Below are 115,343 nucleotides of genomic sequence, written 5' to 3'. Positions count from 1 at the left end.
GATGTATGGCAATGTCGAAGCCATCAAAGGTGTCTCTCTGGAAATCGCGGATGGAGAATTGGTGGTCCTCGTCGGCCCATCCGGCTGCGGAAAATCGACGCTTCTGCGCATGATTGCCGGCCTGGAAAGCATCTCTGGTGGAGAAATCTCCATTGGAGATCGGGTGGTCAACCAGTTGGAGCCGTCCGAGCGGGATATCGCAATGGTGTTTCAGAACTACGCGCTCTATCCCCACATGACGGTACGCCAGAATCTTGCCTACGGCCTGAAGAACCGCAACACACCGAAAGACGAGATCGACCGCCGCATAGAACGTGCCGCCAAGGCGCTTGAGATCGAACAGTTTCTGGAGCGCAAGCCCCGCCAATTGTCAGGTGGCCAGCGCCAACGTGTGGCTATGGGTCGCGCCATCGTGCGTGAGCCTGCAGCCTATCTCTTCGATGAGCCACTGTCGAACCTGGATGCAAAGCTCCGTGTGCAAATGCGCGTGGAAATCAAGCGTTTGCAGCGGTCACTTGCCACGACCAGCGTCTACGTCACCCATGACCAGATGGAAGCTATGACGCTTGCCGACAGGCTCGTCGTGCTCAATGCTGGGCGCATCGAGCAGGTCGGCACACCGATCGAACTTTACGAGCGCCCAGCGACGACCTTCGTAGCTACCTTTATCGGTTCACCTTCGATGAACCTCTTGGCAATGCCTGCTCCAACAGGCAACTGGTCGCTGAGAGCCGATGCAGCTGTGCCGAGCAGCGCTACAACGCTTGGCATTCGCCCCGAGGATCTCCACCTGATGTCCGAGGTTACCGAGGACGCCGCGCTCACTGCCTCCGTCAAGGTCGCCGCGGTGGAGCTTGTTGGAGCTGAAAGCTATGTGCATGGCGTACTGGCTGATGGAGCCGACATCGTCTTCCGGGTAGCAGGACGCTCTCGAATCGAGATGGATGATGTTGTTCAGATCGGCGCGAAAGCGTCCGATCTTCACTTCTTCGGCTCCAATGGTGCGCGTCTGGACTAGTCAACTGTTGCATCAGCGTTGAACCGACCCGGTCCACCGGAAACACTTCACAAACACGGCGGGTTCACTCCACGAGCCCGCCGTTTCGTTTCACCCTGTCAAACAGGATGGTCTAGATCATCAGCCTGGAAACCGCATCGGGTTACGTCAAAGCACGGCCTATCGGCATTAGGAGGTGGAGCACCTTGTGATTTCACCAGGACGCACCACCCTATCGTGCGACGTAGCGCTTCCACGGATGCTCTTCCTTAAATCCGAGAACCTCGCGCGCTTTACGGTTGGAAAGCGGAGCCTCGTCTTTGCCAAGCTCTCTGGTGACAGGGGTGTCCGGGCAGTATTTCGCTAGGAATTCCGCTGTCGGGAGGTCAGCTGTAATCGTGTCGTTCACTGCGTTGAACACCTGGAATCCCAGACCGTCTTTCTCGATACAAAGATGAACGATTGTGCCAAGATCGCGCGCATCTATATAGCTCCAGGCATTGCGCTTCCGAGACATTGGATTGTTAAGAAAGCCTGGGAAGTTGCTGTATTCATGCGGTTCTATGACATTGCCGATGCGCAGCGCGTAAATATCAGCGCCATAGCGCATGGCGAACGCCCGGGCTGTCTTTTCGTTCACGAGTTTCGACAGACCGTAGCTATCCATCGGATCGATGTCATAGTCTTCTTCCAGGGGGAAAGAGTGGAAGTCCTTGTCGCCTTCGGCAAAACAGACGCCGTAGGTGGTCTCACTTGAGGCAATGATGACCTTACGCACACCAAGCTTCATGGCTGCTTCAATAACATTGTACGTGCTGACGACATTGGCCTCGAATGTCTTGTTGTCCGGCTCGATCAACACGCGCGGTATAGCGGCGAAATGGACTACCGCATCGGGCGTTGATGGCGGCGCACCATTCTCAAAACCATCGAAACCGAAATGTGTGGTCAAGGCGTTGAAGGCCTGGCCGCTGTCGGTAATATCCGCAATCAGCGTGTTCACGCCCGGATGATCAAAGGGTTTCAGATCGACATTGAGAATCGAATAGCCTTTCTCCAGAAGCTTTGGAATGGCATGTCGGCCCGCCTTGCCTGTGCCTCCGGTGAAAACGATACGCTTGGTCATGTCTGGCCTCCTCTGGCATTTCATACTTACGACGTGGCTACTGCGCGAAAATTTTCATTTTCACGTCTCCTGTCCAGGCCGCATACCACCGCATTTTGTCACACATCGCAATCGGGGTGGCGGCGAAGCGCAGCGCAGGTAACAGACGTTCCACTGCAGACAATGAAGAGACAAATTATGGGTAGTGAAACAATGAAAACGAACTTGCACGCCTCTGTACGCCGCCCTATTCACAACGCAATTGAGGCGGCACCGGGGGTGTCGCCTCAATTATCATCCGCTTAGGGCAAGTCGCGAACGTGGGGCTCGCGATCCCAGTGTCGTTTCGTGCCGACCTTAATAAATTCGTCCACGGGAACTACGCCGGCGTCGGGTTCGACATTCGCCTTATCCAGGAGGATCTTCGTGGCTGGACAATAGCCGATGGTCTTACAGTGACTATAGGCGTCCATGAACCACTGAATCGCAGCAGACTCCTTGGCCAATCGTTTTGCCGCATCAGGCGAAAGGATCGAGGTGACTGCGTCGAAAAGAAACGAAGGCGAACCGGCCAGTTGTCCATCCGCTTGCACGACGCCACCTTCGAGTTGAACACCTCCGACCTTGCGGGCGACAAGAAAAGGCGTACCGCCAGCGTTTTTGATGTCCTTCAACAGCTTGTCGATCGAAGTCTTGTTTGAACCATCATCCACAAGCACTCCGACCTTTCGACCTTTTAGGGTCTCCAGCGCGTTCTTCTGTATGGACAGAGCGTCCGAAGCTGGCATCTCGACGGGCTGCTTTTGCGCCATCGATTTCTCCGGCAGTTCGATCCCCAGGCCATCCACCACACGGCGCGCGAGTTCCTCATCGACATTGCGAAGGTTCGACACAACATTGCGTCTGACATGTGCCAACTGAACCTTGGAGAGCTCGAAAACGATGGCCGAGATTATGTGGGTCTGTTCATTTTCTGTTTGCGATCGGTAGAACATCCGGGCCTGGCTGTAGTGATCCGCAAAAAGCGCGTCTCTCTGGCGAAGCTTATGTGCTGGATCGTTACGCTCATCGTTTGTCTCAAACGTTGAGAAGCCGGTCGTTCTTGTGGGCCTTGGGCCGCTATCTTCACCTGCCTGTTCGAGACTGTTCGGTTCGTAATTGGCTCGCCCCTTCGGCACCAGTGTCTGCATCATCCCGTCACGCTGGAAATTATGAAACGGACATTTGGGCGCATTGATGGGAATCTGGTGGAAGTTCGTCGTCCCGAGACGCGACTTCTGCGTGTCGAGATAAGAGAACAACCGCCCCTGCAAGAGCGGATCATTGCTGAAATCGACGCCTGGAATGATGTTGCTTGGGAGAAAAGCGACCTGCTCCGTTTCGGCAAAAAAGTTATCGACGTTCCTGTTCAGCGTCATCCGGCCAATGATCTCTACAGGAATATCTTCTTCAGGAATGAGCTTCGTCGCGTCGAGGACATCATAGGGCTGCTTTGAAGCCCATTCTTCATCGAAGACCTGTACGCCGAGGTCCCAGGACGGAAAGTCCCCTTGGTCAATCGATTCAAAGAGATCTCGGCGCTGGAAATCGGGGTCTGCGCCCGCGATTTTTACCGCCTCATCCCATGTGGTGGAAGCTAGTCCCAAAGTGGGCTTCCAATGAAATTTGACGAACTTGCTCTCGCCCTTATCGTTCACAAGCCTGAACGTATGCACGCCGAAACCTTCTATATGCCGAAACGATCTCGGGATTGCACGATCCGACATCGCCCACATGATCATGTGCATCGATTCCGGCATCAGGCTGACAAAGTCCCAAAAGGTGTCATGTGCAGAGGCGGCCTGCGGATAGCCGCGGTCTGCTTCCATTTTCACGCTGTGAATAAGGTCCGGGAACTTGATGGCATCCTGAATGAAAAACACCGGAATGTTGTTGCCGACCAAGTCCCAGTTTCCACTCTCTGTGTAAAACTTAACGGCAAAACCTCTGACATCGCGCGGCGTATCCACCGAACCGGCGCCACCAGCGACCGTCGAGAAGCGAACGAATACCGGACAGCTTTTTCCTTCCTCCTGAAAGATGGAGGCTTTCGTCAAATGAGGAATGGCTTTCGTACATTCAAAAACACCATGGGCGCCAGAGCCTCTGGCGTGAACGATGCGCTCGGGAATACGCTCGTGATCGAAATGGAAAATCTTCTCACGAAGAACGAAATCTTCAAGCAGCGTAGGACCCCTGCTGCCAGCCTTCAAACTGTTCTGATTGTCTGAAATGCGATGACCGAAATTGTCGGTGAGATACGCGCCATCTCCTGCGTCATTGTTCTCGATCGTCTGATGCAACTCGTCACCCTCGCCGCGATTGTCTTCGAAGGCGGGTTGACCAGATCCTGGAGCTTGATCGCGCAGGGAGTTGCTGTTGCTTGGCGACATGCCACCTTGCTCACGCTCGGTCATCTTGTATCCTTCAGGGTTGGAGAGATTGAAGCTGCGGGCAGTGCCTGAGGCGCGCCTGTTTTAGTCACTCAAAAATTAGAATGACTCTCGCGCTCGCAGGTTCCACATTTTGGCGAAGGAAATGGAGAGATCGCCGTTTGCAACGCGTTTGGTGCTACAAAGAGGAAGCAGGACGCAACAAGCGGGCTGGATACGCAGACGGTGGCCCGCCCCCATTAAGTCCGAGCGCTTTTTGATCTTGTTTTGATGGCAGAAAGGTCGATCACGACCGTAGAATGCCACCGGCGGAGGCCACTGCGCATGGTGTATCCACATCAGAAAGCGCTGCCCTGCCGAGATCGACCAACTGGGTCGTGATGTCGGCATTGCGCAAAACTGATCTGGCGCCCTCATCGCCGCGTAACTCTCGCATATGTTGATACAGGAAGGGAGGAAAGATGACGGGATGCCCTGGATGGCTTCCGTGAGAACCGCGCACCACCTGCTCCCCACCGGATCGGACGAAAACATCAAGAAGCTGATCGATATGATCAGATGTGACCTCGGGCATATCGGCGAGCATAACGAGCACACCGGCACAGCGCCGAAGGCTCTCATGAGCAAAACCATGCGCGAGCGAAGCACCCATTCCCAGAGAGAAATCGTCGCAATGGGAGATGGACAGCGTCAATCCTCGAAGCGCCTGCTCGACGTCTAAAGATCGATAGCCGACCACCGCAACAATGTTCGAAAGCTTTGAGTGAAGCATCGTCTGGGCAGACTTGCGGATGAGCGGCACACCGTCGAATTCCGCCAGCAATTTGTGATGACCTTCCGTCCTGCTGGATCGGCCTGCTGCCAGAAGAACGCCGCCTATCTCCATAACCTGTTCATCCGTTCTTTCATATGGATGCCGTGACGCGAGTGTCGCCTGCCGCTCACGCGAAAACCTCAAGCCTCGCCGCCGCTATGTCGGCTAGCACCGAAAGCGCAAGCGACGTGGCGTCCCTCGTAGGGCCAAATAGACCGATGGGGGCACGAATGCGGTCGTAACACTTGGATGGCACGCCTGCCGAATGCAGTCGTTCGACACGGCGGCGATGTGTGCGCGTGCTGCCAAGTGCGCCTATGTAAAAGGCTGGTGAAGCCAGTGCCCTGTCTAGTAAATCCATCTCCAGATCGAGATCGTGATGGAGAAGAACCACAGCGGTAAAAGGATCGATCTTCATCAACTCGATGTCCTTGGGCGAAGACACAAGTTGAACATCGAAACCGGACGCCTCAGCAAGACGATTAACCGCCTCGGCTTCCACTGTTTGGCCGGAGACCACCAATCCCGTCCGTGGACGATAGACGGATAGAAAGCGATCTTTCTGCCATCCTGATCGGGATGGAAGGTTAGCGCTTTGCTCCAGCGTCTGCGAACTTGGATCATAGCTCAGCGCAACCGCTTTTCTCGCACTCAGGTGTCGCAGCGTATCCTCAAGTACATCGCTATCGCGAAGGACGTGGATCGCGATGGTCACGCCCCCACCGCATGGTAGGGCGATGTCGAAGAAGGGTGATCCTTCACCAAAGGTAACCACTGCGTCGGTGCCGGCCTCAATAGCCAGGAGCGCCTCCGTCGCCACTGCCGCCTCGACGCATCCACCAGAGACGTAACCGCAATACTCTCCGGTCACTGAAACCGCCACATGTGAACCAAGCGCACGCGCTGCCCCTCCGCGTATTTCGGTCAGCGTCGCAAGGGCGGCTTTTCCGTGGCGGGTCGCCTTTGCAGCAAAACGAATGATCTCTGCGGGATCGTCGAATTTGCTAGCTCTGACTGGCACAGGCAATGCCACGGAAAGCGTATCAGTCAAATTAGTCCCCTTCTCGCCGATAGCACTTCTTCTAACGACGCAGTTACGCGAGTTCCGGCAACTTGCCGATCAGTTTATCCAAGGTAATGGGGTAATTGCGAACCCGGATGCCAGTCGCGTTGTAGACGGCATTGGCAATCGCTGCAGAAACGCCGCATAATCCCAGTTCTCCTATTCCCTTCGCCTTCATCGGCGACGAGTAAGGGTCGGTTTCATCCATGAAAATGACGTCCTGATGCGGAATGTCCGCATGAACCGGTACTTCATAGCCCGCGAGATCGTGATTGACGAAGAAACCGTGCCGGGTGTCCACAGCAAGCTCTTCAGACAGAGCCCCGCCGACCCCCATAGTCATGGCGCCGATAACCTGACTACGAGCGGTAATCGGATTCAAAATTCGTCCTGCTGCACAGACTGCTAACATGCGGCGGATGCGCGTTTCGCCGGTTGCCATGTCGACGCCGACCTCGACGAAATGTGCGCCAAACGTAGATTGCTGGTGGGTTTTCGTAAGATCACCCCATTCCATCGTATCTTCGCCGATCAGCCCCTCATCGCCCGCGGCTTCTGCCAACGACACTGTGCGATTTCCAGACCTGACCTCGCCATTTTCGAAAACGATATCAGCAGAGTTGAAGCCGAGCTTAATTGCGACTGCTTCGCGCAGCTTCACACAGGCGGCGTAGACGCCTGAGGTTGATGAATTTGCACCAAATTGCCCACCGGATCCTGCAGAGACAGGAAAACGGGAATCGCCAAGCTGAACGTCTACCTGGTCAATCGAGACTCCCATCATCTCGGCCGCTGTCTGAGCTATAACCGTGTAGCTGCCAGTACCGATATCCGTCATGTCCGTTTCGACGGTGACGCGGCCATCCTGGTTGAGTTTGACTTTCGCTCCGGAAGGCATGACGAGGTTATTGCGAAATGCAGCGGCAACGCCCATTCCGACCAACCAGTTGCCCTCGCGGCGCTCTGCGACGCCAGAACGCTTATCCCATCCGAACTTCTCTGCACCCAAATTAAGGCAGCCGACGAGGTCGCGATAAGAGAACGGACGCTCAGGGTTTTCCGGATCGACCTGAGTGTCATTCTTAATTCTGAACTCGATCGGATCCATCCCGAGCTTTTCCGCCATCTCGTCGATTGCGATTTCGAGTGCCATCATCCCCGGTGCTTCGCCCGGCGCGCGCATGGAATTTCCTTCTGGAAGATCGAGTGCCGCCAGTTTCATTGCTGTCATGCGATTTTCGCCCGCGTAGAGCAGGCGTGTCTGTGAAACGGCAAGTTCAGGTTGGCCGCCAGGCAAGTCGCCTGACCAGCTTTCATGCGCAATTGCGGTAATCTTGCCGTCTGGCTGCGCACCGATGCGTATACGTTGAATCGTCGCGGGGCGGTGCGTGGTGTTGTTCGGTATCATCGGTCGTGGAAGAGTAACCTTCACTGGTCGACCGACAGATTTTGCAGCAAGCGCCGCCAACAGCGCATCGGCACGCAGGAAAAGCTTTCCGCCAAATCCACCGCCGATATAGGGCGAGACGACACGGACGTTCTCTTTATCGACACCGAGGGTGGTTGCAAGACCGCTACGCCACCAGTCGATCATTTGGCTCGATGTCCAGACAGTCACCTCCTCGCCGTCCCAGGACGCCAGCGACGCATGCGGCTCCATCATGGAATGGGATTGGTCGGGCGTCGTATATTCGGCATCAAGCGCAGAGTGTGCGGCGACGAAGGCGGCATCGAAATCACCGGCAGAACTTTCAGGCTCGGTCGAGGGATCCGGCGTCTGGGCGTTCGCCATTTCTGCTCTCAGGTCGAAACTACCCTGTTCGGGCGCATATTCAACACGAACCAACGCTGCGGCTGCTCTCGCCTGCTCGAATGTTTCGGCAACGACGATTGCAACGGCCTGATGGTAATGCTGAATTTCAGCGCCACCAAACAGCTTTGCGGTGTTGTACTCACCCTTTTGTAACTCGCCTACATCCAAAGCGGTGATGATATCTACGACGCCCGGCGCGCTCCTGGCGGATGATGAGTCGATCGAGGCGATATGACCTTTGGCAACTGCCGAGCCAACCGGATAGCCGTAGAGGTGCGCGGAGCCAGAATCGTTCCACTCGTAAGCGTAAGTTGCGCGGCCGGTGGTTTTCAATTGACCGTCGATGCGATGGATCGGCTTGCCGACAACCTTCAACTGATCGATCGGGTTATTGGTCGCTGGTTTTTCAAACTTCATGATTTAAGCCCTCGCCTCTGCCAACACTGCGCCCAGCGTTCTTTCGACCAGGTCGATCTTGAATTTGTTTTCCTGCGTTGGCCGCGCGCCCGCCATAAGGACAGCCGCCGCCGCACGGGCGCCATTCGGGAGCTCGCGTTCCGCGGCTTCCACACGCCATGGCTTGTGGGCGACACCACCTACAGCGACTTTCCCCGAGCCATCTGGCTCTATTACCGCCGCCACAGAAACGAGAGCGAAGGCGTAGGACGCACGATCACGAACCTTCCGGTAGATGTGTTTGCCGCCCACAGGCGCAGGTAATACCACGCTGGTGATAAGCTCATCCCGTTGAAGCTCGGTCTCAATGTGCGGCGTGTCTCCCGGCAGACGGTAGAACTCAGAAATTGAGATGGATCGCTCACTTCCATCCGGTTTGACCGTTTCAACCACTGCGTCGAGCGCTCGCATCGCTACGGCCATGTCACTTGGATGGGTCGCAATGCAAGCGTCGCTGACACCGATCACGCCGAGTTGGCGCGTATAACCGCCTATTGCGGAGCATCCGCTGCCAGGCTGCCGTTTGTTGCACGGCTGGTTAGTATCGTAAAAGTAAGGACACCGCGTCCGCTGCAGGAGGTTTCCTGCCGTTGTTGCCTTGTTTCGTAACTGGCCGGAAGCACCTGCTACCAGTGCCCGGGACAGGAGCGGATAGTCGCGACGAACTCGCTCATCCGCAGCCAAATCGGTGTTACGCACCAGCGCCCCAATCCTCAGCCCACCCTCAGATGTTGGCTCTATCGCATCCAGCCCCAGACCGTTGACGTCGATGAGATGCGATGGCTTCTCAATCTCAAGTTTCATGAGGTCAAGAAGATTGGTGCCGCCGGCGATAAACCTGGCGTCTTGGTGCTGAGATGCCGCCTCTGCAGCATTCCTGACGGATGAGGCTCGTTCGTAGGAAAAGGCTCTCATGCTCTTACTCCTGCAACGTCTTCTATAGCCTCGATGATGTTTGAGTATGCCCCGCACCGACAGAGGTTCCCGCTCATGCGCTCCCTGACTTCGCTTTCTGTCAAAGCGGCAGATCCGCACAGATCCGATGTAACATGGCTCGGTATATTCGCCGCGATTTCCTCCAGAACAGCCACGGCGGAACAGATCTGTCCTGGCGTGCAGTAGCCACACTGGAAACCATCATGCTTGATGAAGGCAGCTTGCATGGGGTGTAGATTGTCAGGCTGACCAAGTCCTTCGATGGTGGTGATGTGATCACTCTCATGCATCACCGCCAACGACAGACACGCATTGATGCGTCGGCCGTTGACTATCACCGTGCAGGCGCCGCACTGGCCGTGATCACATCCCTTTTTGGTACCGGTGAGGTGCAAATGCTCCCGTAAGGCATCAAGCAGAGTGGTCCTGTTATCGAGGGTCAAGCTTTCGGCTTTGCCGTTAACCTCGAACGAAACTTGAGTTGTGCTTTGCAAGGCTGTTTCCTTCGTGCCAGCGGGTAGATTTCACCCGCTCCTCCACCACCGCGAACGATGCGGTAAAAGGACACAAGCCATTCTCGCCGTTAAAGTTCCAAAGTTTTGGATGTTTCTCTCATCGCATAACAGGAACAGGAGTGCGCGAAGCACGGCGCAAAGAAGCAGGCAGGCGCAACCGCGCCAGCCTGCCCTCAGTACAATGAATAGTCATCAAAAGGCTTTTCGAGCCTTACATCACTTGGCTGACGCTGCTTTGCCCAGACCAAGGAGATGGTAGAAGGCGATCGCGCCGATCGTTGCAGTACCGATACCGTCCAGCGTGAAACCGCCGACGTTGAGCTTGAAATTGCCTGCTCCTAAAACCAGAGCGATGCCAACGGTAATCAGGTTGCGCGGCTCGGAGAAATCAACTTTGTTCTCCACCCATATCCGGCCAGCCGTTGCCGCAATCAAACCAAAGACCACGACGGAAAGGCCACCGATCACAGGCCCTGGTATCGTCTGAATAAGCGCACCGAACTTCGGCGAGAAGCCGAGCACGATGGCGACCAGCGCGGCAACGACGAAGACGAGCGTCGAGAAGATACGCGTGATTGCCATGACACCCATGTTCTCTGCATAGGTCGTCATACCCGTACCACCGAAGGCGCCGGAGAAAATCGTGGCAAGGCCATCGCCGATAAAGGCGCGACCGAGATAGGGGTCGAGATCGCGACCGGTCATCGCGCCAATCGCCTTCATATGTCCCAGATTTTCTGCGACCAGAATGACGACCACGGGGGCGATCAAGGCAATAGCCGAGGCTGAAAACACCGGTGTGGTGAAAGTCGGCAAGCCAAACCAAGAGGCAGCCGCAACCCCTGTAAAGTCGACCGGCTTGCCAAGACCGTACCCGTTTGCAAGCAGCAGATAAGCGAGATAGGCGATGGCGCCACCCAGAAGGATGGGAAGGCGGCGCGCCATACCAGGCGCGTAAACCGCAATCGCGCCCACCGATGCCACCGTCAAAATAGCAATCCAGCGCGAAAGCTGATCACCATCGGGGTTCCCGGGACCTGTACCGGACGCACTCGCGATTGCTATGGGAGCAAGCACGAGTCCGATTGCCGCGACGATAGCACCCGTCAGAACTGGCGGCATCAGCCTTTCGATCCAGTTATGGCCAGCGAACATAACGATGACCCCGATCAGTGCGTAAAGCACACCAGCGGCAATGATGCCGCCGAGCGCAAGCGCGATGTTCGGGCTAGCCGCACCTGCCGCAGCTCCTGTCGCTACGAGAACCGGTCCGATGAAAGCGAAGGAAGAGCCGAGATAACTCGGCACCCTTCCTCCAACCGCAATGAAGAAGATCAGCGTCGAGATACCGGAAAACAGGATCGATACGTTTGGGTCGAAACCCATGATCAATGGCGCCAGAACGGTGGAACCGAACATGGCCACGACGTGCTGCAGGCCGAGCACCGCAGTCTGCCCGGCGGGCAAACGCTCATCCGGCAAGATACGCCCGTCAGTTTTCAGCCGCCAGCGCGGAAAATACCCATCCGTCTTGTTCATCTTGGTCCCCCCTAAAACGCACCGGAAGCGTCTGGCCGTTTTAAGCACCAGCTCACCGCGACGCAAATATCTCGCTTTGATGATGTACGCCGCTTCGGCTATTCTCGAATCATCGGTGGCACATCTTTTCCGACGTAGCGCGATTGATATCCTCTGTCATCGGAACGAACCAGTTACCCACCGTTCAGGCCAATGATTGGATGCCGGTCTGGACGCTTGGCCTCAAGTCAGCGTCGCATCGCCTTCAGTTTTGTTCGTATGGCCGGACCCATTGATCTTGGCTAACGGGCGCGATTCGGGCTTCTAATGACGCTCGTCCTCAGTTCACTACCCCAAAGGCCAACGGACGTTGACTGAAACGCCCCGATGATAGTGTTCATAATGCCGGGCAGCGGAAACAGGCCTGAAGCATCGCTGCCGACGCCTGTACCTGACCCGGCAAGAGCGGTACCTGCGTCGGCCCTTGGGCTTGGCCCCGATACGACACCCTCGCGCGAAGACAAGCCTCCGGCTCCAAGAAAGCCAAGTGCCGATGAAGCAAGTGTGGTGGCGAAGGCCGCTACACCTAGCCCACCTCCACCCGCTATCTGCGCCGCCTGACTGAGTAACCCCGCCGTTTGCCCAGACAGCGCCTGCACACCCGCCATAGCCATCATCGCCATCGGCCCTGTACCACCGACGACGGTGTTTACCGATCCGCCGATCTCGTGCTTCTGGTTGCCAGCGACTTCCACCGCACGGTTGCGACCCACAGACGCCACCTCATGCCGGTCGATGCGCTTGGTGCGGTCGTTCAGGACACGGGTCGTCTGATCCTTCTGGGCATGGAAGAACTGGTTCTCCTTGCCCGCTTCATCCTCGAAGGTGATTTCGTTGAAACCCTGGCCCTTGTGCGTGTTGGAGCGCAGCACCATGCGGGTCTTGTTGGCGGGCAAGTCGTAGGGCACTGAGTTCGCGGGGTTGTTGACCACGCCGGTGACCAGCGGTCGATCAGGGTCGCCATCGACAAAGGCAACCATCACCTCCATGCCGATGCGCGGGATGACCTGAGCACCCCAGGTTCCGCCGCCCCAGGCCTGGCTAACACGCACCCAGCACGTATCAGTGCCATCCTTCTTCGCCTTGCGATCCCATGGGAACCACAGCTTGATCCGGCCATATTGATCCGGGTGGATTTCCTCTCCCGCCGGTCCGGCCACGATAGCCACCTGCGTGCCCTCGATCCGTGGCCGCTTGGTCGTGCGGTGCGGGGTCAGCGGCACGCGGGAAGGGATGGCCTCAAAGCTGTTTCGGTATTCCGGCTCGTTCGTGTTTGTCTCATAGGAGCGATCGACGATGGTGTGGGTCGCCTTGATGATCACATGCTCTTCATACTCATGCTCTGGATGGGCTACCTCGTAAGGCGTAAAGCGCCGTCCGGCTTCGAGGATGCGGGAGGTGGATGCGCCGAAGACGCGGTCGTGGTCGGCTTCGATGGCCTGGGTTCGAAGCTTCTGAGCGCGTTCGGCTTCTGCCACCGTCTTGATGCGGGAGGGATACTCGTAAAGCTCGCGCTTCAACGCATCCGGCATCTGCACCAAAGATGGCGTCATCGTGCCTGGCACCGTGGAGGGTGTCTCGAAGTTCCAGTCCGCCCCTGCCCGCTGGCCCGGCACGTAGGAAAAGCGGCGCGCCCAGTCATTGATGTGGTTGCGGTCCGAAGAGCCCTGCGCCAGCCTCACTCTGCCTTCACCTTGAGCGGAAGGAGATGGTCCAAGCCAACCATTGGCGCTATCGGCCACATGCAGCTTGTGGGAGCCATCCTCATGGCTGAACCAGTAGAAGAGCCCATCTTCCTCGAAGCGACGCAGGAGGTAATCGAGGTCCGCTTCGTTCCATTGAACGCTGTAGTGCCGCGTCACGCGCCACCTCTGAGCGGAGGACGGCACGGCCTTCACATTTGCCGGTCGCAATTGGATGGAATGTCCGGAGAGATGCCGATTGGCGGCTTGCACGAAGCGACTTCACTTGCTGTGCGATACCCATTTTGAAACCTCGACAAAATACGGCTGAGCTGCACCGCGTCTATCGCGGCGGACAGGGATCAAACTATTCGTATGAGGCGGCTCTGATTTTGCAAGACGGAATATTTAGTGAACGAATATCTACGAGTCAACACGGCAGACCGGTTTTTTGATTGCGAAGGTCGTCAAGCGTGAACGGCTATGTCGAATCAGCGGAGCGAGCGTATAGCGGTGTCCTAACACGCGGTATTATCGCTTGAGTAGACCGGCTGGAATCGTGATGGACTTCCACTCGGCTCCGTCATATGTCTGAACGCCGTGCTTCCTGTCGAAGTAGTAAAGCGTGTCGCCAATTGCCTGTACCTTGAGTGGGTTAGGTACGTTCTTGTTAACGGACGGATCAAGCGTCGGTTTGAGCGGCGACAAAATGTGCCCATCAAAAGAATGTAGTGCGTAATCCGATGCAAGGATCATGTTGTCACCAAAGCGTACAATCGACCTCAAGTCCTCACCGTCGCCCTTGAAGGACACGTCCCGGAATCCGCTCTCTGCATTGCCGTTCAGAATCACGCCGTTTTCACCGACTGCCCATACCTTGTCGGGAAACTCCGTGAAAACGTCGGAAAGCACCACCGGCTGGGGATAGTGCTGTCCGTCTCGAGGCGTGGCTACCACTTTCCAGTCCGTGCCGTTCCAGTGGTAAAGCCGACCCTACATGACCTTGGTCTCGCCTTCGGCCGCATGGTGGATGGCGAGCGCCTCGTCCGGGCGTCCCAAATCGAACAGTTCCGCGGCCCGGTTCTTTTCGAAGACGGTATCACGCGGATGTCGCGCAACTCCCTGCGAACATCCGACCGCGAGAATGTTTGTTCGACACGGCCGCGCATGAGAATAATTGTGTAGCGATCGTCCCATCGCGGTCCGCCTACCAACGCAGCAAAGTGGCGGTCGGCTTATGCAATTGCGGCTTGGTAGAGTTTGTGCTCCCATTTGCCGTACAGTTCTTCAAAATCGTCGTCGTTGTGCATCTGATCGCTTGCCCTCAAAGAGCGGGGTGCTGCTTTCTCTCCCATGCATTTCCGTAGAAACGGAAAATATCCTTCTGACCGACAACCCAAAGGACATCGTTTGAAGCGTCGGAATGGAAAATATAGTCCCCTTGCAGTTCGGGCATTCTAGGGGTGAAACGGCGGAGGTTAGATGAGGTCTTATTCATTTCGAAAAGGCCGCCGGGACGAACGCTTGAAGGTAGAACGAGGTTTTCACGGTAAGGCCTTACCATATGGAAAAGATTCAGCTGGCTACGAAGGTTGACTGGTGTGAAACCACGAGCGCTGCTTCCATGTAGTAACACGCCCTCGCGTCCACATATCCAGACGCTGTCCTCATTTTCAATATAGATGCCCGTCAACGCAGTTTCTTCGAGATGCACTTTTAGTTCGCGCAGGGCAGCGCCGTCCCAGAAAAACAAAACGGGTTTCGTGCCATCCGCACCACAAACATATACCGCATCTTTATTGTGGCCCGCCACATCATGGAGCGATATATTTCGCGGCCTTTGACTCCGAGAATCCATCAGCCATTGGAGAAAGCCGGGATCGGTCGTGGGTGGTGCCGTTCTGCTCAGTTTGGTGTGTGCCTCTGGATCAAAAAGGATAGTATCCGTCAACAGACGCCAACCTTCGTCACCGCGGACGTAAATTTGCCCTCCATTTCCGCTGGCGAAAAGCAGGTCGTCAATTCTGGCGATCGATAGAAGTCTACCGTAGCCCTTCGAACCTTCGATCCAGGTTCCTGCACCAACAATCCGCTCGACGTGAGCTTCGGTAAACACATCTACAATCACTTCACCCTCGGAAGACAAGACAATGCAGTCACCCAAACTCGTAGAGGGGATGATTTTCTCAACGTGTACATCCATCTCCCGCGCTTCCCACTGCGCAGCTCCGCCGGATTCGGAGTAGCGCCATATGACAGACTTTGGCTCATATACATCAGCATCAGACTTCACTGAAGAAACGACGATCGAATTCCCATCTAGAACACAGGCTCTGGTAAGCTCGTTCGGTTCAACATCCATATCGGTCATTTCTGGTACCTGCCATTCGAGAGAATTTTCATTGTCGGTTCTGGTATGTCCTGCACACGCTGTTTCGCCCGCAGCAATTGATTTTGATTGCTGTTTGCGAACTCTGAATTGACTGCATCCAGTATCTGTTTTGCACAGTCAGGTCTCACTGCCGCCATCGCAATAATTGATTCTCGTTTAACATCGTCCAACGATGCGGTATAAAGTGGGTTTGAGCGCGATCCCATTGCCTCAATCGCGCCATCTGCCAGATGAGCTTCATTATGCTCGGTTCCGGAGGTCCGAGCGTTGCCAAGCACACAGATACTCTGCCCGTTCCAGTACCCCGGCATCGTATCTATCCGTTTTTGCCCGGCTATCGCTTCATCGCGTGTTCCCCAACGCAATGTCCAGTCTGGTACAATGTGATGAGCCTGCATTCCGATCGCTCGGCAGATCGGCTCCATCTTCCGATAAGTGTCTACCCTACAACGCTTTTTTTCCTCTTCTTGCTTAATTCGAACGTTTTCGGGGACCGGAAGTGCCGCTGGTTTTCCTAAATCCTCCTCACGTTGTCGCTTTACTTCTTGATACTGCAGCAGTTGCTCGCGGTACCATTCCTGAACCTCCTTGTTATATTTAGCGTCAAGGGGGTCGAGCAGGTCTCTAGCTCGGCGATTTAAGTCCTTTTCCACCGGGTCGGCACCCGGCGGAAGCGGTGGTATAAGAGGTGTGTCTCCAGGCATCAAAAGGATTGATCCCACCGCTAGACCGTACCATCCGAACCTTTTCATCCAGCCGTAAACCGTTGCCGGGTTTGTGCGTTGCTCTGGTTGCGGTGGTGCGCTGGCCGTCCACGGACCTTGAATTACGTTTGATCCTCCAACAGAAGGTGGAGACGCTGGACGAGGCGCGGGTTGTGTTGAAGGAGTTGTCGGCAGTGGCTGCTGCACCGGCAAAGCCTGCGCATACTGCGCACCCATGATCAGCGGCTCGGGCGAGGCATCGCTCAAAACCCGTCCTTCGTCGGAACTATTCTGCCACCTGAGCGATCCTGGCACCGGATCATCGTCCTTGGGCGGATCATACGTCTTCGTCCCCCGGACAAATATTGCCTCTCCCTCTGTATTCCGGCTGTTCATGTAGAAACGGTCGAGGTGCCGAATAACATGCGAGCCTTCTGCGCGGACATGATCGGCGTGACCGATCGGCTCGCAGATGCTCTCTACCGTTCCGGATTTGACACCTTTCCGAACACCGGGCGCATCGCCATGCACATGTGTGGTGCAGGCGCGCATCACCATCGCCTTCTTGCGTGTGAAGCGGACGGATGGCGTGTAGTTTTTGTCGTGGCCGCAGAAGTCCACGACAGGATACGGGATTGGTACGACCGAAGAGCCAACCGGCGTCAGGCAAACATCCGGTACCAAGGAAACGATCCGAGCTTCATCGATATCTCTCAAGCCCTCGCGCGGCGTCTTCGTCGTCCATGGCGCTGGGTAGTCCGGATCGCCGATGTAATTGTCCCGTGGAATACTCATGCCGTTTCCTTTTCAGCATGGAGGTTTTCGGGTTCCGGAGCCTTCAGGCGTACGCGGGTTAGCGTCAGTGTCGTCTCGCCGGCTTCGGAAAGGTGAAATCTCGCACGCCAGGTCAGGAGAATTCGCCCATCGTTGCGCCAATCGAACTGAACACCGTCGAGCCTGAGAACGCACCAATCATCACGATCCGCCCGTTGGCAACGCACCCCGACCGTCAGCCCCGGAAGTTGGCCTTTGGCTACGGGATGCTCTGGATGCAGGTTGCGAAGTTCGTAACCCTCATCACCTTGCAGATGAGAGCGTGAGATCAAATCAGGATGAGCGGCTTGCCAGAACCGGTTATCGAAATCTCGTGGCAAAAGTGGATGCCGCTCCTCCACCCAGGCATCGTCATAGGTGCCTGTGTATTGCTGACGGGATTGCCACCATGGCGATACGAGGCCAAGTCCCTGTGGTTCAGGCGTTTCCTTCCAGTCCAGCCGTTCACCGACTGACGTGATTTGTGGCGCACGGACAGGTGGCGTACTAGCGGGCATATCGAGATTGACGATACCGCAGCCCAGCGGATTGCGGCGTTCGACATCGGGAGGTGTATTGGTTTCAACATCGCCCGTGCCGGGGATGACACCGCCGTAAGCGTGTGTCCAGCAGACGGGGACCTGACGGGTTGGCTCGGGCTCAGTCAACGTCCAGTCGTTCACGACCCGCATCGGCTTTTTGGCGAAGAACCCAGCCCACTTTTGCTTGACGACAGGCTGCCAGAAGCGCGGCCCGCAAACCTCAATTTCCTTGGACAGATCGCCGACGCGAATGGAAGCCTGCCAGGACTTCTCCGGTTCCCTCGACGGCGACCACGCATCCCCGAGAAAGCTGATGTCGGTACCGGGCTTGTCAGGGGTCAGATCGCTTTGCCGAAGAAGGACTGTCTGGTGGGGATCGCCCTCGTAAGCGTCTTCCCACTGGAAGCTTTCCTGCTCACGAGCGATTTCCATTATCCCGTCTTGCACATGGTTGAAGGTACCCCGCACGGAAACGATGCAATCCAAATCGCCCTCGGTATCGAACTGGCGGAATGCCATGGCCGGAAAAGGAAGACGGTTGTCGAGTTTCACGAACAAGCGCTCCCCTAGTTCAGATCGATCGGCTTGCCGCGAAGCTGGAAATGGTCGGTGGCGACGAAGTTGAATGTCTTGCCGAGAATGATCACCTCGCCGTTCGACTTCATGATGAACTTGGAGTCGCCGCACTCGATGACGAATTCTTCTCCGACGGCGATCTTCTTGAACTTTCCGACGCTTTCCAGCGAGGTCTGCCCGACATTGGTCACCTTGCTGATGCCGATCTGTTCCGCACGGGCGACACCGACACTGTCCGATTTGAACGTGCTGACGATCGTGTTCATAATTCCGGGCAGTGGAAAGAGGCTGGACGCATCGCTGCCGACGCCGGTGCCTGATCCCGCAAGTGCCGTCCCTGCATCTGCACGGGGGCTAGGACCCGATACGACTCCTTCTCGCGAAGACAGGCCACCAGCGCCAAGAAAGCCAAGTGCCGATGAAGCAAGTGTGGTGGCAAAGGCCGCTACACCTGGCCCACCTCCACCCGCTATCTGTGCCGCCTGACTGAGTAACCCCGCGGTATGCCCAGACAGCGCCTGCACACCCGCCATAGCCATCATCGCCATCGGCCCTGTGCCACCAACGACGGTGTTTACCGATCCACCGATCTCGTGCTTCTGGTTGCCCGATACCTCCACCGCCCGGTTGCCACCGATGGAAGCGACCTCATGCCGGTCGATGCGTTTGGTGCGGTCGTTCAGAACACGAGTGGTCTGATCCTTCTGGGCATGGAAGAACTGGTTCTCCCTTCCCGCCTCATCCTCGAAGGTGATCTCGTTGAAGCCCTGGCCCTTGTGCGTGTTGGAGCGCAGCACCATGCGGGTTTTGTTGGCGGGAAGGTCGTAAGGCACGGAGTTGGCAGGGTTGTTGACCACGCCTGTCACCAGCGGTCGATCAGGGTCGCCATCGACGAAGGCAACCATCACCTCCATGCCGATGCGCGGGATGACCTGCGCACCCCAAGTGCCGCCGCCCCAGGCCTGGCTAACACGCACCCAGCACGTATCTGTCCCATCCTTCTTGGCCTTGCGGTCCCATGGGAACCACAGCTTGATGCGGCCATATTGGTCCGGGTGGATTTCCTCTCCCGCCGGTCCTGCAACGATCGCCACCTGTGTGCCCTCGATCCGTGGGCGCTTGGTCTGTCGATGCGGAGTCAGCGGCACGCGCGACGGGATGGCCTCAAAGCTGTTGCGGTATTCGGGCTCGTTGCCGTTTGTCTCGTAGGAGCGATCGATGATGGTGTGGGTCGCCTTGATGATCACATGCTCTTCATAGTCATGCTCGGGATGGGCTACCTCGTAAGGCGTAAAGCGCCGTCCGGCTTCGAGGATGCGGGAGGTGGATGCGCCGAAGACGCGGTCGTGGTCGGCTTCGATGGCCTGGGTTCGAAGCTTCTGGGCGCGTTCGGCTTCTGCCACCGTCTTGATGCGGGAGGGATATTCGTAAAGCTCGCGCTTTGTCGCGTCCGGCATCTGCACCAATGATGGCGTCATGGTGCCCGGCACCATCGAAGGTGTCTCGAAGTTCCAGTCCGCCCCTGCCCGCTGGCCCGGAACATAGGAGAAGCGTCGCGCCCAGTCATTGATGTGGTTGCGGTCCGAAGAGCCCTGCGCCAGCCTTACCCTGCCTTCGCCTTGAGCGGAGGATGAAGGCCCAAGCCAGCCATTGCCGCTGTCGGCAATATGCAGCTTGTGGGAGCCGTCTTCATGGCTGAACCAGTAGAAGAGCCCATCTTCCTCGAAGCGGCGCAGGAGGTAATCGAGGTCCGTTTCGTTCCATTGAACGCTGTAATGCTGCGGTGGCGGCGGTGTGATGATGCCGGATGTGTCGGGTGCTGGAATGCCATGTTCAGAAAACAACGTCTCGGCAATCTCAACCACCGTCTTGTCCATCCAGATGCGGCAGTCGGAGCGGCGGGACAAAAGCCACATTTGCGGGCGAATGGTCATGGCATAGGAGCGAAGGCCGCGAGTGATGGGCGGGCCTTCATGTAACTCCGTCACCAGACCGTTGAAGGGGCGACGCACGCCGCTGCCCGCTTCGCCATCGCCTTGGCTTACCTCCACTGAGACATCCACCAGACGACCGATCAGTTCCTCGGGCTTGACCACTTCCTTCTTGGCACGGACGCTGAGTTGAATCTCGAAGAGATGCGACACGCCCTCTTCGATCACCATGCGTTCGGGAAGAAGCTGGTCTTCTCCCAGCGGCGACTTGACCTTCAGAACACGGCTCGCCTGAATGAAATCAGACGATGAGGGTTGGTCGGTCATGGTCTATCTCCGCAATCTATCAAATGAGAAGCGACACGCATGGATTATGGCTTTCACTACTGCTTTTTGCGAAGCAAAGCGGCTAGACCCTGCTTCGAATATTCGCACCTGGCTATCCGTCCGAGGAGACGAACTCGATCAAGTGAAACCACGTCGGTTTGGGCGTTTGTCACCGACGCTCTCCAACCAGATAGGCGTATTTGAATTTGGTCGCGTAGTTGGGAACGGCATCGGCCTTCGGCCCGAACATCACGTCAGGTGTCAGAATGGTGCCAATCTCTTTTGCGCTCGGCGCGGTACCGAGCAGGTATATGTCTCGCGACAGGAACATTTGATTGCCGAAAGAGTTGGCGACAGCGTAGTTTACCTGCAGGGCAAAAGCGCTGTGCCCGTGCTGCAGCAACACCTGGCCAATCTTTGCTTCATGGGCCTGCAGCCACTTCCGCAACCAGACGGAAACGGAGTGTTCGTTAAGAGCGGCCGCAGCCTGGCTGAAAACCGCAGCCGCAGCGCCGCCAACTGCGGCCCGCTGGTTGAACTGTCTGGGGCCATCCGGAAGAGTCATATAGGAAAGATCTGGTCCCCTACCCATTTTTTGAGGGGCCACGACTTCGTCCTGTCGCACCGGGCGAACAGTAAAATTATCAGTAGAAACGGAAAAATTGGGCATTCAAGACGCCTTCCATAATGGACGATACAACCAGCATATGCGGCCCCGTGAGCACTTGAGCACCATCGGTCCGCAAAGCCCGGGATAGGTGATCCGGTGCCCGTGGGGGCACCGGATCAACATCATCAGGCGGCCTTGGTCGTCGCCAGATCGTAAGAGGCGATCATTGGAGACTGAGGCGTGTTGTTTTCATCTGCAGGCGTGTACTTCACTTCGATCTTGGTGAAGTTCAGCTTGATCGTCTCGACGGGACGGTCGCCACTGGAATCGACCGAATAGCTGGCGATCAGCGTGTTGGTCAGAAGATATTGGATATAGGTATTGCCGGGATCGCCGGTGGTGACCAGGTGAATGGTCGCAGTTTTGCCCTGTCGGCCAGAGCACGCTTCCTGGAAAAGCTTTGTGGAGGAGGAGTCGCTGACTTTCGTGAGAATGACTTCCGATATAGTTGGCTCGGATGCCTCACGATTTGCTGCAGAACCAGCAGCGGTGTTCATGTTTCGCGTCACATTCCAGTGGATTGCTTCGATGTCCATCCACTTGCGATGTTCCTGATGAGTCGCATCACCCTGAATACCGTCCAACTGCAGATAAATTGGCATGCTGTAAGCTCCTGTTTTAAACGACCTCTTGCTCCGAGGCCCCGTTACCTTTCGACCTGACGCCGCACACGCCGGGTTGCCCCTTTGGATGCGACAACTTCATCCACCCCGGTATCTGCCGGAGCGAAATCGCCTTTTTCCCCAGCCGTTTCGGCGCGAACGCCGAACCGCGTGCCATCAAAATCGACAGTGACCTTGTCAACGGTTTCGCCGGCGACAACACTCTCAAGGAAGAAGCTTGAAAGAGGTGGGAGAAGATCCTTGCCCATCATGATTTCGATTGCGCGTGCCCCGATGTCGCTGGAGCCCGCCTTATTGACCAGTGCTGCCCGCGCCTCATCGGAAAGCGAAAGCTCCGCTCCGTAGGTAGCCTTCACGCGATCGCCGATTTTTTCGATCTGAATATCGACGATCCTGGAGAGCTGTTCTGTGCCAAGCGGCATGAATGGGAGAATGATCGTTCGGCCAAGGAAGGCCGGTTTGAACTGCTTCGTCAGTTCCGGCATCAACAGGGCTTCAAGCGCCTCGCCTTCCGGCATTGTGTCAGGGTCAGCCGCCAGTGCTGAGAGCAGATCCGAGCCCGTGTTGGCGGTAAGAACGATCGTGGTGTTCTTGAAGTCGATGTCGCGACCTTCACCATCGCGCAGCACACCCTTGTCGAACACCTGATAGAATATATCCTGGACGCCCGGATGCGCCTTGTCGATTTCGTCGAGCAGAAGCACGCCGAAGGGGCGCCGCCTAACGGCCTCCGTCAGCACACCTCCCTCGCCATACCCTACATAACCGGGAGGAGAGCCGAGCAGCAGCGAGACTTTGTGCTCCTCCTTGAACTCCGACATGTTGATGGTGGTGAGATGGTTGCTGCCGCCATAGAGAAGGTCGGCCAGCGATAGCGCCGTCTCGGTCTTGCCCGTACCGGACATGCCCACCAAAAAGAAAACCGCAGGCGGGCGACGTGGGTCGGAAAGGCCTGCGCGAGCAGCGCGCATGGCATCGGATATCCGTTTGATTGCAGCGTCCTGACCAATAACCCGTTGCTTCATCCGCTCGTCGAGTGTCCGAGCGCTCTCAATCTGGTCCGCGAGCAGTTTACCAAGCGGAATGCCGGTCCAGCGTGATACGACGGAGGCGATAACCTCCCTGTCCACCACGGTGGGAATAAGCTTTTCGGCATCAAGCTTTGAAGAGGCGATCCGCAGGGGCGCGACATTTGACTGGATCGGTTGATCGACGGCCTCTTCGGACGCCAGCAATTCGCGCATCTCCAGATCATAGCGCGCCTGCAAATCGTGTATCTCTGTTCCCAGAGACGAGATTTCGCCCTCTATCGCCGCCTGACGCGCAGCCACCTCGTCACTGGACGGTTCACGCTTCAACCATTCAAGTTCCGTGGCCAGAAGGCGCTGTTCGCTCGTCAACGTATCAAGCTTCTGCGGTAATGTTTGCCGGGCAAGCGAAACAGCGGCGGCCGCCGTATCCAGCAGGCTGACCGCCTTGTCGGGAAGCTGCCGTGCCGGCAGATAGCGGGCCGAAAGCTGCACGGCCGCGACAATCGCGTCATCGCGAATGATCACGTTATGATGCTTGACGAATGTATCGGCCACACCTCTCAGCATCCGGATGGCTGTCGCTTCGTCCGGCTCACGAACATGGACGGGCTGGAAGCGCCGGGTCAAAGCGGCGTCCTTCTCGAAGTATTTCTTGTATTCGCTCCATGTGGTCGCCGCGATCGTTCTCACTTCGCCGCGCGCAAGAGCGGGCTTGAGAATATTGGCGGCATCTCCTTGTCCGGCGGCGCCGCCAGCGCCAATCAAGCCATGGGCCTCATCGATGAACAGAATGATCGGCTCTACCGACCTTTTAACCGCGTCGATAACGCCATGCAGACGACGCTCGAATTCGCCTTTAACACCGGCACCAGCCTGAAGTAGGGACAGATCGAGCGTCAGTAGCCGAACGTTCTTGAGTTTCTCCGGCACATTTCCCGAAACTATTTCGAGTGCCAGCGCCTCCGCCACAGCCGTCTTTCCAACACCCGCCTCGCCGACAAGAATAGGATTGTTCTGCCTGCGTCGGGTAAGAATATCGACAATCTGCCGGAGTTCGTCATCCCGGCCTATAACCGGATCAATGCGACCGGCTCGTGCGTCTACCGTCATATCCTGGGTGTAAAGACGTAAGAAATCGTTAGGCTCTGCCGATCGAACCGTCCCGTCGTTGGGCAGTTCTTCCCCGCCTGCCTCACTGCCACTTCCGGCGCTCCGCAGTCGCTGAAGAGCGTTTCGGTCCATGCTTTTCAACGAGGGAAAAGTGGATCGAACGAGAGATCGAAGAGATTCCTCTTCGTCGAGCGAGAGAAGAAGATCAGCAAGCACAACATGCTCACGGCCTGCCTCGAGAGATGCAAGCAGCCAAGCCTCGCGGCCCGCAGAAAGCACGTTTTGCGACAGGGATAAATCCTCGCCATTGCCAACAATCGCGTCTTCCAAGCTCCTGTCGATCTCCGAACGCAAACGCTGCAGCGGAATGCCCAACTCGTTCAGGTCAGCAACAAAATTCTCAGATTCTACAACCGACTTCAGCCAGTGTGGAAGGTCAACGTAACGATGGCCCATCCGTACCGCAATGGATGCGGCGGCCTCCAAGGCGACCCGCAGCCCAGGCTCAAGCGCTCCGATGAGGCGATTGAGATCGATATGCGACATGCGAAGAGCCTCCCGGCCTTAATCAATTCACAACGTTGCGTAGTACAATTAAGATGATGAACCTGAGTTGTCTAGCCACAAGTTGATTTTTTTATTTAGTAACCGAAAAGGCACATGCCGCAATTTAGACACATTTTCAGGAAGTCTGTCTTAAGTCTGACAGTTGTATATCCTTACGTTACGGAAGAAGTCGTCACAAAACTATTACATTTACTAGAGGAAAAACTGCATTTGGACGCGAAAACCGATAAAGCTATTGTAGAATTTTCAGGAGATTGCGGAGAAAACATTCGCGACAATGCTAGAACTCGTGAAATATATTACAAGATTAAGGACGAACGAAACCAAGCACGGACAGAAGAGCGGACGGCTTCGCCGCAGGAAGTTCTGAAAGTTTCGAGTAACTGGGAGAACGTCAACAATCTTGGATTGCATATTATATATTCCGAAAGTCGTGACGTTGAAATTCTAGCGTGGCTGGCGGAAGCAAAGTTGAGGCTTGAGGGTTTCGCTGGCCTTCATCAGGTTTACGAAATGTGCGAGGAGATTTTTCTCAACCATTGGGAAAAGATTTATTCGATTGACGACGAGAGCGAAGAGGACAAATTCGCGCCATTCGCTGGGTTGAACGGCGTCGGCAGCGAAGGATCGCTTGTCCAACCTCTCCGCCTCACATCTCTCATTCCCGGGAAAAAGTTTGGCGAAAACAGCCTCTGGGACTTTCAGTTAGCGCAGCGCCCGAATGAGACGGCACTTAAGGAAGACCTTTATCGCGCAGCGACGGAAGCCGGAAGTGCCGCCATGTCCTCTCATCTGGCGGAGGTGAATGCTTGTCTTTTGGCCTTCGACCGGGTGATGGCGCTTTTGACCGAGCGTTGCGGTCAATACGCACCTCCGAGCTCGAATATACGTAACGTGCTGATCGAAGCCTCAACCGCAATTCGCTCTCTCGGTGGCCGCGACTTAGATCAGCCTCACATCCGCGATGCCTCCCCTGCCCCGGTCGACGATCATACGTCCACACCAGCCACAACACGCCAATCCACTTCTCTCAACCCAGAGGGTATTCAATCCCGAGACGAGGCGTTTGAAACTCTTCTTTTGGTTGCGCGTTATTTCCGTCGAACTGAACCGCACTCACCTATTTCGTTGGCAATCGAAACATTGGTTCGCAGGGGGCGCATGGATTTCTCAGAACTGCTTGCAGAGCTTCTCCCCGAGGTCCAGGCCCGCAATGCTGTTCTCACCGCAGCTGGGATCAAACCCAGTGGTGACAATAACGCAAACCAGTAAGCCGGAGCGCAGATACTGCGCTTTTCTCAATCAACCATGCGGATACGCATGAAGGAGGTCTAGATGGCAAGTGTTCATGAAAAGCTCGAGCGGGTTCGCAAACCGCGCGTCCACATCAAGTATGAGGTCGAAACCGAAGGCGCGATGGTTGTTAAGGAACTGCCTTTCGTTGTTGGGGTTCTTGGCGACTTTTCCGGCAACCCCACACAACCGCTGAAACCGTTCGGCGAGCGTAAGTTTGTCCAGGTGGATCGGGATAATTTCGACGAGGTCATGCGCCGCATGACGCCAGGCCTCAACATCGCGGTGCCTAACACGCTGGAGAAGGATGGAAGCGACATTCAGGTGAACCTGAAGTTCGAGAGCATGGAAGATTTCGAGCCAGGTTCTATCGTTCAGCAGGTGCCGGCGCTGAAGGCACTGCTGGATGCGAGAAACGAACTTCGCGATCTCCTGTCCAAGGCGGACCGCTCCGAAGATCTTGAGCGCATGCTGGAAGACATCCTTCAGAATAAGACCGATTTGGCCAAGCTGGTTTCCGAATTGAAGGAGAAGAACGGCGCTCCTCAGTAATCGCGCCCTGTCGAAACTTTCGAACAGCCCCACAGCCGGGGCTTTGAACGGTTCTAGCGGCAGAACTGGCCGCAATAGGAAGGATTGAAACATGAGCGCCGAAAGCCTGCTGAAAGGCGATACACAGGTCACGACTGCCGAAGAACATGGTCTCTTGTCCAAGGTGGTTGCTGCCACAAGGCAAACTGAACCTGACCGTGCGCAAAATCTGCTGCGCACCCTGACGGACCAAGCCCTTAAGGGTACCGTCAAATACGACCGCAACCTGACAGTAACCCTGAACCGTGCCATTGCGGAGTTGGACAAGACGATTTCGGAGCAATTGGCTGCCATCATGCAGTCTGCGGAATTCGCCAAGCTTGAAGGCACATGGCGCGGATTGAACTATCTGGTCAAGAATTCCGAAACGAGCGTCAATCTCAAGATCCGCGTGATGAATGCGAGCAAACGGGAAATCTCGCGCGATCTCGAAAAGGCAGTCGAGTTCGACCAGTCCCGTCTCTTCAAGTCGATCTATGAAGATGAGTTCGGAACCCCGGGCGGAGAGCCGGTCGGCGCTATCATCGGTGACTACGAATTCGACAATTCCTTTGATGACGTCCAGACGCTCCAGGGCGTTTCCGCGATTGCGGCAGCGGCCTTCGCACCCTTCATTTCGGCCGCAAGCCCGCGCATGTTCGGCTTCGAAGACTATCGCGATCTCGCACGCCCCCGGGACCTGGAAAAGATTTTTGACACGGTGGAGTATGCAAAATGGCGCAGTTTTCGCGAAAGCGATGATTCCCGCTTCGTGACGCTGGCTCTGCCACGCGTGCTCGCGCGGATGCCCTATGGTCCCAAGACCAATCCTGTCGATGAATTCAATTACGACGAAACCAGGGGAGCGGCGAATGGCGATCTGAAGCACGATGAATATTGCTGGATGAACGCGGCTTACGTGATGGGCACCAAGCTTACTGACGCCTTTGCCAAGCACGGCTGGTGTACAGCTATCCGCGGCGCTGAAAATGGCGGCAAGGTCGAAAATCTCCCCATGCACGTCTTCTCCAGCGACGATGGCGATCTCGATCTAAAATGCCCAACAGAGGTGGGAATCACCGACCGCCGCGATGCCGAGCTCGGAAAACTCGGTTTTCTCCCACTCTGCCACTACAAGAATACGGATTACGCGGTATTCTTCGGCGCGCAGACAGCACATAAGCCGAAGCTGTACGACCGTCCGGAAGCAACTGCCAATGCCGCTGTTTCGGCTCGTCTGCCCTATATTATGGCGACGTCCCGCTTCGCGCATTACCTCAAGGTCATGGGACGCGACAAGATCGGCTCCTTCATGGAAGCGTCGGACTGTGAAGTCTGGCTCAATCGCTGGATCTCCAATTACGTCAATGCCAATGAGCAAGCGGGCGAAGAAAGCCGGGCGAAATATCCGTTGCGAGAAGCCAAGGTCACTGTTCAGGAAGTGCCGGGAAAGCCCGGTGCCTATAACGCAGTCGCATGGATGCGTCCGTGGTTGCAGATGGAAGAATTGACCACCTCGCTTCGTATGGTCGCTCGCATCCCATCCAAGAACTGAACCCTAGAAGGCGGGTGCGTGCCGTCCGTCCCGCCCTTTCCTCGGAGCGTTTCTCATGGCGCCAAAGTCCTTCACGGACGCCCGCAGTCTGGTCGATCAGCTCATCGCCTTTATTGACGATGCGCTGAACGATCAGGTCAATGCCATTTTGCATCACGCCGATTTCCAATCGATGGAAGCAAGGTGGCGCGGTCTTGCGATGATCTTGCGAGAAGCGTCGCGCAGCGACGAGGTCAAGGTTAAGCTGTTGAATGCCAGCTGGCGGGAACTATCACGCAACCTCGAAAAAGCAACTGACTTTGATCAGAGTCAACTTTTCGAGATCGTCTACAATCGCGAATTTGGCATGCCGGGTGGCGAGCCGATAGGCATCATGATCGGCGATTATGCATTCTCGCCCGACAGCAAGGATGGGGCCGACTGTGTTACGGCGCTTTCGCAGATCGGCATGGTCGCGGCCGCAGCCTTCTGCCCATTCATTGCCGCAGCCTCGCCGGAAGCCGTGGGGTTGCAGGATTTTTCCGAGATGAGCAGGGTTCACGATTTTTCGTGGTTAAGGCAGGAAAAGTCTCGCCTGAGGTGGAACGCGCTCAGGGCCCGCGACGATTGCCGGTTCATCGGCTTGGTCGCGCCCCGGATCTTGATGCGCCCACCCTATAGGGCCTTTTCCAGACGCCGGAACGATCCTTTTCCTTTTCAGGAGCATATCGCCGAAGACGGCACGACCCTTCTATGGGGCAATCCGGCTTTCGCCTTCGGCACAATCGTCGTGCGTAACTTTATCGACAGCGGCTGGTTCGCCGACATACGTGGGGTGACGCAAGACGGCATCGACGGAGGCATGCTCTCGGCCTATCAGCTCCCACCGCTTGACTTTGGGCTGGAGAGCAATGGCCTCTCCGCGCAGCCACCGGTCGAGGTGCAGTTGACGACTGGCCAGGAGCAACAATTCTCCGACCTGGGTCTCGTCCCGATTTCCACCACTTATCTTTCAAGCATGGCGATCTTCAATGCAAATCAATCGCTGCATGCCCCGGGACATTACGCCAGCGAAAGTGCGCGCCAGAACGCCCGTATCGCCGCCATGTTGCAATATGTGCTCTGCGCCTCCCGCTTTTCGCACTACCTCAAGGTCATCATGCGCGACGACATCGGTCAACTGAGCGACGCAACCGTGATCGAGCGCAAACTCGAAGCCTGGTTGTCCTCCTACACGCTCGGCAATGACGATGCTGAAACCTCTCTTCGAACACGCTATCCCCTGCGATCCGCGGGCATCACTGTGTTCGAGATTCCTGGCAAACCGGGCAGCTTCTCCTGTACCGTGCGGATCCAGCCGCACTTCCAGCTGGATGACGTGTCCACCAGTTTCCACCTGATCGCCGAAACGGCGACACCGTCCGCGTCCACGCAATGGACATCGGCCGAGCCGAAAAGGATTTCCGCATGAACTTGCGCGCCGACATTTCCAGCCTCCTCGACGAAAACCAGATCGATACCGCGCTTTCGCTTGCCAAGGACCAGGTGAAGTCCTCACCGTCAGACAAGGAAGCCCGACACCTCTATATCGACCTGCTAATCCTCGCCCGCGATTACGAAAAGGCAGATGCTCAGTGCGGTCTGGCTGCGACGTTCTCGCCCCAGGACAGCGTCGGATTTTCGCTCCTTCGCCAACAATTGCGCGCCATGGCGGCGCGTGATGCATGGTTTACGAAGGGTGCAGTGCCGGAATTTCCAAGCGGTCCGAGCGAACTGGATCAACTGGCAATCAAGGCGAACATCGCGGCGAGCGAGAGCAACATCATCGAATGTGCTGACGCCCTAAGCGATTTGGATGAAAAACGTGGCGACGTTCCGATGTTCGTCAACGGCAAAAAAGTGAGCGATATCAGGGATCTAGACGATCGTATTCCGCACGCACTTGAAGTTCTGACCAATGGCGGCAGGTATCTCTGGATCGGTTTCGACCGGATTGAAAGCCTGACGATCGGAGCGATGACCCGTCCACGCGATCTCGCCTATCGCGACGCCGAACTGACACTCAAGGATGGCGCAGTCGCATCGATACTCGTTCCCGCCATCTATCATGGCGAGGACAAGGCCGCAGTTCTACTGCTTGGGCGGGAGACTCGCTGGGACGAAGACAGCAGCCCATTGGTCACGGGTCAGGGGCAGCGATGCTTTTTGGTCGGTGATGATCTGATGCCGTTCCACGAAATTACGAGCATTACCGCGTCTCCTGCAAAAGACGAAAGGAAGGTCGCGCGTGGTTGATCCGCTGGAGCAATATCGGCCGAAGCAGAGAACGCTGTCCCGCTCGGTACTGGACAGGCTGCTGGACGATGCGCCGGACGTGGATAGAGATCCGCTGGTCAGCCTTTCGGATCAGGTCAGGGAAATGCGGGAGGTGATACGTCGTGACCTCGAGGCGCTTTTGAACACCCGCCGAAATCCCGCCGGTCCGCCGGGCTCCCTGAAGGAACTCAATGACGCACTGGTCTCCTACGGTATGGATGGTGTTTTGTCTGCGAACCTCGTGACGGATGCATCCAAGGAAAAACTTGCTCAGAGCATAGAGCGCCGTATCTCGATGTTCGAAACCAGACTGTCCGATGTGCGGGTCACCATCCTCAAAAACCGCATGGAGGGTGAGCGTGCACTGAGAATGAGAATTCAGGCGACCTTCCGCCTGCATGAGGGCATGCCGCCAATCAGCTTTGAATCCAAGATCGACCCGTCGACACAGCGCTTCCATGTGGAGGCCGCCAATGGCTGATGGCTTTCTCGAGAAATATAATGACGAACTTTATGCGCTGAGAAAGCGTGCCTCGCGCTTTGCCGCTGCCTTCCCCAAAATCGCGGGCCGTCTGCGCATGACGGGCGATGTTGCCGACGATCCCCATGTGGAGCGATTGATCCAAAGCTTTGCCTACTCAGCAGCTCGCGTGAGACAGAAGCTGGACGATGAATTTCCCGAGCTCTCGGACAGCCTGCTCGAAACGCTTTACCCTCATTATCTGGCACCGCTCCCGTCCATGAGCATCGTCCAGTTCGAACCGAGCGCGTCTCTCGCGGCGGTACAGACGCTTGCCCGCCACAGTGAAATTCTTGCAGAACCGATCAATGGAGAGAGCTGCCGATTTCGCACCACGCAGAATGTAGAGATCGTGCCACTGACCATTTCGAGCGCGGTCCTTTCCGGCCAGCCTATCGACGCACCATTCTCCTCTGCTTCGGCGGGTGCGGCCAGTTGCCTGCGTCTTTCGCTGCGCACCACATCTCCGCGCCCATCGACTTTGCAGGAAATGGGGCTCAAGGGGCTGCAACTTTTCATTTCCTCGGCCTGGCAACAGGCAACGGCGCTTCATGAGTTGCTCGCGAACCATTGCGTCGGAATAGCGCTGGCGCGTCACGCGGAAGATCCGCAAGCCGTCTTTCTTCCGCCAAATTACCTAAAGCCTTCCGGCTTTGCGCGCGACCAGGCCATGCTGCCGTATCCCGCCAACAGTTTTGACGGCTATCGGCTTCTGACCGAGTTCTTTGCTTTACCGCAGAAGTTTCTCTTCCTCGACATACACGGTGTCGAGCGCTGGGCCGGTGGCGACTGCGAGTTATATATCTATCTGAACGCGGCGGATACCCGACTAGAGCGCTTGGTTTCAGCCAGGGACTTCGTGCTGAACGCTTCACCGGTCATCAATCTCTTCCAACAGAGTTGTGAGCCTTTGAGCCTGGATGGCACAAGAACGGAGTACCGGCTTTTGCCGGATGCCCGCCGCCAACGAACGCGTGAAATCTATTCGGTCGAAAACGTCCAACTGACAACCCGCGACGGGGCGATTGAAAAGACCTCTCCTTTCTTCGGTCGTACGCAAAAAAACAATGGTTCGAATGTTTTCTGGCAAACATATCGTCGCTTTGACGAGGATGACGGCTCCTCTGATACCGACATAGCTTTTGTAGACGAAAAGCGCGGGCCGCTGGGACCAATCGATATCGTCGCCAGCATCGATACTTTGTGCATCAATCGAGAGTTACCAAGCCAGTTGCCCTTCGGTGGCGGGCATCCCCACCTGCAACTTTCCGCCGGCAACGAGGCTGTGCAGTCGATACAGGCGCTGATGCCACCGACACCCGCCGTTCGCATGAACGAGCGCAGCGCCCGCGAATGGCGGCTAATCTCGCATCTCCTTTTGAACCACCTCTCCCTGTTCGATAGTGGCGGAGCGGCACTCAAAGATATTCTCTCGCTCTACGCGTTTCGGGATTCACCTGAGACGCGTCAGCTTGTCGACGCCATATCCAATGTCGAGGCCCGCAATTCACACGCCAGGCTTGGTGCTGCCATGGTGCCCGGAACGGACGTGACGCTCGAGTTCGATCCAGCGCTGATCGACAGGCCAGCGGCATATGTTTTTGCAGGCGTGCTCAATCATTTCTTCGGGCTCTATACCTCGATCAACAGCTTTACCCGCTTGACGGTGACAATACGCGGCCAATCCGAACCTATCGCCCTGTGGCCCGCGCGCGCGGCAGACCGCCCGCTGGTTTAGGAGTGTCCATGCCAACGCAAGCAGAAAGCCTGAAACATAAGCAGGAGGTACTCCTCAGCACTGACCCCGGTCGCTTCGATCCCGCGACCGCCTTTCGTGTTGCACAACATATTACGGATGAAGAAAGACTGGTCGTAGGCTCCCATGGAGGAACAAACCCGATTACGGCTTTCGTCGGCGGTTTTCGCAAGAAGGGAGAGGATGCTGAACTGCGCTCGGCGCTCGTTCCTATCGTTGGACCGCTCGGCTCACTGCCTCCTGCCTATAACGAACTTATCCAGCAAGAAGAACGCAACCGCTCCAAGGCACTTGCGAGTTTCTTCAACCTGTTCGCCACCCGTTTCAGCGAACTCTTTGTTTACGCAACAGAAAAATATCGTCTCGCTCGCAGGCTTCGTTGGTCGGACGATCGACGCGACAGCCAGTTTAGCAAGACACTCCTGGCGTTAACCGGCTTTCGCACCAAGAGAATTGTCGAAAATGCGGGTGTCAAACAGGACGTCATGCTTCGCTTCAGCGGGCTGCTTTCAAACCGCACGAGGAATGCCACGGCGCTGACCTCAATGCTTTGCGAATTTACCGGTCTGCCGGTCAAAATCGAGCAGTTCCGCCGTCGTTGGGTTTCCATCCCCAGCAGCGAGCAGAGCCAATTGGGTCAACCCGGCGGGCTGCTTCTGGGACAGAACACGACAGCCGGTAGCAGTATCGAAGACTTTGCCGGAGGCTTCCGTATCGTCGTCGGCCCGGTCGGTTATGCCGACTATCTCGCGCTTTCGCCGGGCTCCCGCCGACTCTCGGAAATTTTCGCACTGACACGGCTTTTCACCGGTAGCGCGCTGGAATTCGACGTGCAGGTGATCCTCAGGAAGGAAGACATTCCATTTTGCCAGCTGGGCAACAGCGCCAGCCCAGCGCGGCTTGGTTGGAACAGTTGGGCGCGCATAGCCCCTGCGGGCAAAGACAGCGCGGATGCTATTGTTACCGAGCGCGAGGGTACGGCACTCGGTCGGCTGGGAGTTGCAACATGAAACTCGTCCTGAAGCAAAGGCAACAGGATGACAGCATCCAGCCTTCGCGCTGGAGCTTCGAACATGGCAAGCGCGTGCTGGGACGATCGAACGATTGTGACTGGCAAATCGCTGATGGCGAACGACGCGTTTCCAAGCTCCATTGCACGCTCAAGCGCGACGGTCAGGGGTTTTCCATTATCGATCAGAGCGCAAATGGCACTCTTGTCGATGGCCGACTGCTGCTCGAAGGCCAATCCGCTGCGCTAAACGACGGATCGCAAATCGAGATCGGCAACCAGTCCTTCGAAGTCGCCATCGTCGGCGAGCCTGACATGGATTTCGGCGATCCCGACCAGACGCTGAGGGTCAGCAACGAGGAGCTGACGATCTCCGCCATACTCTCCGATATTGCACCTGGCGGACGCTCGGCACGCGGGGTGCTCGGCAACGCAGACGCTAACGCAGATTGGCTGGAGGACGACCACGCGCACCTCAAGAAGGGAAAGTCGATCTCCCGAAACGTGGAAATCGGCTGGAACGCACCTCCGTCGTCGAACGGTATCGGCGCTGTCCTTCCTGACGATTGGAATGAAGAGCCGGTTGAGAGCAGCCGCCACGAGCATACTGACGCGCTCAATATCCCCGTCAAGGTCTCACGACCGTCGGTAGACGCCCAAGAGGAGTTCGAGACCGTCTTTGCCGGGCCGGAGGACCTGCCCGACACGCAACTCCTGGAACCACAATCGTCAACTCCGGAGAGCGAGCTGAAGGATTTGCTGTCCCAACTCGAAAGGGAGTGCGCGGACTGCATGGCGGCGCTCGATATCGCGACCGAAGCAATTGATCTTTCGCAAGAGGCGAGTATCGCGGCAAGGCTGGAAGCAATCATTCTCCAACAGAGGCTTCTCTCGACGTCACTGGAAAATCTGATGCGCGTCTCCACGCAGAGACTTGAGCCGAGACTGCTAGAAGCCAAGGCCGATGCCGGTAACGACCTGCGCTCCAAGATCGAACGCAAGGACTGGCGCGGTATCGTTTCAAGGCCTGACTATTGGGATTTTTACAAGAAACAATTTGAAGAAAACGGTCGTCAGCTGTCGATCCGGCAATTCCTCCAGCGCGCAGCGCTCGGCGGAGATTACGAGCAGGATGACACAATGCGTGAAAAAGCAAGGTATCAGGGGGTAGGCAAGCAACATGAGGCATGAAAATCGCGTTGCATGGAGCGAGGGCATGTTCCTTCGCGTTCAACATTTCCAGCAGGCTGATCGCTGGACCGAGCGATTGGTGCGCAATACAACGCGCAACCTTTCGGCCTATCCCTGGGGTGTCGCGGAAATTGGGATCGACCGTAGCGCCCTTGCAATCGGCCAATTCGCGTTGTCGAATGTCCGTGGCATCCTGCCCGATGGCACACCGTTTGAAGCGCCTGGCGATACGGACCTGCCCCCTCCCCTTGAACTGGATGAAACTGTCAAGAACGCTACTGTTTATCTGGCGCTTCCTGCCCGCCAACCCGGCAAGGCTGATATGTCCTCGGCTTCAAGGCAGGAAACCAACAGCGTGCGTTTCGTCGCCTCAAACTACGAGGCGACTGACGCCAATGTGGATACCGATTTTGTCGCGCCGATCGACGTCGGTCGCCTCAGTCTCAAATTCCTGAAGACCGGCGACGACGTATCCGGCTATGACCTGATAGGGTTGGCACGCGTCATTGAAGTGCGATCCGATCGTGCAGTCATCCTCGATCCCGACTTCATTCCACCCAGCCTGAATTGCGCAGGATCATCCCGCCTCACCGAGATGATGACGGAGCTTCTGGGTATCGTTCGACATCGCGCGCAGGCAATTTCCGAGCGTATCGGCGACCCGACGATCCGCGGCACGGCTGAGGTCGGCGATTACTTTCTGCTGCAGATTCTCAACCGAGCAGATCCGCTGCTGGCCCATCTTGGCGCAAACGCCACCCGCATCCATCCAATCCGCTTCTATGAGGAGTGCCTGCAGCTTGCGGGTGAGCTTGCCACCTTCACGACGGAAAAGAAGCGTGCGACCGACTTTCCCCCTTATCGCCACGACGATCTTAAAGCGAGCTTCGGCGCGGTGTTCGATGACCTTCGCGCGTCGCTCTCCGCAGTTCTCGAACAGGCTGCGGTCGCAATCGATCTGGTCGAGCGTCGACATGGCGTGCGGGTCGGAACTATTCACGACCGTGGACTTCTGCGCGACGCAGGCTTCGTGCTTGCGGTACGGGCCGACATGCCGGCGGAGGACATTCGTCGCAGGCTGCCAGCGCAGATCAAGGTTGGCCCGGTCGAGCGAATTTCGGAACTGGTCAACGTGGCGCTGCCGGGTATTCCGGTGCGCTCTCTGCCGGTCCTTCCGCGCCAGCTGCCTTACCGCTCCGGCACCATCTACTTCGAAATCGATACCAAAGCACCTTTGTGGAAACAACTCGAGACCTCCGGCGCAATCGCTCTGCATCTTGCAGGCGACTTTCCCGGGCTCGAATTGGAAATGTGGGCGTTACGCGAATGAGTGACCAAAAGTCCTCCTCTTGGCAGGATCTGCCGACGGTGGTTGAAATCACCGAGGAAAGCCGTCAGCGCAACCAGAACGCTCGTAATATGGCGGCGTTACTGGACGATATCATCGAGCCGAACGAGGCGAATGAACGAGCACATGGCCAGATGGGCGCCCTGCCAATAGAGGCGCTCCTGACAAATTTCCGTTTCGGCGGCGAAGATGTGCCCACGCTGGTCCAGTCTGCCGCACCGCTTCTCAATCTAGCCCATATGCTTCGTTTCAGCGATGTGCAGCCGGATCCGGATCATCTGCGGCGCGCTTGCCTTGAGGCGATTACCCGCTACGAGCGCGACATTGCCTCCGCCCGCATCAGCCCGGAGCGGGCAAGAGCCGCCCATTATGTGGTTTGTGCCACTGTGGACGACGTGATCCTTAGCAAGCCTTGGGGCGTCAGGGCGGGCTGGGCTCGCTCGGGCCTCGTCTCCACCTTCCACAATGATGTGACGGGAGGTGACAGGGTTTTCGACATCCTCGATCATTTTCACCAGTCGCCTGGCGCCAATAAAGACCTGCTGCTGCTGATCTATCTATGCCTTTCGCTTGCATTCGAAGGGCGTACCCGCGTTTCTCCCAAAGGCGCGCTTGAGCTCGCCCGCATTCGAGACAGTCTCTACAAAACCCTGATCGGCCAGTATGGCGTCTTCGAACGCGAACTTTCTCCCCATTGGCAGGGTGTCGAAGCACGACATACGCCGCTTAAAACCATGTCGGCACTATGGACATTGCTGTCGGTCCTCGCGCTTGCCTTCGCGCTTGGCTACCTGTTCTTCACGCTGTCTCTCAACGACGCATCCGATGCCACCTTCGAGCGGCTTGCAAAGCTGCCGCCATCGCAAACGCCAAGCGTGCTGATCGCTCCACCGCCCGAACCGCCTGTAACAAAAGAGCAGCCACCGAAGGTCGCAGAAGTGCCTCCTGTGGTGAAGCCGCCTGAGCCTTCCAGACTCCAGAAGCTGATGGAGTTTCTGGAGCCTGAAGTTCAGGAGAAGCTGGTGACGCTGGCCGAAGTCAATGGGCGTTTGCGGGTACGCATCAACAATTCCGGGCTCTTCGAGACCGGCAGCGCAGAAGTCAGCCCGAAGTTCCGCGATCTGATCCAGCGTATCGGCAGCGCGCTGTCGGCGGAGAAATTCCGCGCCGTCGTCATCGGCTATACAGACAATGTGCCGATCAAGACGGTTCAGTTCCCGTCCAACTGGCATCTATCCGAAGCACGCGCCAAGGCGGTGGGTGATATTCTCTCGCAGTTTACAGGCCCGGAGGCAATTCTCACCGAGGGGCGCGCAGACAGCGATCCAATTGCAGATAACGCCAGGCCCGAGGGTCGTGAGATGAACCGCCGAACTGAAATCATGGTGCTGACCAATCCGGATGAAAAACTGAGCGATGCCGGCATTCTCTCGCCGACCATCACAACGACGCCCGGACAGCAGCCAGGAGCCCAGCAATGAACCCGCTGAGTTACTTTTATACGATCCGGGCTTATGTCGAAAGCTATGCCTCACTCGTCGGGCGTCGCTTCATATCGCTTCTCTGGGCCGTAGCGCTTTGCGTCGTCATCTGGTTTTACGGCTATCTGGTTGCATTCGGTGATTTCAAGCCGTTCGGCACCACGCAGGCGCGGCTTATCGCTATTGGCGCAGTCCTCGCCATTTGGGTCGTCTATATTGCGATCGCCATGTTCCGGGCCCGCAAGCAGGACAAGGAACTGATCGATAGCCTTGAACAGGAAGCGCTCGCCAATCGCAACGCGGAAGTGGGCGAGATCCAGACGCGGCTCAAAGAAGCACTGGCGCTTCTGCGGCGCATCACCAAAAAGCGCTTCGGCTATATCTACGATCTGCCATGGTACGTCATCTTCGGCGCACCTGGATCAGGCAAGACCACAGCACTGACCAACTCCGGCCTGCAATTTCCGTTGGGCGATGCCCTTGGCGAAAATGCCGTGAGAGGTGTCGGCGGAACGCGCAATTGCAATTGGTGGTTCTCAGATGAAGCAATTCTCATCGACACAGCCGGGCGCTATACGACACAGGACGATCTAGACGGATCTTCGAAGGCCGGCTGGGAAGGTTTCCTCAATCTCCTGCGCCGCTATCGTCGCTCTCAGCCAATCAACGGAGCCCTTATCACACTTTCGATTCACGATCTTATGACGCGCGATCCGGAAGAACAGCGGCAGGAATTGCGTTCACTTCGCCAGCGTCTATCCGAGCTCGACGAATATCTCCATGCCCGCGTACCGGTCTATCTAGTGCTGACCAAGGCCGACTTGCTGGACGGTTTCGTCGAGTTCTTCGACGGCTTCAACAAGACCGACCGCCAGCAGGTTTGGGGTGCGACCTTCAAGCTCGATGAGAGCTATACGTCCCAGTCTCTGCCCCAACGTTTCCTGGAAGAATTCGAGCTTCTTCAGCAGCGCGTGGATGCCATGCTCATCGAGCGGCTCCAGCAGGAGCAGAATGCGGAGATCCGGGGTCGCATCTTCCGCTTCCCGGCAGAACTCGCCAAGTTGAAGGACCGGCTGCACGACGCCTTGAGCGAGCTTTGCGCCAGTTCGCCCCTCATCGAAGCTCCTCTTCTACGCGGCGTCTACTTCGCCTCCGGTACCCAACAGGAATTGGACACTGCCACCACACGGGCACGGCGCAGCTATTTTCTTTCACGGCTTTTCAAGGACGTCATTTTCCCGGAAGCCGCACTGGTGATGCGAGACAAGCGTCTTTCGGGTCGGCAGCGGCTAGTGCGTCGTATCGCCTATGGCGTTGCCGCAGTCTTCATCGCAGTCGTCTTTACCGGCTGGATCAGTACCTATTACTCCAACACGCAGGCTCTTGCTGAAGCAGACCGAAAGCTGGATACCTACGAGCGGCTCGTACAGGGCATTCCCGTCCGGGATGTATCCGACGCAGATTTTCTGCGCATCATGCCTGCCCTGGACAACTTGCGTGATGCCAGCTCCGGCTTTTCCAGGGAACGCCTCTGGAACGTCGGCTTCGGTCTCGATCAGAAAGACAAGATCGCCGGACGGCAACGCGACGCCTATCAACGCGCCCTCAATGCACTCCTTCTGCCGCGCATGATCGTACAATTGCAAAAACAGCTGGAGGATGAAAAGGACGTCACGCGAACGTTCAATTCGCTAAAGCTTTACGGCATGCTGGGCGGATTGGGCACTTTGGATCGCGATTTCCTGACCGTCCAGGCCAAGGACATGTTCGCGTCCCTTTACCCAGGGGATGGTAGAGCGGCTGCACGTGAATCTCTCAATGCCCATGCCCGAGCCCTTGCCACTGGCAATCTCGCCCCGATCGAACTCGACGCGCGGCTGATAGCCAAAGCGCGTGAAACTATCGAGGGACAGAGTATTGGCGCACGGGCATACGATATTCTTGCAGGGCTGCCACAAGCACGTACGCTGCCGGAATGGACTCCGGCCACGGCATTTGGACCTCTGGGTGAAAAGGCTTTCGAGCGCCGCAGCAAGACGCCCATGGTGGATGGCATCGAGGGATTGTTCACGGCAAATGGTTATCGCAATGTCGTGATCCCGCAAGTCGCTTATGCCTCTCGCGTGGCGCTCTCGGAAGCGTGGGTTCGCGGCTCGGACGATGCCGTGCGTGGCATAAGCGTCGAACAAGTAGCGCAGGCCGCGTTGCAAATCTATTTCGACCGTTTTGAAAAGCGTTGGGCCGACGTTCTGTCGGACATCCGCGTCAAGCCATCGCAGACGCTGGGAGATGCTGTCGAGACGACGCGCATTCTTGCCAATGACCGCAATGTCGTAATGGAGGCCGCAAAATCTATTGCGGACGCGACGGACCTTCGTCCAAATGCCGGCGAAAACATCACCACGCTTGCCTCGACGGCGGATGGCGATACGACTGCGATGATCCTTTCAGCGACGGTTAGTGCCGTGGATCCCTATGCGCAACTGCGCGAAATGCTGGCTGAAAAATCCGCAGCCTCTCAGATCGAGGCGCAATCGCCAGACAATAAGACGGCTGGCTCTCCTTCCGAACAGTTGCTTGGCAACCTCAAGACGTTGAACGAGCAGCTGGCTCGCTCCTCCACCACGTCCGATGAGGTGGCGAAAGTCTTCGATGTCGATAGCCAGTTGACGAAGGCAAATCAGGACCTGTTGCAACAGGCGCGCCAGCTGCCTGCACCGCTCGATATATGGATCGCCGGGGTGTCGGCGGATGTCGGATCGCTAGCCGTGAAGTCGGCAAGGAGCCGGATCGCTGATCTTTGGGCGGCGGACTCCGCATCCCTATGCTCGTCTATCGTTTCCGGAAGATATCCGTTCGACCGCGCATCTCCGCGAGATGTTGCGATGGCCGACTTCACACGTCTTTTTGGACCGCAGGGCGTGTTCCAGACGTTCTTCAAGCAGCGCATGGAGCCATTCGTAGACAAGACCACAACGCCATGGAGCTGGAAGGGTACGTTCGGCTCGGCTGGCATTCCCAGCGAAGCCATAGCCCAGTTCGAAAACGCAGATAAGATTTCCCGCGCTTTCTTTCCAAACGGCAGCGAGGTTCCGGCTGTGTCCATCAATGTGAAGCCAGTCTCGCTCAGTGAGCAATCAAGCGCGGTGATGCTGGAAATAGAGGGAGAGCGGGTGGTCTATTATCACGGCCCAATCCAGGCGAAGTCGATTGAGTGGCCGTCGAAGGAAAACTCCGCCAGCTTGTCCCGCATCGCCTTCCAGCCAGGCGGTTGGCAACAGGCGAAAATCGAGAATGGCGACTGGTCTCCGTTCCGCTTATTCGACGACGCAAAAATCGAAACGCAAACGGGTGATATCATGAGGGCGCGTTTCGAGAATGAGGGGCAGACAGCAGAGTTTGACATTCAGTTCGGATCGGTCCTCAACCCATTCAGACTGGATGCTATCTCGCGCTTTTCCTGCCCGACACAATTCTGATCTGGACGCGCAAGAGCTTATAAGGAGGGGAACATCATGAATAATGGTATGGATCAAAGACAGGTCATGCCCGGCTGATGATCAAGCCAGGCCAGAAGCCAGCCGTTGCCGCGTCAGAAAGCGACCGCATCGGTTTCTTCGGTAAAATACCAAGCCACGGAGATTTCATCTCCGAGGGCATTGATCGTGAGTTTGTCGCCAGGCTCGACGAGTGGTTGCGTGCCGGCATGCATGCCTGTGCCGACCATTACGGTGCGTCCTGGTCTTCGATCTTCTCCAACTCTCAACCCATACGCTTTATCGTGGAAAGCGGCGCGTGGAGCGATAGCGCCTATGCCGGCATCCTACTGCCAAGCCGTGACCGCGTTGGTCGAAAGTATCCATTGGTCGTTCTGGCGCAACTCGCTATGTTTCGACTGCACCCACGAACGCTTTATCTGGACGAAACTTGGTTCATGGCTGCTGAGGCCCTGGCTGAAACCTCGTTGAATGAGGATTTCGACATGCACCGATTCACATCTGCGATAAGGCGGCTACGCTTACCCAAGCCAAAAGTAGACGAGGATGCTCCTGCTGCCATTGCAAGACCTGATAAGCCGACGAGCCTCTGGTGGAGGATTGATGAAGAAACCCGTCAGCCGAAAGGCGTGAAGCTGGATGGTAGACCTGGCACAGAAGATTTTGTCAGACTTTTTCAGGACAGCGCTCACTCACCTGAAACCGCCACGCACTCGCAAGAAGAGCATCGGACAATAGATGCAAGGACCTCAGTTCCCAAGCTGAGCACGCCAGCCGCACGAGCCCTGGCGCCTGAACCGAGTGCGCCAGCCTCTATAGTCTATAGCTACGCAACGCATGCGGGAACGAAGTTGTCGAACAACGCCGACTCGCTCTTTGTTTCCAGCAGGCCTGCTCTATTTGCCATTGCGGATGGGGTCGGCGATGGGCAACCGGCGGCTGAAGCCGCCCGTTTGATCGTTAACCTTCTTGCGGATGTGACAGAAAGGGCCGATCAAGACATCGACCCGCAGTCGATTAGAGGAAAACTCGGGACGGCCAACAGCCTCCTTCTTTCGCGACAGGTCGCCGAGGGTGTTCCGCGGCCTGGAGCGAGTGTCGTTACAGCCTCGATTTCAAATCACGCGATCGCGGTCTTGTGGTCGGGCGACGCCAGGGCCTATCTTTTGCGGGACGGCACGATGCATTCGCTCACCCGCGACCACGTCATTGTTGGGATGAAGAAAACACTCGCGCAATATATCGGCCATTCCCAGCAGTTCCGGCCAGACATCAGTCGAGAAAGCTGGGGGAGGAACGACAGGTTGCTGTTGTGCAGCTTCCCGCTTGTCCAACAACTGAAAGAGAGAGCGGTTGCTGAAATCCTGTCCGGGACCGCGCTGGAGGACTGCGCGAATGCGCTCGTCCAGGAAGCGCTGATCGAAAATGTTAAAGACAATATCAGCGCCATCGTGATTGGTCACGACCTTGGCCAGCGATAAGCGCCCCGACCCCACCCTTGTCGCACAGCGCTATGCCGACCTTTGGCAGGCCATCCAATTTGATGACCAGGCAAGACGTGCGCCCAATGAAGAAATGGAGTTGATCGACCAGGTTCGAAATGCGCTCGACCGAAAGGCACCGAACCTGCTCGCAAAAAGTCATAGCCGGATTGCAAACAGCTTTCTTGTCGAGGCCGTTGCAATTGCAAGCGATCAAACGGAAATACTGCATGTACGACACATAGATCTCGGCTCATCACACGGGCTCAAGACCCTTCGCCAGTCCTGGTGCGACGACATCGTCCTTACGCAGTCGCTCAGGCGAGAGGCAGAAACCGGCCTACGTTTTCGGCATCCAAACATCATCGAGACATCGGCTTTGCTGAGGCTGGAGGACGGCAGACCAGGATTGTTGATGCCATGGCACCCCGTGACGCTCGCTTCGTTACCAAGCGACCAATTCCTCGATGAACAAGAAGCCTCCATGATCCTGCGGAGCGTTCTCCTTGCGCTCCATGCGATACATCAAGAGGGACTTGTGCATTGCGACGTGACACCAAGCAACATCTTCCTGAGAGAAAACCATTTCGAACGATCGATGCTGGGAGATTTCGGCATCACCATACCGATCGGAACAAGGCATAAAGATATTGGCCTGGAACGCGCTGGATCCCCGGAATTCGCCGCGCCGGAGCAATGGCGAGGTGAACAGGCCCACCCAGCGCAGGACATTTACGCTCTAGGAAAGCTGGCCGAAAAAATCGCAAGCAGGATAGCCGAACGTCGGATAATATGGAGCGAGTTGATTGAGCGATGCTGTCAGACGCGGCGGGAGGATCGACCTCAAAGCGCCTGGGAAGTTCTTCAAATGATACCGGAATGACGGCCCAGCCTCACCCGCTCGCTATCCGAAAACTTTCACACTGGAACCGCATTGTGACCGGTCAAAGTCACACCTAAATCGGTCGGCCTTAACGCCCATCCATGGTCCGCGCAAAACCACATCAGTTCTGCGCGAATGGTGCTTTAATTCAAGTTTCCTGGCTGCGGCGCAGCTGCCGTCGGCACGCTCTTCTGGAACACGGTGAGCAGCTTGGCAGCATCAACAAGTGGAGCGTTGCTCGCATAAAGAACATCGCCCTTCTGCATCTGGAACATCTGCATTAAAGCAATGCTGGAAGCGTCACGCATATTCACGCGATAGATCACAGGACGCTTCTGTGTCAGCACTTCGCCGCGCTCCTTCGACGCGGTAGGACCGACAGAGCGGAGTGGAACCTCTTCGCTGCGGAAAACATAGACGTTACGGGAGTCCGCTCGATCGTCGAGGAGGCCGCCCGCGCGACCGACGGCCTGCGCCAAGGTCAACTTGCCGGTTTCGAACTGAAACTCGCCAGCGCTCTTGAATGCGCCGAGCGCCGTGAAACTGGATGCATCACCGTCGATCATGATCTGGTCGTCGGGCGACAAGCGAACATTCTGCCGGTCCTCACGCATGACCCGATCAAGGGTGGCGCTCGCTCTCTGCTGGCCGCGCACGATCGTGACAGTCGCAGCTCCCGGCGCTACGCCAGCTCCACCCGCCTGGCTTATGGCATCGAGAACACGCTCTTGCCGCGCTGTCAGTGGGATTTTACCCGGAGTCTTGACCGCACCGCTCACCATGACAGCACTCGTCGGCTTGTCGACAACCGTCACGACCGCCTGCGGATTGACCGCAGATCCCTTCAATCCCGCAACAACCTGGTTCTGCAAGCCTTCCGGCGTTGAATCAATGACCCGCTTTTTGCCCACGAATGGAAGATTTACGCTGCCGCTTTGATCGACAGTGAAGCGCCCGAGGTTGAGCGTCTTGCTCTGTGTGGAGGAGAAAAGACCATCTTCGCCAGTGTCGAGCACAGTAATATCGACGACATCACCGCGTCGCAGACGCTGAGCATTATAACCCGTATTCCGCAACGCCGCGAGACCTGGGCCAGCCGAATAGGACATGATACTCGCCGTTGACGTCGAAGCTGGCGCATTCGCAAGATCGATGACAGGAATTTTCTCATGCGTATTGGGTAGCGTTGCGGAACGGATGTTTCCTGCCGTGGGTCCGTCAGAAGGCCTTGCGCATGCGCTTAACACGGCCAAAAGAAGCACACAAACAATCTTCTTCATCCTCAGTCCCCACGAAAGAATCAGCTACACGCAGGAATAGCATCAAAGGAAGAAGCCGCAATATCTTTAAACCTCAAAATTGAAAAAGCCTTTCAATCTCCTCTTGTCTGTGTCGAACACGCAACCTCAAAGTCGCCAGCAGTAACATCGATCTCACAAGGTTGGCCCGACTCCTATTGAGCGCGGGACGAGGAAGATACTCCGCAAGCGGTCCGCGCCGCTGGCCGCTCCACTTGGAGCGACCACGCGGCGGGCACTTTCCAATCAGAATTCGTCCCACCCTGCTTCTGCGACTTGCCTCCTTTGGCCGCCGACGGAGGCAGCAATCTTCGTCACCATCCTGCGGGCTGGTGAAGCGACAGGTCGATCGCTCCTGGATGCCAAGACGATCGGCTTCTGGCTCATCGCCGCTGGCTGAGCGCCGAGCTGGAAACCTTCTACGAGCCCGCGAAGCCGCGCTGTCTCTTGCGCGAGAGAAGCGCTTGCTGCATTGGTTTCCTCCACCATTGCCGCATTCTGTTGCGTGACCTGATCCATCTGGTTTACGGCAGAATTCACCTCTGAAAGACCGACAGCCTGCTCTTTCGCAGAGCTGGCGATCGCCTCCATATGCTGGTTTACCGTGCTAATATTCTCGTGAATGATGCGCAGAGCGTCGCCGGTCTCGCTGACCAACTTTACGCCGGTACTGACCTCTTCGCTTGAGTTTCGGATCAACCCCTTGATTTCCTTTGCAGCCTGAGCAGAGCGTTGAGCAAGTTCGCGTACTTCCTGCGCGACAACTGCAAAACCCTTGCCCGCCTCACCCGCGCGGGCCGCTTCGACACCAGCATTGAGCGCAAGCAGGTTGGTCTGAAAAGCGATCTCATCGATCACGCCGATGATGTTCGATATCTGATTGGAGGAGCTTTCAATTCTCGACATGGCCGCTACGGCATCGGCGACAACCTGTCCCGACCGGGTCGCGTTGCTGCTGGCGACGATCGCCGCATGGCGAGCATCATCCGCACGTTTGGAGGCATTGTTCACGTTGACGGTGATCTCATCGAGAGCGGCTGCGGTTTCCTCAAGTGACGCGGCCTGCTGCTCGGTCCGCCGCGACAGATCCTCTGCGCTTTGGCTGATTTCCCGTGTGCCGCCGTCAATCTGGTCGGTGGAATGCGCGACAGCACTCAGCGCGTTGCGCATCTGGCTCAGCGCTTCATTCATCGTCCGCCGAAGCTCTTCGAAATCGGACGCGAACGGTTCGTCGACATTGAACGACAAATCACCGGCCGCCAACCGTTTCAGTGCCTCACCGATGGTGTTGACGGCATGAACACGGTCAGTCACATCGGTCGCAAATTTGACGACCTTAGTGACCTTCCCCGTCGCATCAAGAATGGGATTGTAGGCAGCATTGATAACGACGACCTTGCCGTTTTTGCCATAGCGGGTGAATTCTGCTGACTGCACCTCGCCTTTTCGTAGCGCTGCCCAGAACTCCTCATATTCGCGTGAATGTCCGTAGGAAGGCTCCACCAGGATCTTGTGTGAACGGCCCTTGATTTCTTCCAGCCGATAGCCAAGCGCTTTCAGAAAGTTTTCGTTTGCAGTGACGATCTCGCCGTCGGTGGTGAACTCGATGATCGCCTGCGAGCGGCTGACCGCTGCCATCTGATTTTGGTAGTCCAGGTTCTGCAGTCGCTGCTTGGCATCTGCCCACTCGACCGCGAAGCCAGAAATCTTGCTGCCGGTACGTAACGGCGTCACGAGCAGATCAAAGGCTCGATGTCCGATCCAGATGGTTGCCTTGTGCTGGTTCTGCAACTGAGCAAGCATATTACGCTGGTGCGCGGGATTCTTGTGAAAAATGTCGATATTGCTGCCGATCAGCTTGGAGAAGTCGAAGCGAGGCAATTCCTTCTTCAGGTCCGACTCCGCCTCTTTCAGCAATTCCTGCACGGCTTTATTCATATACCGGATATTGAGACCAGCATCGGCGATCATGATGTTGGCGCTAATATAGTTGAGCGACTCTGTCTGCATGGTCGTGGTGTTGGAGAAGCCAAACATGCTGTGATACCTTTTCGTGGTTTTAGGAGGCGACTTCGAGCCGAAGTCCTGAGGTTTCATCGATTTATAAAATTGAGCATCCATAAGGGCTGGGCGACGCGGCGTTCGCACCTGACCAGAGGCATGGTTAGCCTGGAGGATGAGATGGGCGCCAAGGACGGCAAAGGCTTTCTGGTCGGCTGATCATCCACCGTCCTAACAGCCAGTTAGCTCCAACCACATTCAAAGTCGTCTGTGTTATGCCTGCATCATATGCGAGCCAGGCGGCCCCGTTATGTTGGCAGCCGGCCTTCCCAGGAAGTATCCCTGCCCTATGTCACAGCCGAGCTCCGTCAGCTTGCGCATCTCGCTTTCGCGCTCGATGCCTTCCGCCACGATCGTCATGCCGAGCCTCGACCCCAACGACACGATCCCCTGCAAAATCTGGTTCTGCTTCTCGCTATGTTCGGAACTCGAGATAAAGCTTCGGTCGATTTTGATCTTGTCGAATGGATATTGAGCCAGTTGCGACAAGCTGGAGTAGCCTGTGCCGAAATCATCGAGCGCGATCCTGATCCCGGATCGGACGAGACTGTCGAGGACAAAATGCGCGCTTTCCGCATCTTGAATGATGGCGCTTTCCGTCACTTCAAGTTCCAGCCTGTGAACGGGAAAACCCGTTTCATCCAGAATCTTGAGGATACGGAGCCCGAGTTGGCGGTCGTTCAGCTGCGCGGCCGATATGTTGAATGCGAGTGTCGTCTCCGCAGGCCACGATGCGGCATCGCGGCAGGCACGCAGGAGTAGACTGCTGGTCAGGCGCGTAATCAATCCCAACTCTTCAGCGAGCGGGATGAACTCTGAGGGAGGGACGAAGCTTCCGCTTGGCGTCTTCCAACGTGCGAGCGCCTCGTATCCCACGATCGCCCCGGTCTTAAGATCGACAAGGGGTTGAAAATAAGGAAGTATGACGTCCGCATTGATCGCTGCTTTCAGGCTCGCTTCCATCTTTTCACGTTTACGGGTCAGGGCAGCCATGGCGGAAGTGAAAGCAGCGGTGACGTTGGGACCGTCTTTCTTGGCAACATACATCGCACATTCCGCAGCGCGGGAAAGACCTGGTCTGTTGTCGATGTCACAAGGATAGGCGGCGTATCCGAGATTGGCAGCAATCTCGATCGAGGCACCATATTCAACAATGGGCTGCCCGATCGCCTGCATGATCTTATCTGAATGAAGATCTGGCGCTGCAATATTTTTGCTCAAGACGATGAATCGGTCGCCACCGAGGTGAAATACCAGATCTGATGGCTCTAATTGAGATAAACGCGAGGCTGTTGTCTGAATGACAGCGTCGCCTAAACTTTGACCAAGTTCGTCATTGACCTTTTTCAGTCCGGTAAGATCGATACTATAGGCAACGCACGCTTCGTTGTTTGCCTGCCCGCCGGATGGACCAGCCAAGTGCAGATTGAGCATCTGCCTATTCGGGAGTCCGGTCAGACAATCGTGGAGTTTTGCACGATCGACTTTTGCCTCCGCCTCGCTACGTCGGTCCACTTCTTCCAGAAGGTCCCTGACGCGCAATAATGAATAGACCAACCCGAGAGCACCACCGACGTTCAGCGCGACAAAAAGCTCGTCGAGCTGGTAGGCGTCATATTGGAGAAAGAAGGCATCGAGCGTCTCGTGGGCATTTAAAAGGACAGCTAATCCGGCGATCGCTAGAAAAGCAGTCCACCAGACCACGATGGCAACATGGTATCGACTACGAAAATACGCCATGACACCTCTCTACCGGGCTTGGCTTCATGCCGTTTAGAGATGCCTCCATCGGCACCCTATTGGACGCGACAGAGCAACTGGCCTTGCGTTATCGCAAAGTCTCTGTAGGGCGCGGTCCGGGCGATGTGTGAGCAGGGCGCGGAGTGGCAGCGGAAGCAGATCGTCACCTGTCGAGACGCTTTGACTTCGCCTCTCGTACGGCTCCAAATTTAGGGCCAATTCATGAAGAAATGCTTAATTCGAATATTCAGAACACATCATTTGCCCATCAAAGGAGCAAAAAAATCAAATCTTAAACTATCGTCTAAGGTGGAGCACTATGGCCGCGACGCTATACTTGGAAAAACGCCATCTAGGGAAGAAAATTAGAACCTTATTCGATCAGGCCCCTACGGATCGCCTCCGCGATTGCATGACTGCGGTTCTTCGCGCTTAGCTTTTTCGTCGCTGCCTTGATATAACTGTTCACGGTATCCGTGGTGTAACGGCAAGCAGATGCGATCTCTTCGCTGGTCTTTCCCAAGCTCGCTATTCTCAAGCAGTCGAGCTCGCCATCTGTAAGACGCATTTCCTGCGCTGCGAAACGCTCCATGATGGGCTTTGTGATGATCGTATGCATGGTGCCCGAAATATCTCCCAGAAAATCGATCTCTTCTCGATCAAAAGGCGTCGAGCGGGAAAATGTCACTGCACCGAAAATGCGTGAAAGGCGCCGGATGGGAAAGAGCGTACGGTTCAGCACGCCAAAGGTGTGAGCCAGATATAGCAGCCGTTCCGAGGGCGGATCTTGCTTATATATCTCCTGCTCGATAACGACGCCTGTGGCTGTCGATGAAGCCTTGACGAATGGATCTGAAGCCAACAATCCATCGCCATAATAGGCATCGAGATATGCTGGGGGAACGTTGGTGTCGATCGAATGGCCGCTGCCGAACCGATAGCCATCAAGGTCCAGTCCGGAAACGGCAAAAAAGTCAAATGGGACCGCTGCGCGAAGTCGCTCTACGAAGGGATGAGATGGCAAGTGCCGTCGCACAGGCAGTGAGCTAAGATCTACCGCATGATCGAACGAAAGAGTGGAAGCAAGCGTTCGCGAAAATGGCATAGTAAGCTCCGAGATGAACCCTAAATATCAATGCCAAAACTTAACAAAGGGCAAATGATCGCCTTATCCACTTGAAATTGCTCGCGGTGCGCACCACAACTGTTCTTCTCAAGGGCGAGCAGAGGCCACAATACGGGCCGAAACCTTGCGGTTCTCAGCCCTAGCGGTTCTTTATTCCGTTGCTGGGGTTACGCCTGATTATATCGCCGCGCAACAGCAAAGCATCAAATGCGAGCGCTGGCTTAGCCAAAACCACGGACGGTCATACCGGCATAAACGATATCTACGTGAACTGGTTGACTATATCGGTCATTAGACGAGTAAGCGAGGCGCAGGAGCCGAATGGCCAGCTCGGAGCGCCAGTCAGCCGGACATGTCCGTTTTTGACAACGGGAAGCAGGGGCCATAGCGGGGAGTTGCCGAGATCGTCGGGAAGTTTTTCAGATAGAATAGCCAAAGTGCTATCGCCATCCAACGCCGCCAGGCCTTCAAGATCGATCGTCGTAAAGCCAAATGGCTCGGATGGCAGATCCATGGGGTCTGCAAAACCGAGTCTCTTGAGTATCCCGCAAATTGCAGCATTGGGCGCGAATATCCGCAACCGCGGAACACCCGGTAATGGTTGCGCAACAACCAGTTTTCTACCCACGATGCGTGATGCATAGCGCGACTTTAGGTTCTCGATGTCGTCGTCGAAGCGCATGAGAAGGTCGTTTGCATTCGAAGTTCGAGAAAGCGCTTCCCCGACTTGCCGTGTACTCTGGTAGACACTCGCCAGCATTCCGCCATCCTTCGGCTGATCATCGATCAGATGAGTGGTAGCGATTGAGCCAAGAGCCTGCTCGATAGATGCATGCCGGTAATGTGATGTCAGAATGATATCCGGCCGCAGCCTGCGGATCGCTTCGAGGCTCGGCTGCTGTCTCCGGCCAACGTCGACCGCATTGGAAAGGCGCTCCGCAGCGATATCAACCCAGGTTTTGTACCCGCTAATCTCGGCGCAACCGACCGGTGATAGTCCCAGCGAAAGCGCAATTTCGGCAACAGTCCATTCGAGCGTGACGATACGAGCCGTTCCAGCAGACGCGAACGCCCTTGGCGCTGCGATCATTGCCGCAGCTCCACCCAGAAACGACCGCCTGTTCGAAGTGCCTACCACTTGACGCTCACAGTTCCCACGACCGTCAGACCCTGTCCGTAATAGCATTGGGTCGGCGTGTTACAACCAGCGACATAGGTCTTGTCTCCGAGGTTATATCCATTGAGCTGGAACGCGTAACGGTCATGGTCGTAACGGGCGAAAGCATCCACCAGCGTATAGCCTGGCACGAAGAAAGTGTTTGCCGTGTCGCCTGCTGTCTTGCCGATGTGGCGAACACCTGCTCCGACGGTCAGCTTGCCCTCCCAGTTGTCCGGCGTCGGCATGTCGTAGCTGACGAAAAGTGACTGCTGCTGCTTGGGGACAGTATAGGGCATCTTGCCCACCTGAGCCGGCGTCCGGCTTTCGGTGACCTCCGGCTCCTGAAAACTTGCCGCCGCGGTCAGGTTGATGCGATCCCAAAGCGTCGCACTCCCCTCCAACTCTATCCCGCGCACCCGCACTTCATCGGTCTGGTAGTACACACCCGACACGCGATTGACGACATTTTGCTGTGTAGCCTCAAAGCCGGAAAGTGTGATGCTGAAATCCTCGCCATCTGGCGCATATTTGAGGCCGATCTCCTTCAACTCGCCCTTCGTAGGCTTAAGCGGCGTTGGTGCGAGCGTCAGCACTGGCGCAAAAGACGTGGAGTAGAGGGCATAAGGAACGAAGCCGTTATCGAAAACATAAGCGGCGCCGACTCTACCGGTGAAGGCAGAGTGGTCCTGCTGGTAACGCGTGGTGATACCTGAGCTTATAGCCAGACTGTCGGAATCATTGCTCACGAAGTCCTGGCGAGCACCAAGGGTCACGCGCAGGCCACCCCATTCCATCTGGTCCTGGAGGTAAACTCCGACTTGCTGCTGAGTTTGATCGAGATGAGTGGTGATTGGCGCTGGCTGCACGCCGATGCCGTAAACCGGATTGAAGAGGTCGAGGTTAAGCGTCGTATCGGTCCGCGAACCCGTTCTATTGACTAGATTCTGCCACTGGAGATCAATCCCACCGAGAAGCTTGTGAGCAACCGGCCCGCTGTCGAATTGATATTCGAGGTTCGTGTCGAGTGCCAGTGCGTTCAAAGTTGGCTGTGCATTGTAAGCGAGGCGAGAGAGCGTACGCTGGTCCGCACCAAGACCATTGCTGAAAAGATTCTGGTAATTCACATCCAGATAGGAGTATCGAAAATTCTGCCGAAGAACGAGATCCTCATTCAGCGCGTGCTCAAAGCGGTATCCGATATAGGCGGTTTCCTTATCATAGATTGCCAGTGAGGGATCGCCGTCTGAAAAGTTGCGCGGAATTTTTAGTCCGAGGCTATTGGGAAAGATCGTTCCGACAGCGGGAAGAAGCGATGGTACCTGGCCCGCTTCATCCTTCATGTAAGCGCCATATATCGTCAGGCTCGTATCTTCGTCCGGTGACCACTTGACGGTTGGGCTGATAGCCGTTCGGTCATTCTTGCCGAAGTCGTTCAAAGTTTCTGCATTGCGGACTACCCCTTCCAGGCGATAGGTAAAGTCGGAGTCCGCCCCGAGAGGGCCAGTTAAATCGAACCCTAATTCCTTCTGCTTATAGCTTCCAAAGCGGGTGTAGACTTCTCCTTTAGGGGTTTCCAACGGGTCCTTGCTGACCATGTTCACCACACCGCCGACGTTTGTTTGCCCGAACAGCGCTGAGCTCGGCCCGCGCAGCACTTCCACCCGGTTCAGGAAATAAGGTTCGACACGAAAGCCCGCGTAGCCGCCTGTCTGGTTGGCGATTTGCGGAACGCGTAGCCCGTCCAGATAAAGATCAGCACTGAAACCACGGATACTGAAGTAGTCAGAGCGCGGGTCGTTGCCGTAACGCTGGCCGTTGACATTCGCGCTGTAAAGCAAGCTATCGGCCACCGTTTGCACCGCCCGATCGGTCATCGCACCACGCGTAATTACGGATACCGATTGCGGCGTTTCGGCAATCGGCGTGTTCGTCTTGGTGGCGGAAGCGGAGTTGCTTGCCACATAGCCGCGCTGTTCCACGCGAGCACCTTTTTCTGCAGCACCTTGAATAACGATTGTCTTGAGGACTGTTGCACCGTCAGCGTCTTGCGCTTTCGCATGCTGAGGATGGAATGCGATTGCACCCACGGCGGCAGTCGACATCATGAACAGCAAGCCCCTTACACTAACCTTGTGGTGAGGCGTCATGGGGAGGCGGAGGGCGGCGTTATGCATTGCGGGACCTGTTATAAACTGTTGCCGAAGCGGGACGCTCCGGAAAGTCCGTTTTTCATCACATCCCGCGCGCTCGGTGGCTTAAGTAGACTTTTTTTATCAGCATTGTCAGGTCAAAATCGAACTTCTACGGGCCACTTATTGACCCGTTTTCTATTTTCATGCCTTTAGGCATGAAATGGGCCATTCTTTCGTTTTGAAAAACTGACATGATGTGGCTATGGCTCTCCCGTCACCATCCATTGAAGCGTCCGCGCAGAGAACCGACTTGCACGAATCCGAAATCCGAAAGCCGCAAAGAGCAGCCGATCTTCAAAACGTGCAGCGGCCGATCGCCGCCATGGCACGGACTTATGAACAGAGCGTCGATTTTGGCTGGCACAGCCATCGTCGCGGCCAGCTTTTGCAGATCGTCGACGGCTTCATGACCGCACGAACACCTGACACGTCATTCATCATTCCCAGTGGCTACGGCTTGCTGATCACACCGGAAATCCCCCACGCGGTGCATTCTCATGGGAGGGTATCAATGCAGTCGATTTACATTGAACCGGACCCCGGCGTTTCGCTTCCATGGGAACCGGTTCGCGTGATTGCGACATCCCCACTTCTCTCCGCCACCGTCAGCGCGTTTCTGGAACAGCCGACGCTTTATGACGAGGATGCTCGTGGTGGACACCTGGCTGCACTGATCCTTGAAGAGATCGCTCTTGCCCGCGAGGGACCGTTTGCTCTACCGATGCCGAGCGACAGGCGGTTACAGCGGCTTTGCCGCGATCTGACCGAAACCCCATCAATCGATCTCGATATCGATCAATGGGCAGACAATCTCGGCATGAGCCGACGAACCATGACACGGAAATTCCGAACTGAGACCGGTATGAGTTTTGCCGAGTGGCGGCGTCGCTTGCGCACAGCGCATGTCATGCGCCGTCAGGCGGAGGGAGCCAAGCTCGAAGAAGCGGCGGCCGATGTCGGTTACCGCAGCCTGTCCTCTCTGCGCAAAGCTTTGCGCGAGGCGTCGGTGTGACGATCCTCATGAGTCATGCGCCAGCCGACCCAATTGCCGCCGAAGCCGTCGACGTGAGCGTAATCTTTGATGAAGCCACGGCGCTGAAAAACGTGTCCGTTGCCATGGTTGAGGGACGCATTACCACGATATGCGGCGCAAACGGCTCTGGAAAAAGCACTCTTCTGAAATGCCTCGCGGGGCTTGAAAGACCGACTTCTGGGCACGTGCGTCTGGCGGGACACTCGCTGGAAGCGATGCCCCGGCGCACAATCGCCCGACATATCGCCGTGATGAGCCAAACGCCGGAAACTCCAATAGGCCTGACAGTCGAAGAACTTGTCGAGCAGGGCCGGTACCCTCATCGTCCCTGGCTCGGGCGGCTCTCTGATCACGACTTCACGATTGTCGACAGCGCGATTTCGCGGGTCGATCTTCACCATCTGCGCCACCGCCAAATAACAACTCTCTCTGGCGGCGAAAGACAGCGAGCCTGGCTGGCGATGGCTCTTGCGCAGGAGCCGCGTGTTCTGTTTCTCGATGAACCGACGAGCTTCCTCGATATCAGACATCAGGCGGAACTTCTGACGCTCCTTCGTAGCCTCAATCGAGATGATGGGCTCACGATCGTTGCAGTCCTCCACGACCTCAATCACGTAATGGATATATCTGACGACGTCATACTGATGCGTAGAGGTCAGGTTCTCGCAACAGGTTCGACCAACAACGTGCTTCAAACCAGCCTGTTGCGGCAAGCTTTCGAATGCAGGGTCGACATCGTTGCGCACCCGGATGGAACGGGCAGACAGTACTGCATGGTCGACTGGATCGATGCGCGCTATCGCCCGAACAATGCGGTCTCAACGTGACGGCGAGTTTGCGTTTCATCTCGCCGTCCGCAATGGCATCGGCGATCGCGTGGCCGGTAGCCTTGGCATTTTTTCTGGTGTTGGCTGCCCTTGAACTTCGGGCGGGAAGCAGTCTGGTCAGCTGGCGCGACATCCTGGTGTTTCCATCACAGCCAACGACGCTGGCGCAAGCAATTCTGGAGACTGTCCGTGCGCCTCGTCTGATCGCTGCCGTTCTGACCGGCGCTGCGTTGGCAGTCGCGGGCTCTGTCCTGCAAAGCGTGCTGCGAAATCCTCTGGCCGCGCCGGATATATTGTCCGTTACAAACGGCGCACAGCTTTTCCTCGTGATGTCCACTTTATTGCTGCCTGTGGCCATGCCGCCCCTTATCGCAACCAGCGCCGGCGGTCTGACGGGCGCAATCGCATGCCTCATTCTGGCCGGTGGATTTCGTGCGCCTGCCGGACGACTGGCGCTTGCAGGTGTCGCGATTTCCCTCTGCTTCTCGGCCTTGTCGTCTGCAATCGTGCTTCTGGCCGACGAACGTTCCTCGGGCTTGCTGCTTTGGTCGTCCGGCATTCTGGACCAGACCGGGTGGGGAAAGGTGTTAACGACAGCGCCGGTCATTATCATGTGCGCCGTCACCTTGGTGCTGTTGGCCCGTCAACTCGATCTCCTTGGACTGGGCGAGCAGACCTCCGCCAGTCTGGGCATGACACGGGCTGTCACTCTTATTAGCCTTGCATGCGCCGTTCTCCTGTGCGGCTGCGCCGTAACCCTGGCTGGTCCTGTCGGCTTTATCGGGCTTGCTGTCCCGAATATGCTTCGCGCACTCGGTCTCGCACGGCACCACCGCCACTTACCGCTATCGATGCTTTGGGGTGCCAATATGTTGGTTCTTGCTGATGTGATCACCCAAACGTTGGCAAGCGGTGGCACCATCGTTCCAACCGGCGTGACGGTCGCCTGCCTCGGGGCGCCCATCATGCTGTTTCTTCTGCGCGCCGCGAAGATCGGCGGGGAACGTCGCATTGGTTTGCCAGCGGGAACGACACGCCCGCCCCTCTTCCGCGTTCTTGTCGCTCTGGCCGTGGCAGCTTTTATCAGTGCAACTGCCGGCCTCGCCGCCGGTAACAGCCTTTCCCTCTCGATGAGCGAGATCGTCATCAATCTCGACCTTCGTCTCCCCCGCCTCCTCGTCGCGCTTGGATGCGGGGCATTGCTGGCTGCCGCAGGCAGCGTCATTCAGGCCGTCACACGCAATCCGCTTTGCGGACCGGAAACGTTAGGAATCACACAGGGAGCGGCCTTTTGCAGCCTTCTGGCACTCCTTTCAGGACTATTGCCAGCAACCTTGCCTTTTCAACTCGTGACCTTGGCGGGCGCCTTGGCCGTTGTACTGAGCTTGAACGTCCTTGCCCCCAAGCAGGGGCCTGAAAAATTCGTTCTGGCGGGGGTGGCTATCGCTGCAAGTATCGCTGCGGCTTCAACGATCGTCGTCGTTGAAGCGCGCTTGCAAACTGCGCAGGCACTTTCCTGGCTGGTGGGCTCCACGCATGCGCGCGGCTACGATGACGTATTCATGTTGATGCCCTGGGTCGTCGGCCTCCTGGTGATCGGCACACTATACGCACGCCGCCTCGACACTTTTTTGCTTGGCGATGAAAAAGCCAGATCGCTTGGCCTAATGACAGGCAACGCCGGCCGCTACGCCATGGTCTACGCCGCTGGCGCAGTGGCAGTTGCCGTATCGTCCATTGGCGCTATCAGTTTTATCGGCTTGCTCGCTCCTCATGCCGCCCGCCTTCTCACCGGACCGCGCCATACAAAGAGCCTGCCCGTTGCAATGGCGATCGGTGCCGTTGCCCTTGCGCTCGCAGATACCGTCGGTCGCAGCATCATCGCCCCACTCGAACTCCCAGCCGGGATCGTCACTGCGATCATAGGGGCGCCTGCCTTCACAGTGTTGCTGCGGAAAACGCATAACGACCATGTCCGACGACCCACCGTTCGGAGATTACGGAGGTCGAATGACATTGAGCCGAAAACAGCTGCAAGAAAACGCCCCTGAGAAAAGGGAGCTTTCGGCTTCGTCGCAGCACTTTACTAACATCAAAACAAAACATCGTAGTCGGAAGAGGAGACAAGTTTGAAACGGCTTTTGAAACTGCTGATCGGACTAGCATTCATCATGGCGTTCGTTCCGAGAGCCTCGGCACAAACATCAGAAGAAAATCATAACGCGACCGTTGTGAAGATGAATGCCTACGTTGCCTTCATGAACCGTGCGATCCGCGCATCGGACTCGCTCGCTCGATATGAGAGTTGGGTCAACATGAAGAAAGGACCAACTGGAAAAGAACGCATCATCTACGGCCTCTATGCGCCGTATGACGTACGCTCCGAAATCGCAGAAGCAGAAAAAGCCACGGGTGCCGATCCGAAAATGCCCGAGCTGGATACTGCGATGACACGGTTCATCACTGCCTACAAACAGCTCGCGCCCGTCCTCGAAAAGGCCAGCAAATATTATGATCGCTCGGACTACAAGAGCGACAAGATGCAGGGTGGCAAAGAGTTTCACGCCGAAATCATCAAATATGCCGACGAATTTTCCAAGGCACGGTCGGAAGCCGACACGCTCCTGGCGAAGGAGAAGCGAACGATCGATCTGCAGGAATTGGCCGCGCTTGAAAAGGCCGAAGGCAAGAAGTCCCGCTGGCATGTCCGCAATATCATGATCAAGGCTCAAGCCGTCATGGAGACATTGCCGAGCGGCAACAAGACGAAGGTCGACCTCGCGGCCTATGATAGCTCGCTTAAGGACTACGCAGAGGCCGTCAAAACGTTCGACGACTACGCAACCGAGCATCCAGGCTCATTCCACGTCTTCGAATCCAGCCCTGGAACTCTTCTCAGTAAACTCAGGGATTTTCAGGAGAAACTGGAAAAGTACAAGGGCGATGCGCGTAAAGCTGCAGACGATCTCGAATGGATTTACAACGACTATAATATGATGGTTTCGACGTCTCAGAGTGCAACCATATTCTCGAAAGACTGAAACGCTTCCCGGGTCCACAATGACTTTCCCCGCGCGTCTTCATGGCGCGGGGAAATCCGCGAGCAACCGGCAGAAAATCTGCATCAGCCTTGATCGGCGTCCACCCGGTCGCCCTTGCTGTCAAACACATGGAGCTTGGCTTCCGGCAAGCCAACACTGATCGATGCACCAGGCTGCAAAAGGGCGCGGTCCGACGAGAAGAGCTTGAAGGGAAGCCCGTGAACCGTCAGGTGTAGAATGATCCCGAGACCTGTCGGCTCAACGAGGTCAACCTTGGCAACCACGCCACCCGTCTGCGGGGCGACGAGCACATGCTCGGGACGTATACCAAGGGTCATCGCCTCGCCATTCTTCAGCGGGATTGTCCGACCGAGTGGCAGCTCGCTACCATCCGGCAGCGCCATTGCGCTTCCATCTGGCTTCTGGACACAATGGCCCTGAAGAAAGTTCATACCCGGTGAACCGATGAATTCTGCAACGAAGAGATTGGCTGGACGATCATAGAGGTCGAGTGGCGCCCCGATCTGCTGCACATATCCGGCATTCATGGCTACGATGCGCGAAGCGAGCGTCATCGCCTCGATCTGATCATGGGTCACGTAGACAGAGGTCGCTCCAAGATCCGCGTGCATCCGCTTGATCTCGGCTCTCATCTGCTCGCGAAGCCGTGCGTCAAGGTTCGACAGGGGTTCGTCAAAGAGGAAGGCTTTTGGCTGGCGAACGATGGCACGGCCCATCGCCACGCGCTGACGCTGGCCACCCGAAAGCGCTTTAGGGCGTCGTGCGAGATAAGGGTCGAGACCGAGCTTGCCGGATGCCGCAGAAACCGCCGCAGCAATGGCATCCTTGGGCCTTTTCCTCAGTCGCAGGCTATAGCTCATATTGTCGGCGACACTCATATGCGGATAGAGCGCGTAGGATTGAAACACCATCGCGATGTCACGATCCTTGGGCTTGAGATCGTTGACCAGTTGGCCGTCAATGGAAAGCGTTCCCGAGGTGATCTCCTCCAGACCCGCAATCATGCGCAGCAACGTCGATTTCCCGCAGCCTGAGGGACCGACGAGCACGACGAACTCGCCATCTTCAATTTTCAGATCGACGCCGTGCAGGACAGGATGGTCGCCGTAGGACTTGGCGACGCGGTTAAGCTCTATGGAAGCCATGGAATTTATCCTTTCACTGCACCGGCCGTCAGGCCCTGCACGAGATATCTTTGAATCAGCAGGAAGAAGAGACAGGCCGGAATGAGCGCCAAAACGCCAGCGGCCATCATCTGCCCGAAATCGACGGAGAATTTCGAGACGAATGTCAGCAGCCCCACGGGGAAGGTCGCGCTCTGATTTCCAGAAATCAGCATCAGCGCAAAGAGCAACTCACTCCAGGCCGCTGTGAAGACGAAGCCGAGCGTTGCTGCGATCCCAGGCAGAGTCAGGGGCAGAATGATCTGGCGGAACGCAGTGAAGCGGCTGGCGCCATCAATCATGGCTGCCTCCTCGAGGTCCTTCGGAATGCCATCGAAGAACGACTGCATGAGGAACGTCGCGAAAGGTACGTTGAACGCCGTGTAGACGATGACGAGGCCCGTCAGGCTGTTGGTCAGCCCCAAGGGCGATAGCATTTTGAAAATCGGTGCCACCAGCATGACCAACGGAAACATCTGGGTGATCAGCATCAGGGCGATGATCCAGTATTTCCCGCGAAACTGAAAGCGAGACAGCGCATAGCCGGAGAGCGATGAAAGCACCGTCACGGCAAAGGCGGTCGATCCGGCCACGATGACGCTGTTCTTGAAGAATGTCGGAAATGCACTGTTCTCGATCACGAAGCGATAGTGGTCGAAGGTCGCGCGCGACGGCCAAAGGCGCACGCCTTCGCTATAGAGCAAGTCGTTCGGAGTAACCGAGACTTTAAGCAGCCAGAAGAGAGGAAAGAGCGCAAAGGCTATGTAGACGAGGATCGCCAGACGGTGCGCGACGGTAAGAAAAATTCGGCCGGTCACGGATCAATCCTTCTCGATAAGGCGCTGGCGCATGATGACGATCAGCATGGAGTAAGCGAGCAGAAGGACCAGAAGAACCAGCGCGATTGCCGAGGCATAGCCAAAATCCAGCCGCTTGAAGGCCTGGGTGAATATGTAGCTTGCAACGATTTGCGTGCGGTCGGCTGGCCCACCATTGGTCATGACGATGATGAGGTCGGCAAAATTGGCGATCCAGACGGTACGAAGCAGAACGGTAATCGCGATCGTCGGCGCGAGAAAGGGCAAGGTGATCGACGTGAAGCGCTGAAGCGGGCTCGCGCCATCGATGGAGGCAGCTTCGTAAAGATCACGCGGAATGGCCTGCAAGGCAGCAAGCAAAGTGATGGCGAAAAACGGAATTCCCCACCAGACATTGGCGATGATCGGACCCCACATGGCCAGGTGCGGATCCGCCAGAATATTGTTCGGCGCAGAGAGCATTCCGAGCGATGTCATCCAGTACGGCAGCGGCCCAATCACCGGGTTGAACAACCATGCCCAATTCAGCCCAGCGAGAAAGGTAGGAACGGCCCAGGGAAGAAAGACCAGTGCCTGAGCAATGCCACGCCCGGCAAAAGGTTTGTCGAGCAGAAGGGCCAGAATGAGGCCAAAGAAGAATTGCAGGAATACCGAAGCGCCTGTCCACCAAAGCGTGTTCTGCAGCGCGCGGTAGAAAGCGGCATCCTGGGACAGGGTCTTGAAGTGCTCAAGCCCAACGAAGCCCCCGGAGAACGGCTTGAGCAATTGAACATCGCGGAATGCGTAAGAAAGCCCGAGCACCAATGGCACCATCATCACCGTGACGATCAGAACAAGGACTGGCGCGCTATAAAGCCAGGGTTCGGCTGCAGCAGCGAGTCTTCGCGACATGGGTTTGCGCGACATCGCAGGTGCGGCGCTTGAAAATGACGACATCAATTGCTCCTCAGCGTATTGATTTCTAGGCCGATGGCCACGCGCTGATCTCAGCTTTGAAACACGTCGCAAATGCCCACTCTTATTTTGCGACAAGTGTTTCAAATAAAACAATAGGTTATTACGCTATAATTAATCTAGTTTATCACGAGACGATATATAGCTGACATGGGAAGCGGCGCGCCATTTAGCGGCGCACCGCCAGCCCTGTTATTTGGATTGCAGGAACTTCTGCTGAGCCTTCGTCATGTAGTCGGCCCACTGCTTGGCGAGGTCTTCAGGGGTAATATCTCCCAGAAGAGCTTCCTGAGAGGTCTTGATCACGAGCGAATCCTTGAAGAAAGCAAACTCTTCGAGATAGGTCGGCATGGTTGTCGGCACCGCGTTCTTGTCGGCCAGTTCCTCGAACCAGCCCTTGAACTGCTCGCTGGCGTAAAAAGGGTCTTTCTCGGCGGAGGTATGAACCGGAAGAGCGCCGGTTTTCTTGTTCCACTCGATATTGCCTTCAGGTCCTTCCAGCGTCTCGATAAGCTTCCAGGAAAGATCCTTGTCCTTCGAAGAGGCCATCATCGACCAGCCGGCGAAACCGATCGTCGGGAAGGTCTTGCCATCCGGTCCCTTCGGCATGGTCATGACGCCGAAATCTTCGCTTTTCATGCGCTGTGCGATGGCGATCAGAGCGTCCGGATCCTGATCGAGAAACGCGCAGGTGCCGGAGTAGAAGCCAGCGACGATTTCGTTGAAGCCCCAGTTGACGCTATCCTTCGGTGCATAACCGTTCTTGTAGAGATCGACGAGATAGGTCAGACCCTTGACCCAGCCGAGGCTGTCAAATGTGGATTTTCCATCCTTGGTGAAGAACTCGTTGGAGCCCGCCATGGAGGCACCGAACATGACCCAGCCGTTCAGACCGCCCGGCCCACCGCGCAAGCAATAACCATATTTACCGGGAATAGCCGAAATTTTCTTGGACGCGTCCGCGAACTCTTCCAAGGTCTTTGGTGGCTCCTTCACGCCGGCCTGTTCGAGCAGCTTCTTGTTGTAGAACATGGCGCGCAGGTAGAAGCCGTAGGGCAGCATGTAGGCGGTGTCCTTGACATCGCGGCCAAGCTCCAGGGCTCGCGGTGTCAGACCGGGTGTATATTGCCACTTGGCCAGATAGGGCTCAAGGCTTTCGAGCATGCCATTGTTGGCATAGAGGGACAGCCAGGTGTCAGGCATTTCCATAACGTCGGGAACATCGCCTGCCGATACCATCGTAGCGAACTTCTGGAACGCTTCGTTCCAGGGAAGCGAAATGATGTCGACCTTCGTGCCAGGATTGGCAGCCTCGAATTTGCTGACGAGGCTCTTCAGCGTCTCGGTGCGCTCGGGGCTGGTGATGACCTCCACAAGTTTCAGGGTCGTGTCGGCAAGCGCCGTACCTGCCATCATCGCCGTAAAGAATGCTGCTGCTACCAGTTTTTTCATGTCGTTCTCCCTTTTTGTTGTCGTCAAGATGCGTCAGGCTGCGGCAGACGCCGCTCTGATTGCTGGTTCAAGATCGTTCCAGAGAGCCTCGGCGCCCTCCAGACCCACATGCAGGCGTACGGAGCGCGCGCTGATGCCGAAAGTATGCGCGGCATTCGGCTGCGCCTTCTGCTCAAGCACCACTTCGCCAGGGACGATCAGGCTTTCATACCCGCCCCAGGAGACCCCCAATTTGAAAAGCTGAAGTTTGTCGGCGAAAGCCCGCACGTCCACCCCTTCACGGAAAATGAAGGAGAAGAGTCCGGACGTGCCGTTCAGCCCGGGCGGAAGCCGGTTCGCGAGTCCCGGATGGCAAACGGTCTCCACAACATCGAGCGCCTGCAGACGAGAAGCGATCGTAAGCGCCGATTCCTGATGCGCCTTCATCCGGATGGGCAGCGTACGAAGCCCTCGGATCAACAGCCACGCATCGAATGGAGACATCTTGCCGCCGAGATAGGGATAGGCCTCAGCCCGGATGCGGTCGATCATGGCCTTTGAACCGGCAACGACACCGGAAACCACATCGCTGTGACCGCCGAGATATTTCGAAGCGGAATGGACCACCATGTCGACACCAAGCGCCAAGGGCGTCTGGAAAATCGGACTTGCCCAGGAGTTGTCAATCACGGAAATCGCACCATGGCGTTTAGCAATCGCAGCCAATGCACCGACATCGTGGGCCTCCATTACCCAGCTTGTTGGACTTTCCATGTAAAAGAGCTTGGCGCCCGGCATAGCCTTCTCGACAGCGGCCTCATCGCGACCATCGACATAGATCACCTCGACCTGCATTCGCTTCATCAAGGTGCCAAAAAGGCGAAACGCATCAGGATAGACGTGGCGTACCGCAACGATGCGATCGCCAGGAGAAACGAAAGACAGAACGGTGGAGGAAATCGCTGACATGCCACTGGCAAAGCCAAGCGCATCTTCAGCACCTTCGAGCTTTGCGAGCATCTCTTCAAACATGCGAACAGTCGGGTTCAGCCCGCGGGTGTAAACAGGACGGCTCTTTTCGCCGCGATAGGTTGCGACCATCTCATCGTAAGTTGAGAACGTGAAAAGAGATGTCTGGACCAGAGGTGGCACCACAGCTTCGAAAGCGTGAGTATCATCATGGGCAACGATCAGCGATGCAGCATCGAAAAAATCAGAGCCTTGGCTCATTTGGACATGTCCTTGATATCTTCCTCGACAATGGCGAGAATTTTCAGTGTTTCCTGCCGCGCTGCCACGGGGTCTGCGGCAACGATGGCGTTGAAGAGGGTACGGTGAAAGGGAAAGGAGCGGGATGCAAAGTCAGGCCTATCAAACGGCTTGGACCAGAAGCGCTCGAAACCTTCGCGCATCTGTTCGAGCAACTGCTTGAACAGCGAATTATGAGTGGCGTCATAGATGGAGAGGTGAAAGGCAAGATCCGCCTTGCCGGACGTTCCCTCGGCGAGATGAACACGCTCCATCTCCTCCAAGCGCAGACGCATGGTTTCGATGTCGTCGTCGGTGCGACGACGAGCCGCCGCCATCGACGCCTCGACCTCGATGCCGCGCCGCACTTCCAGCGTCATCAAAAGCGCATCGCGCAGGCTCTCTGCCTCGATGGAGATGGGCATATGCACAGTCGCGGTGGAGATCGGCTTTAAAAGATAATTGCCGCTTCCCTTGCGGGAGTCGATAATCCCAAGAGCTTGGAATTTGCGGATCACTTCACGAATGGTGGAGCGCCCGACGCCTAGCGCCGACATCAACTCACGCTCGGCAGGCAGACGGCTTCCCGGTTTCAGGTCAGCCCGCTCGACAAACTCAACAAGCGCGCCCTCGACCTGCCGCACCCGGTCCATGACCGGCAACGGCGTCATCGCGTGCTTTTCGAGTGTCTGATCCATTTGCCCCCGCAATATCAGCCCATCTAAATTGGTCTGACATCTTACCGATTAACATAATCTTCATTTTGTCAGGGCGTCAAGCGTCGACAGTTGCGGATTTCCTTTAACAGTGGACTCTTTTCCCCCTTTCTGACCGCTTTTTCCTTTTGTGAGAGTCCTTGCGCTTGAGATCGTTCGCGGAGTTGGCTTCTGCCCTTCACCTCAAGCGAGTTCTTTGCAGTTGGTTCTGCCAATCTACAGTGGACAAATTCCGGAGATAACGCGAAGAACTTCATCTTAGCGATGACCCTGACCTCTAGGGTATTGAAGCTCATAGCTAATTTGCGGCAGCTAAAACGCTCGAATGAAAGTTTTGCGCCCGCTACAGCATCGGTGGCATGATCGGCCGGCGCCGAGCAGTGGTGATGCTTAGCCTCGTCTGAGGCCGCTCGGTATGATGGCGCTTCAGGGAAGGACCGCGCGACTTCGGAACGACCGCGTGGCGATGTTAATTCCGCGGTTCGTCACCGAATATCTTTCTGATCGAGTTGAGAGCGTTTACGCGACCGTAGAATAACGCCGATTACTCCATCTCGAGATATGGAGGTCAGCCCTTCCATCGTGGTACCGCGTAGAGAGGCTGAAACCAACGCATCGAGAGCCTTGTGTTCTGCCAGGGTAACGGTTTCGCCGGGACGGGCATCAATAATCGGAATGGCGCCCTGCGGGTCCATCAATGCAGTCCGCCGACAGGCTCCGCCGTCATCAGCGTCAACATCTCGTGAACTTTTCGCAGCGTTCGTCTCTGCCAATGGTATCGCTCTCGAAAGGGTACGCCCGGTGCAAGATGACTTTGCGGCCGTTCGCGCCCCCAATCCATCTCCGCGCGACCTGTTATGGTGGAAGCCACATCGAGGATCCTGTCAGTCGGCAACCAACCGAAATAAACGAAGAAGTAGTCGGTCCGCTCAATGTCGCCCGCGTCAAGCGCTACGCGTGTCTCCTGCGACAATTTTTCTCGAGCCCATTTGTTCCACCTCTGCAGCAGATTGTTCTCAGGTACATCGACCGTCAGACGGAAGTCGGATTTGTCAACAATCGTGCCGCCAAGTCCCTGGCCCTCGGGCGTTGGCGAGGTGGTAAGCCACACGCCCACCTTTCCCTTGAAACCAGCAATGTCAGTGACGACATCGCCGACCGTTAAACCATACTGATGGATACCTCTCAAATGGGCCGCGGACGTGAAGTGGTAAAGGATCAAGGCTCGTCTCCTGATTGGCGTTTCAAAAACGGTGGCGCCGTCCTTGAAGGTCGTCAAGCCCATCGAGCCCGAGCCTTCGAACTCATGTCACGGCGATATACCTCGGGAGCGCTCACGCGTCAGCCATGCCTACCGGCCGAGCGCCCTCACGAAAGAAGGTTCGCTTATCATCAGGCGAGTCCTTGCCCTCAGTTGCTCTCGCTCACCCGAACACTCGTTGTGGATCGCTGCACCGTCTTGCCGAAGCGTTGCAGATCAAATACGAAATCAACCTATGCAGGCTGCTTCCCGGCTGATTAGGAAACGACCACACAAAGGTTCACGGCTTCATTTCGGGAGTGCACAATATCTATGATCGATTGGCTCGGCGAGAAGATCACCGGTAGCGTCAATTCAAGCGTTCGGCGAGAAGTGAAGGAGCACCTTCGCAGTAATCCGGCAGCTCGCAGCACGCGCTACCCGATCGTCCATCGCATTCTCCGACGCTTCTTCTCGATCGCGACATTTCCGCGTTTCCTGGTTTTGTATCTGGCGCTCGATGCTACCGCCGTCTCTCTGGAAATCGCGGTCAATCGTTTCGCTCCGAAGATAGCGTCAGGTTTCACGGCTTTCGGGCCGCATGCGGAACTGAAGAGCTTCATCATGAATGCGTCGAGTTATCTTATCACGGCGCAAGTAGGCGTCCTTGGCGTCATCTCCCTTGCACTCGCGCTTGTGACACTCATCGCTCAGAGGGAGAGCTCGTCGGTCGATGTGCAGGTGTATTACCATGAATCTCTTTCGTTCCAAGTCGTTGCTAGCTGCCTCGCGCTGCTCGCCGTGTTGTGCGGGCAGTTGCTGTGGCCAGCACATTTCGCCGCTCACTGGCTAGGTCTCGGCGGACAAAGCCAAGTCTTCAAACTAGGACTTCTCGGAATCCATGTAGCCTGGCTACTACTGAACCTCGGAGGGCTGGCGCACTTCATCAACGTGACATTCGGCTTCGTCCAGCAGTCCGAACGGGAAAAGCTTCGTGAACGATTTACCGCTCACGTCATTCTGCCAGCCGAGATGACCAAGCGGTTTCGCGAGCAGATCTACGGCGCTGCCGACATGGCTTTTCTGGGCGCCGCGACGGGTCTCAACGGACCATCAGTCTTTTTCGGTCGCGACTTCGGTGAACCCCACGACGAGGAGATCGTTGTCACATTCGGAAAACCCGTCAAGCTCAGCGACGTGAAAATGAAGTGGGTCGGCTGGACCGTTCGGAGGTGGGCTGCTGGCTCTGGCCGTCCAAAGAAAACGACCAAGGGCTTCCTGGGTGCGGATGAACCAATGATATGGTTTACTCCCGACTTTGATGGCGTCCTGCAAGGCCGCGTTGTCTGGTGCCGACGCCGAGGCGGACGTCCCTTGACTGCGGTAGAGAAGTTTATTCTCAAGCGAGCGTTTTCTTTCAAACGGAGCGGTTCCGATGCGTGAGCTCCCGACTCCAGACCAGATCCTAGAAGAGCTAGCGGACAAAACCGCCGCGACAATCGAGCGTCTTGCGCCGGTGGCCTTCGATGCAGCGTGGGATGAGATGGTTCGCTACCATCGATTTCTTCACGCAATCAACGTCACGCGCAGGCCCGATGGCACAGCTTTCAACTACTCGGAGGTCCAGGGCGCAGCTTGGCACGCACCTTACCAAACCTGGCTCAGACAGTATGGACGCCTGTTCGAGCGAGCGGCAGATCGAATTCCAGACGACAGTCATTTTATCAAAAGGCTGGCGTACGCGCCTCTGCGACTGCTTCCAAGCCGAAAAGAGCCCAGTCTCTCGATCAACATCATCACGTCCATACTGGATCTGGGGCCGGCGATGATGCATCGGATCGAAGCCTGGAAGACGAAGCGAACAACCATCGAGACTTCGGCCAACGAACCCGCTCAGCCACGTCTCCGTCTAGCCGGTTCAGACGCAAAGGCATATTCGTCAGTTCTCCCGGATCTTATCGGCGCGTGGGAGGCCCTGCTTCCAACGGCGTCATCGATCTACGGTTGGCGCGAAACGAGGAAGCAAGAGAGCGAGCTCTGGTGGAACGAATTCAGAGCGAGCTGGCCTTTCCTGTGGCAGCACCTGAAGAACACGGCCTACTGCTTGGCCGTGGCGGTCTGGAATGAGGACGACGAGGGCGCCGACTATTTCCAAGAAGCTTTGGTCCGATGGCTCGATACTCTTGGTCTCAGGCACCCCTATTCCGAGCTGAGACATCGAAGGCATCTGCTTCCAGACATCCTTGACGCAAATTGGGGTGAAGCGAAGGCTACGGCACGGAGCCTGTCTTATGAGTTTGCGTCTGACCCTCAGCCCGATGAACTCTTCACGACTATTGTTCGGAATGCCCATCAAGACGTCATTATGCTCTCGGCGGCGCTGCTGCTGTCATGGTCCATCAATAACAAGCAGGCGTCGGACATCGGCGCCAGAAATGCCCGAGCACTCCTGGACCACAAGGGTAGCCGTGAGAACTCAATCGGCCCCCACGTTCGCCCTCCCCAACTGCACTCGCTTTTTCTCGACTTAGCCCGCTTCGAGACTGCCGGAGAAAGATTTGACGAGACGTCGTACGGGGGTGAACTCGACCGACTTGTGACGACGATGGACAACATGACCGAGCGCCGCGTCGTTCCTGGAAGGGTATTCACGCCGTCAACGATCAACGGCCGCGAGGATTTAACATCGTCGTTTGTCGCAATCCTTGCCTCCTCGATCCCGAACAGCGGGGACGATGGCCTGAGCGACAGACTTCGTAAACTCTCCGCTGACGTGAGCGTACTCCCGAATGGGGATCGCGCGCTTCGCGCGATCGTGCAGAAGATCGACACCCTCCTTAAGAGTATTCAAAGTGAACGCTCGCTCGGTTCTGCAAAGCCATTGTACGCGGCGACACAGGACCCCAAGCTAGCAAGCATGCGTCTAGTCGAGATTTTGGACAGCGCACGGTCGGCGATCGAAGACGTGCGGAGTGACCTGCTGAAATCGCTTCCGATCAGCAATCAGGTTGTTGAGGAGCTTCGAGACGCGCTGAAAGCCAGCTTTTTAGAAGGACTTTCGCAACTGAACTTCTTTCAGGGTGTGAAGATCGTACAACAAAAATTCGTAAGCGCCGACCCGGTCGCGTACGGAGCAATGGAGGGCATTAGCAAGGCGCAGATGGTGCTGCCTCCAATGGAGACGCCCCCGGTGAACTTCGTAGAATTCTTGGTATCGAACTTCCGCACATGGGCTGAAATGCGTGTCTGGAACAGCTTTCTCGGCCGCCCGCGAGTCCAAGTTAAACTTGATCTGGCAGTTGAGAAAGAAGCGTTCTGGAAAGGTATCAAACCATATGTCGATCAAGTCGGCGTCCGACCTGTCCTGACGATTTCTCGAACCGCCGAGGGACGTGCTTTACGGCGGTTCGTTTGGGGCCGGGGCGCAACGCCGGTGGCGCTGAATATCGCACGAAAGGAAGTCGTTGATGGGTTGGCTTCCTATATCGCCACCATCGAAGGGGTGGACATATTTGGCATGGACATGCCTGTGGGAACAGCATGGCTATTTTCGGCTGAACTGCTCCGCCAAGTCAGCTACTTTGGGGTCAATGATCCATCCCAATTCATTGACCTTGAATATGTCGCGAGCGATGAGTTCACCGGGTCGCTACAGATAAGTTATCGGCAAGCCAGCATCTGGGGTACGACACCGATTTTTGAAATTATCACTCCTGATCCCGACGATCTCAATGACGAAAGAACCGATCAATGATTAGCAGTCGAATTTGTCCACGCCGCAGGACCGTGGCGGCGAGAAAAGAAAGCTAGCGATAAATGAAGTCAATAGTTGCCTCGACGAGCAAACTTTTGATCCGCTTGTTCTTTCGTCATGCCTGGCGAACCACTCAACGGAAGTGGACCACCTCATTTGCTGGCGGCGGTCTGTTGCTCACAATATTCGCCATGCCATCATTCGGAATTGCCGTGTTTGGAACCGCGTTCGCCGGCTGGACCGGCGGGATTCTACTGTTCAGCGTCTTCTCGGCGCTGCTCGGAAACAGGATCGGTGTAGGCCGCGAAAAGGCGAAGCTCGAAAAGGCGCAAGCAGACCAGCATCGCTCACCGTCCTGATCCTACCCTCTCCCCTCCCCTGACTGCTCATGGAACCTCGCTTCATGTCGGCCCAGTAAAACCCGCTAACTGCCCGAGAAGTACATCCGCCTTGCGAATTTTGCTGATCGATCGCCTGGGGTGAAGTAGTCCGCTGTCCAGTCTCCGTCCTCGATCAGAAACTTCTGCTTAAAGTCGTCAGGCGTCTTGCCGGGGTTGTTCATGAGGAAGATCGCTACAGCCTGACGGAATGCATAATGCGAGTGCAGCCTGAAGAACTCACCGAGATAGATGTCGCCAACCCGCTGGTTACCGCGGATTACGACCATGTTTTCATCGTTGTTGTCAGTGCTAGCTTTACTAAAATTCGCAGAGCCGGTGACCACTACCGGATCGTCGGAAAGAGGATCGGCCAACATGAACTTCGTGTGCACCCAGTGCACATTCACGTGCGGGGAGCCCCTGTCCATCCCTCCCAACCAATGATCAAAGCCTGGGAGAGCGGGATGCGGTTCCCGACGGCGATCACAACATTCGGAAGCGCCTGCAGCCGCCGGATCTTTTCGACCTGCGCGTCCTTGTTGCGGCCATTCCAAGCGTCCACCTAGAAAGCACATGCGGGTTCTACCTTACGCTCGTTGATCAGATCGTAACGAGGTTTGATGTCCTTAGTCAAGCAGTGAGCGAAACTGTGGCTGTCGTTGAGAGTAAGTTCGTGTCTTTCGTCGTTTGTTTACGGAATCATATCGCCGTCTAAGTTCAGGATTGTAATCACGCCTTCGCCCGGTATCCGACGGGCCGCATCTGGACCAACGTCCGGGACGATCGGCCGTTTGGAGGGCTCTCACCACCGGCCGCCCTTTACTATGCCTCGCGAGATCGACGGCAGGAGCATCCAGAGCGCCACCTGAAGACCTTCACTGGCATTCTGCAGGCGGACGCCTATGGACGCTACAATCCGCTATTCAAAGTTGATCGCGATCCCGGTCCGCTGACCCAGGCACTATGTTGGGCACACTCGCGGCGGAAATTCCTTGTGCTCGCCGACATTGCCGCGAACGCCAAGCGTGGAAAGAACGCCGCGCCGATCTCGCCTGTGGCGCTCGAAGCCGTCAAACGGATCGACGGCCTGTTCGATATCGAGCGGGAGATCAACGGGCTTACGGCCGACCAACGCCTGGAACGTCGCCACAAGGAAAGTCTGCCGCTCGTCGACGATTTGCAGGCCTGGCTTCAAACCGAGCGGTCAAAGCTGTCACGCAGTTCTCCGGTCGCAGAGGCGATCGACTAAAGCTCAAATGTTGGGATGGCTTCACGTCATTCCCGGACGAAGGCAGGATTTCCCTGACGAACAACGCCGCCGAGCGAGCGCTCAGAGGCTTCGCACTCGGCAGAAAATCGCGACTCTTCGCCGGATCGGATCGTGGTGCTGACCGTGCCGCCTTCATGGCCACGCTGATCACGACGGCAAAGCTCAACGACATCGATCCGCAGGCGTGGCTTGCCGACGTTCTCGCCCGCATCGCGGACACCCCAATTACCAAGCTGGAGCAACTGCTTCCTTGGAATTGGACACCGCCGACCATCAACGCTCAAGCGGCCTGACCTGCGGCCTTCACCGGAGGCTTACAGAGGTCAGCAGCTTTGGTCGATCATGATCGACGCCGCGCAGAATATCCTGTAGGTCTGGAGAGCCAGCGAGGTCCCTATGTGATTCTCGACAGCGATCTCACGATAGCGAAACAGGCCGGAAAACGTTATACATCAGCCTGCCTCTGGCGGGCTTTTTCTTTTGTGGCGATAAAGTGTTTGTAATTTCTTGGTTCGCGGAACCTGCAAGAGCGTCGGTGCGACGTCGGTTGGGGAAGACACCTACTGTCACGGTAGCTGTAGCGTCGGCCTGACCGATTGGTTTAGGTCAGGCCTAGCTGGATTAATTTTGCAACGCGAGAACCGTCTCACGGTGCTTGAGGTACTTTTCGACAACCGTGTTGAGGTAGGACGCAGCGGTGTCTTCGCTGATATGCCCGGCCTTCTCCGCCTTTACGACCAATGACGCAAAGCGCCCGCGCCGGTTCAGGGGAGTTTCCTCGAGCGGAAAATAGTCAAGCGTCAGATTTTCCCTCGGCTGCCATTCTTCCGAATTGTCCTTCAGATTTTTGGTATCAACCCTTGAGGTATCCAACTTGGCAACATTGTAAATGTGATAGATCGCCGCCGTCCGACTGATACCGAAGGTGTTCGTGACGATCTCCAAAGCCGCCTTCGAAGAAGGTGCCGCCTGCGTGATCGAGCGGACGGCTTCAGGTGGAGCAAGAAATGCTACAGCAAATCCATTAGCGCGCCGTTCAACATTGTCGGTCTCGCTGTCCAGGTTTTTACCGAGTCGATCATAGCCGTCCACTCGGAGCTTGTTTAAGCGTGGATCAGGGTCACCGACGAGATGTCCTATTTCATGAGCGAGCGTCATTCTTCGGGTCCAAACTCTTTCGTTGTGACCCTCTTCGTTGACAATAATACCTCTATTAGCTCCGTTTGCGATCGTTGCGCCCGCAAACCGTGCTGAAAGCTTATCTTGGACCAAAGGCACGGCAAGCTTCGTTTCTAGGAGTTCACGGAGACTTTCGATAGGTTCATCCGGCTTCAACCCGATATGCCTCCGCACTTTTTCCGCCAAAGTATACCCCTTCTCGGCCGCCACATGACTGTAGTCGTCGCTCTGAAGAGTGCCTTGGGAGATTATGGGATCAACGGGGATATCTAGGAGGCGCTCGAGTTCATTCTGTCTCGATATCACCCAGCCTGCTTCTGCAATCTTTAGAACGGAAGTCGCATCGAATCTAATGGCATCTTTCGCTCCCCTAAGCTCACGCAATCTCACACCGAGATCACGATCTACGGCATGAGAAGGCATTCCAACTTTGCGTTCGTCGAGTGCCAGAGAAACGGCGAGCTTCTCGATATCTCGTACTTTTGAGGCTTTACCTGGTGTCTCGAGCGCTCTAACGACTTCGATGTCGAGGCCGGTCCGTTTGACGACATCCTTGATATCTAGGTTCAGGTCCTCGCGCCGGCGCCTCAGCGTGGTCGCAGGTTCGTCTCTCGTTTTGACTAGCGTCGAGGCGCCGTTCTCGGCAATTTGCTCTAGGACCTCAAGCCCATAGGCATTTAAGGCCTCAACTGCGGAAAGCCGTCGTCCTCTTGCCTCGGGTGTCGCGAGCGCAATTTGGACCTGACTTCTGACATACTGATTTTTGCTGGTAGCAGCATAGTCTTCTGGGGTCTTTCCGGAAGACTCTGCCCCGAATATCTCTTGCAGTTCCATATCTACACCACTCAATCGACCCATACCGGATCAACGCTTAGCAACGGGAAAGGGATGTTTGTATCGTCATCATAGCCCTGGCACCAAACATCATAACCTGAATCTCGAAATGCTTTTGCCACGTCGTTCATCTCAGCATTGCTACGGGGACCGTATCTTCCAGAGTCACCGTTAACGACAATTGTACGTTTGGACAAAAATAGCAACTCGCCACCGCAAAATGCATCTGCGCCGCCGGTCAAGTTGGTGTGTTTTATCTTCCCAGTCTTAAGTGTCGCCCCGTAATCACAATTTTCCAGCGCATGGACGACGTCTGTAGTGCGAACAGCCCAGAGCCTTTTGTCACTCTCCATGGTGTCGTCAAGAATGGGCGTAGCAGGAATTGCCGCGCTGGCAACGGCGGCACCGTCGTTCAGAATATCCAGCCCGTCATTGGTCGTCATCTGGATGGTCTCATCCGTGTTCTTGATAACGTTCGGCCGCGGCGGCCTTGCAGGACCGTATTTCACACGAAACTTGTCGAAGGCTGTAGTCGTAAGGCTCACTGAAATACCCATGGTTGCGCTGGCTGCATATTTGACTGCAACCACGTTGTCCACTGGCCATCAGGATATTTTCCACCGTTCCCTCCAAAAAAAGCGTATATACATTGCCTGTAGCCGATAACTTCTGAGCTGGCGCTATGATCCTGCTCGAAAGCAAAAAAAGCCGTCGTCAATTCTGCGCAGTTGTTCGAGGCGACCAGCGCGCCTATCAATCCTCCGATGGCTCTAGATCACGCTTTCCACTACGGCCTTCCTGATAGTGCTACCGAGCAGGATTTCCAGTTCGTCGCCGGCCTCTGCGTCGAGAACGGCCTTGGCCAGCGGAGCATTCTGGTTCACCAGCCCCCTCTCAGGCGCACTCGAATCTTTGACGATCGTGAACTGATAGGTCTCCTGACCGAGATCGAGATACCGAAGGCGAACCTTGCTTCCCAGTCGTGCCGCCTGGTGCCTCGCTGCGGAAGCAGCGGTCCTGCGATCGAGCGGTTCCCTGACTGGACGGTCGACGGGTAGATCCAGTTGCCGCGGCTCCGCCCGCGAAGCCGGCTCCTCAGGCGCGCTGATCGGGGGGCGAACCTCTTCCTTTACGGGCGTCGGCGCCGCGGCCCGCTCTGCCAGCTTCATCTTCAACTGCTCCAGACGTGCGGCGATAGCAGTACGGAGCCTCTCGGCCTCGCGACGCGGATTTTCGAACCAGTCGGTCGACCAGATGCGGTGAATGTTCCAACCCAGGTTCTCAAGCATTTCCTGCCGGTGCACGTCACGATCGCGGGCTTAGCGCGATGAATGGTATCCCGCTCCGTCGCATTCGACGCCCATCAGGAAGCCGCGTGGTCATTGGGGATGCCGGATGCCGAGGTCGATGGAGTAGCCACCTGCCCCTACCTAAGGCGCCATGAGTGCCGGTCCCTGCTTCCAATGCTGCGCCCGCACTGTATTCCAGCCAGCGTTCAGCATCCATGCGCCCGCATTCGTGGTCTCTTCCGCGGCGATGTCCAGCGGCGTCATGGAGGTGAACGTCCTGATCTGCTCCTTGGCACGAGTGAACAGGACGTTGAGGCTGCGGCGGCCCGTGGGGCCGGCGATCGGACCGAAATTCTGGCCGACCTTCGCGCCTTCGGAAGGCGGTCCATAGACCATAGAAACGATGATGACGTCGCGCTCGTCGCCCTGCACGTTTTCCAGGTTCTTTACGAAGAACTCCTCAAGGCCATCGCGCTCGTGCAGCCATCGGTCCATATACTCTCCGGCCACCCTGTCGCGGGCGATCTCGTACTGAAGGCGTTCGTTAATATAGTCCGCCTGGGCCTGTTCACGGCACGAAGCCAAGCGACCGTTGACCTTCGTGCCTCAAAAACGCCAAGGCTTCTCCAACCACGGCGTGGGCCTCGGTAGTGTTGACGCCAGCCTTGTAGATGCCCCCGGCCTGGACCAGCGATACGCCCTTCTTCGGGTCGTCCTCGTTAGCAGACGGGAAGACCGTCAGGTCGTCGCGATAGATGATTTTGTTGGAGAAGCGGATGAGCCCGGAGTGCATCGAGCGATAGTGTCAAGTCAGCATTCTTCTCGGCCGGAACGCGCTGCTGGCCATCTCCTGAACCGATTCCTCGGTCACTATGTCGGATTCTTCGTCGTCGGCGATATCGGCGATGCTCTTATGGAAGAAGTTCGTCGGTGGGAGCTGCTGAGAATCACCGACGATCATGGCCTAGTGGCTTGGGTCTATGGTGACCGGCAGCGGCATCGTCGAGTTGGTGCCGATCAGGAGCACTTCGCCGTTACTCAGGTTTGGCAGGAACGCCACGGATGAACCGTCGAGAACGCCGCTGGTATTAACAACTACTGACTGATCTCGCCCGTTAATTAAAAGATGGACAACGATACATGCCGACCTGAGACAGAACATCCTCTGGAATATCCCGAGGCCACAGCGTCGCGAGCGCGCACGTTAGGCCGTATTTTCGACTTTCTTTAGCGACAAGACCAAAGGCGTGAGAGAGACCCTGTTGTACTCCTCACCGACCCTTTTGCTCATAAACTGATGGCTCGGTAGAACCCTCATCATTGCCTAACGCGAACGACATGATTGGAGACCCGCGTTCGAAATCGAGCTTGATACTCTTCAATCGTCTGGTCCTCTGGCGGCTCGTACTCTTCGATCTCGGTGCCTGCGCGTCCATCTGGTTGCCCAATCTGCCTAAACATCTCGTGCATGCGCTCTTTGCGATCCTCGTAGGCATCATCATATCCACCCATGGTTTCGACGATGACACAGTTCCGCCGATGTTCTGGATGATCTGGAGTCAGCAAAAAGTCCGGTATGCAAACTTCTCGTGGTGTGTCGTCCTCGGGCCCCATATCGAACAGTGGCTTTCTTATGTAGAGCCTGAAGCCATGCTGCAGCAGCAGGCGATACCTGACTTTTAAGAGCTGATCGAGCGTATTTCTTTCGAGGTTGCTGTCCACCAGCGTCCATCGGAATTCTTGTTGGCATGGATGAACATAGGCTCTTACAACGCGAGGCTCATGCCCATGACTGGGAGATGCGACGACGGCAGCGACCAGGTATGGGTAACGATCGCGCGGCGCGGCTTCGCCGAATGTCGCCATATGCCCGAACACAGTAAGAGGACCGCCGTCGCAGCGGCTAAGTGTCTTTCCCTCTGCATGGACGAGCCTGAAGAGATACAATCCGTAATGTCTTTGACCGTTCCCATTGCGATCAGCCTCCGCGATTTTTCCCTTCAAAACTTCGTATTCATTCGCATCGAAGGCGATCCATTCTCCAAGGATCCGATCCGAAATTCTAATCTGGGCCGCAGCCTCTGCAAGTCTGGCAATCTGTTCCTGGAGATCCCAGTACGGTCCCTCTTCAGGACCAATCAGATCGAGCTGAGCGCTCCCGAGCAAGGAAAACAAAAGCATGGCAATTTCCGACCTGGGCTCACCCCGTGAGGTGCGTTTGCCGGAACGGTAGCGGAGCTCCTCGCCGACGCCAAAATCCTTCAGAAGATTGAACGACCGCCTTATCTGCCGTGGTCCAGGTTTCTTGTAGGTTTTGACGAGTTCAACCTGCTGCTTCGGGTAGAAATGAAAATCACACTCCAGCGTATGCTGGACGGAATTCGGATCACGGCGAATCCCGCGGTTCTGCACGCAGAACAGCACAGGGTATCTCCCGTTCTCCTCTTGACAATCGCACTCCAGCCAAAAGTAATCCTTGCGAAGCTTGTCAGTTTCTAACTTGGCATTCTTCTTCTCCTGCTCTGTCGGCCGGGCAAATCTTCCAAACGCTCGTCTGAACAGTCCATCCTCTTCCGTCGCGTCGCGGATGAACGTCCTTGTTTCTGCTCGGACGACCTTAAGCATGCTTCACCGTTGCCGCTTGCAAGTTCATCGTCGAGCGTTGTGATGAACGGAGGACGCGAATGATCATCGAGCACACATCGCTGGGAGCGGTTTCGGTAACCGGTTGCGAGCTGAACGGGTGGGCGATCGGCTTATTCTTCGAGCGAACCGCTTTTGGGAAAATCGCGGCAGAAGCGTATCTTGTCGGTTCTGAAAACAATGACATTTCCCTCAAAGGTCGCTTCACCTGCACCAGATCTCTGCTCGCGAAACTAGCAACATTGGACAACTTATGGGATGCATCATCCCCGGTGCTACGAGCCATTCCTGAAGATTTAATTGAAATCGAGATCGCGAAGTTGCAGGCGATTTGATCATCACCCGGACCATCCCCAGTTTTAGATGTCCTTGAAAGGGACCCAAACGTTTGGGCTTCGGACATTTTGGGGCGGGCATCCGCAACGTGATCAGCCATCACAATCCACGACATCTGTCTGCTTCCCCGCAAGCACGTGAAGAGGAATTGGAAGTCGGTATAGTCTGCATGCTACCAGCACCAAGTTTTCATGGCTAAATCGAACTGCTGACAAGGTGTCGAAATCTTTCGAGTTCTTTATTTCCCGATTTACTTGTTCAAGGAGCTTTTCCTCCCCGATGGATGCCTTGATCTCGGTAATTGCGACACCGTGAGTTTTGGTGTTCCTGTATAGGTGATCTTCGGAAATGTCGTCCGGCAACCAGAACTGCCATGTACAATGTGCGAGATGCTTCTCTTGAAACTCGGCCAGCTCCTTGAATGCGTCTCCTCTTTGAAGGAGAGCAAGCCAGAGGGCCAGTGTGGCGTACAGGTCGCTTCCGGAAGTAGCTTCCTTCCTATAAGCGTCCGAGCGTTGCGGATGCTGGGCGAGCTGACTGTATTCCCTGAGGATGCACGGATATAACCCTCCGGTCAGGTAAGCGAACGCCGAGGCCTGGAAGATGCTCTCGATCCAGCCTGCCAGAAACTGCAGATCCCCGCATCGTGCCAGCAACATTGCCGCAAGCGTTATCTCGATCGCGTGATCGTCCCGTAGCGGGCATTCAAGAACGCGATTGTTCCCGATTATGTCTCGGACTATGCGATGAGCGCGTTCGACCCCAGCCTCGACCGCCGCGACGACCTCTGCCTTCTCGTTAGGGTCGAGATTTTCTCGGGCGTGAAGGATCCAAAGGCCATGCAACGCAACTCTGCCCAGGACGTCGAACACACGAAGATTAATATCGACTGGCGCCCTCGATTGAACAGCCAAAGCGAGGCCGTTTTCAATTTGCGAATACGCGTCGACGTGAGCCCTGATATACTGTTCTGAAATCATCTGATGGAGCTGCACGCATCTCATCATCATCGACCCGATTTCCCTACCCTTGGCGGTGTCGGAAAGGTACCGTCTCCCAAGATCCCACATCAACAACGCTGCGATCTCGCTCGTTTGATACGCAGCTTCCAGGTTTTGAGCGTCGCGCGCCCATACGAATACATTCCATGCGGCAAGATGGATTTGTCGAGCTTTGCGCATGAGATCGCGGTGATCTTTTGGCAATATCTCCAGCAGCCGCCACAGCAACTGGCTGAAGTGCGCGACGCAGACTGCGGGCTCGTCCACGAAAGCCAGCGCCTTACGGAACGAGGCCTGCATCTGCTTGGGAAACATCTTTTCCCGCAACAGGCCCGAGACCATCATCTCAGCGATCTTGTCGCCATTCCACTCGACGAATTCGATCTTTCCAGCAACGATGTTCTTGTCCATGTACTTCTGGATACGGAGGCGCACCTCCTCCTGTATGTCGCCACCGAAGCAAAGCGCGATTACAACCGGAAGCCTTTTGTATTGGGCGGCAACGTGCGTCGGGATGTAAACTTCGAGGATTTGTTCCAACGAAACCCTGAGTGCCTGGCTGCCGTCCTCCCAGTGGCTTCTGCTGAGATTGCCAGCTTTAATAGAAAGGAGATAGAGCGCCTTTTCTCCGGTGAGCGGGTGCGGTCCGATAGCGGCTACATCAACGCCGTATTGGGTCGTCCCTCGCTTCGGTCTTGATATCACGTTGAAGCCGAGCTCGCTGAGGACATCCGGCAAAATGACGTCCAACTCCTCCCGTTCGTTGAGCGAAGCAAGATACTGTTTCAGCATGAGCTTCATGACACCAGCTCCTCTATTCGGAAAGAGCGCACCATGCGATCAAACACCACGGGCTGGAGCACGCCCATGCGCGCAACTGGGGTAGAAACCTTAAAGCTTGCCAATGGCGTGACCTGCCTTACGGGTTCGCCGCCCGACGGGTCCTCGATATAGAAAATCGAAGACCGTCCGTGTAGGATTGTGCTTTTGTGGAAAAGGTTGCCGAAGATTGAGCCCTCTTCTGCGGACCTATTGATCTTTGTTCGCTGCTCGAACTCTATCTCTGCCTGGACGCGGCGCTCGCTCGTCGACGGCTGGAGCGCGGGATTGGACGGAAGAGCTGCATACTTGGCTTCTCGAGCTTCATGCGCCTTTCGGAGACGTCCGACTGAACTCTTCAAACTCCGAACCTTAGATTTCGCCGCTAGCTTCTGGAAAAGCTCGATGTCGCCGGGATAGTTCATCAGCCAGAAGGAGACAATCCCGACTTCGAGATCCTTCTGAGGTCTGCCACTGAGTGATTGCAGGCAGGCGCATAGGAGTGATGCGGCGGGGCCGTGAGCTACCAGCAAGAAGCCAAAAATCTTCCTGGCGAGAAAGAATATGCTCTCCTCTGTTAAGTTAAAGGGCTCGAGGTCGACATCGTAGATTTTCCTGTCCAATGGCTCAAAGAGGTCATGAACTTGGTCACGGATCGCTATACCTCCGTGAAGTAGCCACTCGATGGCGAACCAGCCAAGTTTTTCGTCGCCCAACTCCTTTATCCTGTAGAGGGTGCTTTGGAAGTTCTTCAGGTCAACATCAGCGCTTGCGTTGCAAACGATTGCAGAGATTGTATCCGCGACCACCTGCCGGTCCTTCACTAGGTCTGCTTCCGACAACGCTGCATCCACCAGACCAAGAACGTGAGGGTTCTGCGAGGTGACATTTTTCATAAGCTCAAAGGTGCGCTGCCGCAGGGGGTCCGGATATGGATACCTGTTCTGGACGAAGCAGGTAATCAACTGATCACGGTCCTCTGGATCTGGATCACGGGCCAGCGCTTCCAAAGATCCAATCAGACTTGGCGGGTGGTCCCCCTCAGCGAGGTGACGAGCGGCCCCAAAGATAGCAGCATGTCGAATTGCGCAGTTTTCATCAGCGAGCCTCGCAACGAGCTCTTCGACCGCTTGCTCTCGAATATCGTATGGGGCGCCCGCATACCCACCTAGGGCGATGACAGCAGCTCTGACAGCAGTCGGGGCTTTGTCCACACTGAATTCGAGCGCAGCGCAAAGTGCGGCGGACGGGTCCTTTTGGCGCCATCTATCAAGCAGCATCGCAAGGAATGGACTGTCGCTTTTCGACCGGAGGACTTCCATTGTTGCCACGCAGCGCGCCACGTCTCCCTCGAGCCAGCGGCCGATAGCCTGCTCATAGCCATAGGAACTGTGCGCCGGCGACTTCAAAATCAATGAATGCGTGAAAGGGATCAAACGTGATGCGATTTCGGCAGTGGCACCGATGAATCCACTCAGCATAAAAGTGAGGCGTACGGCGTGGCTCCGATCGAAATTGGACCAGTCCAGAGCCTCGGCCAACGAAATGATGTCGATGGCACGAGCGTCGTGAATTTCCGCAGCAAGGACACCCGCCGCCTCCGCTGCTTCGAAGTTCATCCCAGCAACCATGGCGACAAGACCGTCATTTGCAAGTGCGGTCGCGAAGTTTTCTTCGGAATGTGGGTTGGATGCCATCATCTCTCCCTAAGAGCGAAGCCTTGTACTTCCTACCGTAGCCTCGTCAGTGGCTTCGAGGATTTCGCGGAGCTTCGTAAGTGCGTCATATTTTTGCGGAAAATCATCGTGGCCCCTGAGGCAGATAAGTTGTTTTAAAGTTGGCGAATTGTTCTAGCTATCATGATGCAAAGGATCTGGCGCGTTACGCTGTGGATGCGCCGATCAGCATACTGTCGCGAACTTGAACCTTTCCCTCCGCCACCAACAATCCGATGCGCGCCTTGATGAATTCTTTCAGTTGCGAGCTCGTCGAACGGAAGCCGAGGCCGCGTGCGATAGCGTTCACGGTTTCATCCTCTGATGCCCCGAAACCCGCCTCCAAGATTGACAGGATTCCCTCGTCGACCTCCATGGGCGGTATCATGTCGATCCTCCTCAGGCTTGGCGAAAACGTCGAGCTGCGGTCGCGAAGCCTCGCCTCCACGCCTGGCCACAGCAGAAACTCTCCGGATCTGTAAACGTGTCCGCCGCTCACCGCCGCATCAAGTGCACGACCGACGTGCGCACGAATACGTCCACCTGCTTGCTGCAGACCCCACGCTGTGCGAATCCTGACGACCACCTCGTCGCGATGCACCGGTCCTTCTATCTCCACCATTTCCTTGATCAGCGAGACCAGGAAGGGTACCGGCGCCTCGTGGAGCTCGTACCTGAAGTCTGCCTTTAGAGGCGCTTCGTCGTAGAGAGGCGTGGAACTTGTGACCGAAACAGGTTGCAGACTAACTTCCGTCACCGTGTCCCTTTCGATTGTCACTACCTCGACAGAGACAGCACGGCGCGGGCTTTCTGTGGGCGATCCGCCCTCAAGTACATTGGCTTTCGCACGCTCGATGGCATCGACGACACGGTCTAGCTCTGCCTTAGGTCGTTGAAACCAATCGGAGCTCCAGATCCGATGTATCGTCCAACCGTGATCCTCGAGGACCGCTTGCCGTAACCTATCGCGATCTCGAGCAGATCTGGAATCGTGATAAGAAGCACCATCGCATTCTATGCCGAGTAGATATCGGCCAGGGATGGCGTCGTCAGCGACGGCAAGGTCAATGAAAAAGCCAGCGATCCCAACCTGCGGATGAACCTGGTAACCTCTCTCTTGCAACGCCGTCATGACCTGCTCCTCGAACACGCTGTCCATGTCACGGTCTGCTCGTTGTGAAACAGAAAGTCGCCCCGTCCGCGCATAGTGCAGAAACAGCTTGAATGCGAAAACGCCCTTACCCTTGGCCCGTTCAAGGTCAATGTCCTCGTCAGTGATCGAGGCATAGACCTCGCACCGACGTTTCGCTCGGCTGATCAGGACATTCAGCCGGCGTTCTCCCCCTTCAGCTCCCAGCGGTCCAAATCGCATCCCCATGTATCCTTGAGCGTTCTTCGCATAAGCCACGGAGATCAGAATTACGTCGCGTTCGTCGCCCTGCACGTTCTCCAGGTTCTTGATGAAGAACGGTTCGTGTGGATGGGAGTGGAAGAAGTCCTCGGTCGCGGGATTGAGACGCCGAAGGATTTCCAGTTGATCTTGAATTTCGCGTCGCTGCTTGACGGAAAAAGCGGCGACTCCCAGCGAAAGCTGCGGCGAACTGACGGCATGCCGGATGACCGCCTCCGCTACTGCCCTCGCCTCGACTTTATTTACGCCGTCATCGAATGTGCCACCGCTCACTGGGTGGAACCGAAGGCCCATACCAGCCTCCTGGGTATACGGGCTCGGCACGATAAAAAGTTTGTCGTCGTAGAACTGGGAGTTAGACACCGCAATCAACGACTGGTGTCTGCTGCGATAATGCCACCGCAGCATTTTTTCCGGAAGACCCCGCGCCGAGAACAGACCCAGGATGCTTTCGATGTCCGAGACGCTTGCGCCATCCTGCTCGTCGTCATCCTCCGATCCGCTTGAGGTCATCTTCGAGAAGAATTTCGTCGGAGGCAACTGACGCTCGTCGCCCACCACGACGACCTGCCGGGCGCGCGCGATCGCTCCCAGAGCATCGACTGGCTGGATCTGACTGGCCTCATCCATCACGAGAAGGTCAAACTCGAGAGCACCCGGCGGCAGAAACTGTGCAATTGATAGAGGACTCATCATGAAGACAGGCTTCAGCGCCTGTATGGCCGGCGAGGCCCTCTGCATGAGTTGCCGGATCGGCATGTGGTTACGCCTGCGCGCCATCTCACCGCGGAGAATGCCGACCGGCCCGATGCCGCTAACCTGAGGAATTCTGCTATGATGAGCCCTGACGACATCAAGCCTCGACAGGCGCATGCGGTTGAGATCGAGCTCGGCGAACTCGTTCACCAAGCGACCATGAACCTCGCCATCAAACCGCGCAAGTTCAGGATCCATTGAGTGCTGATGTCGCAGGATCGCCTCATAGAAGGCGATTTCAAAATGATCGATGACTTGGGATGTCTTGAATGCGCCGCTCTCAATCCGCTCGACGATTGCGCCGACGCCAAGTTGCGCAGCATCGGTGGCCCTTCCGTTGTACGCAACAAACTTCGAGAGTTCCTCCTCGCTCTGCACCCAGCGCTGGAGGACGTTTTCGATTTCTTCGAGTCCGACGTCCACGAGGACGTCACTGCCAAATATGAAACCGAGGTCGGCTCGGAGAGACCCAGTTATGTCAGCAATTCGCTCGATCATCTTTGCGCAATCGTCAGATGCTTTTCGGGATTTGACAGCCAGTCCAACACGGTCCGATACTTGGGAAGCCAGGATGCGAAGATCCCGGTTATTCTCGATCCATCCGACGATCTCCGACAAGGTGGACCAATCGGATGCACCACCTCTCCAGAGTTCTCCGAATGCGGTGGAGCCCAGATCGCCAACGCTCGACACGGATTCCTTGAGATTGAGCCCGTTAGCAAGCTGCTCCAACCACTGAACACGAAGACCATTGTTCTCTGGAGATGAGATCGCAACCGTTGAAAACGACATGTCAGCAGTCGCGATCTCTTTTATGACCGTAGTCGCGTGGGCAAGAGGTACCTCTTCAGGCCCAGCAGCGTCCTTGAGCAGCGCGCCTCCCTGTTCTCCTAAATCCGACCATAATGTCAGCAGGAGCCTTCGTACATCTTCCATCATGCTGCGAACTTGATCGCACCGGGCCTTGAGGGCCCGCTTGTCGGTAAGCCTGCCAGCAATCGCACGGGCCTCCGGCCCCAGGCCTCTCAGGCTCCTCATCCATATGACGAGATCCTCTAGGGGACGCGGATCCGTTCGCTCTCCGCGCCAATCGGCGCCGAACGCCCCGCGTCCTAGGCTGTCACCGTCTTTTATTGTTGTCCGAGCCTGCTTTCCCTTCTGCAGGAGATCAAGCAGACGGATGGTTTCTTCAGGGGTTGTTTCCGGCATGATGGTTCGTAGCAACGCCTTGGCTCTACGCCAGTCGCCACTGAGGAACTTCAGCGCCTTTCTTCCATGAAGCGCTACAGCCGTTCGCGTCAATGAAAGGTCCATGTCCCAGGCCTGCTCGGACATCTTCCCGTCCAGCTCGGCCTTGATCCGCCTGTAGATGGCAACGGCTTCAGCCAGATCACCTGCCTGCTCCAGGCCGCGCTCCCATATTGCTGCAACGAAAGCATCGGGGCTCGCGTCCGGCGCGTCAGCTACCCTGTCGCCAATATCTATCAACCTGCCGATCGATCCAAGTGTGGAAGACGCATCTATTCCAAGCATCTGCTTCAACGAAATGACCGACTGAAGGAAGCGGGGCAATGCCGCATCGATCTGTCGTATCGTTTCAAAGCCGCTTTCCGGGAACGAAGCCGGAAGCTGCTTGAACCGTTCAAGCATCGGGCCAGGTTCGATTTCCCACGCGCCATCCTCAAAGTGCCCGGCAATTTGGCTGCAAAGGCGCGAGAGCTCGGATCCGTCGCGGACCAGTTTCTGTATATCACCCCCCACTTCTTCCCATACCGATGCGGAGAGCGCGCTGGACGAGATTGCGTGAGGGACTGTCGCTATCGCTTCGGCCTGTCTGACCTTCTCGCTAAATTCAGAGATCGAGGATACTGGCTCGCTGTACAAAGATGCCGCCACGTCGGCCATGTCGCGTCGAAGCGACGACAGGTCGGAGGCGGTCTCATTCAGTCGCTTGGTGAGCCGCTCGTGGTCAAGAGGGGTAATCGAGGTAAGGCCCACGCCTGACCAGGGGTGTTGCGATGGAAGCCCAATATCATCGATCCGTTGAGCGAGCTCCGTAAGGAGTCCATGTATCCGCTCTCGCGTTTCCGGTGACCAGCTAACAGCGTCTGGTAACGCGATTTCGGAAGGCGGCGTCCCCATCTGACGGAGGCGCGACAGTTGACCGATTACTTGATACGGTGTCAGAGCATATGGGAGATACAGTCGATGTAGACGTTCTGGATGCGAGTTGAGACTGTCCCGTGCCTCGACCAGTCTCCTGTCGACGGCATCGGAAAACTGGCCCTTCGGCGCGCCGAGCCCCCAGACATGCTGAAGCTCACCTAGCAGGGCCTTCTTGTTCGCCTTGTTCGAATGTAGTTCAAGACAAGCGTCACCGACGCCAGCTTGATCAAGCCGCCTTTTTACCACTTCAAGAGCAGCCATCTTCTCGGCGACGAACAGAACCCTCTTACCGTCGGCCACGGCGGCGGCAATGATGTTGGCGATGGTCTGCGACTTGCCGGTACCGGGCGGACCCTGAATGACAAGATCATGACCCTTTCTAACTTCGTGAATCGCCACGGTCTGCGAGCTGTCAGCGTCGACGATGTGCGTCATTTCAGAGGGCGAGATATGAGCGTCGATCCTGGCTTCCTCTGGAAGCAGGCAGTCGTTTCTTGAGAATCCGTTAGATACGAGCGAGGTAATCAGCGGCCGGTCGGTAAATTTGGCGTCGGCGGGCCAAAGGCTTGGATCCAAATCCCGATACATCAGGAATTTGGCGAATGAAAAGAAGCCAAGTACGACGTCGTCAGGCTGGACAGACCAATCTGCCTTGATGGACACAGCTTCCGCCACCTGTTTGGTGTAGTTTTCGAAAGAGAAGTCATCAGATGCTTCAAACGACGGCATGCTGATCTTGTGCACCCGGTCAAGGAAGGCCTCCAACGACAGGTTTGAGGCGAAATCCTCTTGTCGGGCACGCAATTTGAATCGTTCCGCTGCGCTTGCGCGCTCCAAGGCCACGGGCACGAGGATCAATGGTGCGTAACGGATATTCTCAGAGTTGTTTGGATCGACCCATTTGAGAGTGCCCAGCCCTAGGTAAAGGATGTTGACGCCCTGCTCCTCTTCCAGCGTCCGAGCATCGAAGTAAAGATCCAGCAGACGCTTCTGCAGTGCATTCGGCGTCATTCGGGTTTGAAGCTTCGTGTCCCCGTGTCGAACAAGACGACCAGACGCGTCACGATCGTCATCGTACGGAAGGGTGAGTTCAACAACTTCCTCGGCGTCTTCACCTTCCTTCTGCTCTCGCCCCTTGGCGCCTGCTAGGAAGGTCATAGCCTTACTCTCAGTGACAAGGATCCGGAAAATCTCTGCCGACTGCTCATCGACTACGTCGATGGTCTTTGCACTTTTCGAAAACCTCGGGACATTCAGCAACCTATTTCTTGCTGACAGGTCGAGCAGCTCCGTCCGAGCACGCTCGATTTTTGCCTCAACCGACAGATTGCTGTCGAACACCGACTTCTCTATGTCGCCGTCCCCAAAAACGTTTTCAGACATGCAATTTCCCCATTCCCCGTAGTTGGGATCATGCACAAATGGACGTTGCGGTCCATATGCGATAAAGCAACTTCACCGTTTATTCTCAATATGCTTAAACACTGTTGTTGTTCGACACTTTGCTCGTGCATGGGGCTGCAAGTGAGTTCCTTAGTGCTGGGTATTACAAAATGTTTCGCCGGAGGGCTCACGTGCCGTTCTATATTCGTAAGTCAGTATCGGCGGGGCCGTTTCGGTTCAATTTCTCCACGGGTGGCATAGGAGTGTCTGTCGGGGTGAAGGGGCTCCGGATCGGCACCGGGCCTCGAGGACATTACATCCACGCTGGTCGCGGCGGGCTCTACTACCGCGCAACAATTGGCAAAGCAGGGCAATCTCGTCGGGTTGCACCCTCAGAAGCGCGTTCCATTGTCCCCTCTGACCTGACCTTCGAGACAGACGACGTCAAGATGATTGAGATCGAGTCTGGCGACGTCATGAACATGACGGATGAATCCTTCACCGATCTGCTCAAAGAGATCAATTCGAAGGCTGCGCAGACGCCTATGTCTTCGCTTTTGATGTGGATCGGGGATTGGTGTCGGACTTGTTGCGGGACTGGCTTCGGGCGGAGCAGGCTTGATCTTTTGTGCGCTTGGCGGACTTGGGTGGATAATCGGAAGATGGCTGGATTCATACCGCAGATCTACCGTTCTATATTACGATCTCGAGGGCGACGCAGAGACATCGTATAGGCGGCTCACCGAAGGATTCGACAGGCTGCTACAGTGTTCGGCGAAATGGCACATCCAAGCGGGCGGCGCGGTCGAAAGTCTTACGGCGTGGAAACGTAACGCAGGGGCCTCACATCTCGTCAACAGGAAGCCGACAGTTCTCGGCTACGACCTCCCCATTGTCATCAAAAGCAACCTGACGCCCCCTGCACTGCATGTGGGCCGCCAGGTCATGTACTTCATGCCCGACGTCGTACTCGTCCAGGATGGTGGCCGCGTCGGAGCCGTGAATTACGCCCAGCTCAGTGTGCGCTGGGAGGATTCAAGGTTCATTGAGACGGAACGGGTGCCCGGCGACGCAAGAATAGTAGACCACACCTGGAAGCATCCCAACAAAAACGGCGGCCCTGACAAGCGGTTCAAAGACAACAGGCAGATACCGATTTGCCTGTACGAGGCAATCCATTTCACCAGTAGCAGTGGCCTGAACGAATTGGTGCAGGTATCAAAGACGGGCGTCACCGACGGGTTGGCTGATGGCGTGAGAAAATTGGCTGCGCTACCTAGAGATCGGACAATAGCAGTCCTTCCGACCCCCGTTTTGAAGCCTATGGCAGAACCTGTCGTAGAACTTCCCAAGTCAGAGCGTCCTCCTTGGGGGAAAATCGCCGCGTCTATAACAGTCGTTCTTGTCGCACTTCCGCTTCTCACCCAACTCACAAAGCTCGGAAAAAATGTGAACGGTGGACCGGAGCCAATTGTAGCGGTTGCGGCGTCCACCCACGCGAGCAATGACAGCACCCCGGCCGATCCAGCAACAGTCGGAACCGAACCTCAGAAGGATCCAATGCCTGCAGTGCCAGTTGAACCAGAGGCTAGGGTCGAACCGCTAGTCAAAAACGCCTCTGCAGAGGTTGCAAATCAGGACATCCCATCCCTTAAACAGGTTCGGTACACATCTACTGCGGTCAACCTGCGTGACGGAGCGGGAACGAAGTTTCCGGTCAAATTGGTCGTTCCAAAGAACGCGGCTGTCGAAATAGTCGAGACCAGAGGTGGGTGGAGCCGTGTTCGAATTGAATCCGGAGAAGAAGGGTGGATGGCTCGCGCCACGCTCACGGCGCGCTAGACAGCTTTAATGGTAGCCCGATACTCTACTGTCTTGTGTTGACTTAGTAGGTCGGTCGAATTCTTAAGCGTAGCCGCACTGTAATCTAACGCTGCCCATCAGACTTTGCGCAAAGCAGCTCAAGGAGTTACGTTATGAGCGAAAAAATTGAAGCTGAAAAACTTTTCAGTTGCGATATCGAGATTGACGACACCGGTCTCTTCATTGGTCTGGTTAAGTTTAGATCGTACGAAACCGGGAGACTAACGGGATTGACCGAAAACTCCGTGCGTTCGCAGTTCAAACACCTCCTGCAGCTAAGCGCTTCTGGAGCGATGGTCCGAGACGGGATCGTCTTGACGGGCTATCATAACAGCGACGACAAAGGAGATGTTCTTCTTTTCGACGGCGAGTTCATCGGAACGTGGCATTCGGACGACTTTGAATGGTGCTACTTCGTGGAGCCTGAAAATGACGTTGAGACGTGCAGCGCGCCCTCACCTTGGCTGCTACAAGACGCCATCACGATGTGGCTGCGTGAGAGCTCAATGATCAGATCGTGAGCATCAAGAAATTCATAAAATTCCTGTTGGGCGACGACTTGCAGTCGGAGAAGATATCTTGCCCTTCCTACCGACTGATCAGTGCAAGCGCCGTTTTCTTCACACCTTGACCAAGACGCGTCGTGCCGTTTCGAAACCTGCTGCTGTGGCGAAGGTGGCGACAATGCGCCAGGAGGTGACATGATATTGCTGTTGTCTGAGTGGCGCTGGATAGGCCTATAAGCCGGACGCTTCTTGTGACAGCCAGGCTGGATGCTGCCGCCTTAAATTATCAACTTCCGTCATGTCGCTCGGAAACAAATCAAAGCCACCATCGTAAGGCGAGAAGATTTTACCTGTATTCCGACTGAGCCAAAGCGTGGGTCCTGTGCGATCATCAGAAATGGCTGTGAGGAGTTCGTCGAACGAGCCGGCATCCCAGAAGACTCGGGATGTTGAGGCTAGCCAATAATAATCATTCTCATCGTCACGATAACGGAGCTGAGGATTAAGTTCTGCCTGGAATGTATTGTAGCGAGGAGTAAAATCGTCTTCTATCCGGCACTGAACCAGCCAGCAATCTTCGCCTTCCCCGAGGATAGCATTTCCTAGCAGGGTCGTCCTTCGCCGAATTTCTTCTCGCTGTGCTTGAGATTCTGCGTATCTTTTGGAAGCAGGCAGGGCATGAAAACGAACCCATGGTTTTCATTCGATAATTCTCAAGCGAAACGCCAAAGGAGGTGTGTGGCCGTGAAAAAATTCCCACTCGCGTTCAAAAGTCATGTTGCAAACCCAAAAGTGCAAATTGGAGATGAGCTTACTGTTGAGGCGTGCAGCGTTACAAGTCCGCCAAGAGCCCACTTCGATCTTCCGGGGCCACATTAATTGCCCTTGTAACTCCACGGCAGCATCTCATCGATCCGGCTCTGCTTGTGGCCAATGACGATGGCGGTGAGCGTATTGGTCAGGTAGGCATGTGGATCGACGGCATTGAGTTTACAGGTCTCGACCAGGGAACTTCACGTCCAGACTTCCTGGTTGTGAGAAGCTCCAATGTAGTCTCCATGGAGAAACTCCCGTTGCTCGCCATGAATAGTTGATCACAGATCAGAGCGGCGAGGACAACGTGGGAGCGGGACACCGGTTACTGATCAGTGGAGCCGGCGCCTACCTGAACCACCGGGCCGCGCTACGTGTGCATGGTCAGAGTGCTGGAGAGGGCAAGGCCCACGACGACGCCCCGCCAAGTTTCAGTCATAGTAATAAACTTGGTCGCTTTGAGAGTTTTGAACCAGGGTAATGCTGTGGTAGCAGTCTGACCTGTTCACGTATCTTTCTGAGCTTCTCGCGATCGCCTTGCCGTTGCTGGCGTAATAGACCCAGTACCAGTGGCCACCTCCGGCGCAGGATTACTTTCCGTCATCCTAAAGTCTCGCGAATAATAGCCCTGACTTCCTCCCCTTCTACGACCGCCTTCTCCACCAGGACGTCGGCAATCCTCTCGATGGCGTCCCGGAACCTCGTCACGATTTCCCGGCTACGCTCCATCTCTCGACCAAGAACACGCTCGACGCGCGCGGCGACATCAGAATTGATTCGTCGGAAGTGATCGCGCTGCTCAATCGAATTCAAATTGAAATAGCCAAGACCTTCTCCCATCCCAAGCTGGACTTCCATCCTGGTGGCAAGATCGCTCGCCTTGTGCAGGTCGCTGCCCTCGGCATCGCCCGCGCCATCGAACGCCGTGCCCAGGATAACCTCCTCCGCCGCCCTGCCCGCGAGAAGCAAAGCGATCTGATCAAGGCAGCCTTGACGCTCCATGAGTTGGTCTTCCCGCATTTTGAAATGCGCGAACCCCAACGGTTGTCCGGCATGAGTCTCCCAGGGAACGGCAACGGTCTCTAATCGTCCGACGGCCAGTCGAACTCCCACGACTGCGTGGCCTGCCTCGTGGATAGCGATCGTTTTCCGCTCGACCCCGCTAATCTTTCTCGTTGGTGGCAAAGCCGACATCACGTCTTCAACGGAGACGGGCCTTCCTTCCAGACGGGCAAAACGCCTCGCGTCTCGGCCGACTGTCTGGAAGTGGGCACCGGTCAACCCGGCGGTCGCCGCAGAGATCGCATTCAAGTCCGCGTCGGACAGATGGGCCCCAAAATAGCTTCTCGCCAGATGCTTACGCTCCTCGGCGTCCGGGAGAGTAATGTGGATATGCCTATCGAGCCGACCTGGCCGCAGGAGGGCCGGGTCGATCGCTGCCGGATAGTTGGTGGCTCCGATGACGACCACGCCTTCAAGCCTGTCGTGACCGTCGATCAACTCGAGCAGAAAGTTGATCACCTGGGTCCAATAAGTCTCATGGTCGGTTCCAACTACCCTACTCCTGTCGGCGATCCCGTCGAACTCGTCGATGAACAGGATAGTGGGCCTGTTCGCGCTCGCTTCATCAAAGCTTTTGCGCATGGCCTTGAGAGTATCGTCCAGGTGCCCTGCGGACTGCCATCTAGCAACGGAAGTCGCTACCAACCGGGCGTCGCAAGAGCGCGCAAGTGCGCCGGCGAACATCGTTTTTCCTGTTCCAGGCGCTCCGCTCAGAAGGAGCCCACGGTCAACGTCTCCCCAGTCGATCGTTCCCTCCCTCCACAACTCGATATCTCTCGCAAGGGCCAGTCCCCAGGTCTTCGCCTCGCCGTAGCCTACGAGTTCATGGAGGAGTGGCGAGGCTTCAACGTTGGGTAGCTCTGGTGCTTTCCTGACCGAGGCCAGTCGCGCCAGAACTTCCGCCGCCGGCCTTCCCGCCCTGAATGCAGCGAAGACCTCCGAAGGAGGATGCTTCAACATCTTCGTTGCATCTTCCATGTCGATACTCTGGCCTGAGAAATCCTTCGCGGCCGCAACCAGATGAAAGGGACGAACGTCGCCGACGTCCACGACGCGATCAGCCGCCAGATCGACTTCTTTCGGCAGTTCGTATTCCGACGGCCAGATCACGAGGACGGAATTCCTCGATTTGAGTTGACTGCGGATAAGCTCACTATCGATACCGCCCCTACTGCCAAGCTTGGGCGACGAGATTTCATATCCGGCTAGTCCGCCAGTCGTGGCGACTAGAATAGTCGCTGCGGCAACGTATTCGTCGAGATCACTTCCGAATGGAATTCGCAGGACGATCACGATCTGCCGTCCCGTCGGATTTTTCTTGAAGGCACCGCCGAGACGGGCAGAGGATTTAAGGGTGAGCGCATAGGCCAAGCGCTCAAGCGTCACCCGGCGGCGACCTTGTCTACTGGTCATCTCATTGCCCTAGCGCTGGAAACGACGGATGACCGTCTCGGGGTTGATCATCTCCTCGTCGAGATCGAGCGAGATCAATTGATGGAGGGCCATCCACGAGATGCCCGTCATCGGCTTCACTTCCGTGAAGATATGCAGGCATTCGGCGATGGTCAGTGAGCCTGCTTCGTCCAGAGCGGATAGCATTCTGATCCGGTCGTTCAGCGGCGTCCGGGAATGGGCATACCTCAGGAGATCCCGTGCGTTGGCAAGCCGGAAACCAGCTTCGATCTCCTTTCGAGGGACTCCCCGGTAATTGAAGCCGGCGACGGCGGCGCCCTCTTTGAGCTCGGGACTCTCTTCATCTTCTACGGCATCGAGCAGCCACGGTTTCCCGCGCTCGTATTCCACGAGGAAGTCGGGCACATGGGGGCCGAGGTTGGTTTCGAATTCCAATGGCAGGCACAGCCACGCCACAACAGTGTGATCCACGTCGAGAATGCAGCCGAGATCCCTCGCTGCACGCGACCGGAACAAGGGTTCGCCGGAGCACCGGACCGTGCCTTTGGGGTAAAAAAGTTTTGCTGAAGCTTCATCGAAAGCGGCGTCTAGTGCCGCGGAAGCAGAGAAATGCGGATGGCTCATCATGAACACCCTCGATAGATAGACGTTGCATCCGCCGCTGCGGAGCGGCCTGCCCGTTCAACCTATTCGAGATATGTTCGCCAATCTGATCATGAGGAACAAAATACGAACAAAGAGCAAGGAGTCAAGAGTGAAATGAGAAAGTGTTCGGCTATTGATCTTCGTGCCGTAACGCACGGCTAGGCCGGGACCAGAACCATCTCTCGAAGGCGTTTCTGAACGACCGACGCTTCCGCACCTAGGCCTACCGTCACGAAGGGTGACGCAATTTCATTCTATAGTGATCGTCTCGTCTAAAGCTCTAGAGCTCCACCGTCGCGGGATGTAACAAAACGCCTTCTGCCTCGTCGGCAAGAACGTCGTCGTAAGCTCTCTGTAATCGGATGTGGAAGTAGATCCGACATACAGGAAATAAGGTCGGACAGACATATCAGCGGTGCATGCCTGGAAACAGGCTTTGCTCAACCCGCCCGTGTATCCGACGGGCTATGCCCTGACCGGGCGCCAACACTTCCGTATCATGCAATAAGGCGACGTCTTATTGCTTCGGCAATAGCCTGCGTCCGGTTCGACGCGCCCAGCTTCTTCGTGGCGGACTTGATGTAACTGTTTACCGTATCGAGCTGGTAGCCTGTCGCCTTGCCAATGCCTTCGCTTGTGAGGCCCAAGCTCGCCTTGGACAAGCACGCCATTTCGCCTTTCGACAGTCGCATCTGATCAGCGGCGTACCGCTCCATAAGTGGCCTTGTAAACGCCCCGTGGAGCGCCTCCGAAACGAGTTCGAGAAATTGGATCTCATCTCTATTGAAAGGAGTTCCTCTGGCGAACCCGACCGCGCCGTAGACCATTCCATCCCGTGCGATAGGGACCATCGTTCGATTGTGCACGCCGAAGGTCCGCTGGAGATAGAGCAGGCGCTGCGGCACCTCGCTCCGAGCGTAGACCTCGCTCTCCACCACGACCTCCGTCGCTGACTTACCTGCGACAACAAACGGGTCGAGCTGCGGGAGCTTGTCAGCCATGTATGCTTCGAGGAATGCCGGAGGAAGGTCAGTGTCGATCGAGACGCCCTCGCCGAAACGATAGTTGTCGACGTCTAGACCTGAAATTAAGACGTATTCGAAGGGAACTGCCTTCCGGAGCCGTTCGACCACATCCGCCGTGCCAAAGTAGCGATGCTTCGGCACAGATGACAGGTCGACGTAGCCTTCTAATGCGTCGGGCGAAAGGACGGATAGGGCGCTGACTGGCATGGATGGAGGCACTCGGTTTCTCGGAGTCGATCCATTTTATCGCCTCGAAAGTTTACCGAAGCTTAACAGATTGATTTTGGTCAAGCTTTTAAGGTCTCACAGCGACCGTGGCGCATGGTTTTCGCGGGCCGCCTGACGAGTGGCATGCGGCTCAATATGCGTCCTCCGGAACGACGCGGGCGGAAACAACAATTCGCCGCGGGCGGTAAACACCACGGTCCACTAAACTTTGGGGTTGTAAATTAACTCGAACTTAAGACTTCGGCTTCAAATGTGGGCAATCGGTTGAATAAGAGTTATGCAGAACGATCGGCTTTGAAGACTGATCATGGATTTAGCGGTAGATCCACGGTCAGTGCCACGGCTCTGCAGGCGGATAACGGTTGGTATTCGATCTGGCGAAGACCATTAGTGAGTATAGCTTTGCCATTCGTCTCCCGCGTGCGGGGGATAGTGATCGCTCCTTTTGCTCCAATCAGTCCGGCGACGCGGCAATATGAGCAGCACTTGGAGAGCGGCACGAGTGCCAGCCCCTTCTCGGTCGTTGTCAGCGGATTGGGATCGTCCGAGCCCCCTTCCGCTAAGAGCTAACTTAGCCTCAAGCCTCGACAAGCTGCAACCAATCGATCAGCCTACGCGCTCTGTAAACGACGTGTCAGGCTTCGCTGAATGTTTCCTACATCGACTCCACGCCTAACGACTTGGTCGCGATCGTTACCAGAGAGGCCGCTGGGCCCAGGTTGCGCGCGCCCCGAACGGACACGGCTATTGAGCAATTATTTATAAACCGCGCAATCGCTCATCTTTGAATTGTCTGATTTACGTTTGCTCAACAAATTGCCCCTATTTATAGGGCATCGAGTGGATAGACCGTCCTGCCGCCTTCAACGGCGAGACCGTTATCATGCAACTCTCCGCTCGCAACAAGTCAACCGAAACGGCCGCCGTCACCGACGACCCCAGCAAGGCTTTCACGCGTCACCGCACTGCGGCAGCGATCGATGATCGATGTCCAGATTACGCGTCGAGTGCCGAAGGAGTTACATGAAGCTTCCCCTGGTTCCGGCGTATGACGCCGAACGTATTCTGCACGCGATGCATCGATCTCAGGCCATAATCGAGTTCGATATGACCGGCCGGATCCTGACAGCGAACGACAATTTTTGCACCGCTCTGGGATATACCCTCCCTGAGATTGTGGGTCAGCACCACCGGTTGTTCGTTGATCCAGCGGAAAGCTCATCGGCCGAGTACCGGCAGTTCTGGGAGCGGCTCTGTGCCGGCCATTTTGATCGGCGGCAGTACCGTCGCATAGCTAAGGGCGGACGCGACGTCTGGATAGAGGCGTCATACAATCCTGTCTTTCGTCGGGGTAAACCTTTCAAGGTCGTGAAGTTCGCGACCGACATAACCGCCTTGAAATTGAAGGCGGCAGAAGACGTCGGCAAGCTTGCCGCACTGTCGCGTGCACAGCGCGGTGCAGGCTATTGGCAAAAGCAACCTCCCTCGTTCTTCAACGGCACACCTGCCACGCATCCAGACCGAATTTCTTTTCGAGCGGACGTTAGAGAAAACCCTTCGGAAAGAAGGCACGCGCGCTTGAGGGGGTGATGGGGAACACCAGCTTCACTATGCAGTCCACAATTGAGCATGATATTGGAACCCGCGCTCCGAGCTTGAATCTCTAATGCCAAGCTTACCAATCTCGGAGACTGGAAGTCTCTGTAAGAAACTATTGTGCTATGGACGTCCAAGCCAGCGCGCTTCCCGGCAGGCCTTTTTCTACAGTGGCATGCTGCAAGTCAATGAAGACGAGAAGGGCTTGACTATGAAGGGCGTTCGAGCGGTGGACTGGATTACGTGCCAGGCTTTGCCTGAATTTCGGTACAAAAAATCGACTTGACTCGGCTTTCTGGAGCATTTTGCTTTGAAATCAATGATGACCTTTCTACTGTCGGCAGCATTCTACTCTGCGATGATCGCGACTGCCAGCGCAGCTAGGTGCGCAACTAAAGGGTTTGACAGCAACATGCCTGGCACTGCCGGGGGAACGTTGAAGCAGATAGAAGCTGTCTTTCCGACTTTTCGTCAGGTTGTTCTGGACGAGGGCACTCGGGCGATCATCTGGATCGATCCGGCGGATTGCAACGCGGCAGACCTCGATGAGCGCTTCGCCAAGGTTGAGGCGCTGTTGGGCCGCTCGGTGGAGCTTCGAGCAGCTAGCGATGATTTTCGTGCGATCGCGGCCTATCGTTACCCGGAGGTGCTGACCACCCGGAAGCTCAAGCAGGTCTTTCCCTCACTATCGTTGCGCGGAGACAAGATCGGTGAGAACGTGGAGGTGCTTGTTGTCGAAGCGGCAGACTTCCACACGTGGGATCGAGCCGAGAGGCAGCGCAAGGCGGAGGAAATTGTCGGACGGCCGGTAGACCTTCGGATCCAGCCCTGATCGCTTCCAGCCAACTCCGCAGCGCTTAGGTGCCGGCCTCCTCTTACTCGCGTCTACCCACTGAGATCGATTCGAACTGCTGGCGCGTGGTTCCTACCGCCGTCAATCAGCCATCTCGTCGGCGGTGAGGTCAATGCGGAGGCGTCATGTCGGAGACCACACGTCGGCGCTACCCTATCCAGGTGGCCCATCAGCGGTATCTCCGCGGCGCGTAAGCCTCGCAGGCCTCCACTGCTTGTAGTTGAGCCCTCGCCTCGCGAGCTTGTCACAGGTGTCCTAGTAAGTGGTAGATCGTTTCTACTTGTTATCGCAGCTCAACATGAAAACGGGTTCGAGTTGGCGCCCAAAGTTAAGCGACTAAACTTCTTGCCCCTTAACCGCCCGACTTGGGCACTGACAGATGCTTCTACGTCGATTTGCCCCTTTAGGTGACACGGCGCTCCAACTGTATTCGCACGCTCGGCGCGGCCACGATATGAAATTAGAGCTATTCCTGAGGGGTTCCCGGAGTAGACTGCATCCCCGCGTGTGCATACTGCACCAACCTTATTTGCAGTAGGACAAGTTGCTCACGCACCTTACTTAATTGCGATGCTAGCTCGATGAGATCTTCCACAGTGCATTCCGTTACGGGTTGATTTGGCTCGAAACCAGTCGAGGGGGTGGGAGGCGAGAACATCAGAATGTTCGGCATTTGGCTCTCCTTAGAAAAAGCGACAAGGTCAGATAGTGCAGCTCGGCCACGCTCAGCGGCTACCGGCTAGAGTTCAGCTCGGCGGAAGTTAAGAGATGCAGCGAGCTACATCCCTTAACCGCTTGGTTCAGATCAGAATTCTTCCCAACTACCTGAGCCGGAGCCGCCCATTGCGTTGGCAACCTTGGCCAGCATGCGCCGGGCTGGTGAAGTGGAAGGCTTCGGGTCGCCATGAACCAGCCGAGGCCCGCTCACGGTGATTGCGTGACGTCCCGAGCCAAGCTCGAACTGACCGACAAGTTGGCGCAGCTTCTCGGCTTCACTTGCGAGCGAGGTGCTGGATGCGCTCGCCTCCTCCACCATTGCGGCATTCTGCTGGGTAGTCTGGTCCATCTGGTTTACTGCAGAGTTCACCTCAGACAGCCCAAGCGACTGCTCCTGAGCCGAAGTCGCGATCGCGTCCATGTGACTGTTGACAGTCGCCACATATTCTTCGATTGCCTTGAGCGCAGTACCGGTTTCTTGGACCAGCCGGACGCCTCCTTCAACTTCAGAAGAAGAATTGCGGATGAGTCTCTTGATCTCCTTCGCCGCCTGCGCCGAACGCTGGGCAAGCTCCCGCACTTCCTGTGCGACGACCGCGAAGCCCTTGCCTGCCTCACCCGCCCGTGCCGCCTCGACGCCCGCATTCAGAGCCAACAGGTTCGTCTGGAATGCGATCTCGTCGATCACTCCGATGATGTTCGAGATTTGGTTCGACGACGTTTCAATGCGTTTCATTGCATCAACCGCTTCCGCGACGACTTCCCCGGATTTCCGCGCGGCGCTGTTGGCGGCGACGGCGACTGCGCGCGCTTCCTGTGCCCGCGTCGTAGAGCTTGTGACGTTCACCGTAATCTCGTCGAGAGCCGCTGCAGTCTCCTCAAGGGCTGCGGCCTGTTGTTCGGTACGCTTGGAGAGGTCATTAGCAGCCTGGCTTAGTTCGCGCGAGCCATCGTCGATGGCGGTCGTCGCCTGAGCAACGGAAACCATTGCATCGCGCAGTTGCCCGACCGCCGCATTGAAGTCAGCCCTCAAAGCCTCATAATCCGGTGCGAAAGGCTCGTTGAATTTAAACGTCAGGTCTCCCGCCGCAATCGACTTCAATCCATGCGCCAGGCTTGCGGTAGCGAATCCCATCTCTTCCGCGCGTTTTGCATCGAGCTCGGCAATACGAACGCGTTCCGCCTCAGTGGACTTCCGATTGTTCTCGGCGGACTTCTCTAGATCGCGGGTTTTCAAGCCATTCTCCTTGAAAACCTGAACAGCGTCGGCCATTTTTCCGATCTCATCCGCACGTCCGACGCCGGGGATAGAAGCCTCGAGATTGTCGTTCGCAAGGCTGCTCATAGCTGCTGTCATGGCGCCGATCGGTTCGGCAATCGACCGGGCGACAAGCCACATGATAGCGACGCCGATCGCGAGCATGCCCAAGCCAACCGCGGCAAGCATCCAACTGTCACGGATGCTCATCGCGGCAAGTGTATCGTCGAGTTCGGTTGCTTTAGCCAGTGCTACTGGAGTTGGAACTTCTATGATCACAGACCATGGAGTCTTGGTACGCCCGATCTTGATCGGCGCCATAGCCCGCACGACCTTTTCATTGGCGTCGACATAGGCATCGCCAGCCTGGATTCTCGGCAGCAATCCTTTAACCTCTGGATCGTTCTTGTCAAAAGCTTCGCCAATGCGCTCAGGATTACGACTGGACGCGACGATCAGGCCCTTGTAGCTCACGATCTCGACGACCGCTTGCCCGTCGTAGATACCTGCTTTCACGGTCTGCGCCAGATTCTGTACAAACGACAGATCGAAATCCGCACCCGCGACGCCGGCAAATCGGCCGTTGACGGTAATCGGTACAGACATTGTGGCGAGATAGACTGCCTTGCCTTGCACTATGTATGGGAGCGGATCGAGGATACTCTCTCCGCCGCCGTTTTGCGGCTCTATATACCAACCGCCTTTCATAACGCCGTTCGGGTGTAGGTCATGGCTGTCGTACTCGACTAGTGGCTGGATTGCGATCTGACCTCCTGCATTCCGCGTCCAGTACGGCAGGAACCTCCCGGTCGCATCCGACCCGACTTGGCGATTGTTGCGGAAGCGATCATCCATACCGTCGAGACCGTTGGGTTCCCAGGCGCTATATGTACCGTTGAAGGCTTGATTGTCCTTGAGCACGTTCAGCAGCACCTTGTTCATGCGCCCTCGCCGGTCCGCTTCTGGAATAGGACTGTCGCCCTCCAACATGGCTTCAAAGGTGCGCGCCATGTTGCGCGCTGCCTGGAAAGCCTCATTCAATGTGCCTTGGATACTGCGAGCCTGTGCCGTGGCGAGACGCTGCAGACTTTCCTCAGTCATATTCCGCGTTAGTTCAGACACATCCTCGGCCACGACTACTTGGCTGTTATGGGAAGCAATGAAGCTGTAGGTAAAAAGGCCACCTACCGCCGCAAGTACACTCAATCCCGAGAGTACGATGATTTTACTTTTCAAAGATTGGAACTGCATTGGAACCCCCGCTGATGTAATATTCGGCGATGGTTGTCCAAAAAAAACTTAAAATGAATTAACGATGGAATGCAGAACCGATACATTCCATCATAATTTATCTAGATTAATCATATACTTAGAGCATTAATGTGGCTGAGCGCCTCATTAGTGCGGCACTCGAGACGAAAATATTTCCACATAATTTGACTAACGTCATTAAATTAAAAATCGCAAATTGTAGAAATAATACTAGAGCAATACTTTAAATTGTTTATCATTAATATCTAATGTATTGGAAGTTCGAAATTCCGCCAACCGGAGCGACAAGCGCATCGTCGGGAAACTGCCGGAGATAGTTGCGCGGCGAACAGTACGCGGCCGACATGTTCCGACGATAGAACCGCATGGCGCCGCTGAAGTATGCCTGCCATCTAGAGCATTTCTCGACAGCCGCGTACCTTTCGATCTCATTGAGGTGGCGGCTTGACTTGACGCACGCGTGCTTGCCACGATTGAACACACGAAGACTAGGGGATCGTACGCCACATGATACAATGGGCGTCTTCCAACGAATGCGAGCAGAGTACGGCGATTTTGCCGAGCTTGATCAGCAACGATACGCCGATGCACAGCGAAGTTTTCGGTCGGCGGTGCGCACGGCCGTCGTCAATCGGAGAAAAACCCACTTATCCAGCCACCGGGCCGACAATGACCGTTGGCCGCGAGAGTTGGGCTATCATCTCTAGATGTTAGTCGATCGTGTTGGACGGCACCGCTCGAGAGGCTGCATGCCGATCCTGGCATTTTAAAAGCAAACTTTGACTTGAGCTGGTGGAAGACCGAACCTAAAGCACTTCGCACCTCATGGAGCCCACGCCGCTCAGTCTCCTTCGTCAAAGGACGCCGGTCGGTTAAGACGCCTTAAGAACAGGAAGCGAAACGCGTCGGCAAAGACTCTTCGGAAGCTTTTATCTTGATTTCCTTTATCTTAGGGAGTGCAAAAAGGAATGCGGCAACACATGAAGGATCAAATTGTGTGCCTGCCTTGCTGCTGATGTGGTCAACCGCCTTCTCGACGGTCCAGGCCTCCTTATAGGGTCGCGAAGTCGTGAGAGCATCAAAGTTGTCAGCAACTGCAACGATGCGTCCAGCGACTGGTATGTCCTCGCCGCTAAGCCTTCTGGGGTAACCCTGCCCATCCCATCTCTCGTGATGGGAGCCTGCGATCTCTGCTGCCAGACGCAACAGGCTTGACTTCGACCTATTCAGAATATCGGATCCAATCGTCGTGTGGGCCTGCATTTCGGCGTATTCCTGCTCGGTTAGTTTACCCCGCTTAAGGAGGATGGCGTCGCGGATTCCGACTTTGCCAATATCGTGCATCGGCGAGGCCAACCGGATGTCGGAGCATATATCCGGCGAGAGCCCCATCGCCTCCGCGATGGCTGCTGAGTAGTTGGCGACACGGTGAGTATGCAAGGCGGTGTCGCTATCTTTGTAGCTCGCGGCGAGGGACAGCCGATTGATGATCTCCTCTTCCCTAGACCTAATTTCCTCAGTCGCCTTTTCGATCCCCATGCGAAGCCACTCCGCCTTGTCCGCTAGTTTGTTGCGCGCATCTACAAGGGCAACGAGGTTTCGTAGGCGTGCCTGAAACTCGAGGGGTATCACTGGCTTTGTCAAAAAATCTATCGATCCGGCGTCGAGACACGCCATGCGCGTCGCCAGATCCCTATCGGCAGTGACCATGACATATGGCTTTTCTTGATATTTTTCGAAAAGATTGATTTCTCGAAGGAATTCGACGCCGTTATACCCCGGCATCTGGTAGTCGACGACCGCTATATCGAAGTCGAGCTTGGGCATCTGTGCGAGAGCGCCCGCGGGATCATCGAAGGACACCGCTTCGCAACCGTCGATTTTTTCTATGAGTTTTGACAGGAACATCAGGTTCGTTCGATTGTCGTCAACAAGTAGAATACGCATTCGAACTCCCTTAAGCTGCGCGTAGTGACTGCAGTTGATTGATAGATGCGGTCATCGTAGAAAGCCGGCGGGCATCCAGCGCCCCGCCCCTGCTGGACTGCGCGTCATCTGCAAGCTCGTCGAAACCGAGATTTGCCGCGGCGCCCTTGAGAGCGTGTAGTAGCCGATCAACGTCGTTCCAGCTTTCACTTTCCATCGCGTGCGAGACTTGCGAAAGTAAGTTTGAAGCGTCACCGATGAACTCATCGAGCAACTCCTCATAGCCGTCTTCTCCCAGAGCCGCTACGATCTCCAGACGACGACCGGCGCTTGCGCGAGGTGGCTCAGTGTCCGTGACACTTGTTGCACGACTGGCAGCCTGGACCTCACAGTTCGTAATCTTGGAAATGAGCGCCGTAAGTTGGCGCCTGTTGACTGGCTTGGACTCAAAACCGGACATCCCGGCTTCCTCGCATAGACGCCGATCCTCATCCGAAGCATTAGCCGTCAGTGCCACAACAGGCAGTTTTAGTCCTTTCGCACGGATATGGCGTGTTGCCTCGATGCCATTCATCCGGGGCATATGCATGTCCATCAGAACCAAGTCGAAATTCTGGTTCGAAAGTACTTCCAGTGCTTCTATGCCGTCGTTGGAAACCGTTACCTTCTGATTGAGATGACGAAGCAGACCGACAGCCACCTGCTGGTTGACATGATTGTCTTCGACAAGAAGAACCTTGAGCGAAGGGAGGACGGGCTCCGCTTCGGATGGCTGTGGAGTTGTGACGTCAGCGTCCGCCCGCTCCACAGGGATCTCGAACCAGAACGTACTGCCACGGCCTTTGTCGCTCGTCACGCCGATCTGACCACCGAGCGCCTCGACGATTTCCTTGCAAATCTTCAGGCCTAGTCCCGTGCCGCCGTAGTTGCGGGATATCGTGGAATCGACTTGCGAGAAGGCTTTGAAGAGCCGTTTTTTTCCTTTTTCGTCGATCCCTATCCCGGTGTCGTTGACGGCAAACCTCAGACGCATCTCTCGATCGTCGCTTTTGATAGACGTGCTGACGGTGACCACGCCCCCGGATGTGAACTTGATCGCATTGCTGAGCAAGTTCAGGACGACTTGTCTGACCCGCATCTGATCTGTCATCACTAGAGAGCCGCTCTCGGACTCAACTGCTTCCGCTACGATGGTATTGCCTCTCTCTGCCGCGCGGTCGCGCAGCATTCCGACGCTTTCGGAAACAAGATCGGACACATTGACCGGGGAAGAACTGACGTCGATCTTCCCACTTTCCATTTTGGCAAAATCCAGAATCTCGTTGAGCACTTCCAGGAGCGACTGCCCAGACCGACGGATGGCTTGGACGCCTTCCCGGACGCGGTCCGGTAACTCCGATAACTCAAGGAGTTCAGCAGTTCCGAGAATTGCGTTCAGCGGCGTCCTAACTTCGTGCCCCATTGTCGCCATGAACTGAGATTTCGCTTGGTTGCCGGCTACTGCACTTTCGAAAGATTGTTGAAGCTCGTGGACCATATGCTCGAATTCAAGACCAGTAGCACGCACCGACCCAAGCTGGCGCCTGAGAAGAACGACGAGGATCCCCACACAGACCGCCAGTATTCCCGTGATCGCCCCTAGTCGAATTTGGTGGGACTGCAGCGCCGTTCTCGCGTCAGCACGATCCGAACTAACCTTGATGTTCGTCGCGGTCAGGAGTTCCTCTGTATCCGCCGTCAAGACCCGGAGATCGGCTACAAGCGTCTTTAGATCGGAAAGATCCAAGTGGGTTTCGCCGTCGAACAGGTGTGCCTTGGACATGACGGCTGGTTCTATCTTAGTCACCAGACTGAATATCGCAGGCGTATCGTTCAGGCGAAGATCGAGACTTGCCTTCTTGAGAAGTGACATGCGGGAGTACAGTATGTCGTAACGAGTAGAAAGGGTTGAGATTGCTTGCTCCGAAAGATCGTCTTGAACGAGCATATCGACGGCGACTTCGCTAAGCCGGCGCGTCTCGCGATCCAATTGATAGACGGACCAAAGTGAGCTCTCCCGAATTCCGTCACTCAGGGCATGATACCTTTGGTAGACACCCGCCAACAGGTAGATGAGCCCGATGAGGAGAAACACGGCGAATGCTTGAAGAAACGCTGTAACTTTGCTGACTTTGCGTAGGACGTCCGCCTTTCCAAGGGTCGACTGCGACATCATCGAACTTCGATCGACTTGATTTGCCAAACGGACCGAGAAAAGTACTTCTCGTTGTACAGGGATGGATTCTGGTCGAATGGATAGATCATGAACAACGGTCCCTTGTCCCTTACCGAAATCCTTTGACCATTCATTCGGGTGGCGAGGATGCTGTCGATATTGGTCACGTCCTCCATCGGAACGTCCGCGGAGTAATCGTTGAGGGCCATAAGCTTGATAGTCGCCCCGCTCGCGCCCGCGGCTTCGAGTATCGCCTTCAAAAATGGACCGGAAAACTCAGTCTTTCCTTCTGTCCATGGTGTTTCCATAACACCCTTGCGTCCCGGCAATGCCTCAAGCATCTCGATGTCGAATTGGGCGGAGTCACCGGCATTGGGATGTTCGAGGCTCCCTTTGATTGTCAGAACTACCGGTCCCTTTGGGGGATCCAGGGCAACCGCCGTACCTGATATCAAAGTGGCAAATAGAAGGGCGAAAACGCCGAGCTTCACGCGCATGCTTCATTTCCTCGAAATAGCCGACGCCTGCTCGACGTTCGCAAAACACGACATGCCTGACGGGCTGGCGTCCGAGAACCCGCTGTATGCAAGCGGGAAAAAACACACCTCATGTGCGCTTGGGCAATGTTGCCCGGACACCCCAGATTTAGGGCGAAATATTTAACAGAGACTGAATAAGTAAATTAGGATGTTTTTGATGCGTCTACTTTGACAACTTGATGATGATCATCGTAAACGGATGACTAATCTCGTCGGGGCGACCGATGACCTTTACCAGGCGATCGTCAATCTTGACACGGAGCCCGGAGATATTCGTCCAAGCGCCTGGCGGCTGCCTGCTACGCTAGATTGGCTATCTGTAGACGAGAGCGATAAGGGCCAAGAAAACGCGGACACAGCGCATTGCCGCTTGCGCTCTCTGAACAGCTATACAGAACAATGGTTGGAGTCCTCTAGTCGTCGAGAAGCAGAGAGGCTAACTCAAGGTCTGCAACCAGATGGTCGGCGAAGCCACCTCTTAGAGCAGCACGCGTGGCGTCGCGTTTGGACCTTCCACTCACGACGAGCAGACCCTTCATCGTCCGCAAAAGATCATGGTCGACGCCCACAAGGCGATCGTCGAGTTCGCCACGCACAGCCTGCCCGTCGACGTCTATGAAACGTCCTGCGATGATGCCAATGGCCCCTCTCTTCCGATAGCTGTCGACTTCTTCCGCCGTTGCGATCTTGAACTGGACGACGTGCGTGTCCGGTGTACAAGGGCTCAGTGAGAACAGCGACTTGTTACAGCTTCGGATGCCCTCGAGCTGATCGCGGATGATCGGCTCAGCGCGTAGCGACTTGGCCAGCGTCGAACTGGATACGACGGCAGGCGCGTTGAAGGTGATGCAATGCGCACTTAGCCGGCGAGCGATCTCCGTCGTGCAGCTCTCCGACGTGCTGAGCAGCGGGTTGGCTAGCGAACCCAGAAGTTGCCGGACCGTCAAATCCTTGATTGGCCAATTTGGCACAAACTCGGAAACGAAATAGACCGTCTGTCCCCACGAAACGCCGAGTGTATCTCCTTCTTGAAGAAAGTTCGGAAGGTGATAGGCGGCAACCTCGCAGACGGCGCGAGTCAGTGTTTCGCCTTCCCGTCCTTCGGCGGGCACGATATGCACGCTGTCGAGGCCAAACTTCTCCCTCAGCGCGTCGGCGGTCGCGTTAATCCGGTAGTGCTCTGGTGAGACCTGGATTCCGACGATCTTGCGTTCCTTGGCGAGTTTCAGATAGCTGATCACCGTCGGACGCGAGATCGAGAGCGCATCTGATATCTCTCCTTGGTTGAGATTTCGGACATAGTACATCCACGCAACTTCTGCGATGATCTTATTGGATGGATGCTGCTCTCTTTGCATTCTACGTCCGCCTTCGGGTTTCATCCCTCGGTTGCCTCGCTCAACACCTCTTCAGTGATTAGAAGGTCGTCGTCAAGGGACCGGTCAGGCTGCAGTCCTAGAGCAGCAATTGCCCCGTGGTAGCCGCGCACCGCCTCCGTCGAGGTGGCATCACCGTCCGCCACAGCACGAAGCCAAGTGATCAGCGACGGCTGATGTTCGGCGGAGTTGATCTTGCGGCCGAAGAGCGCAAGTCTCGCACCGTACTTTTCTGCCTGCAGCACAAGCTCGAAGGTGTCGCGCAGCGTCCCGGAGCCGCCACCCAAAATACCGACGACGACGCTTGGATCGTAGGAAGCCAGTTCCTCCATAGCAGCGGGTCCATTGTAGGCAACCTTCAAGAATCGAGGCCGCTCTGCCAATGTCAGGCCAGCTAACGTCCTGATAACGCAGTCGTTGACATAAGACCCTTGTTCGTTATCGGGTATGCCGTTCGGCTTGTTCGGATTAAAGACTTCGAGAAAATAATCCTTGTCGAGAGTCCGGATATCATCTCGAAATATCTTAAACGCCTCGAGAGAAGCGAGATCAGCATCCGTATCATTGTTGAAGGTGACAGAATAGAGACACAGATCTGCCTTGGCTCGCGACAGATCGACCGAACGGAAGGGACGCGACGGCGCTTCGCGATAGCGGCCGCCACGGATGAAGCTCCACATGTCCGTAGCATCGTTAGCGCGGAATGCTGCCTTGACGTTACCCGATGCGAAGGCTTGTCGCGCCTGCAACAATTCCATGTTTGATGTAGAAGTCAGCATGATATCAACAACGTCTTGCGCGATCAGCGCCTCGATTTCGGCCACGAACTCCATTCGGCTCCGGTAGCGCTGCGACCTGCCATCCTCGCCGCGTCTTAGACCGGCGGTCGGGATGCCGCCGGACATGTCGCAGTCCTTTGCGTCGGCGAGAATAAAGTCGCCTTTGCGGTACTCACCCTTGAGGATACGGCCCATCTTTTCATCGTAGCGTGTCGTCATTGTCATTCCTTTCACAAGCGCGCTTCTAGTTCGCTTTGCGTAGCGAGCGGCCCGTCTCCGGCGAAAACACATGGATACTGGCGGGATCGATGGAGAAACTTACGGGCTGGCCTGGCTCGAGCGTACGGAAACCCTTGGTGACGAACGAGATTTCCTGACCGTCGACGTCGACGATCACCTGTCCCTCGCTCCCCATATTCTCGACGAGAACAATTGTACCGGTTATTGCATTCTTATCGTGAGGTGTGGCGAGCTCCATCTTCGACGGACGCAGCCCGACCTCGACCTTCATGCCATTCGCCAGTTCACCGAACTCGCCGCTTGGCAGTTGCAGCCGAATGGAACCAGCCTGAAGTTCGATCCTGTCGCCTTCGCGGTCAACTAGGCAGGTGCGGAAGTTCATGGCGGGAGAACCGATGAAATCGGCGACGAAACGCGTCGCGGGTCGGTCAAAGATCTCTGCCGGCGTTCCCTGTTGCTCGATCTCACCTGCACGCATCAGAACGATCCTGTCGGCGATTGTCATCGCTTCGAGCTGATCATGGGTTACGAAGATTGTCGTCGTCTTCAGTTCCAAATGCATTTTGCGGATCTCGATGCGAAGCTTTTCGCGCAGCTTCGCATCGAGGTTGGAAAGCGGCTCATCGAAGAGGAATAGCTTTGGCGTCTTAATCATCGCGCGCGCCATGGCGACACGCTGCTGCTGCCCGCCCGAAAGGTTCTTCGGCTTGCGTGCCAGGAGGCTCTCAAGTCCTAGCAGGCCCGCGACGTGTCTCACTCGCCGCGCAATCTCCTCCTCCGCCACTTTCTGCCGGCGCAGTCCAAACGCGATGTTGTCCTCGACCGTCATATGCGGGTAAAGAGCATATGACTGGAAGACCATTGCCACACCCCGTTCGCCGGGATGTAGATGAGTGACATCTCGGTCGCCAATATTGACCGAGCCATCGGTAATCTCCTCGAGTCCAGCGATCATCCGCAGCATGGTGGACTTGCCGCAGCCGGAGGGACCGAGAAAGACGACGAATTCCTGATCGGCAATGTCCAGGTTCAGGTTTTCGATCACGGTGTGACCGCCATAGGACTTGCGGATGTTGACGCATCGAATGTTTGCCATGATGACCTTTCCTATCTCCGGGCCGGCTTCATCATGCCGTTGATGAAGCTCATCAACAGACCGATAAATACCAACGGAGGAATAACGAGAATGACGGTGGAGGCATTTATGACGCCCCAAGGGACTTCTTTGCCGAGTGACGTGATGGAGGCGGCGACGACCGGCAGCGTGGCGTTGCCCGCCGCAAGGGTGAGAGCCAGAAGAAGTTCGTTCCAGACCAGTACGAAAGTGAAGACGAGCGCGCCGAAGAGCGACGGCAAGGCGAGCGGCAGAGCGAACTTCAGGAATATTTCGCTCGGACCGCAGCCCTCCATCGCGGCGGCCTCCTCGATCTCCTTCGGAACCCGCTCGAAGGCTGGCACGGACAACCAGATCACGGTGGAGATTGTGGTCACAAGGTAGACGAGGATGAGGCCCGTCAGCGTGTCGTAGAGACCGAGGTCGAGATAAAGCACGATGAAGGGTATCGCGATCGCCACTGGCGGCATGAAGCGCAACGACAGCACGAAGAACTGCATGTCGTCTTTTAGTGCCCGCACATGGCGGGCCAGCGAGTATGCCGCGGGAACGCCAAGTATGGCGCCGATTATGACCGAGACCCCGACGACCACCACCGAATGACCCAACCCCTCCCTAATGGAGGGATTCTGCAAGATCGTCGCGAAATTCTCGATCGTAGGAGAGAAGAACAGTTTCGGTACTGGGGTGATGATGTCCTTCAGTCGCTTGAACGCGCCGAGAACGGTCCACAGAATAGGCGTGAAGGCGATAAAGACCATGAGCGTCAGAAATACGCGGGCGATCGAACTGCGGATTAGACGGCCCATTTGCGGATACCTCTCCAGATAAGGGTGAAGACGATCGTGGTCAGCACAAGCAACAGGATCGACATGGCCGAAGCATAGGAAATGCGTCCGCCCAGATTGATTCCCGCCTGATAGGCATAAAGATCAAGCGTTTCGGTCGCAGTGCCGGGTCCACCACCAGTCATCACGTAAATGAGATCGAACGAGCGCAAAGACTCCACGGCCTTGACTAGAGCCAAGCTGATGATCGGCGCCTTCAGCATGGGTAGCGTTATATATGCGTGTATTTCCCACGTCTTCGCATGATCCAACTGAGCCGCTTCGATGGGGTCCTTAGGCAGGGTTTCCAGAAGCTTCAGCATGATTACGGTAAAGAACAGGCCCCATTGCCAGATATCGACGACGGCCACCGAAAAGAGCGCCAACGACGGGTCGGCGAGAAACTCTACGGGACCGAAACCCGTCAGCCCGACGAGATAGTTGATGAGGCCCAGAGAAGGCGAATACAGGAAGCGCCAAATGAAGGCGGCTGCGACCCGCGGCAGAAGAACCGGAGCCAGAAACGCGAAGCAGATCAGATTGCGCAGCCAGAACGACTTCACTGTCTCAAAAATGAGCACCGACAGCAGAGTAGCTACCAGCAGCGCGCCTGCAACCGTCACGATCTCCCAGATCGCCGAAATCTGAAGCGCATTTATAAACCGGCGGTCGGAAAGAAGGCGCTGGTAGTTGTAAAGTCCCGCGAAATGATAGTCCGGATAGCGCAGCGAACGGTCCATGAGCGAGAAGTACAGCGCCCCCGCGATGGAAATAAGCGCCAGAATGGCAACCACACCAAAGCCTGGCGTCAGCGTCCAGAATAGGAAACGTCGATTGTTCATAACGTGCTCTTTGGATTGAGGGCTGCGGCCGGCCCCTCTGAGGCACCGGCCGCAAGGTATGGCTACTTCACGCGGCGAAGTGCGTCCTCGGCCTGGAACGCCACGTCATCGAGCGACTGCTGGATGTCCTTCTGCGTGCCGGTGAAGATCTCTTCGAGCGCCAAGCCGAGATTGTCGCCGATTTCCGGCCAGGCCGGGTTCGCCATGATCAGCAATTTGGTGCGCGAGCCGGTTGCAAGAAGAGCGTCGATGTATTCGGCCGGCACGGCTTTCTTGAAGGCTTCGCTCTGCAGCGTCGACTTGCGGCCGACGTCGGAAGCGATGCCATCGGCCAGCCGACGCTGTTCCATCTCCTTCGACGTCGCCCAACCGACGAAATCGCCCGCAACTTTGCGCGTGCATTCATCCTTCGCGCCGCTTTTGGAGACGGCAAAACCGTGGCCCCAGCCCGCAGACCCCAGCGGCTCAGGCGGCGGCATGTAGCCGACTTTACCCTTGATGGCAGACTTCTCTGGATCTTCCATCCACGGCCCGAACACGTCTGACTCGATGAGGAAGGCGACTTGCCCGCCGCGGAATGCTTCGACCGAGTCAGACCAGTTGAACGTGCCTACGCCCGGTGGGGCATAGTGCATCAAGTCGAGGTAGAGTTTGGTCGCCTCGACGCCCTTTTCGGAGTTGAAAGTCGGCTTTCCGTCCTTGTCCTGCCATTCGCCGCCGAGACCACGGAAGAAAGGCGTCCAGCGCCAGACGTTCATACCCGAGCCGCGTTGGCCACGCGCCGACCAGCCATATAGCTTTTGACCCGGATCGTTGACCTTTTTGATGTCAGCGACCAGATCGTCCAGCGTCTTGGGCGGCTGAAGGCCAGCCTTCTCAAGCACGTCCTTCCGATACATGAGAATGTCGCCGCCACCTACGAGCGGGGCAAAATACTGCGTGCCGTCGAAGGTCGCAACATTGCTGAGATCCGAGCGGAAATCAGCGATGTCGTACTGTGCAGGCAGTACGTCGGAAAGCGGATAGAGCCAGCCAGCAGTCGCGTATTCAGGCGTGTTGGCTTCGTCCACATAATATACCTGATAGGCGCCGGCGCCCGTAGAGGCGTCGAGCCGCGCCTTCGCGCGACGCTCATTTTCGCCCAGCAGGCTAATCTTGACCGTCGTTTTCCATTTCGCATTGAACTCCCCGACGTACTTGTCGAGCTCGGTCACCGAGGGCATGCCCTGCGCGATCACATTGATCGCTGGAACCTTCCCCACGCAGGCGTCTTCAGCAGCTAGTGCCGCTCCCGACATGACGAATAGACTTGCGGATATTAGCAGTGCGGATTTCAGTCTCATGATTTTCCTCCTCCAAGATTGTCAGACTTCAGTTTTCAGCTAATGGGTCAAAAAGCCCCTCCAGCCGGCGATCCAGGCGAAGAAACTCGCCATATCGTTCTTCGTACAGATCGCGGAGCTGCGGGCGCGGCTCCGCGGTGCGCTCAATGCGGCACATAGCTTGCGCGGCAGAGGTGAGATCGGGGATGCGACCCGTCGCGACCGCTGCACACATCGCAGCCCCCAAGGCGCCTATCTCCTCACCTTCCGGGACTTCGACGGGAAGGCCGCAAACGTCGGCAAAAACTTGCGCCCAGACCGCGCTTTTAGACGCCCCGCCTGCCAGTCTGATCTTTTGCGGGCTATTCGGTGCGACGTAGCCCAGGACGTTCTCTGCATGGCGGCGATGTTGGAAGGCGACGCCCTCGTAGATCGCACGTAGCATTGACCCTTGGTCATCGTTGTTCGTCATGCCGATGAAGGCGCCGCGACGTGGTGCCGGACCGCTAACGAAGGGCATGAAGTGGCAGCGTCTGGAAGCGACAGCGCTCCGTTCGACGAGCGCATTCGCTTCTTGCACGTCGATCGAGGCACCTATGGCGCGGCTCAGATACCAGTGCAGGTTTCCGGCCGATGTCGGGCTGCCGTCCGCCAGAAGGCGACAAGCGCGATCGCGATGGATTAAGTTGAGGATTGGTGGCCGCTTCGTCGTAGGCGCCTGCGACTCGATGGCATTGATCGACCAAGTGCCGGCAATCATCGTCAGCGTGTCGGGACCAACCGATCCAGCGCCGAGAACGCAGGCGCCTACGTCCATCATCGCAGCGACGACGGGCGTACCTGCAATTAAACCTGTTTCCTCTGCCGCCTTGCGCGACACCTCTCCCGCGATGCCCGAATTCTCGACTATCTCAGGCACTCGGCCAGCGAGTTCCGGAATTCCGGCTAGTTCGAAAAGTGAACTGCTGTAGCTGCCATGCGCCAGATCAAGCATGCCACCACCGCTGGCGTCGGTCGGATCCGTTGTGGCGACACCTGTCAGCCTCATACGCAGAAAGTCTTTGCAGGCCAGCGCCCAGCGGGTCTGCTGAACGACCTCCGGTTCATTTCTCGCAAGCCAGACAAGTTGCATAAGAGTCTGGCCGCCCCAGATCTTCTGACCGGTGATCGCCTCGATCTTCTCGGCGGTACTGTCCCGTTCAAACTGATCGACAATGCACTGTCCCCTGTGATCGACGGAGACGATGCCATCCCGTGTCGCCCTGCCCTCGGCGTCGACAAGAAACACGCCATTGCCAAAACCTGTGCACGCTACAGCCGCGATGCTGTCGGCCGTAATTTCTCCGCTGGTCAATTGGCGGATGGCAGTGGCCGTGCCGCGCCAAAAGGCTTCCGACTCGCGTTCCACCCACCCGTTCTGACGGTGGATCGTGATCACCTCGATGCTGCGTTGGGCAACAAGGCGACCTGTCATATCAAAGACTGCCGCCTTTACCGCAGTACCGCCTGCATCGACGGTCAGGAAAAGGTCAGCCATGGCGACGCCCTCCCGATGGCCCATTGCCGGATATCGCAAATGAAAGCGTTGGGTTGTTTAGGCAACGAGCGATTTGGCTCTCACACCATTCGGCAGTCTCGCCGCGCTCACCGGCCAAGAGTTCTCCCAATTCCCGCACAAGCGGGGGCGTGCACGCGCCCTCTAACGCGATCTGCGAGCGCCGAAAGATGAGGTCGTCGAGATTCAACGCTGCCCGTTTCCTGATCAGCCAGATGATCTCGTTGCGGGTGTAGCTCGCCAGATGCGCAAGCGGCTGATCTTGTCCTGCACAGCAAAATGACGCGACTCGATCGGCAATGGCACCGTAACGAGAATAGAGGTCCCCGGCCCTCTCCGTTGACACTGCGAATTGGTTGGCGAGAGTGCGCTTCGCTCGACCAAGACTTATTTCATCGCGTGGAAAGCCGAGCGCGCCCGGATAGTCACGGCTTGCCGTGCTGGTTTGTCGCGTCACATTGAGGTGCCGGAATATCTGGTCTGCTGCCTGTTCGCCGAAAGCTCGGAACGTCGTCCACTTGCCGCCGATCAGGGACAGAATGGGCACGTTTCCATTGATCCGATCTTCGGCGAGACGATGGTCGCGATTGGCACGATTGGCATCGGACGCACCCCCCGCCTGCAGGGGACGGATGCCTGTCGTCATGAAGACGATGTCCTTCAATCCAATCTCGATATCATCGAACAGGCTGGATATGGAACGCGCCAGATACGAAATCTCCTGTTCGGCGATCGTACTGTCCGATGGATCACTCACCGTGATTTCTGTAGTTCCCAGAAGGACGGTACGATCGAGTGGATAGGCGATGACCATCCGTCCCGTTCCATCGTCAAAGTAAAATGCGCGGTTCGCCATGCGCTCGAAAAGCGCATCATTTCTGATTAGAAGATGCGCCCCCTTCACTGGGCGAATGTATCTTGTGGAGCAGCCGAGCGCTGCGTTGACGTCGTCTACCCAGGCGCCCGTCGCGTTCACCACTATTTTGGGGCGGACAGTCGTGCTTAGCCCAGCATCGCCTGCCGTGATCGTGAATGCGCCGCCGCCGTCATGGCGCCATCCCGCGTAGTTGATCGCGGCACTGCCAGCGTGCGCAGCCAACGCTTCCTCGATCATCTCCAGGACCAGAGCTTCAGGATTGCGGATGCGGGCATCGAAGTAGCTGATGACCGCCTTGTAGCGGTGGGCAAGACGACGCGGGAATTTGTCGCGCGCAAAGACGATTTTGTGGCGTGGGAGAGTGCGTTTCTCTCGTCCGAGGTACTCGTACAGAGCGAGCGCTATCTTCAGACCGCACGCGCTGAAGGTACTTCCCTTCCAGTTGAAACCGAGGAAGCGAAGGATCGAACCTGGAAGTCCACGCAAGTAGGTGGAAAGGGGTACGGCCACTTCGAGGGGACGAACGAAATGGGGGGCGCGATGCAGAAGCCGATTGCGTTCGCGCGCGGATTCCGCGACCAGGTTGAACTCCCGGTTCTCGAGATAGCGTAGACCGCCATGAGCCATGCGCGAGGAGGCGCCGGTCGCGCCGCGGCAAAAGTCGGAGTTATCGATGAGAAGTGCCGAGACTCCGTTCAACGCGAGTTCCCGTAGGACTGCGACGCCATTCACGCCGCCACCCAAAATCAGCACGTCAAAACCCTCGCCCGACACAAGGCGCGTCAGGCTTTCCTCCCGAATTTCCATAACTTCCCCCGCGGCACTGTGGAGCGCCGGAGGGCGCCAAGTGCGTCTACGGGGTGTTATAGAGTCAATTTTTTATAATTGTCAAATATGACATACAATTATAAACCGGCTGGTGTCTCATAGATGCGCCACATGCGGGAGCGTTCATCAAACCAAAAGTCTTGCCTCGTAGTGCGTCGCCGGTTGACGACGATGAGGTTAGACGTCCTATCTACTTTCTGAGATAGCTCTTCCCACCTCCGTCGGTGGTGCAGTAGCGTCCTCCCCGCGGACCAGTACAGTATGAGCCCGACCGGCACGAACACCGACCTCTTCCGCTCGAGGCATGTTCTCATTCCCGCCCCTAATTAGCCCGAGGGCGCCGCCCATGTATGCGGAGCACGAACGCTTGCTTCCGCTAACCGATCCGTCGTTGCAGATGAAGGTTTCCCCGCGACAGCCGGCGATGCCGCCTTTGCTTCCACTGCATGGAGTGTTTGCGGAGTGTGACCTTGCCCCGTTGAACTAATCCATTTTGAAGTAAGCTCTGGCCCATTGAGAGGACCAGAGAATGAAGCGCAACCGTTTTACAGACGAACAGATCATCGGCATTCTGAAGGAGCACGAGGCGGGCACGCCGGTCTCGGAGCTTTGCCGCAAGCACGGTGTCAGTGATGCGAGCATCTACAAGTGGAAGGCCAAGTTCGGCGGCATGGACGTATCCGAAGCCAAGAGACTGAAGACGCTGGAAGACGAAAACACGAAGCTGAAACGGCTCCTGGCAGATGCGATGCTCGACAACGCCGCTTTGAAAGACCTTTTGGGAAAGAAGTGGTGACGCCCGCAGCAAGGCGAAAAGCTGTCGCTCATCTGATGGATCACCACCAGATGAGCGAACGGCGGGCGTGTAAAGCCATCGGCTTTTGCCGGATGACGATCCGTTACGAAACCAGGCGCAGCGATGACTATGACCTTCGTGAGCGGATGAAGGCGCTGGCGCATGAACGTCGCCGCTTTGGATATCGACGCCTTCACGTGCTGCTCAGGCGTGAGGGTCACCTTGTGAACCACAAGCGGCTCTTCCGGCTCTATCGGGAGGAGAAGCTGACGGTACGCAAGCGTGGCGGGCGTAAG

At 56.3% G+C, this 115,343-nt stretch carries 83 protein-coding genes and 8 pseudogenes (1 of these 91 running past the window's edge); 30 read left to right on the top strand and 61 right to left on the bottom strand.

The features are described 5' to 3' along the window. A protein-coding gene (locus tag ACQZ5M_RS18790) for a sn-glycerol-3-phosphate import ATP-binding protein UgpC (protein ID WP_296083410.1) crosses the window boundary here: on the top strand, positions 1–1,018 show its 3' portion. 32 nt of this gene lie to the left of the window's left edge; the window shows 1,018 of its 1,050 coding nt (coding positions 33–1,050); its start codon lies off the left edge, out of view; it ends in the stop codon at positions 1,016–1,018. Between the two features lie 211 nt (positions 1,019–1,229). Here ACQZ5M_RS18790 and ACQZ5M_RS18785 read toward each other — a convergent pair whose 3' ends face one another. The 17 genes and pseudogenes from ACQZ5M_RS18785 to tssH all read right to left on the bottom strand — a co-directional run bounded on the left by ACQZ5M_RS18785 (position 1,230) and on the right by tssH (position 24,656). Continuing rightward, entirely contained in the window at positions 1,230–2,123 is an 894-nt protein-coding gene (locus ACQZ5M_RS18785; protein ID WP_449080516.1) for an NAD-dependent epimerase/dehydratase family protein, read from the bottom strand. A gap of 281 nt (positions 2,124–2,404) precedes the next feature. Further along, on the bottom strand, positions 2,405–4,534 hold the full coding sequence (locus tag ACQZ5M_RS18780) for a catalase (protein ID WP_449080549.1): 2,130 nt from the start codon (positions 4,532–4,534) through the stop codon (positions 2,405–2,407). Between the two features lie 286 nt (positions 4,535–4,820). Continuing rightward, entirely contained in the window at positions 4,821–5,420 is a 600-nt protein-coding gene (locus ACQZ5M_RS18775) for a nucleotidyltransferase family protein (RefSeq protein WP_449080515.1), read from the bottom strand. Positions 5,421–5,475: 55 nt separating this feature from the next. Then, on the bottom strand, positions 5,476–6,399 hold the full coding sequence (locus tag ACQZ5M_RS18770; protein WP_449080514.1) for an XdhC family protein: 924 nt from the start codon (positions 6,397–6,399) through the stop codon (positions 5,476–5,478). Between the two features lie 43 nt (positions 6,400–6,442). Further along, a complete protein-coding gene (gene paoC / locus ACQZ5M_RS18765; RefSeq protein WP_449080513.1) occupies positions 6,443–8,641 on the bottom strand; it encodes an aldehyde oxidoreductase molybdenum-binding subunit PaoC in 2,199 nt (732 codons plus the stop codon). Positions 8,642–8,644: 3 nt separating this feature from the next. Then, the gene (locus ACQZ5M_RS18760) at positions 8,645–9,595 is read right to left on the bottom strand and encodes an FAD binding domain-containing protein (RefSeq protein ID WP_296106155.1); all 951 of its coding nucleotides are present in this window, start codon (positions 9,593–9,595) and stop codon (positions 8,645–8,647) included. Further along, the gene (gene paoA / locus ACQZ5M_RS18755) at positions 9,592–10,110 is read right to left on the bottom strand and encodes an aldehyde dehydrogenase iron-sulfur subunit PaoA (RefSeq protein ID WP_296076453.1); all 519 of its coding nucleotides are present in this window, start codon (positions 10,108–10,110) and stop codon (positions 9,592–9,594) included. The genes ACQZ5M_RS18760 and paoA overlap by 4 nt, the downstream gene beginning before the upstream one ends. Positions 10,111–10,347: 237 nt before the next feature. Beyond that, positions 10,348–11,670, bottom strand: a complete 1,323-nt coding sequence (locus tag ACQZ5M_RS18750) for a solute carrier family 23 protein (protein ID WP_449080512.1) — start codon at positions 11,668–11,670, stop codon at positions 10,348–10,350. 323 nt (positions 11,671–11,993) lie between these two features. Then, positions 11,994–13,565: pseudogene (tssI, locus tag ACQZ5M_RS18745) on the bottom strand (type VI secretion system tip protein TssI/VgrG); the annotation flags it as partial. A 357-nt stretch (positions 13,566–13,922) separates the two neighbouring features. Next, positions 13,923–14,348 (bottom strand): hypothetical protein, encoded by a 426-nt coding sequence (locus tag ACQZ5M_RS18740; protein ID WP_449080511.1) that lies wholly within the window; start codon positions 14,346–14,348, stop codon positions 13,923–13,925. 367 nt (positions 14,349–14,715) lie between these two features. Further along, positions 14,716–15,762, bottom strand: coding sequence for a hypothetical protein (locus ACQZ5M_RS18735; RefSeq protein ID WP_449080510.1), 1,047 nt, complete (start codon positions 15,760–15,762; stop codon positions 14,716–14,718). Further along, a complete protein-coding gene (locus tag ACQZ5M_RS18730; RefSeq protein ID WP_449080509.1) occupies positions 15,759–17,282 on the bottom strand; it encodes a DUF4150 domain-containing protein in 1,524 nt (507 codons plus the stop codon). Before ACQZ5M_RS18730 ends, ACQZ5M_RS18735 begins: the two co-directional genes overlap by 4 nt. Next, positions 17,279–18,394, bottom strand: coding sequence for a DUF2169 family type VI secretion system accessory protein (locus tag ACQZ5M_RS18725; RefSeq protein WP_449080508.1), 1,116 nt, complete (start codon positions 18,392–18,394; stop codon positions 17,279–17,281). Before ACQZ5M_RS18725 ends, ACQZ5M_RS18730 begins: the two co-directional genes overlap by 4 nt. 14 nt (positions 18,395–18,408) lie before the next feature. After that, positions 18,409–20,676, bottom strand: coding sequence for a type VI secretion system tip protein TssI/VgrG (tssI, locus tag ACQZ5M_RS18720; protein ID WP_449080507.1), 2,268 nt, complete (start codon positions 20,674–20,676; stop codon positions 18,409–18,411). 169 nt (positions 20,677–20,845) lie between these two features. Next, positions 20,846–21,346, bottom strand: coding sequence for a hypothetical protein (locus ACQZ5M_RS18715; protein ID WP_296014169.1), 501 nt, complete (start codon positions 21,344–21,346; stop codon positions 20,846–20,848). 125 nt (positions 21,347–21,471) lie between these two features. After that, entirely contained in the window at positions 21,472–21,948 is a 477-nt protein-coding gene (locus ACQZ5M_RS18710) for an Hcp family type VI secretion system effector (protein WP_296014167.1), read from the bottom strand. A 44-nt stretch (positions 21,949–21,992) separates the two neighbouring features. Beyond that, positions 21,993–24,656 carry a type VI secretion system ATPase TssH gene (gene tssH / locus ACQZ5M_RS18705; RefSeq protein ID WP_449080506.1) on the bottom strand — a complete coding sequence of 888 codons (2,664 nt, stop codon included), beginning with the start codon at positions 24,654–24,656 and terminating at the stop codon, positions 21,993–21,995. Positions 24,657–24,887: 231 nt separating this feature from the next. On the opposite strand from tssH, the gene tssA reads away from it, so the two are divergent. From tssA to ACQZ5M_RS18635, 14 genes are all read left to right on the top strand, one after another. Beyond that, a complete protein-coding gene (gene tssA / locus ACQZ5M_RS18700) occupies positions 24,888–25,949 on the top strand; it encodes a type VI secretion system protein TssA (protein WP_449080548.1) in 1,062 nt (353 codons plus the stop codon). Between the two features lie 63 nt (positions 25,950–26,012). Then, a complete protein-coding gene (gene tssB / locus ACQZ5M_RS18695; RefSeq protein WP_296014162.1) occupies positions 26,013–26,522 on the top strand; it encodes a type VI secretion system contractile sheath small subunit in 510 nt (169 codons plus the stop codon). Positions 26,523–26,613: 91 nt separating this feature from the next. Further along, entirely contained in the window at positions 26,614–28,095 is a 1,482-nt protein-coding gene (gene tssC / locus ACQZ5M_RS18690) for a type VI secretion system contractile sheath large subunit (protein WP_296014160.1), read from the top strand. Positions 28,096–28,150: 55 nt separating this feature from the next. Further along, a complete protein-coding gene (gene tssC / locus ACQZ5M_RS18685; RefSeq protein ID WP_449080505.1) occupies positions 28,151–29,545 on the top strand; it encodes a type VI secretion system contractile sheath large subunit in 1,395 nt (464 codons plus the stop codon). Next, complete coding sequence (locus tag ACQZ5M_RS18680) at positions 29,542–30,369, top strand: type VI secretion system accessory protein TagJ (protein WP_296098559.1); 828 nt, start codon at positions 29,542–29,544, stop codon at positions 30,367–30,369. Before tssC (ACQZ5M_RS18685) ends, ACQZ5M_RS18680 begins: the two co-directional genes overlap by 4 nt. Continuing rightward, positions 30,362–30,871 (top strand): type VI secretion system baseplate subunit TssE, encoded by a 510-nt coding sequence (tssE, locus tag ACQZ5M_RS18675; protein ID WP_296098555.1) that lies wholly within the window; start codon positions 30,362–30,364, stop codon positions 30,869–30,871. The genes ACQZ5M_RS18680 and tssE overlap by 8 nt, the downstream gene beginning before the upstream one ends. Further along, the gene (tssF, locus tag ACQZ5M_RS18670) at positions 30,864–32,648 is read left to right on the top strand and encodes a type VI secretion system baseplate subunit TssF (RefSeq protein ID WP_449080504.1); all 1,785 of its coding nucleotides are present in this window, start codon (positions 30,864–30,866) and stop codon (positions 32,646–32,648) included. Before tssE ends, tssF begins: the two co-directional genes overlap by 8 nt. Before the next feature lie 8 nt (positions 32,649–32,656). After that, positions 32,657–33,676, top strand: a complete 1,020-nt coding sequence (tssG, locus tag ACQZ5M_RS18665) for a type VI secretion system baseplate subunit TssG (RefSeq protein ID WP_296037840.1) — start codon at positions 32,657–32,659, stop codon at positions 33,674–33,676. Next, complete coding sequence (locus ACQZ5M_RS18660) at positions 33,673–34,866, top strand: FHA domain-containing protein (protein WP_296037838.1); 1,194 nt, start codon at positions 33,673–33,675, stop codon at positions 34,864–34,866. The genes tssG and ACQZ5M_RS18660 overlap by 4 nt, the downstream gene beginning before the upstream one ends. Continuing rightward, positions 34,856–36,196 carry a type VI secretion system baseplate subunit TssK gene (tssK, locus tag ACQZ5M_RS18655; RefSeq protein WP_296037836.1) on the top strand — a complete coding sequence of 447 codons (1,341 nt, stop codon included), beginning with the start codon at positions 34,856–34,858 and terminating at the stop codon, positions 36,194–36,196. The genes ACQZ5M_RS18660 and tssK overlap by 11 nt, the downstream gene beginning before the upstream one ends. Beyond that, positions 36,193–37,695, top strand: a complete 1,503-nt coding sequence (gene tssL / locus ACQZ5M_RS18650) for a type VI secretion system protein TssL, long form (RefSeq protein ID WP_449080503.1) — start codon at positions 36,193–36,195, stop codon at positions 37,693–37,695. The genes tssK and tssL overlap by 4 nt, the downstream gene beginning before the upstream one ends. Beyond that, the gene (tssM, locus tag ACQZ5M_RS18645) at positions 37,692–41,174 is read left to right on the top strand and encodes a type VI secretion system membrane subunit TssM (RefSeq protein WP_449080502.1); all 3,483 of its coding nucleotides are present in this window, start codon (positions 37,692–37,694) and stop codon (positions 41,172–41,174) included. Before tssL ends, tssM begins: the two co-directional genes overlap by 4 nt. A gap of 77 nt (positions 41,175–41,251) precedes the next feature. Next, entirely contained in the window at positions 41,252–42,673 is a 1,422-nt protein-coding gene (gene tagF / locus ACQZ5M_RS18640) for a type VI secretion system-associated protein TagF (RefSeq protein ID WP_449080501.1), read from the top strand. After that, a complete protein-coding gene (locus ACQZ5M_RS18635) occupies positions 42,660–43,556 on the top strand; it encodes a protein kinase domain-containing protein (protein WP_449080500.1) in 897 nt (298 codons plus the stop codon). Before tagF ends, ACQZ5M_RS18635 begins: the two co-directional genes overlap by 14 nt. Positions 43,557–43,699: 143 nt before the next feature. Here ACQZ5M_RS18635 and ACQZ5M_RS18630 read toward each other — a convergent pair whose 3' ends face one another. From ACQZ5M_RS18630 to ACQZ5M_RS18605, 6 genes are all read right to left on the bottom strand, one after another. Beyond that, complete coding sequence (locus ACQZ5M_RS18630) at positions 43,700–44,836, bottom strand: polysaccharide biosynthesis/export family protein (RefSeq protein WP_363315907.1); 1,137 nt, start codon at positions 44,834–44,836, stop codon at positions 43,700–43,702. A 264-nt stretch (positions 44,837–45,100) separates the two neighbouring features. Further along, positions 45,101–46,891 carry a methyl-accepting chemotaxis protein gene (locus ACQZ5M_RS18625; protein WP_449080499.1) on the bottom strand — a complete coding sequence of 597 codons (1,791 nt, stop codon included), beginning with the start codon at positions 46,889–46,891 and terminating at the stop codon, positions 45,101–45,103. A gap of 237 nt (positions 46,892–47,128) precedes the next feature. Beyond that, the gene (locus ACQZ5M_RS18620; protein WP_296014142.1) at positions 47,129–48,655 is read right to left on the bottom strand and encodes a putative bifunctional diguanylate cyclase/phosphodiesterase; all 1,527 of its coding nucleotides are present in this window, start codon (positions 48,653–48,655) and stop codon (positions 47,129–47,131) included. Between the two features lie 373 nt (positions 48,656–49,028). Continuing rightward, positions 49,029–49,760, bottom strand: a complete 732-nt coding sequence (locus ACQZ5M_RS18615) for a helix-turn-helix transcriptional regulator (RefSeq protein WP_296014140.1) — start codon at positions 49,758–49,760, stop codon at positions 49,029–49,031. A gap of 283 nt (positions 49,761–50,043) precedes the next feature. Then, complete coding sequence (locus ACQZ5M_RS18610) at positions 50,044–50,871, bottom strand: ABC transporter substrate-binding protein (protein WP_296098521.1); 828 nt, start codon at positions 50,869–50,871, stop codon at positions 50,044–50,046. Positions 50,872–50,912: 41 nt separating this feature from the next. Then, positions 50,913–53,045, bottom strand: a complete 2,133-nt coding sequence (locus ACQZ5M_RS18605) for a TonB-dependent siderophore receptor (protein ID WP_449080498.1) — start codon at positions 53,043–53,045, stop codon at positions 50,913–50,915. 352 nt (positions 53,046–53,397) lie between these two features. Here ACQZ5M_RS18605 and ACQZ5M_RS18600 point away from each other — a divergent pair, with 352 nt between their 5' ends. The 4 genes from ACQZ5M_RS18600 (at position 53,398) to ACQZ5M_RS18585 (ending at position 58,033) form a co-directional block, all read left to right on the top strand. Continuing rightward, positions 53,398–54,144: an AraC family transcriptional regulator gene (locus tag ACQZ5M_RS18600; RefSeq protein ID WP_296037874.1), complete on the top strand. Its 747-nt coding sequence runs from the start codon at positions 53,398–53,400 to the stop codon at positions 54,142–54,144. Then, positions 54,141–54,992, top strand: coding sequence for an ABC transporter ATP-binding protein (locus ACQZ5M_RS18595; protein ID WP_449080497.1), 852 nt, complete (start codon positions 54,141–54,143; stop codon positions 54,990–54,992). Before ACQZ5M_RS18600 ends, ACQZ5M_RS18595 begins: the two co-directional genes overlap by 4 nt. Before the next feature lie 62 nt (positions 54,993–55,054). Beyond that, a complete protein-coding gene (locus ACQZ5M_RS18590) occupies positions 55,055–57,043 on the top strand; it encodes an iron ABC transporter permease (RefSeq protein ID WP_449080496.1) in 1,989 nt (662 codons plus the stop codon). Positions 57,044–57,121: 78 nt separating this feature from the next. Next, entirely contained in the window at positions 57,122–58,033 is a 912-nt protein-coding gene (locus ACQZ5M_RS18585; RefSeq protein WP_449080495.1) for a YiiG family protein, read from the top strand. Positions 58,034–58,116: 83 nt separating this feature from the next. On the opposite strand, the gene ACQZ5M_RS18580 is transcribed toward ACQZ5M_RS18585, so the two are convergent. The 8 genes from ACQZ5M_RS18580 to ACQZ5M_RS18545 form a co-directional block, all read right to left on the bottom strand. Further along, positions 58,117–59,199, bottom strand: a complete 1,083-nt coding sequence (locus tag ACQZ5M_RS18580; RefSeq protein WP_296037805.1) for an ABC transporter ATP-binding protein — start codon at positions 59,197–59,199, stop codon at positions 58,117–58,119. A gap of 5 nt (positions 59,200–59,204) precedes the next feature. Continuing rightward, positions 59,205–60,035 (bottom strand): carbohydrate ABC transporter permease, encoded by an 831-nt coding sequence (locus ACQZ5M_RS18575; RefSeq protein WP_062426774.1) that lies wholly within the window; start codon positions 60,033–60,035, stop codon positions 59,205–59,207. A 3-nt stretch (positions 60,036–60,038) separates the two neighbouring features. Continuing rightward, positions 60,039–60,971 carry a carbohydrate ABC transporter permease gene (locus tag ACQZ5M_RS18570; protein ID WP_449080494.1) on the bottom strand — a complete coding sequence of 311 codons (933 nt, stop codon included), beginning with the start codon at positions 60,969–60,971 and terminating at the stop codon, positions 60,039–60,041. 210 nt (positions 60,972–61,181) lie between these two features. Then, positions 61,182–62,441 (bottom strand): ABC transporter substrate-binding protein, encoded by a 1,260-nt coding sequence (locus ACQZ5M_RS18565; RefSeq protein ID WP_449080493.1) that lies wholly within the window; start codon positions 62,439–62,441, stop codon positions 61,182–61,184. Between the two features lie 33 nt (positions 62,442–62,474). Next, positions 62,475–63,650, bottom strand: a complete 1,176-nt coding sequence (locus ACQZ5M_RS18560; protein WP_449080492.1) for a PLP-dependent transferase — start codon at positions 63,648–63,650, stop codon at positions 62,475–62,477. Next, positions 63,647–64,339 carry a FadR/GntR family transcriptional regulator gene (locus ACQZ5M_RS18555; protein WP_449080547.1) on the bottom strand — a complete coding sequence of 231 codons (693 nt, stop codon included), beginning with the start codon at positions 64,337–64,339 and terminating at the stop codon, positions 63,647–63,649. Before ACQZ5M_RS18555 ends, ACQZ5M_RS18560 begins: the two co-directional genes overlap by 4 nt. Before the next feature lie 530 nt (positions 64,340–64,869). Next, a complete protein-coding gene (locus ACQZ5M_RS18550) occupies positions 64,870–65,079 on the bottom strand; it encodes a hypothetical protein (protein ID WP_449080491.1) in 210 nt (69 codons plus the stop codon). Further along, entirely contained in the window at positions 65,079–65,606 is a 528-nt protein-coding gene (locus ACQZ5M_RS18545) for a hypothetical protein (protein ID WP_449080490.1), read from the bottom strand. Before ACQZ5M_RS18545 ends, ACQZ5M_RS18550 begins: the two co-directional genes overlap by 1 nt. A 351-nt stretch (positions 65,607–65,957) precedes the next feature. Here ACQZ5M_RS18545 and ACQZ5M_RS18540 point away from each other — a divergent pair, with 351 nt between their 5' ends. From ACQZ5M_RS18540 to ACQZ5M_RS18530, 3 genes are all read left to right on the top strand, one after another. Beyond that, entirely contained in the window at positions 65,958–67,067 is a 1,110-nt protein-coding gene (locus tag ACQZ5M_RS18540) for a hypothetical protein (RefSeq protein ID WP_449080489.1), read from the top strand. Beyond that, the gene (locus ACQZ5M_RS18535; RefSeq protein WP_449080488.1) at positions 67,060–69,378 is read left to right on the top strand and encodes a hypothetical protein; all 2,319 of its coding nucleotides are present in this window, start codon (positions 67,060–67,062) and stop codon (positions 69,376–69,378) included. The genes ACQZ5M_RS18540 and ACQZ5M_RS18535 overlap by 8 nt, the downstream gene beginning before the upstream one ends. A gap of 95 nt (positions 69,379–69,473) precedes the next feature. Next, complete coding sequence (locus tag ACQZ5M_RS18530; protein ID WP_449080487.1) at positions 69,474–69,737, top strand: hypothetical protein; 264 nt, start codon at positions 69,474–69,476, stop codon at positions 69,735–69,737. A 65-nt stretch (positions 69,738–69,802) separates the two neighbouring features. On the opposite strand, the gene ACQZ5M_RS18525 is transcribed toward ACQZ5M_RS18530, so the two are convergent. Continuing rightward, a complete protein-coding gene (locus tag ACQZ5M_RS18525; protein ID WP_449080486.1) occupies positions 69,803–70,165 on the bottom strand; it encodes a phospholipase D-like domain-containing protein in 363 nt (120 codons plus the stop codon). 344 nt (positions 70,166–70,509) lie between these two features. Between ACQZ5M_RS18525 and tnpC the strand changes: the two are divergent. Continuing rightward, positions 70,510–71,321, top strand: a pseudogene (gene tnpC / locus ACQZ5M_RS18520) (IS66 family transposase); the annotation flags it as partial. 328 nt (positions 71,322–71,649) lie between these two features. Here the strand turns inward: tnpC and ACQZ5M_RS18515 are convergent. The 8 genes and pseudogenes from ACQZ5M_RS18515 to ACQZ5M_RS18480 form a co-directional block, all read right to left on the bottom strand. Beyond that, complete coding sequence (locus tag ACQZ5M_RS18515; RefSeq protein WP_449080485.1) at positions 71,650–73,041, bottom strand: ImmA/IrrE family metallo-endopeptidase; 1,392 nt, start codon at positions 73,039–73,041, stop codon at positions 71,650–71,652. Positions 73,042–73,052: 11 nt separating this feature from the next. Next, positions 73,053–73,640 (bottom strand): hypothetical protein, encoded by a 588-nt coding sequence (locus tag ACQZ5M_RS18510; RefSeq protein WP_449080484.1) that lies wholly within the window; start codon positions 73,638–73,640, stop codon positions 73,053–73,055. Positions 73,641–73,811: 171 nt separating this feature from the next. Further along, on the bottom strand, positions 73,812–74,210 hold the full coding sequence (locus tag ACQZ5M_RS18505; RefSeq protein ID WP_449080546.1) for a GreA/GreB family elongation factor: 399 nt from the start codon (positions 74,208–74,210) through the stop codon (positions 73,812–73,814). Positions 74,211–74,246: 36 nt separating this feature from the next. After that, positions 74,247–74,348, bottom strand: a pseudogene (locus tag ACQZ5M_RS18500) (hypothetical protein); the annotation flags it as partial. 123 nt (positions 74,349–74,471) lie between these two features. Beyond that, the gene (locus tag ACQZ5M_RS18495) at positions 74,472–74,915 is read right to left on the bottom strand and encodes an AAA domain-containing protein (RefSeq protein WP_449080483.1); all 444 of its coding nucleotides are present in this window, start codon (positions 74,913–74,915) and stop codon (positions 74,472–74,474) included. Beyond that, a complete protein-coding gene (locus ACQZ5M_RS18490) occupies positions 74,899–75,123 on the bottom strand; it encodes a hypothetical protein (protein ID WP_449080481.1) in 225 nt (74 codons plus the stop codon). The genes ACQZ5M_RS18495 and ACQZ5M_RS18490 overlap by 17 nt, the downstream gene beginning before the upstream one ends. 12 nt (positions 75,124–75,135) lie before the next feature. Beyond that, positions 75,136–75,291, bottom strand: coding sequence for a hypothetical protein (locus ACQZ5M_RS18485; protein ID WP_449080480.1), 156 nt, complete (start codon positions 75,289–75,291; stop codon positions 75,136–75,138). 356 nt (positions 75,292–75,647) lie between these two features. Beyond that, positions 75,648–76,955: a hypothetical protein gene (locus tag ACQZ5M_RS18480; RefSeq protein ID WP_449080479.1), complete on the bottom strand. Its 1,308-nt coding sequence runs from the start codon at positions 76,953–76,955 to the stop codon at positions 75,648–75,650. Positions 76,956–77,014: 59 nt separating this feature from the next. Between ACQZ5M_RS18480 and ACQZ5M_RS18475 the strand changes: the two genes are divergently transcribed. Further along, positions 77,015–77,308, top strand: coding sequence for a hypothetical protein (locus ACQZ5M_RS18475; protein WP_449080478.1), 294 nt, complete (start codon positions 77,015–77,017; stop codon positions 77,306–77,308). A 93-nt stretch (positions 77,309–77,401) separates the two neighbouring features. On the opposite strand, the gene ACQZ5M_RS18470 is transcribed toward ACQZ5M_RS18475, so the two are convergent. From ACQZ5M_RS18470 to ACQZ5M_RS18460, 3 genes are all read right to left on the bottom strand, one after another. Beyond that, positions 77,402–79,111, bottom strand: a complete 1,710-nt coding sequence (locus ACQZ5M_RS18470) for a hypothetical protein (RefSeq protein ID WP_449080477.1) — start codon at positions 79,109–79,111, stop codon at positions 77,402–77,404. After that, entirely contained in the window at positions 79,108–80,826 is a 1,719-nt protein-coding gene (locus ACQZ5M_RS18465) for a hypothetical protein (RefSeq protein ID WP_449080476.1), read from the bottom strand. The genes ACQZ5M_RS18470 and ACQZ5M_RS18465 overlap by 4 nt, the downstream gene beginning before the upstream one ends. Before the next feature lie 184 nt (positions 80,827–81,010). Further along, entirely contained in the window at positions 81,011–86,560 is a 5,550-nt protein-coding gene (locus ACQZ5M_RS18460; protein WP_449080545.1) for a DUF3320 domain-containing protein, read from the bottom strand. 170 nt (positions 86,561–86,730) lie between these two features. On the opposite strand from ACQZ5M_RS18460, the gene ACQZ5M_RS18455 reads away from it, so the two are divergent. The 3 genes from ACQZ5M_RS18455 (at position 86,731) to ACQZ5M_RS18445 (ending at position 88,944) form a co-directional block, all read left to right on the top strand. Continuing rightward, complete coding sequence (locus ACQZ5M_RS18455) at positions 86,731–87,294, top strand: DUF4236 domain-containing protein (RefSeq protein ID WP_449080544.1); 564 nt, start codon at positions 86,731–86,733, stop codon at positions 87,292–87,294. Continuing rightward, positions 87,179–88,402, top strand: coding sequence for an SH3 domain-containing protein (locus ACQZ5M_RS18450; protein ID WP_449080475.1), 1,224 nt, complete (start codon positions 87,179–87,181; stop codon positions 88,400–88,402). Before ACQZ5M_RS18455 ends, ACQZ5M_RS18450 begins: the two co-directional genes overlap by 116 nt. Before the next feature lie 134 nt (positions 88,403–88,536). After that, positions 88,537–88,944 (top strand): hypothetical protein, encoded by a 408-nt coding sequence (locus ACQZ5M_RS18445; protein ID WP_313592053.1) that lies wholly within the window; start codon positions 88,537–88,539, stop codon positions 88,942–88,944. A 216-nt stretch (positions 88,945–89,160) separates the two neighbouring features. Here the strand turns inward: ACQZ5M_RS18445 and ACQZ5M_RS18440 are convergent. The 6 genes and pseudogenes from ACQZ5M_RS18440 to ACQZ5M_RS18415 all read right to left on the bottom strand — a co-directional run. Then, a pseudogene (locus ACQZ5M_RS18440) lies at positions 89,161–89,610 on the bottom strand (DUF3885 domain-containing protein); the annotation flags it as partial. 194 nt (positions 89,611–89,804) lie between these two features. Further along, positions 89,805–89,942 (bottom strand): annotated as a pseudogene (locus ACQZ5M_RS18435) (transposase domain-containing protein); the annotation flags it as partial. 231 nt (positions 89,943–90,173) lie between these two features. Further along, a pseudogene (locus ACQZ5M_RS18430) lies at positions 90,174–90,308 on the bottom strand (DUF1508 domain-containing protein); the annotation flags it as partial. Positions 90,309–90,342: 34 nt separating this feature from the next. Beyond that, positions 90,343–92,217, bottom strand: coding sequence for an AAA family ATPase (locus ACQZ5M_RS18425; RefSeq protein ID WP_449080474.1), 1,875 nt, complete (start codon positions 92,215–92,217; stop codon positions 90,343–90,345). A 9-nt stretch (positions 92,218–92,226) separates the two neighbouring features. Next, positions 92,227–92,844, bottom strand: coding sequence for a hypothetical protein (locus tag ACQZ5M_RS18420; protein WP_296075728.1), 618 nt, complete (start codon positions 92,842–92,844; stop codon positions 92,227–92,229). Positions 92,845–93,359: 515 nt separating this feature from the next. After that, positions 93,360–94,094: a helix-turn-helix transcriptional regulator gene (locus tag ACQZ5M_RS18415; RefSeq protein ID WP_296075731.1), complete on the bottom strand. Its 735-nt coding sequence runs from the start codon at positions 94,092–94,094 to the stop codon at positions 93,360–93,362. Positions 94,095–95,138: 1,044 nt separating this feature from the next. On the opposite strand from ACQZ5M_RS18415, the pseudogene ACQZ5M_RS18410 reads away from it, so the two are divergent. Next, positions 95,139–95,567: pseudogene (locus ACQZ5M_RS18410) on the top strand (PAS domain-containing protein); the annotation flags it as partial. A 556-nt stretch (positions 95,568–96,123) separates the two neighbouring features. After that, positions 96,124–96,543 (top strand): hypothetical protein, encoded by a 420-nt coding sequence (locus ACQZ5M_RS18405; protein ID WP_296075734.1) that lies wholly within the window; start codon positions 96,124–96,126, stop codon positions 96,541–96,543. A gap of 826 nt (positions 96,544–97,369) precedes the next feature. On the opposite strand, the gene ACQZ5M_RS18400 is transcribed toward ACQZ5M_RS18405, so the two are convergent. From ACQZ5M_RS18400 to ACQZ5M_RS18345, 12 genes are all read right to left on the bottom strand, one after another. Further along, on the bottom strand, positions 97,370–99,790 hold the full coding sequence (locus tag ACQZ5M_RS18400) for a methyl-accepting chemotaxis protein (protein WP_449080473.1): 2,421 nt from the start codon (positions 99,788–99,790) through the stop codon (positions 97,370–97,372). Positions 99,791–100,693: 903 nt separating this feature from the next. Beyond that, positions 100,694–101,758 (bottom strand): HD-GYP domain-containing protein, encoded by a 1,065-nt coding sequence (locus ACQZ5M_RS18395; protein WP_296075740.1) that lies wholly within the window; start codon positions 101,756–101,758, stop codon positions 100,694–100,696. A gap of 10 nt (positions 101,759–101,768) precedes the next feature. Next, positions 101,769–103,949 (bottom strand): ATP-binding protein, encoded by a 2,181-nt coding sequence (locus ACQZ5M_RS18390; protein WP_449080472.1) that lies wholly within the window; start codon positions 103,947–103,949, stop codon positions 101,769–101,771. Then, a complete protein-coding gene (locus tag ACQZ5M_RS18385; RefSeq protein ID WP_296075744.1) occupies positions 103,949–104,449 on the bottom strand; it encodes a putative pterin-binding protein in 501 nt (166 codons plus the stop codon). Before ACQZ5M_RS18385 ends, ACQZ5M_RS18390 begins: the two co-directional genes overlap by 1 nt. Positions 104,450–104,904: 455 nt before the next feature. Next, a complete protein-coding gene (locus ACQZ5M_RS18380; RefSeq protein ID WP_296075747.1) occupies positions 104,905–105,849 on the bottom strand; it encodes a sugar-binding transcriptional regulator in 945 nt (314 codons plus the stop codon). 20 nt (positions 105,850–105,869) lie between these two features. Next, positions 105,870–106,865, bottom strand: coding sequence for a hypothetical protein (locus ACQZ5M_RS18375; protein ID WP_296075748.1), 996 nt, complete (start codon positions 106,863–106,865; stop codon positions 105,870–105,872). 25 nt (positions 106,866–106,890) lie between these two features. Then, positions 106,891–107,982, bottom strand: a complete 1,092-nt coding sequence (locus ACQZ5M_RS18370) for an ABC transporter ATP-binding protein (RefSeq protein WP_296075751.1) — start codon at positions 107,980–107,982, stop codon at positions 106,891–106,893. 11 nt (positions 107,983–107,993) lie between these two features. Beyond that, on the bottom strand, positions 107,994–108,809 hold the full coding sequence (locus ACQZ5M_RS18365; RefSeq protein WP_296075752.1) for a carbohydrate ABC transporter permease: 816 nt from the start codon (positions 108,807–108,809) through the stop codon (positions 107,994–107,996). After that, positions 108,797–109,669 (bottom strand): carbohydrate ABC transporter permease, encoded by an 873-nt coding sequence (locus ACQZ5M_RS18360; RefSeq protein WP_296075754.1) that lies wholly within the window; start codon positions 109,667–109,669, stop codon positions 108,797–108,799. Before ACQZ5M_RS18360 ends, ACQZ5M_RS18365 begins: the two co-directional genes overlap by 13 nt. Positions 109,670–109,731: 62 nt before the next feature. Then, positions 109,732–111,012 (bottom strand): ABC transporter substrate-binding protein, encoded by a 1,281-nt coding sequence (locus ACQZ5M_RS18355; RefSeq protein ID WP_296075756.1) that lies wholly within the window; start codon positions 111,010–111,012, stop codon positions 109,732–109,734. Between the two features lie 28 nt (positions 111,013–111,040). After that, positions 111,041–112,528 (bottom strand): FGGY-family carbohydrate kinase, encoded by a 1,488-nt coding sequence (locus ACQZ5M_RS18350; protein ID WP_296075758.1) that lies wholly within the window; start codon positions 112,526–112,528, stop codon positions 111,041–111,043. Next, entirely contained in the window at positions 112,521–114,230 is a 1,710-nt protein-coding gene (locus ACQZ5M_RS18345; RefSeq protein WP_296075761.1) for a glycerol-3-phosphate dehydrogenase/oxidase, read from the bottom strand. Before ACQZ5M_RS18345 ends, ACQZ5M_RS18350 begins: the two co-directional genes overlap by 8 nt. Positions 114,231–114,780: 550 nt before the next feature. Between ACQZ5M_RS18345 and ACQZ5M_RS18340 the strand changes: the two are divergent. After that, positions 114,781–115,343, top strand: a pseudogene (locus ACQZ5M_RS18340) (transposase); the annotation flags it as partial.

It is taken from the genome of Rhizobium sp. 22-785-1 (assembly GCF_053521965.1).
This window is presented reverse-complemented; position numbering and strand designations above follow the sequence as displayed.

Excerpts from the sequence above, each read along its gene's own strand:
- ACQZ5M_RS18355 (WP_296075756.1), bottom strand. The coding sequence starts at position 111,012 with ATGAGACTGAAATCCGCACTGCTAATATCCGCAAGTCTATTCGTCATG.
- tssG (WP_296037840.1), top strand. The coding sequence starts at position 32,657 with ATGCCAACGCAAGCAGAAAGCCTGAAACATAAGCAGGAGGTACTCCTC.
- ACQZ5M_RS18620 (WP_296014142.1), bottom strand. The coding sequence starts at position 48,655 with ATGGCGTATTTTCGTAGTCGATACCATGTTGCCATCGTGGTCTGGTGG.
- ACQZ5M_RS18420 (WP_296075728.1), bottom strand. The coding sequence starts at position 92,844 with ATGATGAGCCATCCGCATTTCTCTGCTTCCGCGGCACTAGACGCCGCT.
- ACQZ5M_RS18360 (WP_296075754.1), bottom strand. The coding sequence starts at position 109,669 with ATGAACAATCGACGTTTCCTATTCTGGACGCTGACGCCAGGCTTTGGT.
- ACQZ5M_RS18490 (WP_449080481.1), bottom strand. The coding sequence starts at position 75,123 with ATGCACTCCGGGCTCATCCGCTTCTCCAACAAAATCATCTATCGCGAC.
- ACQZ5M_RS18505 (WP_449080546.1), bottom strand. The coding sequence starts at position 74,210 with ATGAAGCTGGCAGAGCGGGCCGCGGCGCCGACGCCCGTAAAGGAAGAG.
- tssB (WP_296014162.1), top strand. The coding sequence starts at position 26,013 with ATGGCAAGTGTTCATGAAAAGCTCGAGCGGGTTCGCAAACCGCGCGTC.
- ACQZ5M_RS18660 (WP_296037838.1), top strand. The coding sequence starts at position 33,673 with ATGAAACTCGTCCTGAAGCAAAGGCAACAGGATGACAGCATCCAGCCT.
- ACQZ5M_RS18350 (WP_296075758.1), bottom strand. The coding sequence starts at position 112,528 with ATGGCTGACCTTTTCCTGACCGTCGATGCAGGCGGTACTGCGGTAAAG.
- tssL (WP_449080503.1), top strand. The coding sequence starts at position 36,193 with ATGAGTGACCAAAAGTCCTCCTCTTGGCAGGATCTGCCGACGGTGGTT.
- ACQZ5M_RS18550 (WP_449080491.1), bottom strand. The coding sequence starts at position 65,079 with ATGGACCCGCAGGGCGCCATTCCGATTATTGATGCCCGTCCCGGCGAA.
- ACQZ5M_RS18465 (WP_449080476.1), bottom strand. The coding sequence starts at position 80,826 with ATGGCATCCAACCCACATTCCGAAGAAAACTTCGCGACCGCACTTGCA.
- ACQZ5M_RS18400 (WP_449080473.1), bottom strand. The coding sequence starts at position 99,790 with ATGCAGTTCCAATCTTTGAAAAGTAAAATCATCGTACTCTCGGGATTG.
- ACQZ5M_RS18710 (WP_296014167.1), bottom strand. The coding sequence starts at position 21,948 with ATGCCAATTTATCTGCAGTTGGACGGTATTCAGGGTGATGCGACTCAT.
- ACQZ5M_RS18555 (WP_449080547.1), bottom strand. The coding sequence starts at position 64,339 with ATGACGCCGTTGCCGGTCATGGACCGGGTGCGGCAGGTCGAGGGCGCG.
- ACQZ5M_RS18580 (WP_296037805.1), bottom strand. The coding sequence starts at position 59,199 with ATGGCTTCCATAGAGCTTAACCGCGTCGCCAAGTCCTACGGCGACCAT.
- ACQZ5M_RS18475 (WP_449080478.1), top strand. The coding sequence starts at position 77,015 with ATGATCATCGAGCACACATCGCTGGGAGCGGTTTCGGTAACCGGTTGC.
- tssC (WP_296014160.1), top strand. The coding sequence starts at position 26,614 with ATGAGCGCCGAAAGCCTGCTGAAAGGCGATACACAGGTCACGACTGCC.
- ACQZ5M_RS18380 (WP_296075747.1), bottom strand. The coding sequence starts at position 105,849 with ATGCAAAGAGAGCAGCATCCATCCAATAAGATCATCGCAGAAGTTGCG.
- ACQZ5M_RS18715 (WP_296014169.1), bottom strand. The coding sequence starts at position 21,346 with ATGCCCAATTTTTCCGTTTCTACTGATAATTTTACTGTTCGCCCGGTG.
- tagF (WP_449080501.1), top strand. The coding sequence starts at position 41,252 with ATGATCAAGCCAGGCCAGAAGCCAGCCGTTGCCGCGTCAGAAAGCGAC.
- ACQZ5M_RS18605 (WP_449080498.1), bottom strand. The coding sequence starts at position 53,045 with ATGATGTCGACTGCCGCCGTGGGTGCAATCGCATTCCATCCTCAGCAT.
- tssK (WP_296037836.1), top strand. The coding sequence starts at position 34,856 with ATGAGGCATGAAAATCGCGTTGCATGGAGCGAGGGCATGTTCCTTCGC.
- ACQZ5M_RS18615 (WP_296014140.1), bottom strand. The coding sequence starts at position 49,760 with ATGCCATTTTCGCGAACGCTTGCTTCCACTCTTTCGTTCGATCATGCG.
- ACQZ5M_RS18375 (WP_296075748.1), bottom strand. The coding sequence starts at position 106,865 with ATGACGACACGCTACGATGAAAAGATGGGCCGTATCCTCAAGGGTGAG.
- ACQZ5M_RS18480 (WP_449080479.1), bottom strand. The coding sequence starts at position 76,955 with ATGCTTAAGGTCGTCCGAGCAGAAACAAGGACGTTCATCCGCGACGCG.
- ACQZ5M_RS18735 (WP_449080510.1), bottom strand. The coding sequence starts at position 15,762 with ATGACCGATATGGATGTTGAACCGAACGAGCTTACCAGAGCCTGTGTT.
- ACQZ5M_RS18780 (WP_449080549.1), bottom strand. The coding sequence starts at position 4,534 with ATGTCGCCAAGCAACAGCAACTCCCTGCGCGATCAAGCTCCAGGATCT.
- ACQZ5M_RS18405 (WP_296075734.1), top strand. The coding sequence starts at position 96,124 with ATGCCTGGCACTGCCGGGGGAACGTTGAAGCAGATAGAAGCTGTCTTT.
- ACQZ5M_RS18680 (WP_296098559.1), top strand. The coding sequence starts at position 29,542 with ATGAACTTGCGCGCCGACATTTCCAGCCTCCTCGACGAAAACCAGATC.
- tssF (WP_449080504.1), top strand. The coding sequence starts at position 30,864 with ATGGCTGATGGCTTTCTCGAGAAATATAATGACGAACTTTATGCGCTG.
- tssI (WP_449080507.1), bottom strand. The coding sequence starts at position 20,676 with ATGACCGACCAACCCTCATCGTCTGATTTCATTCAGGCGAGCCGTGTT.
- ACQZ5M_RS18570 (WP_449080494.1), bottom strand. The coding sequence starts at position 60,971 with ATGTCGTCATTTTCAAGCGCCGCACCTGCGATGTCGCGCAAACCCATG.
- ACQZ5M_RS18515 (WP_449080485.1), bottom strand. The coding sequence starts at position 73,041 with ATGGAACTGCAAGAGATATTCGGGGCAGAGTCTTCCGGAAAGACCCCA.
- ACQZ5M_RS18395 (WP_296075740.1), bottom strand. The coding sequence starts at position 101,758 with ATGCGTATTCTACTTGTTGACGACAATCGAACGAACCTGATGTTCCTG.
- paoC (WP_449080513.1), bottom strand. The coding sequence starts at position 8,641 with ATGAAGTTTGAAAAACCAGCGACCAATAACCCGATCGATCAGTTGAAG.
- ACQZ5M_RS18785 (WP_449080516.1), bottom strand. The coding sequence starts at position 2,123 with ATGACCAAGCGTATCGTTTTCACCGGAGGCACAGGCAAGGCGGGCCGA.
- ACQZ5M_RS18445 (WP_313592053.1), top strand. The coding sequence starts at position 88,537 with ATGAGCGAAAAAATTGAAGCTGAAAAACTTTTCAGTTGCGATATCGAG.
- ACQZ5M_RS18540 (WP_449080489.1), top strand. The coding sequence starts at position 65,958 with ATGATCGATTGGCTCGGCGAGAAGATCACCGGTAGCGTCAATTCAAGC.
- ACQZ5M_RS18385 (WP_296075744.1), bottom strand. The coding sequence starts at position 104,449 with ATGCGCGTGAAGCTCGGCGTTTTCGCCCTTCTATTTGCCACTTTGATA.
- ACQZ5M_RS18370 (WP_296075751.1), bottom strand. The coding sequence starts at position 107,982 with ATGGCAAACATTCGATGCGTCAACATCCGCAAGTCCTATGGCGGTCAC.
- ACQZ5M_RS18775 (WP_449080515.1), bottom strand. The coding sequence starts at position 5,420 with ATGGAGATAGGCGGCGTTCTTCTGGCAGCAGGCCGATCCAGCAGGACG.
- tssC (WP_449080505.1), top strand. The coding sequence starts at position 28,151 with ATGGCGCCAAAGTCCTTCACGGACGCCCGCAGTCTGGTCGATCAGCTC.
- tssH (WP_449080506.1), bottom strand. The coding sequence starts at position 24,656 with ATGTCGCATATCGATCTCAATCGCCTCATCGGAGCGCTTGAGCCTGGG.
- ACQZ5M_RS18535 (WP_449080488.1), top strand. The coding sequence starts at position 67,060 with ATGCGTGAGCTCCCGACTCCAGACCAGATCCTAGAAGAGCTAGCGGAC.
- ACQZ5M_RS18415 (WP_296075731.1), bottom strand. The coding sequence starts at position 94,094 with ATGCCAGTCAGCGCCCTATCCGTCCTTTCGCCCGACGCATTAGAAGGC.
- ACQZ5M_RS18390 (WP_449080472.1), bottom strand. The coding sequence starts at position 103,949 with ATGTCGCAGTCGACCCTTGGAAAGGCGGACGTCCTACGCAAAGTCAGC.
- ACQZ5M_RS18610 (WP_296098521.1), bottom strand. The coding sequence starts at position 50,871 with ATGATCGCAGCGCCAAGGGCGTTCGCGTCTGCTGGAACGGCTCGTATC.
- ACQZ5M_RS18760 (WP_296106155.1), bottom strand. The coding sequence starts at position 9,595 with ATGAGAGCCTTTTCCTACGAACGAGCCTCATCCGTCAGGAATGCTGCA.
- ACQZ5M_RS18730 (WP_449080509.1), bottom strand. The coding sequence starts at position 17,282 with ATGAGTATTCCACGGGACAATTACATCGGCGATCCGGACTACCCAGCG.
- tssM (WP_449080502.1), top strand. The coding sequence starts at position 37,692 with ATGAACCCGCTGAGTTACTTTTATACGATCCGGGCTTATGTCGAAAGC.
- ACQZ5M_RS18470 (WP_449080477.1), bottom strand. The coding sequence starts at position 79,111 with ATGAAGCTCATGCTGAAACAGTATCTTGCTTCGCTCAACGAACGGGAG.
- ACQZ5M_RS18455 (WP_449080544.1), top strand. The coding sequence starts at position 86,731 with ATGTTTCGCCGGAGGGCTCACGTGCCGTTCTATATTCGTAAGTCAGTA.
- ACQZ5M_RS18365 (WP_296075752.1), bottom strand. The coding sequence starts at position 108,809 with ATGGGCCGTCTAATCCGCAGTTCGATCGCCCGCGTATTTCTGACGCTC.
- ACQZ5M_RS18560 (WP_449080492.1), bottom strand. The coding sequence starts at position 63,650 with ATGAGCCAAGGCTCTGATTTTTTCGATGCTGCATCGCTGATCGTTGCC.
- ACQZ5M_RS18345 (WP_296075761.1), bottom strand. The coding sequence starts at position 114,230 with ATGGAAATTCGGGAGGAAAGCCTGACGCGCCTTGTGTCGGGCGAGGGT.
- ACQZ5M_RS18565 (WP_449080493.1), bottom strand. The coding sequence starts at position 62,441 with ATGAAAAAACTGGTAGCAGCAGCATTCTTTACGGCGATGATGGCAGGT.
- ACQZ5M_RS18460 (WP_449080545.1), bottom strand. The coding sequence starts at position 86,560 with ATGTCTGAAAACGTTTTTGGGGACGGCGACATAGAGAAGTCGGTGTTC.
- ACQZ5M_RS18750 (WP_449080512.1), bottom strand. The coding sequence starts at position 11,670 with ATGAACAAGACGGATGGGTATTTTCCGCGCTGGCGGCTGAAAACTGAC.
- ACQZ5M_RS18625 (WP_449080499.1), bottom strand. The coding sequence starts at position 46,891 with ATGTTTGGCTTCTCCAACACCACGACCATGCAGACAGAGTCGCTCAAC.
- ACQZ5M_RS18630 (WP_363315907.1), bottom strand. The coding sequence starts at position 44,836 with ATGAAGAAGATTGTTTGTGTGCTTCTTTTGGCCGTGTTAAGCGCATGC.
- ACQZ5M_RS18485 (WP_449080480.1), bottom strand. The coding sequence starts at position 75,291 with ATGATCGTCGGTGATTCTCAGCAGCTCCCACCGACGAACTTCTTCCAT.
- ACQZ5M_RS18425 (WP_449080474.1), bottom strand. The coding sequence starts at position 92,217 with ATGACCAGTAGACAAGGTCGCCGCCGGGTGACGCTTGAGCGCTTGGCC.